The organism is Actinoplanes sp. NPDC021490 (assembly GCF_055562135.1).
In genome coordinates, this window is sequence record NZ_JBVHFW010000004.1 from 288749 (window position 1) to 399880 (window position 111132).

Genomic DNA, 111132 nt, shown 5'->3' on the forward strand with positions numbered 1-111132 from the left:
GTCGGGCAGGAAGGCCAGTCCCCACGGCACCTCGAGGCCGTCCACGATGATCTGCGGCTTGCCCAGAGCGATCTTCTTGGCCGGGGACGAACCCGCCGGGCCCGAGGAGGCCGGGGCCGGGGGCGGTGACGGGCTGAACGTCGCGCCGCTGGGGGCGGCGGCCTCGCCGTCGGAGCAGGCCACCAGCAGAAAAGCGCCGGCCGTGGCCAGGACGAGACGGGTCCGTGCGGCGGGTGTCATCGCTCCACGGTGCCACGGCCCGGCGAACTTTCCCCGGTTTACCGGACTCATGATCGTCGTTCGTCCGAAGATGGGGCCGCGCGGCGCCTCGGCCGTGCAGGGCGGAGAGACAGCGCGTGCGAGCTTCGACGCGACCCTTCCGGGCCGTGGCCCTCACGGTGATCACCCTGCTCGCGTACGGGTTCGTGCCGCCCGTCCCGGCGAGAGCGGCCGCCCTCACGTGGACCGTGTGCCCGGAGGATGCCCAGGTGCAGTGCGCGGAGCTCCCGGTGCCGGCCGACTGGGCCGAACCGTCCGGTCCCCGGATCACGCTCACCATCGCCCGCCGCCGGGCGACCGACCCGGCCCACCGCCTCGGCGTGCTGCTGGTCAACCCGGGCGGGCCGGGCGGTTCCGCGTACGACTTCACGATCGGCGCGACCGGCTTCTTCGGCGAGGAACTGCGCAAGCGGTTCGACATCGTCGGCGTGGACCCGCGCGGGGTGGGCCGCAGCGCGCCGGTGCTCTGCTCGCGCGACCTGCTCGACGCCAAGCCGTCCCCGCTCGTCGAGACCGAACAGCAGTACGCGGCGATGGTCGCCTTCAACCGGAAACTGGCGGCCGACTGCGCGTCCCGGACCGGCGCCCACTTCGGTCACGTCGACACGGTCAGCGTGGTGCGCGACTTCGACGCCGTCCGCGTGGCCCTGGGCGAACAAAAGATCAACTTCTGGGGGGCCTCGTACGGGACCCTGATCGGGCAGCAGTACGCCGAGCGCTATCCGGCCCGGGTGCGCGGGCTCGTGCTCGACAGCGTGATGGACCACAGCGCCGGCTTGGACGACTTTCTGACCCGCGAGACCGACGCCGCGCAGGACTCGTTCGGCGAGTTCGTCAAGTGGTGCACCCAGGACAAGCGCTGCGTGCTGCGCGGCCAGGACGTGCCCAAGCTGTGGGCGTCCGCGATCGTCCGGGCGCGGGCCGGGCAACTGACCAACCCGTACGACTCGTCGCTCAAGCTGAGCCTCTCCGACCTGCTCACGGCCGCCTTCTCGGCGTTCTACGAGCCGCAGTGGTACTCGTTCGCCTACTACCTGCGCGACGCACTCACCCCCGCGCCGGCCAAGAGCCGCCGCGCCGCCCCGGCCGCCGTCGATCTCGTCGACTACAGCTTCTCCCCGGTCATCTGCCAGGACTGGAACCTGCGGGTCACCGGCTTCGCCGACCTGCGGCGGCGGATGCGGGCGCTGGCCCTGCGCGCGCCCCAGATGCTGATCTCGCCGCTCGCCCTCTCGGCCATGACCGGCTGCCTGGGCTGGCCGTCCCCGCCCGGCAACCCGCAGGCGGCCGTCACCCCGCCGCCCGGCCTGGGCCCGATCCTGCTGGTCAACTCGCGCCACGACCCGGCCACGGCGTACGCCTGGGCGCACAGCGTGGCGGCCCAGTTCGGCTCCCCGACGAGCCTGCTCACGTACGACGGCTGGGGTCACGTCGCGTACAACAAGAGCCGGTGCGTCTCCGGGGTGGTCGACCGATATCTGCTGAAGCTCCGGCCGGCGCCGCCGGGCGCGCACTGCCCGCCGGAGGAGCCGGAGCCGTTTGGAGTTGGCTGAGGCGGGCAGAATCCTGCCGATGTCCCCCTCGTTCGTCCTCGCCCGGTATGTGGGTGTCGCCGTCTTCGCCCGTCTCGCCGACGAGGGCGCGCGGGTCTCGATCCTGCTGCTCGTGCTCGAACGCACCGGCGACCCGGGCCTCGGCGGTCTCCTGATCGCGGCATTGATGGTGCCGCACGTGCTGGCCGCCCCGGTCGTGGGCGCGATCGCCGACGCCGTCCGGGGGCGCCGCCTGCTCTACGCCACGGTCTATCTCGCCTACGCGGGCTGTCTGGCCGCCGCCGCCGCGATGATCGGCCGCTCCACCGCGGGCGCCGTGCTCGTGCTGGTGCTCGCCGGCTGCTGCGCGCCGCTGCTCATCGGCGGGCTCAGCAGCCTGCTCGGCGATCTCGTGCCGGACCGGCTGGAGCGGGCGTTCGGGCTCGACGTCATGTCGTACAGCATGGCCGGGATCGCCGGTCCGGCCCTGGCCGCCGTGCTGGCCGGGCTGGCCGGCGCCGCATGGTCGACCGTCGGGCTGGCCGCGCTCGTGCTGGCCGCGGCCGCGCTGCTGGTCACGCTGCCGCTGCCGGTGGCCACGGGCCGGCGCCGGCTGGCCTCGCCGCTGGCCGCGTTCACGCTGATGGCCCGGCGGCCCCGGCTCGGCGCGGTCACCGCCGGAACCGTTTTCAGCATGGCCGGCATGGGGGCGCTACCGCTGGTGGCGGCGCTGATCGCGGCCCGGGAGAGCCGCACCGAGCTGACTGGCGTGATCCTTTCGGCGGGCGCGGCCGGTGGACTGATCGGCTCGCTGCTGTGCACCCGCTGGCCGATCCGCCGGTGGCGTCCGGAGTGGGTGGTCGCCGTCTGCCTGGCCGCCACCGCCCTGCCGTTCGCGATCCTGGTCGTCGTGCCCGCCTGGTGGGTCTGGCTGCCGCTGTTCGCGCTGGCCGGCGGGCTGGGCGCGCCGGTCTCGGTGGCGGTCTTCGCCGTACGCGATCAGGAGTCCCCGCCGGAGCTGCGCACGCAGGTGTTCTCGCTCGGCGCCGGGCTGAAGGTCACCGCGGCCGCGGCCGGGGCCGCCGCGGCCGGGCTCGCCGCGGGCGCCGGGGCGGCGGCGATCATCCTCGCGGTCGCGCTGTGCCAGCTGCTCGGTGCGGTGGCCGTGGTCCTGGTGGGCCGCGTCACCCCCACGTCTCCCGAGCCCCGGAGTATCGTTAGCCAGGCTAACTAGACCTGCCGCAGGAGGCGCCGTTGTCCCGCCGCGCACCCCGGGCGTCCATCGATCCCGACGCCCGCAAGGGCTGGCTGCGCCGGGCGCTGCCGTTGGTCAAGGCCCATCGCGCGTTGCTGATCACCTCGCTGGTCCTGTCGTTCGCCGGCCTGATCGTGCAGGTGCAGATCCCCAACCTGGTGCGGATCGGCATCGACGAGGCCATCGTCGAGAAGACGGCGCAGCTCGGCACCTACATCTGGTGGATCGTCGGGCTGGCCCTCGTGCAAGGGCTGATCAACTTTCTGGCCCGGCTCTATCTGCTGCGTACGGCGTACGAGCTCGAATACGACCTGCGCAACATCGTCTACGCGCACCTGGCCCGCATGCCGTTCGGCTTCTACGACCGGGTGCAGACCGGCGAGCTGATGTCCCGCTCCGGCTCCGACATCCGGGCCGTGCAGATGTACCTGGCGTTCGGCCCGTCCATCGTCGTGCAGTGCCTGATCGCCGTCGTCGCGTTCGGGCTGATGCTCTCGATCAACGTGCCGCTGGCCATCGTCGCGATGATCACGATGCCGATCATCGGGGTGCTCGGCGTCAGCATGCGCAAGGCCATCTTCCCGGTGTCCTGGATGATCCAGGCCCGGCTGGCCCATCTGGCCACCGTCGTCGACGAGAACATTCAGGGCGTACGGATCGTGAAGGCGTTCGCGGCCGAGGGGCGCCAGCTGCGGCAGCTCGCCGAGAGCGCCGACCGCATCCGGTGGGCGTACCGGCAGGACGCGCGGATCCGCAGCCGCTGGAACCCGGTGCTGGACAACCTGCCCCGCCTCGGGCTCGCGCTGGTGCTGCTGGTCGGCGGCTACATGGTGATCGAGGGCAGCACCACCGTGGGCACGATCGTCGCCTTCAACTCGTACGTGCTCATGCTGCAGCCGCCGTTCCGCATGCTCGGCATGATGATCATGATGGGGCAGCGGGCCTCGGCGTCCGCGCGCCGGATCTACGACATCCTCGACACCCCGAGCGACGTCGTCGACGGTCCCGAACCGCTCGACGTGCCGCTGCGCGGTGACCTCGAGTTCTCCGGCGTGAGCTTCGCCTACCCGAACGGGACCGTGGCCCTGGACGGGCTCAACCTGCGCATCCGCCCCGGGGAGACGGTGGCCGTCGTCGGTGGCACCGGGTCCGGCAAGTCGACGCTGGGCCGGCTGATCGCCCGCTTCTACGACGTGTCCTCCGGACGGGTCACGATCGACGGGCACGACGTCCGCACGCTGGCCCTGCACTCGTTGCGGCAGCAGGTCGGCATCGTGCCCGACGAGCCGTTCCTGTTCTCGATGTCCCTTCACGACAACATCGCGTACGGGAAACCGGACGCGACCCGGGAGGCGGTCGTCGAGGCGGCGATCGCGGCCGACGCCGACGAGTTCATCACCGAGCTGCCCGACGGCTACGACACGGTGGTCGGCGAGCGCGGCTACACGCTCAGCGGCGGGCAGCGGCAACGGGTCGCGATCGCGCGGGCGCTGCTGGTCAACCCGCCCGTGCTGGTGCTCGACGACGCCACCAGCGCCATCGACGTCACCGTGGAACAGCGCATCCACGCGTCGCTGCGCGATCAGATGCGCGGCCGGACGACGGTGATCGTCGCCCACCGGCTGTCGACGATCGGGCTGGCCGACCGGGTCGTGCTGATGGAAGGGGGCCGGGTCATCGCCGACGGCACGCACGCCGGGCTGCTGAAGTCGGAGCCCCGGTACGCGCAGGTGCTCGCGGCATCGCTGGAGGCGACGGCATGAGCATGTTCGGAGGCGGGTTCGGGGGCTTCAACGCGGGCGGCCGGTCCACCGTCGGCGCGGCCGGGCGCAAAGGCAACGGCCTGCCGTTCGCGGGCATCCCCGACGACCTGCGCGAGGGCGTCGCCCAGCTGGAGGCGCGCGAGCCCGACCACGGCGATCCCGGAGTCGCCTTCGACCCGGTCGCCGACGCCGGCACCCGGGTGTCGCTCGGCCGCCTGCTGTTCGGCCGGCCCGGGCTGCTCGTCGCGGCCTCGATCGCGATCCTGGTCGAGACGCTGCTGCTGCAGGCCGGCCCCTATCTCGTGCAGGTCGGCATCGACCACGGCATCGCGGACGGCAACCTGCGGGTGCTGATCCTGGCCACCGCCTGCTTCGTGGCCGCGGTGCTGCTCACCGGGGTCGCCACGGCGGTCCGCATGCGCAAGAGCGGCCTGCTCGCCGCGGCGGCCACCCGCGACCTGCGCATCCGCATCTTCGCCCATCTGCAGCGCATGTCGCTCGACTACTACACACGCGAGAAGGCCGGCGTCACCATGACCCGGATGACCTCCGACGTGGAGTCGTTGCAGAGCCTGCTGCAGGACGGCTTCGCGCAGTTCCTGATCCAGGGACTGACGATGGTGGTCGTCACCGGGCTGCTGTTCCACTACAACGCCTACCTGGCGATCATCACGCTGGTGCTGGTCGTGCCGCCGCTGACGATCGCGTCGCTGTGGTTCCGGCACGCGGCCGACCGTGGCTACAACCGTCAGCGCGACACGATCGCCGCCATGTTCGCCGACCTGTCCGAGAGCCTCAACGGCGTACGGGTGGTGACCGCGCACAACCGGCAGGAGCGCAACGTGGTCGCCCACCGCGAGGTGGTCGGCAGCTATCGCGACGCCAACGACTGGACCGGGCGGATCAACGCGATCTACGGCCCCGGCACGTCGGTGATCGGGCTGATCGCGATGGCGGTCCTGCTGCTCATCGGCGGCCGGATGGTGTTGCGCGGCGACCTGACCATCGGCGAGCTGACCGCGTTCGTGCTCTACATCAACTCGTTCTTCCAGCCGGTGCAGCAGCTCGTGCAGCTCTACACGCAGTACCAGCAGGGCAAGGCGGCGATCGGCAAGATCCGCGGCCTGCTCGCTTCGCCGCCCACGGTGGTGTCTTCCCGCGACGCCGTCGTCCTTCCCCCCGTACGGGGCCGGATCGTCTTCGACGACGTGACCTTCGGATACGATCCCGCCCGGCCGGTGCTGGCCGGGGTCCACCTGGACATTGCGCCCGGCGAGACGGTCGCGTGCGTCGGTCCCACCGGGGCCGGCAAGTCGACCCTGGCCAAACTGGTGACCCGCTTCTACGACCCGACCTCCGGAAGCATCTCGATCGACGGGTACGACCTGCGGGACGTGACCCTGGACTCGTTGCGGACCCAGATCGGGGTCGTCCCGCAGGAGCCGTTCCTGTTCGCGGGCACGCTGCGCGACAACATCGCCTTCGCCCGGCCGTCCGCCACCGACGACGAGGTCTGGGCCGCGGTCGACGCGGTCGGGCTGCGCGACCTCGTGCAGCGCTCGCCGGAGGGCCTGGACACGCCGCTGCACGAGCGCGGCCAGTCGGTGTCGTCGGGCGAGCGGCAGCTGCTCGCGCTGGCCCGGGCGTTCCTGGCCGAGCCGCGCGTGGTCGTGCTCGACGAGGCCACGTCCAGTCTCGACCTGCGATCGGAGCTGCGGGTCGAGGCGGCCCTGGACGCGCTGCTCGACGGCCGCACGGCGATCCTGGTCGCGCACCGGCTGTCCACGGCCATGCGGGCCGACCGGATCATCGTGGTCGACGACCACCGCATCGTCGAGACCGGCAGCCACGACGAGCTGGTGGCCGCGGGCGGACGCTATGCGGCGATGTTCGCTACTTGGGCGGCGCATTCCTGACGGATCTGGTAGGCAGGGATAGACCAGCGACACTGTTTGTCATCCACAAAGCACCCTGCTCGGCCCGCGCCTGTGGATAACTCGCCCTCCCGGCTTGACACAGGCGTAGGTTCGACCCCACCTCTCTCCCCGTGGTGGGTGGGGGTTTGGGATGGCCCTACCAGACAAGAAAAGTTGTCGAGATCCTCGGAGGATCAATGCGGATTCGGCCGGTCCTAGGCGTCACTTCCCTGGCTGCGGCGCTGCTCATCGCGCCGTCGCCGGCCCAGGCGGGCGGGGGCGGTCATGCGCCCGCACTCGGCCCCACCGCGACCGGTTACGGCGGCGCGGTCTCCACGGTCGACCCCACGGCCACCGCGGTCGGGCTCGACGTTCTGCGTCGCGGCGGCAACGCGGTCGACGCCGCCGTGGCCGCGGCGGCCACCCTCGGCGTCACCGAACCGTTCTCGTCCGGCATCGGCGGTGGCGGCTTCTTCGTCTACTACGACGCCCGCAAGCGCAGCGTCTCCACCATCGACGGCCGCGAGACCGGTCCGGCCACGATGAAGGAGACCCACTTCATCGACCCGGCCGACGGCCAGCCCTACGACTTCCCGGAAGCCCGCGTCTCCGGCCTCTCCGTCGGCGCCCCGGGCACGCTCGCCACCTGGCAGGCCGCCGCCCGCAAGTGGGGCACGAAGTCGCTGCCCAGCCTGCTCGAACCGGCGGCCCGGGTGGCCGACAAGGGCTTCCCGGTCGACGCCACGTTCCGCCAGCAGATCGCCGACAACGCCGCCGCGTTCGGTCAGTTCGACTCGACCAAGGCGCTCTACCTGCCGGGCGGCGCCCCGCCCGCGGTGGGCTCGACCCAGCGCAACCCCGACCTCGCGGCCACCTACCGGCTGATCGCCCGGCAGGGCATCGACGTGCTCTACCGGGGCGCCGTGGCCCGCGACATCGTCCGGACCGTGCAGAACCCGCCGGTGTCCAGCAGCCCCGTCGGCACCTGGGCCTATCCGATCCGGCCGGGCACTCTCACGCTCGACGACCTGAGGCGTTACGACCTGCGGTTCCCGGCCCCGACCCGCTCGCAGTTCCGTGACCTCACCGTCTACGGCATGTCCACCCCGTCCAGCGGCGGCGTGGCGGTCAGCGAGGCCCTCAACATCCTCGAGACGGCCGGCCTCTCCAAGTCCGATGTCACCAAGGCTCTGCACTACTACCTCGAGGCGTCGGCGCTGAGCTTCGCCGACCGCAACCGCTACGTGGGGGCGTACACGCCGAAACCGGTCCTCAAGAAGCTGGTCTCGGACTCGTGGGCCAAGCAGCGCGCGTGCCAGATCAAGCCGGGCGCCGCGCTGACCAAGCCGGTGCCGCCCGGTGACCTCAACGCGACCGGGTGCACGCCCGCGACCGTCGGCGGCCCCACCGAGCAGGGTCAGAGCACCACCAACCTGACGGTGGCCGACCGCTGGGGCAACATCGTCGAATACACGTTCACGATCGAGCAGACCGGCGGCAACGCGATGGTCGTGCCCGGCCGGGGCTTCCTGCTCAACAACGAGCTGACCGACTTCAACTTCACCAACACCCAGGCCCCCGCGGCCGACCCGAACCTGCCCGGCCCCGGCAAGCGGCCGCGCAGCTCGATGTCGCCGACGATCGTCCTGCAGGACGGCAAGCCGTTCCTGGCCCTCGGTTCGCCCGGCGGCGCGACGATCATCACGACGGTCCTGCAGATCCTGCTCAACCGCGTCGTGCTGGGCCGATCGCTGCCCGACGCGATGGCCGCTCCCCGGGCCTCGCAGCGCAACTCCGCGGGCATTCAAGCCGAACCGGCCTTCCGTACGACCTATGGCCCGGCCCTGACCGCGCTGGGTCACACGTTCGGTCCCGACGTCCCCGAGCTCGGCGCCGCGACGGCGATCGAGTTCACCCGCGGCGGCGGCTTCATCGCCTCGGCCGAGCCGGTCCGCCGCGGCGGCGGCGCGGCCGGGGTCGTCCACCCTCGCTGAGTGCGGAGGGCCGGGGTTCGCCCCGGCCCTTCTCGGTCTAGAGCAAGGCCCGCAGGCGGCTTGCGAAACCCTCGGGGTCGCACAGGTGGGTGAACGCGTTGTTGCGGGTCGGGCCGGACGGGCCCGGGGCGGCCCCGGCGACGGCGAGACGGCGGGTGGGTGGTTGCGCTCTCCAGCCCGCGTACGCCTCCAGCAGGGCCGGGTCGCGGCGGGGCTCGGCGAACGGGCGAAACTGCTCCGGCACCGCCGCCAGCCCGGCCGCCGCGACCAGGTCGTCGACCGTGGCCGGGATGTTGTCGTCCGGCTCGTCCAGCGTGAGCAGGCAGTGGGTCGCGTACGCGTCGGCGAACGCGATTGCCAGCCAGGCCGACGTGCCGTGCCCGACGACGATCGGCGCCCGGTGCAGCTGCAGGTCCTGCACCAGCCCGGCCAGGTCGGCGGCGATCCGCTCCAGGCTGTAGTCCGCCCGCGGCGGGCACTGGCCGTGTCCGGGCAGGTCGGGCGCGATGACCGTGCAGTCGCCGGCGAGTTCGGCGGCGACCGGCCACCACATCGTCCGGTCGAACAGCAGGCCGTGCAGCAGGACGACGGGCCGGCCGAACTCGCCCCACCGGTCGTAGACGAGGCGGTTGAGCGGGCTGTTCGTGGCGTGGGTGGAGCGGCGCGGGGGCTGGGGGTGCATGGCGACGGGTCCTTCTTGTCGTTCCGGACGGGAAACGGGCGCGGAAGGGCGCCGTCGCTATACCCGAAGGACCGGACTTGAAGCTTCGCCACCGCGGCGGTCGCCACCAGCGGTAACAACGACATCGACGGGCGCCCGGGCGTGGGCGCCGGCCGGGACGATCCCGCCGCCGGTCACGTCGGCCGCGGGCCGCAGCCGGTGAGACGGGGCGGCAGCCGTCTCGGCGCCGGTCTGGTGATCGTGCGAGGTCTCCGTGGCCGCGGTTCCCGTGTGGTGTTCCGCGCCCGCCGGCACCAGCGCGACGGCGCCCAGCGTGAGCAGCAACATCACGACCGCCAACAGCCCGGCGCGTGTGCGTCGGACCCCGATCATGTGACCCAGCCTACGTCGGCCGTCCCGGTCCGACCACGGACGCGTACGGCGGCGGCTCACCGGAAAGAGGGGAAATTCCCGGTTTGGCGTGTGGGAATCGCTTAGGAGCAGAACGGTTGCGACGATCCTCTCGATGTACATGCGGGTCCGGCGCGTCGGGGGGCGTTTCGTCATGAAGGTGGTCAGGGCTCTGGCACTGGCGGGGGTCGTTGCCGGCACGATGCTGCACCCGGCGGCCGCAAGCGCCGCGAACACGAGCGCGGCGAAGACGACGGCCGCGAGCGCAACGAAGGTGGCGGCGGTGAAGACGCCGAGCCTCGTGGCGTACGTGCGCAACGGCGACATCTATGTCAGCAAGGGCCCGACCGAGAAGCGCCTCACCACCGGGGCCAACCACGCGCGCCCGCGCTGGTCGCCCGACGGGAAGTCGATCGCCTTTCTCAAGGCCGGCTACCTGTGGGTCATGAAGGCCGACGGCACCGCCCAGCGACGGCTCACCACCCGGGCCGCGGCCGGGCCGTCGTGGTCGCCGGACGGCAAGTCGATTGCTTTCGCCTCGCTGTCCTGCACCGGCGGGCCGGGGGTCTACAAGATCGCGGCCACCGGGAAGGCCACGCCCGAGGTGCTCTTCCCGCGTGACTGCCGGGAGGCGGAACTGCCCGCCGAGCCGGCCCCGGTGACGTCCCGGACTGGTTCGCTGAGCGAGCGGCTGAGCAACGACGACTCGGTGGCCTGGTCGCCCGACGGCGGACGGATCGCGTTCCGCGGGGGCGACTGCGACTCCGTCTACGACGCCTGCCTCAGCGTCGGCACCGTGGCCACCGGCGGCGAGCAGACCGTGGCCGCGTACGGCGGTGGCAGCCTGCAGACCAGGGGGTTCGCCGTGGTGCCGAGTTGGCGCACCGACGGGGCGAAGCTGGCCTGGACCGCGTATCAGAAGGGCGAGACCAAGGCCGACGATCAGCCGCTGCACGTCGTCGAGTACGACCCCCGGACCCGGGCCAAGCGCACCGTCGGCGGCACCCTGGACCGCGAGATGGACTACATCTCGACAAATCGGGCGGTCATCACCGGTCAGTACGGAAAGGGCTCTTGGATCATGGTGGTCGACCTGGCCAAGAACCAGCGGTCGCCGTTCCGCGAGGGATCCCAGCCCAGTGTGCAGCCGGTGCGCTAAGCAGGCCTGGCGAGGTTGCCGATAGGGGAGTAAAGAGGGAGCAACCGCATGACCATCTCCGGGCTGGGCACCACCCGCACCCCCCAACCGCCGACGACGTCGGTCAGCCGCGCCGCGCGGGCCGAGAAGCCGGCCGACCGTACGGGCGAGCATCTGACCGGCCGCGACCGCGAGCTGATCTTCCAGGTCACCGGTCAGCGTGACCCGGCCAAGCAGTCGGCCACCGCTTTCGGCGCGATCCTCGCCGCGGAACGGGCCGCCGGCCGTCTGGCGCCGGGGCAGGAGGCGAGCGCGCTCTATCTCAAGGACCTCAACCGCCGCTACGAGCGTACGGGCGGGCCCAACCCGGTCGCCGCGTTCCTGCCCAAGGCCCTGGCCTATCTGCCCGAGGGCGGCGTGAGCGGGATCGACGTCTCAGCGTAGAAAGAACGGCGTGCACCCGCCGATCCGTACGTTCCATCCCCGCCGGGGCCGCATGAGCGCCCGCCACGAGGACGCCCACGCCGCCCTGTGGCCGACCCATGGCCTGCTGGTCTCCGACGGCGACCGCACGCCGCTCGACCTGGACGAGCTGTTCGGCCGCGACCACCCCAAGGTGCTCGAGATCGGTTTCGGCATGGGCGACACCCTGGCCGCGATGGCGCGGGCCGACCCGGAGCGCGACTACCTGGGCATCGAGGTGCACACGCCCGGCATCGGCAACCTCCTCGCCCTCGTGGGAGATCAAGACCTTTCCCACGTACGGGTGGCTCGCGGCGACGCCATGCAGCTGGTGCACCGCCTGGCGCCCGGCAGCCTGGACGCGATCCACGTCTTCTTCCCCGATCCGTGGCCCAAGGCCCGCCACCACAAGCGCCGCCTGATCGAGCCCGGGAATGTCGCCCTGCTGCGCGACCGGCTGCGCCCGGGCGGAATCCTGCACTGCGCGACCGACTGGCCCGGCTACGCCGAGGCGATGGCCGCGACGCTGGACGCCGATCCGGGGCTCGAGCCGGTCGACCGGGACCGCGCCGGACGGCCCGAGACCAAGTTCGAGCGGCGCGGCATCCAGGCGGGCCGGCCCATCACCGACCTGCGCTACCGGCGCCGACCTGATGATTCGGGGCTTTGCAGCAATTAGCGCCTTATAGGCTGGACGGGTGGCTAAGCGGCGAGATGACCCCGGCCGCGAAGCATGGCCCGGTGGCCTCGACGAGAACCTGCTGGACGAGGTGGCCGAGCTGCATCCGGCCTCGCTCGACGGCGGTGGCGCCGACGAGCTGGCCGCCCTGCTGGCCCGGGCCGCGCACGCGCCCGTCGGGGTGATCTACCTGGTGCGGGGCACGACGCTGCGCCTATACGGCAGTCACGGCCTGGCCGACGAGAGGCGCCGGTCCGAGGTGCCGCTCGACGGCTCGCTCGCCGCCCTCGTGCTGCGCGACGACGCCCCCCTGGTGATCGACGACCTCTCCGCCACCGCGTTCAAGACGCACGGCGCCTACGTGGGCCATCCCGTACGCGACCAGAACGGCGCCGTCCTGGCGGTGTGCGGCGCCGCAGACGTGGAGCCCAGGCAGTGGGCGCCCGGGGACGTCGCCTCGGTGGCCGAGGCCGCCCACGTCGCCGGTCTGCTCCTGACCGAACAGCTCGCCCGCTACGAGCTGGCCCGGCAGCGCAGCTTCCTCGACGCGGTCCTCGACAGCCTGCACGACGGCGTGACCGCCTGCGACGAGCAGGGCCGCATCGTGTTCGTCAACGAGCGGATGCGCCGGCTCTGGGGCGAGACCGGCCTGCCCGGCGAGGGATGGCTGGAGGGGCTGACCGACACCGAGGGCAACCCGCTGCGCCGCGACGACCTGGGTTTGTTCCGCGCGCTCAAGGGCGACCACCTGGTCGACGCCGAGGTCGTGCTGAACGGCCCCGACCGGCGCCGGTACTACCTGGTCGACGCCCACCCGATTCCCGGTCCCGGCGGCCGTACGGCGGGGGCGGTGCAGGCCGTCCAGGATGTGACCCGGCGCAAGCGGGTCGAGCGGTTCCGCACCTGCGAGCTGGGCGTCACGACCGCACTGGCCGACGCGCCGAGCATCGAGGCGGCCGGCCCGCGGGTGCTGGAGGCCGTGGTCAGCACGCTGGAATGGGTGCACGCCGAGTTGTGGCTGGTCGACGAGACGGCGGCCGTGGTGCGCTCGGCCGCGCGGTGGAGTGCCCCGGGTTTGCGGCCGGACATCGAGGTGCCGGCCGATCTGCCGTACGGGGTGGGGCTGGCCGGGCGGGCGTGGCAGGTGGGGAAGCCGCTGTGGATCCGGGACGTGGGCCGCCCGCAGAGCCTGATCTCGCCGGAGACCGCCGCGTCGGCCGACCTGCACACGGCGCTGGCTGTGCCCGTACGGGAAGGCTTCGAGACTCTCGGTGTGCTGACCGTCTTCGCCGACTCGATCGAGGACCCGGAGGACGAGCTTCTGGCCCTGATGGCCGGGATCGCCGCGCACATCGGGCAGTTCGTCGAGAAGCACCGCGTCGAGGATCTGCAGCGGCAGCTGATCCGCAGCAAGAACGAGTATCTGGCGCTGGTCGGTCACGAGCTCCGCACGCCGCTCACCTCGATCAGCGCGTACACCGAACTGCTGCGCGAGGCCGACGAGAAGAGCCTGGTCGCCGACGGGCCGCGCCTGCTCGAGGTGATCGACCGCAACACCAACCAGCTACGCGACATCATCAACGAGCTGATGGAGCTGTCCGCCCTGGACGGTGGGCACGCCGACATCCAGCTGACGCCGACGGACCTGGCCGAGATCGTCCGCGATTCGGTGGCCAAGACCCGCGCGGCGGTGGCCGGGGCGCCCCTGGTGATCGACGACGAGCTGCCGGAACGGCTGGTGCTGCCGGGCGATCGCAAGCGGCTGCGCCAGGTGGTGGACAACCTGCTCGGCAACGCGGTCAAGTACAGCCCGGACGGCGGGCACATCGGGGTGAGATTGCGCGCGGCCGGGCGGGCGGCCGAGCTGGCCGTCTCCGACACCGGGCTGGGCGTGTCCAACGACGAGCGCGAGAAGCTGTTCACCGGGCTCTATCGCACCTCGCGGGCGCGCGACTCGGCGATCCCGGGCACCGGCCTGGGCATGACGCTGAGCCGGGCGGTGGTCAGCAAGCACCACGGCAGCATCGAGTTGCTGGCCCACGACGGTCCGGGCACCACTGTGCTCCTGCGGCTGCCCATGGAGGCGCGCTGAACGCTCGTTGACAACCTGTTGACAGTTGTGACTCTAGTCACGCGGTGATCAGCGGGTGAGGATGAGCTGCATGACCCGGTGGACTCCTGATCCGACGTTCTATCCCTCGCCCCGCGACGCGGCGGACGCCCCGGCCGAGCAACTCGCCTACGTGGCCGCCTTCGACCGGTCCGCCCAGCAGCCCGACGCGATCGCCGTCGTCGACACCGATGCCGGCTCGGAGACGTACGGGAAGGTGGTCGGCTGGACCGATCTGCCGCACACCGGTGACGAGCTGCACCACTTCGGGTGGAACGCGTGCAGCAGCGCGCTCTGCCCGACCGCGCCGCACCCGCACGTCGAGCGGCGCTATCTGATCGTGCCCGGCCTGCGGTCGTCGCGGATCTATGTGATCGACACCAAGGACGACCCGCGCGCCCCGCGGATCGTCAAGGAGATCTCGCCCGAGGAGTTCGGCGCCTCGGGCTATTCGAGGCCGCACACGATCCACTGCGGACCCGACGGCATCTACGTCTCGGCGCTCGGCAACGCGACCGACGGGGGTGGGCCGGGCGGCATCGCCGTGCTTGATCACACCAGTTTCGACGTACGGGGAAAGTGGGAAGCCGACCGGGGAGATCAGCACCTGGCGTACGACTTCTGGTGGCACCTGACCCGCGACGTGCTCGTCACCTCGGAGTGGGGCACCCCCGACATGATCGAGGACGGGATCGTGCCGGAGCTGCTGCTGGGCCGCAAGTACGGGCACCGCCTGCACTTCTGGGATCTGGCCAAGCGGTCGCTGGTGCAGAGTGTCGACCTCGGCGACCAGTATCAGATGACCCTCGAACTGCGGCCCGCCCACGATCCGGCCCGCGAGTACGGCTTCGTCGGCGTCGTGGTCAGCGTGGAGGACCTGTCCGCGTCGATCTGGATGTGGCATCGCTCCGGCGGCCCGGGCAGCGATTTCGCGGTGACCAAGGTGATCGACATTCCGGCCGAGCCCGCCGCCACCGAGGATCTGCCGCCGGCGTTGCGGCCGTTCGGCGCGGTGCCGCCGCTGGTCACCGACATCGACCTCTCCGTCGACGACCAGTTCCTGTACGTCTCGTGCTGGGGGACGGGCGAGCTCAAGCAGTACGATGTGAGCGACCCGTTCCACCCGGTCGAGGCCGGCTCGGTGCACCTGGGCGGCATCGTCCGCCGTACGCCGCACCCGTCCTTCCCCCAGGAGCGCCTGGCCGGCGGCCCGCAGATGGTCGAGGTGTCGCGCGACGGCAAGCGCGTCTACGTCACCAATTCCCTGTACGGCTCGTGGGACGACCAGTTCTACCCCGACGGCGTGGGCGCCTGGCTGGCCAAGATCGATGCCACCCCGTCCGGCGGCCTGAACTTGGACCCGCGTTTCTTCCCGCACGGCGACGAGTTCCGCGGCCGGCGCGTCCACCAGACCCGCCTGCAGGGCGGCGACGCCAGCTCCGACTCGTACTGCTTCCCCTCCGCGTGACCTGGGGACAGATCGCGGCCCTGGCCGGGCTGGGCGCCTTCCACGGCCTCAACCCGGCCATGGGCTGGCTCTTCGCGGTGGCCCGGGCCATGCAGGAACGTTCCCGCGGCGTCCTGCTGAAGTCGCTGCCCCCGATCGCCCTGGGCCACCTGGCCTCGGTGGCGATCGTGGCCGCGGTCGTCTCGGCCACCTCCTCGGTGGTGGCGGCCAACGTCGTCGGCATCGCGGGCGGCGTGGTGCTGGTCGCCTTCGGCCTGTGGCGCCTGCTTTCCGAGCGTCACTTCCGCTGGGCCGGCATGCGCCTGTCGTCGCCGCAGCTGGCCGGCTGGTCGTTCCTCATGTCCTCGGCCCACGGAGCCGGCCTGATGCTGCTCCCCGTCCTGGCCGCCGCGCCGATAGCCACGGCGCACTCCGGACATGTCGCCTCAACCGGCCTGGACGCCACCCCACTGGCCGCCCTCGAAGGCGTGGCCGCGGCCGGAATCCACACCGTGGCCATGCTCGCCGCCATGGCCACCTGCGCGGTGCTCGTCTACGAATTCGTGGGAGTCAACATCCTCCGTCGCGCCTGGTTCAACATGGACCGTCTGTGGGCCGCGGTGATGGTCGGCGCCGGCGCCCTGACGATCGCTCTGACCGCCTGACGGCCGTCCCGGCTGACTCGGTGGTCAGACCGGGACGGTCGCAGGGCTGGATCAGGCGGCCGGGGTGCTCCACATGGCCGTGAAGGCGGCCGCCTCGCCGGCCAGCCAGGTCTCGATGTCGGTGGGCTTGGCGCTGGGGTCGAGGCGGTGGACCTGGCCGCGGCGGAGGTCGACCAGGACGGGCTCGGCGTTGGGCAGGATCTGGTCCATGTGACGGGCCATCAGGTGCAGCATGGCCGTGGTCAGCTCGGGCGTGGGCGGAGCCTCGTCGAAGTGCAGGCGGACGGCCTCGCGCCGGCCGTCCTCGTACTTGAGGCCGAAGTGGGGGTTGATCTTGACGACCAGCGGGCCCACGGAGGCCAGCGCGTCGCGGGTCTGGGCCAGGCCGACCTGCTCGGGGTCGCCGAGCGAGGCCAGATAGGTCTTCGCGCCGGCGCTGACCGACTCGTAGAGCGGCTTCCACCGCTCCTTGACGAGATCGGCCACACCGGACAAATAGCTGCCCCCGGTGCGGAACGCGATGTCGGCCTTGAGCGCCTTGACGAGCTGGCCGTGCGGGTTGAAGCCGGACCGGCGCTCACGCGCGCGGCGCAGACCGCCGACGAACGTGGCCTTGGCCGGACCGGTGCGAGTCACATACCGGGTGAAACCCAACATGGTCGCGTAGGGCGGGATGACGGGCACGGTGTTGGTCGAGGGAACACTCAAAACGGGCGCGGTCACGTCGATCTCCTCACTGGGCAAGCACGATCGAAGGCGCACACGACACGCCGAAGATCAGCAGCTCACGGGCCCTTTTAGTACATACATTCTAATCGACGGGTACGACATTTCCCAACCCCGCAGCCGCGTACCCTCACACGTCGGAGAACGGAGACCGCATGCCCCTGACTAACCCCTGGCTCACCGATCCGATGCCGCCCGGCCGGCTGCCTCGGGAGCGGCTGGAGGAGCGCATCCTCAACCTGCTGTCGTCGCAGAACATGTGCGTGCTGGCGACCGCCGGGCCCGACGGCCCGCTGGCCACCCCGGTCCGCTACTACTCGCTCGGCTTCGCGGTCATGTTCACCGCCGCGCCCCGCTCGCCCAAGGTCCGCAACATCGAGGCCGACCCGCGGGTCTCGGCCGGCATCTTCGCCCCGCTCACCGGCCTGGCCTCCAGTCGCGGCGCCCAGATCTTCGGCGAGGCCCGCGTGCTCGCGCCCGACCACCCCGGCCGGGAGCGTTACTGGGAGGCCTTCCGCTGGGAGAACGAGCACGCCGAACGCGGCCGCCCGCTCACCGAACCCCCGCGCGACTCCCTGATCGTCATCGAGGCGACCCGCATCGTCTACACCGAACACTGGCTGCGCCGCGAGGGCTTCGCCGCCCGCCAGTTCTGGCGCCGTCCCGAGCAACGACAAGACCCGATAACCCTTTCCCCGTACGACGTGAGCTGGCCGGACGCCTTCGAGCAGCAGCGCACGAGGGTCGAGCGCGCGCTGGCCCCGTGGCTGGCCGGCCCGGTCGAGCACATCGGCAGCACGTCGGTCCCCGGTCTGCCCGCCAAGCCGATCATCGACATGGCCGCCCGGGTGCCCGATTTCGAGACCGACGGCATCCCGGCCTCGATGGCGTCGATCGGGTGGGTCCACGCTCCCGAACCCGGGGACGCCGCGGCCCGCAAGTGGTCGTTCTGCTTCCCGGACATCGCCCGCCGCACCCACCACCTGCACGTCTACGAGACGGCGTCGCCCACGTGGCCGCGCCTGCTGGCGTTTCGTGACCACCTGCGCACCCACCCCGGCGACGCCGCCGAGTACGCCCGCCTCAAACAGTCGCTCGCCGAGACCGACCCGGACGACCGGACCCGCTACCGGGCGGGCAAGGCTCCGTTCATCGAGCGCTTGTCGTGACGGTCCGCCCGCGGCTCGACGCCGACCTGCCCGCCTGCGCCGAGGCGCTGCGCAAGGTCCACGACGCCGACGCGTACCCGATGAACTGGCCCCTTGACCCGGAGGCCTGGCTGGCCGAGTGCACGGCGGCCTGGGTGGCCGTGTCCGACGGCGCGGTCACCGGGCACGTGGCCGTGCACGGTGACGAGCTGACCCGGCTGTTCGTCATCCCGGAGGCCCGCCGCCACGGTGTCGCGCAGGCGCTGATCGCCGAGGCCCGTGCCTGGGCCGCGGCCCGCCGTCGCGTCCTGACCCTGAACGTGGTGGCCACCGGCCGGTCACCGGCGATCGCCTTCTACGAGTCGACCGGCTGGCGCTACACGCACACCACGACCGCCGGCTGGTCCGGTCCCGACGGGCGCCCGGTCGAGCTGCGGCACTACGCCGACCTCCCGGCCGTGCCCCCGTTCGCGGGGTAGCCGATCGCCTGGCGGGACGCGCGGCGAACCACGAGACTGGGCCGATGGCCCTGATCCACGTAGATTTCTACGCCGAGTCGCTCGACCTCGGCACGTCCATGACCGTGGTGCTGCCGCAGGAGGGCGCCACGCCGCCGCCGCTGCTCTACCTGCTGCACGGTCTCACCGACGACCACACGGCGTGGACCCGTTACACCTCGATCGAGCGGTACGCGTACGACCACAATCTCGCCGTCGTCATGCCGCAGGTGCATCGCAGCTTCTACGCCGACGAGGCGTACGGGATGAAGTTCTGGACCTTCCTGTCCGACGAGCTGCCCCGGCTGGTGCACCGGTTCTTCCGGGTCAGTGACAAGCGCGAGCAGACGTACGTGGCGGGGCTGTCGATGGGTGGCTACGGCGCCTTCAAGTGGGCGCTGCGGCAGCCCGAACGGTTCGCGGCCGCGGTCAGCCTGTCGGGCGCGCTGGACCTGTCGTGGCTGCAGAAGAACGACGACCGGCCGCACATCCGCGAGGTGATGGAACGCGTCTTCGCCGGCCGCGACGTGACCGGCACCGGCGACGACCTGCTGCACCTCGTCGGGGCGGCCGACCCGGCCGCCCTGCCGCGGCTGATGCTGCGCTGCGGCACCGGCGATCACCTGTTCGAGCAGAACGAGCGCTTCGTACACGCCTGTGCCCGCGCCGGCATCCCGCTGGACAGCGAGTTCGAGCCGGGCGGGCACGAGTGGTCGTTCTGGGACAGGCACATTCCGCGTGCCCTCGACTTCATGACGAAGGGCTAGGCCTACTCGTTCTCGCGGCGCTGCTGCTCGGCCAGGAACCGTTCCAGCTCGGCGCCCAGCTCGTCCGCGGTGGGCAGCGGCCGGTCGCTGTCGGCCAGCAGGTTGCCCTCGCGGCCGCGCAGGAAGGCGTCGTACTGGGCCTCGAGCGAGGACACCAGACGGCCGGCCTGTTCGTCGTCGGCGACCTGCTTGTCCACGTCCTCGCGGACGACCTTGGCCGCCTCGCGCAGCTCGCCGGTCGGCAGGGCCAGGCCGGTGCTGGTCGACACCGAGTCGAGCAGCAGCTCGGCGGCGGCCGGATAGGTGGTCTGGGCCAGATAGTGCGGCACGTGCGCGGCGTAGCCCATGGCGTCGTGGCCGCTCTCGCCCAGCCGGAACTCGAGCAGGTTGCCCACGCTCGCGGGCACCTGCACCTTCTGCAGCCAGGGCTCGCGGTCGCCGAGCAGGGCCTTGTCGGTGGCGTGGGCGGTGACGCTGACCGGCCGGGTGTGCGGCACGGCCATCGGGATCGCGTTGAGGCCCACGGTCAGCCGGACGCCGAAGCGCTCGACCAGGCCGGTCACGGCGGCGATGAAACGCTCCCACTGCAGATCGGGCTCGGGACCGGCCAGCAGCAGGAACTCGGTGCCGAGCTGGTCGCGCACGAGGTGCAGGGCCAGGCTGGGCTCCTCGTAGCTGACCCAGTGGTCCTCGTCGAAGATCATCGGAGGGCGGCGGGAACGGTAGTCGAGGAGCTGGTCGAGGTCGAACGTGGCCACGACCTGACTGTCCAGCCGGTCCAGCAGGTTCTCGCGCGCGAGCTGGATCGCCGAACCCGCGTCGACGAACCCGGTGAGAGCCTGGATGAGTACCGGCTCCTCCAGCTCGGGCAGGTCGTCGGACAGCTCGTAGAGCTCGGTGGGATCGAGCACGTCGAGGACCTCCTGTGTTCCGTTAAGGGGTAAAACCTGCGAACAACCAGCCCTGGCGTTTAATTCCGGGCACTCGACGATCTTGCCAACTCGCCTTCGGTCAGTCGCGACCGCACCTCGGCCGGCGGCAGCGGGCGGGCGAAGTGGTACCCCTGGGCGAAACGGTAGCCCAGCTCGTAAAGCGTGTCGGCCTGGGCGGCGGTCTCCACGCCCTCGGCCACGGCCTTGAGGTGCAGGCCGTCGGTGATCTGGATCATCGCGGTGGCGATCACCGCCTCCTCCGAGCGGCCACCGATCCCGGCCACGAAGGACTTGTCCACCTTGAGGGTGTCGGCCGGCACCGTACGCAGGAGGCCGAGCGACGAGTGGCCGGTGCCGAAGTCGTCCAGCGCGACCTTCACGCCGAGCTTGACGATCTCGAGCAATGTGTCCAGCGCCACACCACCGTCGAAGACCGCGGTCTCGGTCACCTCGACGACGAGCCGGTCGGGGCTGATGCCCGAGAACGACAGCGCCTCGCGGACCTCGCCGGCGAAGCCGGGTTCCCGCAGCTGCCGGGCCGACACGTTGACGCCCAGCTCGCGCGGGACCACGCCGGGGCCGAACTCGGCGTCCCAGGCGGCCAGCTGGCCCAGCGCGGTGTGCAGGATCCAGGTGCCCAGCGGCACGATCAGGCCGGTGCGCTCGGCGATCGGGATGAACGTGTCCGGCCCGATGAAGCCGCGCTCGGGGTGCGGCCAGCGGATCAGCGTCTCCAGGCCGCTCCACGCCCCGTCGGGCAGGCGCACGATCGGCTGGTAGGCCAGCGTGAACTCGCCGGCGTCGAACGCGCGGCGCATGTCCGCGCCGAGCTGCTGGTCGGCCTCGTGGGTGCGCTCGAGCACGGCGTCGTAGACCGCGAACTGGGCCTTGCCGTTGTCCTTGGCGTAGTACATCGCGATGTCGGCCCGCCGCAGCAGTTCCGCCGCCGTGGCGCCCGGCCAGGCCTCGGCCAGGCCGATGCTGGCCCGGGCCAGCAACTGGTGACCGGCGACCCGGATGGGTACCGCCATCGCCTTGTCGACACGGGTCAGCAGGGTGAGCGCTTCGGCGCCGGTGAGCCCGGGCAGCAGGATGCCGAACTCGTCGCCGCCGAGCCGGGCCGGCAGGTCCGACGAGCGCAGGGCGTCGCGCAGCCGCTCGGCGATCGCCGAGAGGAAGGCGTCGCCGACGGCGTGCCCGAGCCGGTCGTTGATCGTCTTGAAGTCGTCGAGGTCGACCATGGCCAGGCAGAGCGGCTCGCCGGCGGCCAGCATGTCGTTGGCCGACTGCTCGAACAGGGCCCGGTTGGCCAGCCCGGTCAGCCCGTCGTGGGTGGCCCGGTGGGTCAGCTCCTCCTGGTACTGGTTGAGCTGGGTGAGCTGCTGGTCGACGCGGTGGAGCAGGCGGCCGTTGTCGCGCAGCGCGCCGATCTGCCGTACGGCGACGAGCGCGGTCAGCAGCGTGGCCGCCGCGGCGATGACGAGCACGGTGCGGCCGGTGTCCTCACTGACCCAGAGCAGCAGCCCGTCCGTGGCCGCCACCGCGGCGTACGGGACCACGCTGAACAACCGGCGGCGCGGCCGGCGGCGGGCGGCCCCCACGGCCCGGCGCTGCCGGTCGGCCGCGAACGCGACGCACAGCATGGTGGCCGGGGCGAAGATCTGCGCGCCGCTGAGCCCCTCGGGCACCTCGAAGACGAGCGGGAAGAGCCCGCCCCCGACGGTACCGACCGCGGCCGCCCCGGCGAACCAGCGCAGGATGCCCTGCTCGAGTCCGCCGGTGCCGCTCATCGCGACCTTGACCATGGCCAGCGCCACGATCAGGCCGAGCACGGCGAGCATCAGCGTGGGGATGGTGGTGCGCTGCGAGGTGCCCGAGTCCATCGCGCTGGTCACGAAATACCAGGAGAAGACGCCGACGGTCACGCTGATGGTGAGCGCGTCGAGCACGAAACGGGTGGTGGTGCCGCGCCGGTCCAACGGAAGCCGCATCAACGCCCAGATGACCAGCGCGATGGCGATCGTGTAGCAGGCCGAGGTGGGCGTGTCGTGCTGCTGCTGGGTGACCCGGGCCGGATCGATCACCGACTGCCGGGCGTCACCGATCGTGCCCAGCGCCACGAACAAGGAGCAGCCGCCGATCGAGCTCCACAGCCGGGCGGCGACCTTGTCGAGGCCGGGGGTGCGCGCGGTCTGCCAGCAGGCGACGGCGGTCACCAAGGTCAGCAGAATGCCCGGAACCCAGCCCCAGGCCGGGCTGAACCGCTGATGCGAGGCGTTGACCGCATAGAGCACGATGGCGGTCAGCTGCATGACCGCGCCGGCTTTCAGGAGCGGCGTAAGTCGCAGCCGGGCCACCGGGCGTTCACTCGTCACGCTCCGGGTAATCGGTAGGACAGATCTCAGCCTGAGCACAACGGTGCGGATCACTCGCGTGCACGTGCATGTGCACGGCACAATGGCACAGGAACGTTCCCTTCCCCCCTCGGAGCGATCTGGTGACCGACTCAGCAAACCCGTCCGACGTGATCACCGACAACGACACCGCCGCGCCGCCCAAGTCTCTCTGGCAGCGGATGAAGGCGGATCCGCAGTACGCCCCGGAACACCTCGCGCTCGACGCGGTCCGCCGGCTCGGTCCCGAGGCCGCGGCCTGGGCCGAGCACATGCGGGCCGAAGACCCCGGCCGCACCCCCGACCAGCTGGCGGACATCGCGATCAAGCGGTTCACCACCCTCGCCCGCATCTCGGGTGCGGTCTCCGGCGTCACCGGCCTGCCCGGCGCGGTGCTCGACGTGGGCGTCCTGGCCTGGAACCAGGCGCGCATGGTGCTGCACATCTCCGCCGCCTACGGCCACGACCCGTCGGCCACCGAGCGCGCCACCGACCTGCTGGTGCTCCAGCGCGTGCACAAGCTGGCCCAGACGGCCCGCCTGGCGCTGGGCGTGGCCGCCGGGCGCGAGCGCGCCGAGCACCTGTTCGCCGGGGCCGGTTCGCGTCCGCTGAGCGGTGTGATGATGCGCCTGGGCATCAAACTCGCCCAGATGGCCGGCGTACGGGCGGCCAAGCGCATGTTCGCCAAGATGATCCCCGGCGCCTCGATCGTGCTGGGCACGTGGGTCAATTCGGCCGCGACCAAGGATCTGGCCGTCCGCTCCCGCGAGTTGTTCAAGCAGGCGTCGGCCCGGCCCGAGCGCTCGTTGAGCCCGGGGCGGCCGTGACGACGCCTCCCTGATCCCTTGACCCCGACGACCCGGGGCTAAGGGATCCGCCGGCCCGGACGATCGGTTTCGCTGACAGGGCCGGACGGAGGGGGATGCTGGTGGGTCGTCGTTGGCTGGGACTTCTGGTGCTCGCGCCGCTCGTGCTGAGCGGGTGCGGCAACGACTCCGCGACCAAGGAGGCCGAAGAGGCGGCGGGCAAGTCGTGGGTGGTCGTCGCGGACGGCAGCGCCACACCGTCGCCCGGCCCGAGCCGCGCCACCGGCAAGCCGAGCCCGTTGCCGAGCGGCTTCCTGCCGCTGCCGGCCACCACGCCGGCCCCGACCCCCACCGGCAGTTACTCCTGCCCGCCGGTCAAAAACCAGATCATCAACGGCGCGGACGCCACCGCGGGCACCACCAGCGGCACCGTGACCTGGTACAACCCGGCAACCGCGGACCTGGTCGAATACCGCATCACCGCAATCAGCCAGGACGCCATGCTCGGCGAGCAGCGCGACGTCGGCTGGACCATCGTCACGCCCGGTGCCGCCTGCGGTTACATGACGGCCACGATCGTCGGCCTGGACCGCGACACCCGCTACGTGTTCTCGGTCGACGCGGTGACGTCCCGCTCGGACACCGACGCCACCTACGCCAAGACCGTGGCCCGCTCCGGAGTGATCAAGACGTCCTGAGTTCCGCCGCCGGCGTCCAGCCCCGCGACCGCGCCTTGGTGATGTCGAGCACCAGCCCGTCGGTGACCTGATCTATCGCGTACGGGGTCAGGGCCGGAGAAACCACGGCGGCCACCCGAGTCAGCGTGATCGGCACGTGTCGCACCGGCACACCCAGCACCGCCGTTACCGCCGCGTCCCGCGAGTAGGGCCGCGCGTCGGCGATGTTGTATGCCCCGGCCGGCCACGACACGGCGGCCAGGCACGCGGACGCCAGGTTCTCCACCGCGGTCAGGCTGAGAGGCACATCCGGCCCCGGCAGCCAGGCCCAATTTCCCCGTACGGTCCTCCGGAGCCGCGGCAGCAGGTGCGGATCGCCGTCACCGTAGACCGCGCGCGGCCGCAACACGACGGCGCCCGCTTCCAGCGCCAGTCTTTCCCCGGCGGCTTTCGTTTTCCCGTACGCGGTCCGCTGCCGGTCGGTCGGGTGGTCCTCGCGGACCGGCGCGGCGTAGGGGCCCGGCCGATAGACGCTGGCGCTGCTCACCCAGACGACGGGGATCCGCCCGGCCGCCGATGCGAGCAGCCGCCGGGTGCCGTCCACGTTGACGGCCGCGTACGCCTTGCCGGTTCCGCTGTCACCCACCGCCGCCGCCAGGTGGATCACGACGTCGGCGCCGGCCAAGTCCGGGGCGCCGGTCGTGGCGTCCCAGAAGACGTGTTCACCGACCGGGCCGGGCCGTCGGCCGATACAGGCGACGTCCGCGCCGCCGCTCGCGGCCAGCCGGGCCACGGCGCCGCCACAGAAACCGCCGGCCCCGGTCACCGCGATTTTCATGCCGTGGTGCCTCGTACGACCAGGGACCGCCATCCCGGCAGGGCGGCCCGGTGATCGACGCGGGCCCTGACAACCACCGGGCGGTACGGCGCCAGGGCCGCGAGCAGGTCGGCCAGTTGAGCGCGGGCCAGCGCCGCCCCCGGGCAGGCGTGCGGCCCGGTCCCGAAGACGAGCTGGGCCGTCCGCGCGGACACCGGATTTGCCGGGGACGGATCCCGGCGGTGGGCCCCGGCCGCGTGCCGGGCGACCAACAGCAGCCGGTCGCCGGCCGTCACCGGGCAGCCCTCGATCTGGGCCTCCGCCGCCGCGACCCGGGGCAGCAGCGGCGTGGCCGCGGTGACCCGCAACAGCTCGTCCGTGAGAGCCGGGTCGCCGGCATACGCCCAGAGATCGTCATCGCAGGCCCAGGCGGCCGCCCGGGGCAGCGCCGCCACCGTCGTGTTGATCGCCGCCACGGCCAGCATCGAGCGAAGCCCCGCCTCGCCGTTCTGTCCGGCCGGGCCGTGGTCGACCGGGCATCGTTGTCCGGCGCCGGTTTTGCTGCTTGCCGGCTCGCCCGTAACGAGGGTGACCAGCCGGGCGGCGGCGGTCGCGGCCGAGCGTCCGGCTCGCCATCGCCCCGGCCCCGGCAGGTGCGCGCGGGCGGCCCGGGCCGCCGCGACCCGGGCGGCCGAGGCCAGCTCGACCGGATCCACGTCGAGCCCCAGCAACTCCGCCGCCGTCGCGCCCGCGATCTCGGCCACCAGCGGCACCAGGTCGACCTCGCCGCCCGCACCCAGGGCGGGCAGCCGGTCGTCGAGCAGCTTCCACCAGATCGGACGGAGCTTCGCCACTCCGGCCGACCCGAGCATCGCCGCCGTGTCGCGCCGCGTCCCCCGGTGATCGTCACCCTGCTGATCGAAGAGCGCCCCCCGCCCGGCCAGCTCGCCGGCCGCACCCCCGGTCGTCCCCACCGCCGTGCGATCGAGCGGCACCCGGGTCAGCGCCGTCCGGTAGGCCTCCTCGCCGTGCACCAGCACAGTGCGCCCGAGCCGCCGCACGGGCCGGCCCCGCGTCGCCGCAAGGAGCGCGAACAGCACCGGGTGGCTCTCCAGATAAACCCGCCGATCCCGCCGCCGACCCGCCCCGCTCAAGGCTTTTCCCCAGGCCGGGTGGACAGCCTATGCCGACGGGGGAGAGTGCGGGACTGCCCTGTGGATAAGCGCTGGGCCAGGGCCGATGCGGCGGCGCGGTCCGGTTTCCGCGAGCGGCCGGCCAGCGGGATCCGCCCGAAGACGACGGCGTCCGGCCGGGCCGACCCCATGCGGTCGAGCGGCCCCCGCAGGGCCTCGCGCACGTCCCGCTCCGGATAACCGTCGGCCGTCTGCACGAGGGCGACCACCCGCTCGTCACCGTCCCCGGCCGGAACCCCGACCAGCAGCGCCAGTTCCACGCCGGGAACGTGCAGCGACGGCTCGTACAGGCCGGGATAGATGTTCTCGGCGTCGCGCAGGATCATGTCCTTGGCCCGGCCGCCGAGCACGATCGTGCGGCCGTCGACGCGGCCGATGTCGCCGGTCGCGACCCACTCGAACGGCTCCTCGCCGAGATAACGGCCGGCCGCGGTCGGGCCGGCGAGCAGCACCTGGCCGCCGGAGTCGACCCGGGCCTCGACGCCGGGCAGCAGGTCGCCGACCAGGTCGCCCGAGCCCTCGTACGCGTTCTTGACCATGGCCTCGACCGCGGCCGCCGGGAAGACCTCGGTCAGCGCGTAGACGCCCCACGCCTCGCGCGCGCCCGCCCGGCGTACGGCGGCGAGCAGCGACGCGCTGACCAGCGCGGATCCGCTGTAGACCCGGCTGCCGTCGAAGCGGCTGCCGGAGGCGAGCGCGGCCCGCAACTGCGGCGGCGTCAGATAGACGGCCTGCGGCCGGAAGCGGCGCAGGTTGCGCTTGGACGGCGCGGCGACCGGGGCGCCGCCGGCCAGCGACGGCAGCAGGACGAAGAACGTGCCGCCCAGCACCGGCGAGCCGGGGACGGGGCGTACCAGGTCGCGCACCGCGGCCATGCCGGCCGAGATCGAGGCGCGCGTGTGCACGACCGCGCGCGGCCTGCTCGTGGTGCCCGAGGTGAACACGACCACGGCGTCGCCGTCACCGTCGTACGGGCGGGGGAACGCACCCGGCACCGGACGCAGAGCCGGCGCCGTGCCGGGCAGCCTGCGCCCCACGGTCCGGACCGGAGCGATCGCGGACAGCGAGGGCAGCGCGAGGTGAGCGCGACGGGCCAGGGGCGCCGCCCACGAGGCCACCGCCTGCGCCGCCGCGTCGGCCAGGACCAGGCGCGGGGCGGCGAGGGCCAGACGGGCCCGTACGACCTCAGGGCCGGCGGCCGGGTCGACCACGGCGATCCGCAACCCCAGGTGGTACGCCGCCAGCAGGGTGGCCAGGGAGCGGGCGCCGGGCCGGACGGCCAGGGCCACCGTGTCGCCGGGCTGGAACCCCTCGGCGGCCAGGGCGACGGCATATCCCCGTACGAGCCGGGCCAGCTCGCCGCGTTTCACACCGGGCAGGGCGAGCCGGTCGTCGTCCTCGCGCAGCCCCTCGATGAAGTCGGACAGCATCAGCGGGGATCCGCCGTGCGCACGCCGCTGCCCTTGTCGAGATACCACTTGGCGGTGCCCACGACCCCGTACGCCCTGATCCGCCGGGTCGAGTTGGCCACCACCATGTGCCGGCTGTGCACGATGGCCGGGCTGGTGCGCCGCACCCGGTTGAGGAACGTGCGGTCGGTGGGGGAGGGCCGCCGGGGCATGCCGCCGCACGCCTCGTACAGCTCGGCCGTGATCGCCATGTTGTTGCCCGCGTGCATGCGGTACGGCGCCTTGAACTCGCCGCCGCGGTGGGCCGGGCGGATCCGGCCGAAGCTCGCCGCCAGCACCACCAGCGTGCGGAAGAACGCGCGCCCGAGGGGGCCGTGCTCGTCGCTCCGGGCGGTGATGCGGCCGCAGGCGAGGCCGCCACCGGAGGTCAGAGCGGCCCGGGCGGCGGCGACCCAGCCGGGGGCGGGCAGGCAGTCGGCGTCGGTGCGGGCCAGGAACACGGCGCCGGCCGCGATCGCGTGCCGGAAGCCGGTGTCGACCGCGCACCCCACCCCCTTGTCCGGCTCGACCAGCACGTACGTGGGAAACGGGGCCTGGAATTGCCGGGCGATGTCGGCGGTCCGGTCGGTCGAGCCGTTGTCGACCACCAGCAGCGTGAAGTCGGTGTCGGTCTGCGCGGCCAGCGCCTCGAGAGTCGCGCCGATGCGGGCGGCCTCGTTGTAGGCGGGGACGATCACCCACAGCGGCGTGGTCACGACACCTCCCAGACCATGGTCATCAGGCTCACGCCGCCGCCCAGGCCGATCATCAGCACCCGGTCCCCCGAGCGCAGTTCCGCCCGTACGCGTCCCAGCTGCACCCCGATCGAGGCCGAGGCCATGTTGCCCAGCTCGTCCACCGTGACCTCGAGCTTGTCGCGCGGGACACCGGTGACCGCCACGAACCTCTCCAGGTAGGGCAGCGTGACCTGATGCACCAGCACCTTGGCGTAGTCGGGCCAGCCCCATCCCGTACGGTCGGCGACCCGCTCGATCAGCCCGGCGCCGATCCGTTCGAACACCGAGCGCAGCCGCGTGCCGTCGCCGGTGAAGTAGGTGTGCTCGATGCTGCGCGGGTGCCGGGAGCCGCCGCCGAAGATGCCTCCGACCGCCCAGTGCTCGGAGTGTGTCTCGGTGTCGACGTCGAGGATGCCGCCGGTGGTGACCGGCTCGACCAGCACGGCCGCGCCCGCGTCGCCGAACGTGTAGCCCGCGAACGCCGTACGGGCCTGGGAAAGCTCTTGAAGGCGGGGACGCATCGCCCTCGTCGGCGTCTCGCCGGTGACGACCAGGGCCTTGCCCGCGCGGCCGGCCAGGATCATCGAGCGGGCCAGGTCGATGCCGTTGAGGAAGCTGTTGCAGGCGTTGGTGACGTCGAGCGCGTGGGCCCGGCTGCCCAGCGCCGCCTGGACGACGTGCGCGGTGGCCGGCTCGGTCATGTCGCGGGTGGCGCTGGCGAACAGCAGCAGGTCGATGTCGAGCGGGTCGGTGCCGGTGTCGGCCAGCACCTTGGTCGCGGCGTCGATGGCCAGGTCGGAGGCGTATTCGTCGTCGGCCGCGATCTGCCTCCGGACGATGCCGGTGGTGCGGCGGAACAGCCCGGCCGGCACCGGCAGGCCGTCCGCGACCCGCTCCTGCAGGTCGTCGGTCAGCTCCGTCCGGGCCGGCAGGGCGTACGCGACCCCGGTGATCCCTGCGTTCATGCGTGTCAGCCTTCCGTTCCGGGCGGTGCGGACACGTGAGTAGGCGGGCTCAGATCAACTGGGGCTCAGGACCTGTTCGAACCGGCCGGTTCGCGCACGAGCGACTGGTCCGCGTAGCAGTACTGCCAGCCGTCGCCGTCCTCCAGCGAGCGGATCAGCGGGTGCCGGCTCTCCTCGTAGTGCGCGGTCGCATGCTTGTTGTTCGAGTCGTCGCAGCAGGCCACCGCGCCGCAGATCAGGCACATGCGCAGCTGCACCCACGTTTCCCCGATCTCGACGCATTCGGCGCACTCGTCGATGTCGGTCTCGGTGATCTGGATGCGGTCGAGGTGCGTGCAGGCCGTGCTGATCGTCTCTTCCCGCACGTAGCGCCAGCGGTCGTGCAGCAGGCGGTCGGGGATGACCCGGGCCAGGTATTTCGAGTTGGCCGCGAAGATCGGCGCCAGCACGGCCAGGATCAGCACGTAGAGCGCGATGAACGGGCCGATCCGCTCGTCGAGCCCGGCGCCGAGCGCCAGCGTGGCCAGGATCAGCGAGAACTCGCCGCGGCCGAGCACGGTCAGGCCCACGTTGGCCGCGCCGCGCTGGTTGAGCCCGAACAGCCGGGCGGTGACCAGACCGGCGGAGATGTTGGTGACGATCGTGATGCACACGGCGATCAGCACCGGCCAGACGACCGAGCCGATCGCGCCGACGTCGATGCTCAGGCCGAACGCGATGAAGAAGATCGCGGCGAAGACGTCGCGCAGCGGCACGGCGATGCGTTCGGCCCGCTCCCGGACCGAGGTGCGCGCGACGACCAGGCCGATCATCAGCGCGCCGATCGCGTCCGAGACGCCGATCTCGGCCGACAGCCCGGCCACCAGCACGACCAGGCCGATCATGATGATCGCGACGAGCTCGTCCTCGCGGGCGTCGAGCACCTTGCCGACCCAGCGGCCGCCCCAGCGGGCCACGGCGAACAGCGCCACCAGGTAGGCGAAGCTGATGCCGATGTTGAGAATCAGCTCGCCGGCCGACCCGGCCCCCTCCAGGATCGGGCTCAGCAGGGCCAGATAGAAGGCGAGGAACAGGTCTTCGATGACGATGATGCCGAGGATGACCGGCGTCTCGGCGTTGGCCAGCCGGCGCATCTCGATCAGCAGTTTGGTGGCGATGGCCGACGACGAGATGCCGACCGCGCCCGCGATCACGAACGCCTCGGAGGTGCCCCAGCCCAGCGCGAAGCCCAGGCCGAGCCCGGCGCCGATGTTGATGCCGATGTAGGCCCCGGCCGCCCAGAACAGGCGCTTGCCGCTGCCCAGCACCTGCTCGACCGGAAATTCCAGGCCCAGGTGGAACAGCAGGATGACCAGCCCGAACAGGGCCAGCATGTCGAGGTCTTCCGGATGCTCGAAGGCGACCGGACCGCCGGTGCTCGGGCCGAGCAGGATGCCGGCCAGCATGAAGAACGGGACGGTGGGCAGGCCCATGCGCCGGCCGAAACGGGCCAGCAGACCGGCCACCAGGATCAGGGCGCCCAGCCCGATGAGGTTCGCGTGCACGCGGTCAGTCCGTGAAGAAGGTGCCGGCGAGCACGGCACCGATCTTGCGGGCCTGCTCCTCGGTCAGCTCGACCACCGCGGTCGGCTCGTCGCTGCGGGAGGTGAACACGTAGAGGTGCCGCTTGCCGTCGCGGGACACCACGATCGACACGCGTTCGCCGTCGCTCGAGCGAAGATCCACGTCGTATCGGGTGCCGAGGCCGGGAAGCTCCTGGATGTGCACGCCTTTGCCCATAGCCGCAGATCCTATGGGCTGCCCAGCGGCCTGACCAGGCGTGGTCGTGACCCTCACACGGGCGCCGGCCGGGGCCGGCGCCCGGTCAGTCGGTGAGCGCGGCGCTGCGGGTCGACGGCACCTGCGCGAGCACGTTCTCGGCCTCGCGGGCGACGCGGCGCGCGTCCATGTCGCGGGCCCGGTCGTAGGTGGCGACCGTGGCGGCCGCGATGCCGGCCCAGGCGAAGTCGTCGGACACCCGCCGGCGGGCCCGCCGGGCCAGTCCGCGGGCGTGCTCCCGGTCGGCCAGCACGGCGCCGACCGCCGTGGCCAGCGCGGCCGGGTCGCCGGAGGGGAACTTCACCCCGGTGACGCCGTCCTCGACGATCTCGGCCAGGCCGCCGGTGTCGGCCACCGCGACCGGGGTGCCCGCGGCCGCCGCCTCCAGCGCCACCATGCCGAACGGCTCGTAGATGCTGGGCACCACGTAACAGTCCGAGGCGCCCATCAGGCCGGTCAGATGATGACCGGTGAGGAAACCGGCGAACGTGACGCCCTCGGTGGCCAGCGCCTCCAGCTCACCGCGGTACGGGCCGTCGCCCGCGATCACCACGCGCAGCCCGGGGTGCCGCTCACGCAGGGCCGGCACGGCGGCCAGCAGATGCTGCACGCCCTTCTCGTAGACGAGCCGCCCGGCGAAGCTGACCAGCGGCCCGTCGTTCCCGGCGTAGCGGCGGCGGGCGGCGCTGACCGCGCGCGGCCGGGGCGACCAGGCCAGGGTGTCGACGCCGTTCCAGACCACGTCGACGCGGTCGGCCGGGACGTCGAACAGGCGGCGGACCTCGGCCCGCATGTATTCGGAGCAGACGATCGTGCGGGTGGCCTCGTGCGCGAGCCACCGTTCGATGTCGTCGATCGACCGGTTGTGGGCGTGCGGCAGCCAGCCCTGGTGCCGGCCCGACTCGGTCGCGTGCACGGTGGCGACCAGCGGGACGTCGAGGTGGTCGCGGACGGTCACGGCGGCGTGGGCGACCAGCCAGTCGTGCGCGTGCACCACGTCGTACCCGCCGGTGCGGGCGGCGCGCAGGGCGGTGCGGGTCAGCGTGTGATTGAAGCCCATCGCCCAGGACAGCATGTCGCCGTCGCGCACCTCGAACCGCACCGGATCGTCGGGCGCCCGGAGGATGCGCACGCCCTCGGCGTACTCCTCGAGCAGCGCTCCCGGCGCGTGCCGGGTGACCACGGTGACCTCGTGCCCGGCCGCGGCCAGCGTGGTGGCGAGCGCGTGCACGTGCCGGCCGAGCCCGCCGACCAGCAGCGGCGGGTACTCCCAGGACAACATCAGGATGCGGCTCACGGCTCGTACCTCGAGATCACACGGAGGAGCTCGGCGACCGATCGCGCCGAGAAGGGACAACCGGTCGCCCGGTGCGGTGGGTCGCCGTCGGCGCTCTCGCTGACCGATCCGGCGCCCCACTCGCCGAGGTGCGCCCGGAGACCGTCGGCCAGGCCGTCGGTCTGTAGGCCGAGCGCGGCGCAGGCGTCGGCGTACGGCCCGATCAGCCACGGCTGGACGCTGCCGTGCGGCAGCGAGCGGCCCTGGTAGCCGTACTCGGACGGGGCGAGTGTGCGCAGGCCGAGCGGGGTGAGCAGCGCCCCGCCGATCCGGTGCAGGGTCGCCTCGCCGCCGGCCCCGCGCATCGGCCCGTGCGGCAGCGACCAGGCCAGCAGCTGGTGCGGGCGCAGCGAGGGGTCGTGGTGGCTGCCGGCGCCGAGCGGGTACGGGGTGGCCGGCCCGTCGATCACGTCGTAGAGCCAGCCCTCGGGGGCCGGGAAGCGCCGGCGGAACGAGGCCAGCGCCTGATCGTGCCGCGCCCGCAGGCCGTCGTCGTCGCCGCCCGTCTCGGCCCGCAGCTCGGCCAGGGCGGCCAGGGCGTTGACGTGCAGCGCGTTGAGGTCGACCTGCTTGCCGGCCCCGATCACCGGCAGCAGGCCGTCGGCCGGGTCGGTGCGGACGTGCCGGTCGACCAGTCCGGTCAGTGGGTCCGCGAGCTCGGCGGCCAGGTCGCTGTCCCCGGCGCGGCGCACATGCCGGTCCACGGCGTGCACGAGCCACAGCGTGGCCTCCGCGCCCGCCTCCAGAGCCCGCCGAACGCCGGCCCGCAGCAGGTCGCGGCCCTCGTCGGCCCGTCCGGTGTCCAGGAACAGACCCTCGTACGCGATCGCGGTGCCGGTCAGGGAGCGGCCGGCCCGGGGATAGCCGGCGACGACGTCCGGTCCGTCGGCGGCCCGGACGACGAAGGCATCGGCGGCGAGCACGAGCGTCTCGGCCGCGCCGTCGGCCTTGGCCGCCGAGACGAGTTCGCGGGAACGGGCCCGGGCCGCGCGGATCACCGACGTCGCGGCCGGCGGGTGCTCGGCCAGATCGCCGCCCCAGGCCGAGATCTCCATCACGTCGCCGGGATTCACCTGTTCGAAGTACGTGCCCGCGTGCCAGAGGTCCTCGGTCGCCGGCCGTCCTTCCGCCGCCTCCTCGCGGGCGTACGCGTCCAGATGCCATTCGCCGCCGGGTTGCCAGCCCGGGCCGGAGATCCGGTACGCGCCCTCGACGATCACTCCGCCCGAGGCCGGTTCGACGCGCAGCGGCCCGTCGCCCGCGTGCCGCTCGCCGTGGGCGTCACGCCACGTGCACATGGCCGCGAGGGCCAGCCCGACCGGGCCGGGTGCGGTCACCACCCGGTGTGTCACGGCGACCGACGGGTGCCCGTGACGCATCGCGATCTCGCGCTCGATCACCACGTCACCGATCCGCCAGCGCCACCGCGGAACGCCGTCGACCAGCGAGAACGTCTCGAGATAGCGGTCACCGTGCGGGTCGGTCACGCCGGACGCCCACTCGTGCGTATAGAGCGGGATCTTCGCGCCGGAGGGGAGCGTCACCAGGAGGTCCAGGGCGGCCAGCGCGCTGGAGGCGGCGAAGGTCAGCAGGCCGTGGGAGCGGCGGGTGCGCAGGCCCGGCACGGTGCCCGAGGCGAAACCACCGAGACCGTCGGTGACGAGCCATTCGCGGTCGGGGGAGCCGCACGCTTCCGGTCCCAGGATGTTTGACACCCGGCAACTATGCTCAATCTGAAGCGAATCAAACCTCACCGAATAAACGGGCGCACCGAATCAAACGGCAATGTGTCGTAGCCCTCCCGGCGGGTATCCGTCCGTGGCGCAGACGTGCTCCACCCCATCGGTGAGAATGACCGACAACACGATCGCGCAGGGTTACATCCGCGTCCGGTGGGGCATCACGCTCCCGCCGCGGTGGAGTAGCTGTGCGGTCGCAGCAGACCGTCGGTCGAGGGGTAGGAGCACGAAATGCAGGTTTGGCCTGGTCACCGGTACCCGTTGGGTGCCACGTACGACGGCACGGGCACGAACTTCGCGATCTTCTCTGAGGGGGCCGAGGCGGTCGAGCTGTGCCTGTTCGATCCGTCCGGCAACGAGCGCAAGGTTCAGCTGCACGAGCAGGACGCGTTCGTCTGGCACGCCTACCTCCCCGGAGTCGAGCCGGGTCAGCGCTACGGCTACCGCATGTACGGGCCCTACGACCCGTCCCGCGGCCTGCGCTACAACCCGCACAAACTGCTGCTCGACCCGTACGCGAGGGCCGTCGACGCCGACATCAAATGGCATCCGGCGATGTACGCGTACGACATGGAAAGCCCCGACCGGATGAGCGATCTCGACTCGGCGCCGTACATGGCCAAGGGCGTGGTCGTGAACCCGTACTTCGACTGGGGCAACGACCGCCGGCCGGACATTCCGTACCACCACTCGGTGATCTACGAGACCCACGTCAAGGGCCTGACCGAGCGTCACCCCGAGGTGCCCAAGGACATGCGGGGCAGCTACTCGGCGATCGGCCACCCGGCGATCATCGAGCACCTCAAGAGCCTGGGCGTGACCGCGGTCGAGCTCATGCCGGTGCACCAGTTCGTGCACGACAACCGGCTGGACGACCTGGGCCTGCGCAACTACTGGGGTTACAACACGCTCGGCTTCTTCGCGCCCTACCACGGCTACTCGTCGACGGGCACGCTCGGCCAGCAGACCCAGGAGTTCCGGGGCATGGTCAAGGCCCTGCACAAGGCGGGGATGGAAGTGATCCTCGACGTCGTCTACAACCACACCGCCGAGGGCAACCATCTCGGGCCGACGATGAGCCTCAAGGGCATCGACAACCGGACGTACTACCGGCTGGTCGACGATCAACCGCAGTTCTACATGGACTACACCGGCACGGGTAACAGCCTCAACGTGCGTAGTCCGCAGAGCCTGCAGCTGATCATGGATTCGCTGCGCTACTGGGTCACCGAGATGCACGTCGACGGCTTCCGGTTCGACCTGGCCTCGACGCTGGCCCGCGAGTTCTACGACGTCGACCGGCTGTCCACGTTCTTCGAGGTCGTGCAGCAGGACCCGGTGGTCGGGCAGGTCAAGCTGATCGCCGAGCCGTGGGACGTCGGCCCCGGCGGTTACCAGGTGGGCAACTTCCCGCCCAACTGGACCGAATGGAACGGCAAGTACCGCGACACCGTACGGGACTTCTGGCGCGGCGAGCCGGCCACGCTGGCCGAGTTCGCGTCCCGGATCACCGGGTCGGCCGACCTCTACCAGGACGACGGCCGCAAGCCGTTCCACTCGATCAACTTCGTGACCGCGCACGACGGGTTCACGCTCAACGACCTGGTCTCGTACAACGACAAGCACAACGAGGCCAACGGCGAGGAGAACCGGGACGGCGAGAGCCACAACCGGTCGTGGAATTGCGGCATCGAGGGTCCGGCGGACGACCCCCAGGTGCTCGAGCTGCGGGCCAAGCAGCGGCGCAACTTCCTGGCCACGCTGATGCTTTCGCAGGGCGTGCCGATGATCTCGCACGGCGACGAGCTCGGCCGCAGCCAGCAGGGCAACAACAACGCGTACTGCCAGGACAACGAGCTGGCCTGGATCGACTGGGGTGACGCCGACGAGCGCCTGCTCGAGTTCACCCGCAAGCTGACCGCGTTCCGGCACCGCCACCAGGTGTTCCAGCGGCGGCGGTTCTTCACCGGCCTGCCGGTCACCGCGCGCGGCGGCGGCGACCCGCTGCCCGACCTCGAATGGTTCACCCCCGACGGCCGGCAGATGGCCGGCGACGACTGGGGCAACGACTTCGGCCGGGCGGTCGCGCTGTTCGTCAACGGCGAGGGCATCCGCGAGCGCGGCCAGTACGGCCAGCGGCACGTCGACAGCTCGTTCCTGTTGTTCTTCAACGCCCACGATGCCCCGATCGAGTTCGCCACTCCACCGGCTGAATACGGCGAAAAGTGGGAAAAGGTCATCGAGACGGCGGAGCCGTCCGCCGATCGCCCGTCGGTCGTCGAGGCCGGTAACAAGATCTGGGTGCCCGACAGGTCGCTCATCGTGCTGGACAGGACGGTCTGAATGCCACCCTCTGGAACCTATCGAGTCCAGGTCCGCCCCGATTTCGGGCTGAAGGCCACCGCCGAGCTGGCCGACTACCTGGCCGACCTCGGGGTGAGCCACCTCTACACGGCGCCGCTGCTCACGGCGACTCCCGGGTCCGAGCACGGGTACGACGTGGTCGACCACTCGTCGGTCAATCCGGCGCTCGGGGGCGCTGACGGTCTGCGCGACCTGTCCGCGGCGCTCAAGAACGCGGGCCTCGGCCTGGTCGTCGACATCGTCCCGAACCACGCCGGGGTGGCCGTCCCGCACGCCAACCCCACGTGGTGGGACGTCCTGCGCCGCGGCCAGGAATCCGAGTTCGCCGACTTCTACGACATCGACTGGTCCCGGGGCCGGCTGCTTATCCCGACCCTGGCCGACGACCCGGCCGCGCTCGACGACCTGCGCATCGAGGACGGGGAGCTGCGCTACTTCGACAAGCGCTTCCCGATCGCCGACGGCACCGGCGAGGGCACGCCGCGCGAGGTGCACGACCGCCAGCACTACGAGCTGGCCAACTGGACCCGCGGCGACAGCGAGCTCAACTACCGGCGCTTCTTCGCGATCGTCGACCTGGCCGGCCTGCGCGTCGAGGACCCGAAGGTGTTCGACGCCACGCACGCCGAGATCCTGCGCTGGGTCAACGAGGGCATGGTGCAGGGACTCCGGGTCGACCACCCGGACGGGCTGCGCGACCCGGGGGCGTATTTCGACCGGTTGCGCGCGGCCGCGCCCGAGGCCTGGATCGTGATCGAGAAGATCCTCGAGCCGGGCGAGGAGATGCCGGACTGGCCGGTCGCCGGCACCACCGGCTACGACGCGCTGGCCGAGGTCGGCGGCGTCTTCGTCGACCTCAGCACCGAGCCGTTCTTCGACACCCTGCAGCACTACCTGACCGGCGGCGAGACGTCGTGGCAGGACCTGGTGCACAAGACCAAGTACAACGCGGCGACCAAGCTGCTCGCGGCCGAGCTGGCCCGGATGGCCCGGCTCGCGCCCGAGATCGAGGACGTCTCTCGCGCGCTGGCCGAACTGGCCGCCTGCTTCCCGGTCTACCGCTCTTACCTTCCGTACGGCTCGCGTCACCTTGCTCGCGCCCGGTCCGAGGCCGGTCGCCGGCGCCCGCAGCTGATCCCCGCGCTCGACCAGATCACTTCCCGGCTGCGCCATCCCGACGACGAGCTGGCCGCCCGCTTCCAGCAGTACACCGGCGCGGTGATGGCCAAGGGCGTCGAGGACACGGCGTTCTACCGCTGGACCAGGTTCACCGCCCGCAACGAGGTCGGCAACGACCCGACCGACTTCGGTGTCGCCCCGGACGACTTCCACGACGCCAACGAGGAGCGCCGCCGCGCCTGGCCCGACTCGATGACCTCGTTGTCGACCCACGACACCAAGCGCAGCGAGGACGTACGGGCCCGGCTGGCGGTGCTGTCCGAGGTGCCCGGCGACTGGACCGAGGTGGTACGCCGCTGGGTGCGTGTCGCCCGGCTGCCCGACCCGGCCCTCGCGCACCTGGTGTGGCAGGCGGCGGTGGGCGCCTGGCCGATCGAGCGGGAGAGGCTTCAGGCGTACGCGCTCAAGGCGGCCAAGGAAGCGGCCAGCGCGACCAGCTGGACGCAGCCCGACGAGCAGTTCGAGTCGGCCCTGCGCGCCATGGTCGACAAGATCTACGACGACCCGGCCCTGCACCGCGAGGTGTCCGACTTCGCCGCGTCGATCACGCCGCCCGGCTGGATCAACTCGCTCGGCCAGAAGGTCGTTCAGCTGACCATGCCCGGCATCCCCGACGTCTACCAGGGCACCGAGCTCTGGGACTTCTCGCTGGTCGACCCGGACAACCGCCGCCCGGTCGACTTCGCCGCCCGCCGCGAGCTGCTGACCCGCATGGACGACGGCTGGCTGCCGCCGGTCGACGAGACCGGCGCGGCCAAGCTGCTGGTCACCAGCCGCGCCCTGCGCCTGCGCCGGCAGCGCCCCGAACTGTTCGCCGGCTACCGGCCGGTCTACGCCGAGGGCCGCGTGGGCGAGCACCTGCTCGGCTTCGACCGCGGCGGCGCCGTGACGATCGCCACCCGGCTGCCGGTCGGATTGTCACGCCACGGCGGCTGGGGCGACACCGAGGTGTCACTTGACGGCCACAGCTGGACGGAAGTGTTCACGAATACCAGCTATGGCGGGAACCGCCTCCCGGTGGCCGAGCTTCTGCGTACCTATCCCGTCGCTCTCCTGGTGAAAGAGAAATGACGCTTTTTGAGGTGTGGGCCCCGGAGAAGACCGTTCAGCTCTCCGTAGCCGGAAAGGTCCGGGACATGGAGCGCGGCGCGGACGGGTGGTGGCGCCTAGACGTGCCCTCCGCCGGTGCGGGCGCCGACTACGCCTATGTGCTGGAAGGCGCGGAACGGCCCGATCCCCGCTCGGCCTGGCAGCCGCAGGGCGTGCACGGCCCCAGCCGCGTCTACGACCACAGCGCGTACGCGTGGAACGATCAGGCGTGGACCGGTCGTCAGCTGCCCGGCTCGGTGCTTTACGAGATGCACGTCGGCACGTTCACCCCCGAGGGCACGTTCGACTCCGCCATCGAGCGGCTCGACCACCTCGTGGAGCTGGGCGTCGACCTGGTCGAGCTGCTGCCGGTCAACTCGTTCAACGGCGAATACAACTGGGGCTACGACGGCGTGTGCTGGTTCGCGCCGCACGAGGCGTACGGGGGCCCGGACGGTCTCAAGCGCTTCGTCGACGCCGCCCACGCCAAGGGCCTCGGCGTGGTGCTCGACGTGGTCTACAACCACTTCGGGCCGTCGGGCGCGTACGCCCCGATGTTCGCCCCCTATCTGAGCGAGGCCGGCGCCAACCCGTGGGGCTCCTCGGTCAACCTCGACGGGTCCGGCGCCGACGAGGTGCGCCGCTACATCATCGACAGCGTCCTGATGTGGCTGCGCGACTACCACATCGACGGCCTGCGGCTCGACGCCGTGCACGCGCTGGCCGACCACTCGGCGATCCACCTGCTCGAGCAGATGGCGGTCGAGGTCGAATCGCTCTCCGCGCACGTGGGACGGCCGCTGTCGCTGATCGCCGAGTCCGACCTCAACGACCCGCGGCTCATCACGCCGCGCGAGGCCGGCGGCTACGGGCTGAACGCGCAGTGGGACGACGACATCCACCACGTGCTGCACGCGCTGCTGACCGGCGAACGGCAGGGCTACTACGGCGACTTCGGCTCCCTGGAATCCCTCGAAACCGTGCTGACCGGTGCTTTCTACCACGCCGGCACATATTCGAGCTTCCGCGGGCGGCGCCACGGACGTCCGGTCGACCGGGCCCGTACGCCCGGACACCGCTTCGTGGCCTTCCTGCAGGACCACGACCAGATCGGCAACCGCGCGATCGGCGACCGGATCTCGGCCACGCTCTCGCCCGGCATGCTCAAGGTCGGCGCCACGCTGCTGCTGACCTCCCCGTTCACGCCGATGCTGTTCATGGGCGAGGAGTGGGCGGCCAGCAGCCCCTGGCAGTTCTTCACCAGCCACCCCGAGCCCGATCTGGCGGCCGCCGTGCAGAACGGCCGGCGCCGCGAGTTCGCCGCGCACGGCTGGGCCGAGGCCGAGGTGCCCGACCCGCAGGACCCGGAGACGTTCCGGCGCTCCAAGCTCGACTGGGACGAGGTCGGCAAGCCCGGCCACGCCGAGATCCTCGACCTCTACAAGCGGCTGATCGCCCTGCGCCGCGCCCGCCCCGAACTGACCGACCCGTGGCTCGACAAGGTCGAGGTCTGGCACGGCGACCAGCACCTGGTGATGCGCCGGGGCCACACCGCCGTGGCGGTCAACCTCGCGCCCGTGGCCCAGACGGTCTCCCTGCGCGACGTGCCGTCCAAGGTCCTGCTGGCCACGGCCGAGGGCGTCATGCTGCAGCGCGACCGGGTCGAGCTGCCCCCGGAGACCGCCGTCGTGGTGGCCTACCGCTGACGCGGACGTTGTTCGTGGCCTACCTCTGACCCTGTGGACAACTTCCGGCCGGCCCGTGCTCCCCTGTGGACAACACGGCCCGGCCGGCTTGACAAGCGATAGCCTCTCCCCACATCTCCCCGGGTGGGTGGGGGTTAGGGATGGCCGTACAGCAGATTTGCGCCTTATGTGCGCTAACTGTGGGATGTGGTTCTTTCGACAGCTTTGGGGGCCGGGGCGGCCGGGCGCACTCCGCGCCAGCGTTGGCTGAGCGGGTAGGCCAGGGCCCGCGCGCTGTGGATCGTGCCGGTCGGGTGCAGGTCGGGCGCGGTGTTGCGGATCGGGTCGAAGGCGAGCTCGGCGTCCGTACGGGCCGGAAGAGCGTGACCGAAGTCGACCTGGCCGAAGGGGCGGTCGTCGGCCAGCAGGGTGATCCGTCCGCGGGCGATTCCGTTGAGGTCGTCGCCGAGCGGGACGTCGGGGCGGGCAGCCAGATAGACCTTGCGGCCGGTGCCGGTGCGGTAGGCCACGATCGAGCCGTACAGAGTGTCGAACGAGCGGCGTGGCACGGGCAGATGCCGCGTGCGCCGGCCTTGTCCGCAAGTCGACAGCAGCAGGTCGAAGGCGCGCCCGGCGCCGTGCACGCGGACGCTCAGACCGAGCACGTCGAGGCGGCCGGGCTTCGTGCCGACGCCCTTCGAGATCCGCACCGTGACCTCGTGCCGGGCCGGGCGGTCGAGCAGCCCGGCGCCGGTGTGAACGCCCCAGACCTCCAGCTCCCCGGCGAACGAGCGGCCGTCCGGGTGCAGGAAACGACGGTGACGGGAGCGGACGACCCGGACGCCCACGGCGGTCACGAGCGCGGCTCCGGCGATGGTGGACAGCCTCATGACGCCTCGCGTACCCCGCGGGGGCCGGGTGAATCAGTCACCGTACGGGGTTCCCGGGAAGCCTGCCCGTGACATTCATACGGCACTATTGGGCCGCCATGACTGGGGGTGGAGCGATGTCCGACATGGGTTCCGGGCGCAACGGCACGTCGAGCCGGTTCGCCTGGCCGTTGCGGCGGCGCACGCCCGCGGGGCCGGAAGGCACGGCCGAGGACATCGCGGTGCAGGACGTCGCCGAGCGCGAGGCGGCCGACCGCCGGTTGCCCCCACCCGAGCCCGAACCACTGGTCGACCCGCCGCCCCGGTTCAACCTGGCGATGTTCCGGCTGGCCGCGCTCGGGCTGGCCCTGGTGCTGACGCTCGGCCTGGCCCTGGTGCGGGTCTTCGGCAGCGGGCCGCCGTCGGTCGCCGAGTTGCGCGCGCAGTCGGGCGTGGACACCTGGAACGTGCTGCCGATCGGGGTCAAGGACGATCAGCCCGGTACGGCGTTCCGCGACGAGAACGGTTTCTGGAAGGGCTTCGACATCGACATCGCGTACATGATCGCCGAGGACCTGGGTTTCCGCCGGGACGACGTGCGGTTCTACGGGATGGAGAGCGAGGACCGCGCCCGCATGCAGGCTGTCGACCTCAAGGGCAACCGGGTGCCGGTCAAGCTCGTCATCGCCAGCTTCAGCATCACCGCGGAGCGCGAGGCGCGTAAGGACGTGACCTTCTCGGAGCCGTACCTGTTCACCGAGCAGTCCCTGATCACACTGCACGGGAAACACAAGCCCATCTCGACGTTGCGCGACCTGAAAGGCGAGACCGTCTGTTCGCTCTCCGCGGCGACCAGCGTGACGGCGCCGGAGAAAGCGCAAGCGATCGTGACGAGCCGCAATCGGATCAGCGAGTGCTTCGAAGACCTGCGCAACGGGGATGTCGACGCGGTTTCCACCGACGCCGCCATCCTGGCCGGGTACAAGGCGAAATATCCCAAGGAGTTCGACCACTGGGACCTGGGGCTCGACCCGACGGAGGCGTACGGGGTCAATGTCGGTGAGAACGAGGCGCTCAAGAAACTGGTCGACCTGACGCTGTACCGCTCGTACTACGACCCCTCCGACGATCGCTGGGAGGAGGCGTACCAAGAAAATCTGCAGTCCGAGACGAAGGCGAACGGCAAAACGCCGATCGCCATCGCGACGCAGCCGCGCCCCGTCCGGCCGGACATCCGCGAGCTGCCGTGGGAGGACGTGTTCAAGTGAGCGACGTCTTCACCAAGGGCGGCTCGATCGTCCCGCGCCGGCGCCGGGCCCAGCTCAATTGGCTGCTGACCGTGCTGCCGGCGTTCCCGCTGGTGCTGCTCGTGCTGCGATTGTGGTATCTGAGCCGCCAGGACCTGCCCACGATGCTGCTGCTGGTGCAGTACATCTCCCCGCTCGGCATGATCAGCGCCCTGTTCATCACGCTGATCTGGACCATCCCCGCGGTCATCCTCGTGCTCCGGCTGCTCGGCGGCATCCTGCTGGTCAGCACCCCGAACGACGCCGGCCGCTCGTTGCTCGCGGTCACCGCCCTGCGGATGCCCGACTGGGTGGTGCTGCTGGCGGCGATGCTGGCCGCCTTCACCTGGCAGCTGCGGCTGCTGCCCACGCTGGCCATGCTCGTCGTCGCGCTCCTCGGGCTCACCGCGGCGCAGCGGTTCCGCGGCGAACGCCGGCTGATGGTGTGGATCACGCTGGGCGTCCCGATCCTGGTCGGCGCGATCGTGCTGATCTTCGTGTGGCCGGGCATCACCGAGGCGCTGGACACCGGCGAGACCTCGACCGCGGTGCTGCTGGGCGTGCCGCCGCTGCTCGGGCCGCTGCTCACCGGGCCGGTGCCGCCCTGGTCGGCCCGGCTGGCCACGCACTGGCCCGCGGTCGGTGCGGCCCTGGTGGCGCCGCTGGTGATCGGCGTGGTCTTCCTGCGCGCGCCCGTGCTGCCGGACAGCGCCATCGAGGTCGGGCCGCCCCAAGGCCGGATCGAAATCGTACGGGGGCAGTTGATCAGCGTGGATGACACGTCGACCACTGTGTTGCAGGGCGGCGGCCAGGTAACGTTCGTTCCCAACGACCAAGTCCGTTCCAAGACCCTCTGCCCCGAGCCCGTACGCCCGCCGGAGAGCGCAGTCGAGGTCCGTGGCTGGCCCCTGTCGGAGTCGGCGCTGTCGTGGATAGCGCCGACACGCCGTGTGACGGAGGTCGATCCCCGGTGCCTCGGCCGTCCCCTGAAGCCCAGGTGACATCGTTTTCCGGCGACGCGCCGCCGACCGCGTGCAGACAGGGTTGCGATGATCTGGGAAGCTGCACGCCATGACCTTGCACCTGCGGTGGGCCGCCGGCACTGATCAAGGACATGTCCGGAGCAACAACGAGGACTGTTACTTCGCCGGTGACCACCTCCTCGTCGTAGCCGACGGCATGGGTGGGATGGCCGCCGGAGACCTTGCCAGCCGCATCGCCATCGAGGCGATGACGCCGCTCGAAGCCCCGATCGAAAACGATCAGCAGATGGACGCGCTGCACAAAGCGCTCGAGGTGGCCAACGGGCGCATCGCCGCGCAGGTTGAGGCCGACAACTCCCTGCAGGGCATGGGCACCACGCTGACCGCGGTCGTCTTCTCGGGCACCCGCGCGGCCATGGCGCACGTCGGCGACTCCCGGGCCTACCTTCTGCGCGAGGGCCGGCTCAACCAGCTGACCAAGGACGACACGTACGTCCAGATGCTCGTCGACCAGGGTCTGATCCGCCCGGACGAGGCCGCCGGCCACCCGCGGCGCTCGGTCGTCACGCGCGTGCTGCAGGGCGAGCCGGTCAGCCCGGCGTACGTGATCGTCGAACCGGAGCCGGGCGACCGCTGGATGCTGTGCAGTGACGGTCTCACCGCCGTGGTCTCCAACGAGACCATCGAGCACGAGATGCTGGCCGCCGAGGACCCGAAGTCGTGCTGTGAGCGGCTGATCGACCTGGCGCTGCGTGGCGGCGGCCCCGACAACGTGACGGTGATTGTCGCCGATCTGACTCCGGTGGACTGAGCACTCTTCGTCCCGCCCGCCGCTGCGGTAGGTTACCGGAGCCGCGACCAGGGGGCCCGCGGCTCGTATGGGTGGTGATGATGACGGCGCGACTCCTTGTCACGCTGGCGATCGTCCTCGGGGTGACCGCGCTCGGTGAGTTGACCGGGCCGCAGGAGTGGCGGATCTTCTCCGACGCCGCGCAACTGGTGGTGGGGGCGACGGCGGCGTCGATCTGCTTCGCGGCGGCGCGGAGCCGCACCGGGCTGCAGCGCCGCTGGCGGATCATCGTCGGGGCCGGGCTGGCCGGCTGGGCGCTGAACCGGCTCTGGTGGGTCATCCAGGACATCGTCGTGCCCGACCGGACCGTCACGATGGTGTCCGACGTCGGGTTCTTCGTGCTGCCCGCGGCGCTGATGGCCGGGCTGCTCATTGCCCCGTACACGCGCCCGCGGTCCGTGCCCACCTCGGCCCGCCGCGACCAGATCGCCCTGATGATCGACAGCGTGCTGATCGCGGGCTCGCTGCTCGCGCTGGCCTGGTCGGCGATCCCGCGCGACTGGTTCCACTGGGACGCCCAGCCCACCTCGATGATCGTCACGGCGGCCGCCTACCCGATCGCCGACCTGGTGCTGGCCACGATGGTCGTCCTCCTGCTGCTCACCCGGCCCGACTCGCGCGCCGCCCGCAAACCGCTGGCTCTGGCCGGCGCGGCGATCGTCGCGTTCGGCATCACCGACACCCTCCGGCTGGTGCACCTGGCCGAGGGCCCGTTGCCGCCGTGGCAGGCGGCCGGTCACCTGCTCGGGCCCGCGCTGCTGGCGGTGGCCGCGCTCAGCTCACCGTCGCCCCGGGTCCGGCCGGCCGACAGCGGCGAGCGCGAGTGGCTGCATCTCTTGCTCCCGTACGTTCCGGTCACCGCGACCGGCGTCATGATCGCGATCAACAGCGGGGCCGGCAAGCCGCTCTCGCCGTTCGAGGCGTACCTCGGCTGGCTCGGTCTGGGCCTGGTCGTGGCCCGGCAGATGTTCACGATCGTCGACAACACCGTGCTGCTGGACCGCGTGTCAGAGGGGCAGCAGCGGCTGCACCATCAGGCTTACCACGACCCGCTGACCGGCCTGGCCAACCGGGCGCTGTTCACGGAGCGGCTCACCGGCGCGCTCGGCGCACGCCCGGTGGCGGTGCTCTTCGCCGACCTCGACGACTTCAAGCTCATCAACGACAGCTTCGGCCACGGGGCGGGCGACCGGGTGCTGCGCGCCATCGCCGAACGGCTGCAGCGCTGCGTCTCGCCCGACGATTTGGTGGCGCGGCTCGGCGGCGACGAGTTCGCGGTGCTGCTCGACCACAACGCGGCCGACGCGGAACCGGCCGGGCACCGCATCCTGAGCGCGCTGCGCGAGCCGTTCGTGATCGACGGCCACACCATGGGGGTGGGCGCGAGCATCGGCCTGGTGGTCACCGAGCCCGGAGAGCCGATGACCGCGGACGCGCTGCTGCGCCGGGCCGACGCCGCGATGTATTCGAGCAAGCGCCGCGGCAAGGGCTCGATGGCGCGCTACGCCGGCACCCCCGACGGCGGGCCGAACGCCGACCTGCCGCACCTGCTGGCCGAGGCACTGGGCTCCGGGCAGCCCGCGGCGGCCGGTTTCCAGGTCTTCTACCAGCCCATCGTCCGCCTCACCGACGGCGTCACGGTGGCGGTCGAGGCCCTGGCCCGGTGGACCTCGCCGGTGGCCGGCCCGGTGCACCCCGACGTGTTCGTCTCGGTCGCCGAGCGTACGGGCCTGGTCGCGGCCATCGACGACTTCGTGCTCGACCAGGCCTGCGTCGACGCGGCCGCCCTGGGCCGGCTCTGCGGCCGGCCGATCGACATGCACGTCAACGTCTCGGCGGCCCGGCTGAGCCAGTCCGGCCTCGAGGAATCGGTGGCGGGCGCCCTGTCCCGCAGCGGCCTGCCCCCGTCCCGCCTGGTCCTCGAGATCACCGAGACCCGCCGCATTCAGGACATGCCCGCCGCGGCCGCGATGGTCGAACGCCTCCGGTCGCACGGGGTGCGGATCGCCCTGGACGACTTCGGAAGCGGCTTCAACGCGCTGGCCCAGCTCCATTCGCTGCCGGTCGACATCGTCAAACTCGACGCCACCCTGACCGACCTCGACACCGCGCCGGCCCGGGCCGAAGCCCTGTGCCGGTCGGTGCTGGCCATCTGCACCGACCTGAACATCGTGGTCGTGGCCGAGGGCATCGAAACCCCGGCCCGGGCGCACGCCCTGGCCACGGTCGGATGCCCCTTGGGCCAGGGCTACCTGTTCGGCCAGCCGGGCCCGGTGCACCGCTGGCCGGCCGCCCCGGCGATCCCGAACCAGCCCACGTTCCCCTCCTCAGCGGCCCACCTGGCCTCCTGATCGGCGGGCGTCGGTCACGTATCGGGTGGTGACGCCGAAGGTGGCGTCTCTGATCTCGACGTAGGCCAGCTGGGGAAGGCGTTCCGCGAGCCGGGCGTGCAGATGGCGGGCCACCAGTTCGAACGTCGGGCGGAAGTCGAACACCTCGGTCCACGGGCGGCCGGTCAGGTCGGCGCAGCATTGCTCGAGCTCGGCGGCGGCCGAGTCGGTGTCGAAGAACCAGCCGCGCGCGGTCAGCTGCTCGTCGTCGAAGGCGACCCCGGCCCGGACGATCACTTCGACGCCCTCGCCGGGGGCCAGCAGCGATCGGGCCTGCCGGGCGCGCACCGGGGAGGGCAGGCCCTGCACCGCGCGGAACCGGTGCTCGACCTCGACCAGGTAGCTCATCGGGCCCTCGGCTTCGTGCGGCGGGTGGGCTCGGCGGTGGTCGGGTCCTCCGGCCACGGATGTCGCGGGTAGCGGCCGCGCAGCTCGGACCGCACCTGCGGATAGCCCTGCTGCCAGAAGGAGGCCAGATCCCGGGTGACGGCCACCGGCCGGCCCGCGGGGGAGAGCAGATGCAGCAGGACGGGGACGCGGCCGTCGGCCAGGCGGGGTGCGTCACGCCAGCCGAACGCCTCCTGCACCTTGACCGCCAGCACCGGGGCCGTGGCATCGGCGTAGTCGACCCGAACCCGCGACCCGCTGGGCACCGGCAGGCGTTCGGGCGCCACGTCGTCGAGGCGGCCCGCGACCGTCCACGGCAGCAGGCGGCGCAGACCCGAGGCGACATCCACCCGGGCCAGGTCGGCACGGCGGCGCGCGGAGCCGAGCTCGAGCCAGTCGCCGGCCCGGGCCAGCAGGGCCTCGTCGGACACGTCGGGCCACGGCTCGCCCAGGGCCGCGTGGGCGAACGCCAGCCGCTCCCGCAGCTCGGTCGCACCGCGGGACCACGTCAGCAGGCCCAGCCCCTCGCGCTGCAGACCATTTAGCAGCGCGGCGCGCACCAGCCCGGGATCCGGGTCGCTGATTCGCCGCTCCACCAACGTGATCGCGCCCAGCCGCCGCACCGTCCGGGCCACCACGTCGCCGCCCGCCCAGCCGATCTCGGTGGCGTCGACCAGCAGCGTCCCGGCCGCCTCGATCGCGGTTGCCTCGTCGAGCGGCACCGCGGCCCGGACCCGCGCCGTGCGAGCCCCCGCGGCCCGATCCGCCGACGCGATGGCCAGCCACTCCACCCCGGCCAGCCCACTGCCCGACGCCAACTCGGCCGCAGTGCCACCGGCCATCAGATAAGACCGGCCACCAGCTTCCCGTACGCGCGCCACCCGCTCCGGATACGCCAGCCCCACGACCAGCCCGGCCGCCAGATCGTCAGGCAGCCCGCCGCTCTTCCCAGCCGCACGGCCGCCCGCCGCTTGGCTGCCTGCCGCACGGCTGCCTGCCGCTGGGCCGCCTGCTGCTGGGCCGCCCCTGCCCGTGGCTTTAGCATCCGCACCGCCCGGTTCGGAATCGGCCTCGGGGGTGTCGAGGGCGGCTGCGGCGTCGGTTGTGTCGGAGGTCGTCTCGTCGGCCGGGTTGCGGTGCAGGGCCGCGGTCAGGCGGCCCACCTCGGTGCGCCAGGCGGGATCCCTGTTGCCGCGGGCCCGGCGCCAGGCGCTCGTCAGGTCGTCGGTGACCGAGCGGTCGTCGTCGAGCAGCGCGACGATCTCGGCCGCCCGGCGGGCGCCGACCAGCGGGGCGCCGTCGAGCAGGGCCCGGCTCAGGCGTGGGTGCAGACCCGCGTCGGCCAGGGCCCGGCCTCGGCTGGTCACCCGGCCCGAGTCGTCGACCGCGCCCAGGTCGCGCAGGGTGGCGACGGCTGACTGCAGGGCGCCGGGCGGGGGCTGGTCGGGCAGGGCCAGGCCGCTGCCGTCGGGGTGGCCCCACAGCGCCAGGTCGAGCGCGAACCCGGTCAGGTCGGCGGCGGCGATCTCGGGCTCGGGCTGGGCCGGCAGGCGGTCGTGCTGGGCCTGCGACCAGCATCGATAGACCCGGCCGGGCGCCTCACGCCCGGCCCGGCCGGCTCGCTGCACGGCGGCGGCCCGCGACACCGGAACCGTGGCCAGGGCACCCAGACCGCGAGCGTGATCCATGCGGGGGACCCGGCTGAGACCGGCGTCGACCACCGCGCGGACGCCGGGGACCGTCAGGCTGCTCTCGGCCACCGCCGTCGCCAGCACCACCCGGCGTCGCGAGCCCGCGCGGAGTGCCGCATCCTGCACCGCGCCGGGCTGGCGGCCGTGCAGCGCGATCACCTCGGCTGCCACCCCGCCGAGCCGGCCGGCCACGGCGTCGATCTCGCGGGCGCCGGGCAGGAAGACCAGAACGTCGCCCTCGCCCTCGGCCAGCGCGCGGCGGGTCGTGGCGCCCACGTGGTCGAGCAGACGCGGGTCGACGCGAAGGCCCAGCGGCGGCGTGATCGGGCCGGACGGGGGCGTCCAGAACTCCTCGACCGGGAAAACGCGGGCCGACGCCCTGATCACCGGCGCCGCGCCCAGCACCTCGGCGAGCCGGCCCGCGTCGGCCGTGGCCGAGGTCGCGAGCAGGCCCAGGTCGGGACGCAGAGCGGCGCGCACCTCGATCAGGAAGGCCAGGGCCAGGTCGGTGTCGAGATGCCGCTCGTGACACTCGTCGAGAATCACGACCGCCGTGCCGGCCAGCTCGGGGTCGCGTTGAAGACGGCGCACGAGAACGCCGGTCGTCACGACCTCGACCCGGGTGGCCCGGGAGACCTGGCGATCGCCGCGAACCGTGTAGCCCACCCGGCCGCCGGGTTTCTCGCCGAGCAGCGCGGCCATGCGGCGGGCGGCGGCCCGGGCGGCCAGGCGGCGCGGCTCGGCCACCACGACCCGGCCGGGCAGCGCCAGCGGCACGAGCGTCGTCTTGCCGGTGCCGGGCGGCGCCACCAGGACCGCCGAGCCGTCGCCGGACAGCGCCTCGCGCACCCGCGGGAGCACCGGGCGGATCGGAAGGTCGGGCAGGGCGTCGTCGGCGATGAGCACGGGACCATCCTGGCCCATGGGTCCGACAGTTCCCGCGTTGTCCACAGGCCGAGGGTTATCCACAGCCCCCGGAAAACTGTCGGCCCGGCATGGCAGGGTGTGCGGCACGAAGCAACCGGTGTGTTAATTCGTCGCCGAACGAGTGCACCGGCCCGTGATGGCCTGATTGACTGATCGACACAGGAAGGGGTCACGATGGACGCGGTCGAGGTGTTCAACTCGCTGCCCGACGCCCGCCTCGAGGAGGACCTCCTGGCCTGCCTCGCCGCTCCCGCCTGGGGCGCCGCCGTCATCGCCGGACGCCCTTATCCCAGCCGGCCCGGCCTGCTCGCCGCCGCTGATGCCGCCGCTCGGGCCCTGAGCTGGGACGACGTGCTCGCCGGCCTCTCCGCCCACCCGCGAATAGGCGAACGTGCGGGCGGCGAGTCCAAGGAAGCCTCCTGGTCCCGGCATGAGCAGTCGGCTGCCGCCCAGAGCGCCGATGAGCTCACCAAGACGGCGCTGATCGAGGCCAATCGGGCGTACGAGGAGAAGTTCGGTCATGTGTTTCTGATCTTCGCCAGCGGCCGCACGCAGGAGGAGATCCTCGCCGCCGCCCGCGAGAGGCTGACCAACGACGAGGCCGCCGAGCGTGTGATCGTCGCCGACCAGCTGCGCCGGATAGCGCTGCTGCGACTGGAGCGGGTGCTCGATGCCCTCTGACGACGGCACGTCGCCCGAGTTCCACGCGAAGATCTCGACGCACATCCTCGACACGGTCAGCGGCGAGCCGGCCCGAGATGTTTATGTCCGGTTGGAGCGACGCGACGCGCCGGGGTGGGGGACGATCGCCGAGGGGCGCACGGACGACGACGGACGGCTGCGCTATCGGGTCCCGGTCAACGACTGGCAGGCGGGCGGCTATCGCCTGTTCTTCTACATCGAGCCCTATCTGGGCGCCGACTGCTTCTTTCCCGAGATCACGATCGCCTTCCACGTCCGCGACCCCGAGCGGCATTATCACGTGCCGCTGCTGCTCAGCCGCTACGGATACACGACCTATCGAGGGAGCTGACCACGCGTGGCGATCGTGCTCGGAGAAAACCGCTACGGCAAGGCCGAAACGCGGCTGGTCCGCGTCACCCGCGACGGCGAGACGCACACGCTGGCCGATCTCAACGTCAGCATCGCCCTCTCCGGCGACCTGGCCGCGACCCACCTGACCGGCGACAACTCGGGCGTGCTGCCCACCGACACCATGAAGAACACGGTGTACGCGTTCGCCAAGGAGCACGGGGTCGGCCAGCCTGAGGAGTTCGCGCTGCGCCTGGGCCGGCATTTCGTCGAGACCCAGACGCAGATCCGTGCGGCCCGCGTCGGCATCGAGTCGTTCGCCTGGGAAAGGCTGGGCCCGCATTCGTTCAAACGGCAGGGCGACCACACGCGTACGGCGGAGGTCACCGTCACGGTCGAGCAGACGCAGGTGGTCAGCGGCGTCTCGGGAATGGTGCTGCTCAACTCGGCCAACTCGGAGTTCCACGGCTTCCCGCGCGACAAATACACGACCCTGCCCGAGACCACCGACCGCATCCTGGCCACGGCGGTCGACGCCCGCTGGCGGCACCTGCACGACGACACCGACTGGGCCAAGTCGTACGAGGGCGCGGTCGAGGCTCTGACCAACGCGTTCGTGGCCACGCACAGCCGCTCGCTGCAGCAGACGCTGTTCGAGATGGGCCGTCAGGTGCTCAGCGATCAGGCCGAGATCGCCGAGATCCGGCTGGCGCTGCCCAACAGGCACCACTACGTCGTCGACCTGTCGCCGTTCGAGCTGACCAACGACAACGAGGTCTTCATCGCCGGCGACCGGCCGTACGGGTTGATCGAGGGCACCGTGACCCGCGACGACGTGCCGCCGGCCATCACGGAGTGGTACCCGTGATCGTCATCGAGAACGTCGCCGTGGCCACGGTCGACGACTCCGACACGTACCACGCCGACGGTCATGTGGTGGTCGGCGACGACGGCCGCATCGCCGCGGTGGGGGCGGGCCTCGCGCCCACCGGGGAGCGGCCGGGCGAGGTCCGGCGCGTCGACGGTGAGGGCTGCCTGGTCACGCCCGGCCTGATCAACACGCACCACCACCTCTACCAGTGGGCGACCCGGGGCCTGGCCGTCGACGACACGCTGTTCGGCTGGCTCACCACGCTCTATCCGATCTGGGGCCGGCTCGACGCCGAGGTCGTCGGGGCGGCGGCGGGCGCCGGGCTGGGCTGGCTGGCCCTGTCCGGCTGCACGACGTCGATGGACCATCACTACGTCTTCCCGCGCGACGGCGGCGACGTGCTCGAGGCCGAGATCGAGGCGGCGCGGCGGATCGGCTTGCGGTTTCATCCGACGCGCGGCTCGATGGACCTCGGGCGCTCGGACGGCGGTCTGCCGCCCGACAACATCGTCGAGGGCACCGACGAGGCGCTGGCGGCCACCGAGAAGGCGATCGACCGCTGGCACGACCCGTCACCCGGTTCGATGCTGCGGATCGCGGTGGCGCCGTGCTCGCCGTTCTCGGTCACCGAGCGGCTGATGAGCGAAGCCGCCGCCCTGGCCCGGCGCAAGGGCGTCCGGCTGCACACGCACCTGGCCGAGACCGACGACGAGGAGGACTTCTGCGGCGAGCGGTTCGGCTGCACCCCGGTCGAATACGCCGAGCGGCTGGGCTGGCTCGGCGACGACGTGTGGCTGGCCCACGGTGTGCACCTCGACGATGCGGCGATCGCCAAGCTGGGCGCCACCGGCACGGGCGTGGCGCACTGCCCGAGCTCGAACGCGCGGCTCGGGGCGGGCGCGGCCCGGGTCCGCGAGCTGCTCGACCACCGGGTGCCGGTCGGTCTCGGGGTCGACGGTTCCGCCTCGCAGGAAGCGGCCCACCTCGGCGAGGAACTGCGGCAGGCGCTCTACACGGCGCGGATCCGGGGCGGCCCGGCGGCCATGAACGCCCGGCAGGCGTTGCGGCTGGGCACGATGGGCGGCGCCCGATGCCTGGGCCGGCAGGACGAACTGGGCTCGCTCGAGACGGGCAAGCTGGCCGACATCGTCATGTGGCGGCTCGACGGCCTCGGGCACGCCGGCATCGACGACCGGCTGGCCGCGCTGGTGCTCGGCCCGGCGGCCCCGGTCGAGCTGGCGCTGGTCGGCGGACGGCCGGTCGTGGAGCGGGCCCACCTCGTGAACGCGGATGCGGATACGCTGGCCCGCGAAGCCGTCCGCGCCCACCGGCGCCTACTCGACGGCGAGCGCTGACACCGCGCGCCCTCCCCGCCTGCCCGACGGCGCCCCGCTGCGCACCGGCGCCGCTCGACGGCGAGCGCTGACCCGGCGTACGGGAAGCGGTTGTCACGTTCTGTGGTGGCGCGAACTCGGGAAGCATTTAAGGAAGACTTAAGTCGGAACTCGCGGAAAAATGTTATTGCGAATCGAAATCGCGGCGACCTGGGACGCTTCGAAAGGCAATTCCTAAGTCTTTCTCCACGTGTTGAAACAACTCTCTGACCTCTGCATACTCGCTTTCGAAACGACCCGAGCAATGGCAGAGACGAGAGAGCAAGACAATGCGGATTGACCCCCAACACGTCGCCCCGCCCAATCCCCGCACCCGTCGTCGCGTCACCCGCGTTGCCCTCGGCGCGGCTGTGGCTGTGGCGGTCGGGGGCAGCGGTGTCTACATCGCTACCGCGAATGCCGCCGAGACCGTCGTCCCCGGGCGGGTGCAGGCCGAGGCCTTCTCGGCCCAGTCCGGCGCGAAGACCGAGAACACCGGTGACCAGGACGGCGGCAAGAACGTCGGCTGGCTCGCGAACGGCGACTGGCTGCGCTACGACAACGTGACCGTCGGCAGCACGATCACGGCCCGGATCGCCTCCGACAACTCCGCGGGCGGCTCGATCGAGATGCGGCTCGGCTCGCCCACCGGCACGCTGCTCACCACGATTCCGGTGACGCGGACCGGCGGCTGGCAGACGTGGGTCACCAAGACCGCGACCGTGAAGGCGCCGGCCGGCCCGCAGAACGTCGTCGCCGTCCTCAAGAGCACGCAGACGTCCGACTTCGTGAACATCAACTGGTTCACGCTGAGCGAAGCGGCCACCCCGGCCACGCCGCCCACGACGACGCCGACGACCGCTCCGACCGGTACGCCCAGCACGGCCGCGCCGACGACGAGCGCTCCCGCGACGGGGGCCGGCTGGGTCGCCATGGACCAGGCCAAGTGGCAGGCCCAGGTGGCCGAGTTCAACGCGATGACGCCCAAGCCGATCAACGGCAACCCCGTACGGGTGCCGGAATTCAACGCCTCCTGCACCGTCAGCCACGGGCTGGCCGACGACCCGATCGTGCTGCCGGGCCTGCCGGGCGGCTCGCACATGCACTCGTTCCTCGGCAACGACTCGACCGACGCCTTCTCGACGGCCGACACCCTGCTCAAGAACGCCGGTTCCAGCTGCAAGCCGCTCGAGGACCGTTCGGCGTACTGGATCCCGACGCTCTACGAGAACGGCAAGGCGATCGAGCCGCACGGCGTGACCGTCTACTACGGCTCCCGGCTGCCCGACCCGAGCAAGACCATGCCGTTCCCGCAGGGCTTCCGCATGATCGTGGGCGACGCCAAGAAGCAGGTCGCGACGCCGAAAGGCGCCCCGGGCCAGTTCTGGTGCGCCGGCGCCGGCGGCGAGCAGGGCCGCAGCGCCGACGGCAACTGGCCGGTCTGCGCCAAGACCGCCGAGCTCACCTTCCAGTTGACCTTCCCCGACTGCTGGGACGGTGTGCACCTGGACAGCCCGGACCACAAGTCGCACGTCGGCCCGGCCGACGGGCAGGGCAAGTGCAGCGGCAAGTTCCCGGTGGCGATCCCGTCGCTCTCCTTCGTGATCGGCTACCCGACGTCGGGAACGAGCGCCGGCTTCAAGCTGAGCTCGGGCAACGCCAGCTCGATGCACGGCGACGCGTTCTTCGCCTGGGACAACGCGGCCCTCGGCCACCGGGTCAAGGACTGCCTCGTGCAGAAGGCCAAGTGCGACACCTTCGGCAACCACTGAGGTAGCCGGAGTGCCGGTGCGGGCGCGCGCCCACCGTCCCCAGCCGCGCCCGCACCCCGCATCAGGTTCGCCCATCTCCGCCGGGACCGCGGAGGTGGGCGAACCTGTTTATCCACAGGCGGTTGCGACGCTCCCCGCCTCCACTACGGTTTGAGGGAAGCCAGCCGCATCGAGGGGAGCCGTCGACGATGACCGAGATCCTGTCCGACCGGGCCGTGGCGTTCGTCGCCGATCTGAACAGGCGTTTCCGGCCCCGGCGTGACGAGCTTCTGCGGGCCCGGGGCGAGCGCCGGGCCGCGATCGCCGCCGGGGAGTCGCTCGGGTTCCGGCCCGAGACGGCCGACATCCGTGCCGCCGAGTGGAGTGCCCCGCCCGCCCCGGCCGACCTGCGTGACCGCCGCGTCGAGATCACCGGGCCGACCGAGCGCAAGATGACCATCAACGCGCTCAACTCGGGCGCCAAGGTGTGGCTGGCCGACCTGGAGGACGCGAACACGCCGCACTGGTCGAACGTTGTCGACGGCCAGCAAAATCTGCACGACGCGATCCGGCGCACCATCTCGCTCGAGACGCCTCAGAAGACATACGAACTCAATGGTGGTCCCTACCCGACCATCGTGATGCGGCCGCGGGGCTGGCACCTCGACGAGCGCCACCTGCCGGTCGACGGCGCTCCGGCCGTGGGCGCGCTGGTCGATTTCGGGCTCTACTTCTTCCACAACGCCAAGGAACTGCTCGAACGTGGCAGCGGGCCGTATTTCTACCTGCCCAAGATGGAGTCCCACAAAGAGGCCGAACTGTGGAACGACGTCTTCACGTACGCGCAGGAGACGCTCGGCATCCCGGTCGGCACCATCCGCGCCACCGTGCTGATCGAGACGATCCCGGCCGCGTTCGAGATGGAAGAGATCCTGTACGCGCTGCGGCCGCACATCTCCGGGCTCAACGCCGGCCGCTGGGACTACCTCTTCAGCATCATCAAATACTTCCGCGACAACCCGTCGATGGTGCTGCCCGACCGCGCCTCGGTGACCATGACCGCGCCGTTCATGCGGGCGTACACGGAACTGCTCGTCTCCACCTGCCATCGTCGCGGCGCGTTCGCGATGGGCGGCATGGCGGCGTTCATCCCCAGCCGCCGCGATCCAGCGGTCAACGAGGTCGCGCTGGCCAAGGTCCGCGAGGACAAGGAACGCGAGGCGGGCGACGGTTTCGACGGCTCCTGGGTCGCGCATCCCGACCTCGTACCGGTCTGTGTCGAGATCTTCGACCGGGTGCTCGGCGACAAACCCAACCAGCTCGACCGGCAGCGCCCCGACGTCACGGTCACCGCCGAGCAGTTGCTCGATGTGGCGGCGACCCCGGGTCAGGTCACCGAGGACGGGCTGCGCAACGACGTGTCGGTCGGCCTGCAATACCTGGAGGCGTGGCTGCGCGGCAACGGCGCCGTGGCGATCAACAACCTGATGGAGGACGCCGCCACCGCCGAGATCTCGCGCTCCCAGGTGTGGCAGTGGATCCACAACGGCGTACGGCTGCCCGACGGCACCGAGATCACGGCGGATCTCGTCGGCCGGATCGAGGACGAGGAACTGGCCAAGATCCGCGAGGCGATCGGGGACGAGGCCTGGGGGCAGAGCCGCTTCGACGACGCCCGCAAACTGTTCGAACGCGTGGCGCTGGCCGACGACTTCGCCGATTTCCTCACCACCGCCGCGTACGACTCGATCGACTGATGCGGCTCACCGGCGCCGACTACGACGACCTCGACGGCCGGCTCGCCGCCCACGACGCGTTCCTCGCGGCGCGCTACCCGGGTGAGCGGGCCGACCGGCAGCCCGTGCACACCGTCTACATCCCGGCCGACCGTCTCGACGGCTTCCGCGAGTGGGGCGCCGAGGCGCTGCGGGTGATGGACGAGCACGACTTCCCGTGGTCGGTGCCGGGTGTCCGCCAAAAACTGGCGAGCGAGCCGATCGAGGACCTGCGGGTCGACTTCGAGGACGGTTACGGCGTCCGCGACGACGACCAGGAGGACGCCGCGATCCGGGCCGCGGCGGCCATCCTGCGTGCCGGCGATCGGCCGCCCTTCCTCGGGCTGCGCGTCAAATCACTCGAGGCCACGACCCGGCGGCGCTCGCTGCGCACGCTCGACCTTTTCCTGTCGTCCTATCAGGACACCGATTTCCTGATCACCCTGCCCAAGGTGAGCGGGGCCGACCAGGTGGCCGCCTTCGTCACGCTGCTCGAGAAGCTGGAGAACGCGTACGGACTGGCCAACGGCACGCTCCGCTTCGAAATCCAGATCGAGCTGCCCTCCGCCGTGCTCGCCGCCGACGGCACCGCCACCGTCGCCCGCCTGATCACCGCGGCCGGCGGCCGATGCACCGGCCTGCACTACGGCACATACGACTACAGCGCCGCCGCCGGCATAGCCGCGGCCCATCAGGCCATGGACCACCCGGTCGCCGACCACGCCAAGGCCGTCATGCAGGCCGCCGCCGCCCAGACCGGGATCCGCCTCTCCGACGGCTCCACCAACATCCTGCCCGTCGGCTCACGCACCGAGGTGCAGGACGCCTGGTCCGTCCACCACCGCCTGGTCAGCCGTTCGTTGGAACGCGGCTTCTATCAGGGCTGGGACTTGCACCCGGCCCAGTTGCCCACCCGCTACGCCGCCACCTACTCGTTCTTCCGCGAGGGCCGCGACATAGCGATCACCCGCCTGCGCCGCTACCTGTCACGCGCCGACAGCGGCATCGCCGACGAGCCCGCCACCGCCCGGGCCCTGGCCGGCTATCTGCTGCGCGGCCTCAACTGCGGCGCCCTCACCGACGCCGACCTCACCCGAGAGGAGCTGCTCGTCCTCCTGTAACCAGCCCCTACGCCAAGCCGGCCCCGTCTCCGCTCATCCCGGATGCCCATGGGGATGCCGCCGCATAACCACCGGGTCGGCGGCCCATACGGAACACAGGCCATGCGGACGTACGCCTCGTCGGGCGGGACGACCGCATGCTTCGCGAACCCGCGGCGCCTCGCGGCCTCAGCGGTGGAAACTGCCATAGCGCGCCTACCGGCCGTGGCGGCGCCCATCGTGCGGCTTCCGGCCCTGGCGGGACCATGGCGCGTCTTCCGGCCGTGGCGGGGGCCCATCGCACGGCTTCCGGCCGTGGCGGGACCATGGCGCGCCTTCCGGCCGCAGAGCGCGCCTTCCGGCCCTGACGGCGCCATCGTGCGTTTCCGGCCGTGGCGAGAGTCCACAGCGCGCTTTTCTCCTATGGCTGGCCCATCGTGCGTCGTCCGGGCGGTGGCGGGGGTTATCGTGCGTCGTCCGGGCGGTGGCGGGGGTTATCGTGCGTCGTCCGGGCGGTGGCGGGGGTTATCGTGCGTCGCCCGGGCGGTGGTGGGGGTCATCGTGCGTCGCCCGGACCGTGGTGGGGGTCATCGTGCGTCCCCCGGGCCGTGGTGGGGCATTGTGCGTCGCGAAGGCACATAGCGCGCGTCTCTTGCCGTGGCACGGAAACGGCCATGGCATGTCTTCCGGTCGGAGCCCTCCATCTCATGCGCTGGACCAGAATTCCGTCATGAGGGTGTTGAAGGCGGCGGGCTGTTCGCGCTGAGGTTCGTGCGCCGCGCCGGGGATCTCGGCCGGCTGGGCGTCGATGCGGTTGGCGACCGAAGTGCAGACCGCCTTCATCACGTCCGCCATCCCGGGCCGGTAGCCCGGGGGGATCGTCTCCCAGCCGCCCCGGACCAGCAGCTTGGGAAAGCCGGCGGACTTCAGCGCCGCCGTGGGCAGGTCGGCCAGCCAGCACGGGCGCTCGTTGAGGGCGGTCCGGGCGGCGCGCAGCAGAAAGGCCTCCGGTTCGGGGCGGGGGCCGTCGCCGAAGACCATGACGATGTACTCGTCGGGGGAGCCCTGACGGGCCCCGGACATGAAACGGCGGCCGTCGTCGATGGCCGCGGCCACGACCGGGGAATCCGAGGCGATCGTGTGGGCGCACGGCTCGATCAGCGTCAGCGACCGCACGAGATCGGGCCGGGCCGCAGCGGCCAGCATCGCGACCGTGCCACCGTAGGAATGCCCCACCAGATGCACACCGTGCGGCCCCGCGGAAGCCATCAGCCCGAGCACGTCGGCCGCATCCACCGCGTAGTCGCTGGTGACCCTGCCGTCCCGGCCCCCGAACGCGTCCGGACGGCCCGATGAGTTCCGGCCGCCGGTGTCTCGGCGGCCCGCACCGTAGTGGTGGCCTGATGTGTCCCCCGCTACGTAGTGGTCAGCTTCGATGGTCAGGTCGGGGCTGTTGCCGAAGCCGCGACGGTCGGGCAGCAGGATTCGGCGATTGCGGGACAACGGCTGCTGGAACTCGAAGGCCCGCAACGCCCACGAGAACGTTCCGTGCACCAGAACCGCCGGCGCTGCCGAGGCCGGGCCGGGCCATTCGACCACGTGGATCCGTTGCCGCATGCCCGCACGTTAGCCAACGCCGCCGCCGAGCGAGGCCCCGCCGAAAGGGTGGCGAGGCTTCGAGTGATCAGGAATCGAGAAGCGGCCGGCTGCTGCCCGGCCCTAGCGTGAGCTGCGTCAACAGGCGCTCAGGAGGTCGGGGATGAAGAAGTGGGTTCGGCAGGCGCACCGCTGGATGGCCGTGCTTTTCACGATCACCGTGATTGTGACTACCGTGGCTTTGGCTACCGGGGGCGAGGAGCTGCTGTGGGTGTCGTACACGCCGCTGCTGCCGCTGGCCGTGCTGTCTTTCTCGGGTCTTTATCTTTACCTGCCGCCGTATCGGGCCAAGCGCCGTCATTTGGAGGGCAACCCGGTCACGTAGTCGAAGGCCTCTTCGAGCCAGGAATCGAGCGCGGCGTCGTCCAGGTGGTCGCCGGCCACCAGGATCCAGCCCTTCATTGAACGGCCGCCGACCTCGAACGGGCGGACGCCGGGGCGGCTTACGGCGGTGGCGATCTCGGGGGCGCCCAGCCGGACGATCAGTTCGTCGCCGGAGACGCCCACGGTCATGTTGCCGTTGGTGAAGAAGGCCAGGCCGCCGAACATCTTGCGCTCGGTCACCGCCGGGTCGGTGAGGCGGTCGCGCAGGCGTTGGGCCAGCACCTCGTCGTAGGCCATGGCCGGTCAGCCGTTGCCCGCGTGCCGGCGGAACTGGCTCTCGAGAAAATCGTCGACCGGGCGGCCGTGGAGGCGGAGACGGGCCATGCCGCCGTCGGGATAGATGTCGAGCCGGGCCTCGGTGGCGGCGCGCTGGGGGCGTACGGGGAAACGGTGTGGGGTGTCGGGACGCAGGGCGGTGCGGGGCAGGATGTCGAACCAGTCGGTGCCGTTCTCGCTGCCGCGGACGGTGGCCCAGCCGGGGGCGTTGCCTTTGAAATGCGTGGTGTCCAGGTCGACCAGGGTGATCTCGGCCGGCGCGGCAAGCCCGACCGTCACCCAGTCGTTGGCGTCGTCGCGGCGGCGTGAGGTCTCCCAGCCGTCGCCCATGTGCAGGGCCAGGCCGGGCATCAGCATGTTTTCGGGGTGGCCGTAAAACATGTTGCTGCACCCGGTGATCCGGGCCCCGTGGGCGAGGGCGGCCACGTCGAAGACCTCGGGCAGCAGCCGCGGGTCGGGTATGACCGTGCCGTGGACACGCAGCCGGGCGACGCCGCCGTCCGGGAAGATCGTCAGCCGTACGTGGGTGAAACGCTTGTCGCTCGTGACGGCGAACAGGTTGCGGCTGTCGCCCGTGAGCGGGGACTTGGGGACCAGCGGGGTCCACTCGGCCGCGGCGAGATCGCCGGGGGCCGGATAGCCGTCGACGGCCAGCCCGTCGATCGCCGCGTGCGGCGGATAGTTGCCAGTGAAGAACGCGGTGTCGACGTCGACGCCCCGGATCACGCCGGGCGCGCCGAGCCGGATGATCGCCACGTCCTGGCCGGGCTCGCGGCGCCGGCGGGTCTCCCAGCCGTCGTACACCTGGCCCTTGTGGTCGAAGGTGCGCGGCGCGAAGACCGGCGGGGTCGGCAGCACCAGATGGTCGGCCGCCGCGAAGAACTCGTCGTTGGCGTGGACGACGCCGCCCCCGAGCGCGCGCGAGGCGAGGTCGGGCAGGGTGACGAAATCCTCCATCAGGCGTCCTTCCGGGTCAGGAATCGGCCGCGCGCCGCGTCGCCGGTCACGGCGTGCCCGCGCAGCCAGGTCGTGCGCACGACGCCCGCCAGAGCCTTTCCCGCGTACGGCGTGACGGGGTTCTTGTGGTGCAACCGGGCCGGGTCGACCAGGAACGTCTCGTCGGGGTCGAACGCGACCAGGTCGGCATCCGCGCCCACCTCGATCCGGCCCTTGTGATGCAGCCCGACCAGGTCGGCCGGCCGGCGCGCCATCCAGTCGGCCACCTCGGCCAGCGTATGCCCCCGGGCGCGGGCCGACGTCCAGATCACCGGCAGGCCCAGCTGCACCGACGCGATGCCGCCCCAGGCCGCCGCGAAGTCGCCGGTGTCGCGTTTCTTGAGCTCGGGGGTGCAGGGGGAGTGGTCGCTGACGACGCACGTGATCAGCCCGTCGGCCAGCGCCTGCCAGAGCCGGTCGGCGTTGGCGGCGTCGCGGATGGGCGGGCAGCACTTGAACTCGGTCGCGCCGTCGGGGATGTGACCGGCGTCGAGGGTCAGATAATGCGGGCAGGTCTCGGCCGTGACCGGCAGGCCCTCGGCCCGGGCGGCCGCAATCAGGGGCAGGGCGGTGGCGGCCGAGAGGTGCAGGATGTGGACCCGGCTGCCGCCGGCGCCCCGGGCCGCGTCGATGGCCGTGGCCACGGCGGCGTGCTCGGCCTCGGCCGGTCGCGAGGCCAGGAACTGCGCGTACGTCGCCCCGCCGGACAGGTCGCCCAGATGGCCGGGGTCTTCGGCGTGGACGACGAACTGAGCCGGGACGGTGCGGACAGCATGCCGCAGCTCGGCGGCCGACAGGGGCGGGAACTCCGGCACCCCCGAATCGGCCAGGAACGCCTTGAACCCGAACACCCCGGCCTCGTGCAGCGCGGGCAGCTCGCCGGCGTTTCCGGGAATGGCCCCGCCCCAGAAACCGACGTCGACGAAGGTCTGCCCCCGCGCCGCCTGCTGCTTGACGCGCAGGGCTTCGACGTCGACCGTCGGCGGCAGGCTGTTGAGCGGCATGTCGATGATCGTGGTGACACCGCCGGCCGCCGCCGCGCGGGTCGCCGACGCGAACCCCTCCCACTCGGTGCGCCCCGGCTCGTTGACGTGTACATGCGTGTCGACCAGGCCGGGCAGCAGGGCGGTCTCGCCCAGGTCGGTGTCGACGGCCGTGTCGAAGACGTCGTCGTAACCCCCGACCGCCACGATCGTGCCGCCCTCGATCGCCACGGCGGCCGCGCACTCGCCACCACCCGTGATCGCCCGCCGCGATCGCAACACCAGCTCGACCATGGCCCGACTCTAGCGGCCCGGTGTGACAAGAAAATACGATCGGATGTGGCCTGGACGACGTCGACCGACGTGCGCGAATTTCTGGACGCCGCGGGCGGCTTTCTGCGCGCGCGGCCCGTCGATCACACGATGCATCTCACTGAGGCCGCCTATCTCGAGGCCTTTCCCACCGGCCGCGCTCAGCTCTACGGCTGGTGGACCTCCGGCCCGGTCGTCGAGGGCGCCTTCCTCCAGGCGCCCGGCCACGCGCCGATCGTCTCGCTGCTGCCGGTCGAGGCCTGGGAACCGCTCGCGGCGCTGTTGCCGGGCGTCACCGAGCTCGGCGTCGACGGTCGTTCGGTCCGGCCGGCGACGGCCGCCTGGCCCGGTCTGGCCGAACGGTTCCGGGTCGCGGTCTGCCGGCAACAACCCTTGCCGCTGCCCTCGTCGGGACGGGCCCGGCGGGCGACGCCCGACGACCGCGACCTGCTCGAATCCTGGTATCACGAGCTGATGGCGGCCCACCCCGGCGATCCGAGCGACCTCGCCTACGTCGTCGACTATCCGTTGACGTACGGGGGCCTGATGCTCTGGGAAGTCGAGGGCGTGCCCACCTCGATGGCCGGCCGCACCCCGGTGATCGGCGGCGTGACCCGCATCGGGGCCGCACACGGACCGCACGCCGACGCTGCCCTCGCCGCCGTCCGGGCCGAGGCCGCCACCCGGGCCGGGGAAGTGCTCGTGCTCACGACGGCCCCCGGCTGCCGCCCGTTGCTCGAGCGAGTCACCCTGGGGGCCTGGAAGGCGCTATGACGGCGGCGCGGCCCGGGCCGCCCACTCGAACGCCTCGCTCGCCGGCAGCGTGCGATTCAGGGTGATCTCGGGTCGCATCAGGGGATAGGTGCGGCCGATGGGCCAGCTCCGGTCGTACGGGGGTGGGTCGAGCACCACCACCCGGTGGTCGCCGAGGAGCGCGATGTCGGCCGGCCGCCCCTCCTGCCAGATGGTCTCACCGGTCGCGTCGGCCAGATAGAACTGCCCGTGGATCGGGGTCGGCGGGGACAGCTCGCCCTCGGTGGCCGCGGCCACCCACGACGGGTCGGGCGGCGTGCCCGGCAGCAGCCCGCGGGCCGGCGGGCCGATCAGGGTGGCGGCCAGCAGCGTGTGCAGCTGGAAGTTGTCGCCCACCCCGCTGATCGTCAGGTCGTACGCCTGCCGGGTCGGCCGGTGCAGCACCAGCAACGGCTCGTCGTCGAGCACCTCGAGCAGCCCGTACAACCAGGCCGCGTCCTCGGCGTGCGGCGTCATCATGGCCGTCGCGGCGGTCAGGCGATCGCGCTGGGGCAGCGCCTGGCGGGCCCGCTTCTGCTGCAGCGGCAGCAGCAGGCTCGGGATCCAGTCCTTCACCGTGAACCAGGCCTGCGTGATCTCGCCGGCCTCCCCGACGCTGAGCCCGGGCTGCGGCGCCGCCTGCACGACGCGTTCGCGCAGCTCGAGGTATTCGTCGGCCGACGTCGGCGCGGTCACCCGGTCGCCCAGCTTGTCGGTCAGCACCCCGAACTGGGCGGCCAGCTCGAGCCCGGTGGCCAGCCGGTCGACCAGCACCGGCAGCACGGGCAACGGGTCGGCGCCCTGCTCGATCAGCCCGGCGACCAGGGTGGCCAGCAGCCCGCCGTTGCCCAGCGCCACTTGCTCCAGCGCCGGGATCAGCGGCAGCAGCGCGGCGCTCAGTTCCTCGGGGCCGGCGTCGGGCAGACGGTCCACAATGGCCCGGTAGCTCCCGGTGGAGGCGCGCGAGTCGAGCCGGATCACCGCCTCGGCCAGGCCGGTGCAGAGCTCGGGCAGGGCGTTCCCGGGTCGTCCGAACATCCGGGCATCGTACGCAAGCCCCGGTGAGCGGCACCAGACCGGAACGTCGCGCGCGAAAATGAGGCGAGCGAGGGGCCGCCCCCACGCTACGGTCTGCGGTCGTGACCCGAAAAGTGACGCTCGTACTGACCGGTCCCGACGGCGCCGTCCTGGGGCAGGCCGAGCCGTTCGAGGCGACGGTCCCGTGGTGGCAGGAAGTGAGCGATTTCGGCCGTGGCGTCCAGGTGCTGCGCCTGCTGCACGCCGACCGGCCGGCGCCACCCGGCGGCCACGTCACCTATCTCGCCCAGGTCACCGGCGACTTCCCGGGCCAGATCAAGCCCCTTCCCTCGTACGAGCTGGGGCCGCACCCCAAGCGGGCCGCGTACGCGGAAGCCGGCGGTCCGGCCGCGTCGATCGGCTGGGCGCTCGCGCACCTTCCGGGGGCCACCGCCCACCAGCAACGCACCTGGAACCTGTCGGCGATCTGGCGGCTCGACGGCCGCGACGGCGCCCCGGTCGCGTGGCTCAAACAGGTGCCGGACTTCTTCGCCCATGAGCCGTACGCGCTGCGGATGGTGGCCGGGGTCGCGCCGCACCTGGTGCCCGAGCTGATCGCCGACGGCGAGCACGGCCGCATGCTGCTGGTCCACGCCCCCGGCGAGGACCGTTACGGCGCCGGTCCCGAGCTGTGCGCCGAGATCGCCGCGGCCTTCCACCCCGTGCAGGAGCACTTCGCGGCCGACCCGGCCCTGCTCGCGGGCATCCCGGACGCCCGCCTGACGGTCGAGCCGTTCGCCCGGGTCGCCGAGCCGCACTACGCGACGATCCCCGGTCTGGGCGCCCTCATCGAGGCCCTGCCCGCCCGCCTCGACGCGATCGCCGCTTGCGGCCTGCCCGACACCCTCGTGCACGGCGACCTGCACCCGGGCAACGCCCGCACCGATGGCACGGGCCGGCTGACCATCATGGACTGGGGCGACTGCACGTACGGCAATCCCGCCCTTGACATTCTGCGGCTCACCGACGGCCGGACGGGTGGCCACGCGCCGCACGACCGGACGCTCGCCGCGTGGGCCGATCGCTGGAAGGGGACCGTCCCCAGCTGTGACCCGCTGCGTGCCGTCGAGCTGATGCGCCCGGTCGCCGCGCTGCGATCCGCCCTCGTCTACGCGACGTTCCTCGACAACATCGAGCCGTCCGAGTGGCCCTATCACGCCGCCGACGTGCCCGAGCGCCTGACCGCGGCGGTGACGGCCTCGCACTGACCGTCGATGTCGGCGAGGTTACTGGAAAGTGCCTTGGCGGTTCCATAAGGAGCGTATGGGGGGCGTAACGGTATGCACACCGGAGCGCCCCGTTTGATCTACCCTGCTCCGCATGGTGCTGATCGAGCGTTTCGCGGAGCTTGTCGTGCGGGGTGGCATCAATGTCCAGCCTGGGCAGGGTGTTGTCCTCCATACCGATACGGCCCACCTCGAGATCGCCCGGGCCGTGACCGAGGCGGCCTACGCGGCGGGCGCGGGCTGGGTCGAGGCGATCTGGACCGACGGGCCCATGCGCCGCTCGGCCGTGCGGCACGCCACGATCGAAAACCTTTCCGCCGTACGCCCGTGGGCGCTGGCCCGCATCGACGAGTGGCGCGACGCCGGGGCCGCCTGGATCCGGCTGCTCGGCGAGGCCGACCCGCACCTGCTCGACGGCCTCGACCCGGCCAAGGTCGCCGCCTACCCGGCCGAGGAGACGCAGGCCATGCGCCGGGCCGTGTTCAACGGCGGCATGCGCTGGACCGTGGTCGGCGCGCCCAACCCGGGCTGGGCGCGCGAGGTCTTCGGCGAACCCGACGTCGAACGGCTCTGGAAAGCGGTCGGCACGGCCATGCGCCTCGACCTCGACGACCCGGTCGCGGCGTGGCAGCAGCGGGCCGACATGCTGGCCGAGCGCGGCCGCCGGCTGGACGCGCTCGAACTGACCGAGCTGCGCTACCACGGCGAGGGCACCGACCTGACCGTCGGGCTGCTGCATGGCAGCCGCTGGAAGGGCGGCGGGCTGGCCGACGCGGACGGCATCCCGTACCTGCCCAACATCCCGACCGAGGAGGTCTTCACCAGCCCCGACCGTCGCCGGGCCGAGGGCGTGATCCGGGTGACCCGGCCAGTCGTCATCGCCGGCCAGGTGATCACCGGGTTGCGCGTGACGTTCGCGGGCGGGCGGATCACCGAGGTGACGGCGGACGGCAACGCCGAGGTGGTGCGCGCGCATCTCGACACCGACGAGGGCGCCCGCCGGCTGGGCGAGGTCGCCCTGGTCGACCGGGACAGCCGCATTGCCCGTACGGGCGTGGTCTTTCACAACATGCTGTTCGACGAGAACGCGGCCTGCCACGTCGCGTGGGGCCAGAGCTTCCCGTTCGCGGTTGCCGGTGGCGGCGAGATGACCGAGCAGCAGCGCGCCGGCCTCGGCCTGAACATGTCCAGCGTGCACACCGACGTGGTGATCGGCGGCGAGGGCATCTCGGTCACCGGGCGCGGCCCGCACGGTACGGTCGAGATCATCCGAGACGACGAATGGGTGCTGTGATGCGGGTTCTCGTGCTGGGCGGCACCGGTTTTGTCGGGCGGGCCGTCACCGAGCTGCTGGACGAGCCGACCCTGTTCAACCGGGGCACCGACGACACCCTGTTCCCCGGGGCCGAGCGGCGGCGCGGCGACCGCGAGACCGGCGACTACGCGTCGCTGGCCACCGGCGAGTGGGACGCGGTGGTCGACGTCACCGCCTACTTCCCGTGGCAGGTCCGCCAGACGATGGACGCGCTGGGCGACCGCGTCCGGCGCTACCTGCTCATCTCGGCACACGCCGTCTTCGCGGGCGCCGGCGACGAACTACGCCCCGCGATCGCCGACGCCCGGCCGCCGCTGACCAACGACACCTACGGTCCGTCCAAGGTGGCCTGCGAACAAGAGGTGCTCGCGCGGTTCGGCGACCGGGCGACCATCGTGCGCCCGGTGAAGGTGGCCGGCCCGCACGACAACCAGTCCGGCCTGACCGACTGGACGCGCGCGGCCGCGAAGGGCGGCCGTTTCGAACTGCCCGGCGACCCCGCGCAGCCCGTCCAACTGGTCGATTCCCGCGACTTGGCCCGCCTCGTACGGCACCTGCTGACCGACGACCGCGGCGGCGCCCACACCGCGGCCGGCCCGTCCACCACCTTGGCCCACTTGATGCACCTCTGCGCCGCCGCGGCCGGCACCGAGGTCGACATCGTGCCGGTGCCCGAGGGCCCGTCCTTCCCCCTGATCAAGCCCCGCAACCTGTGGAACACCCAGAACCGCAAGCCCGCCGAGGGCCAGACGGTGACACCCCTCGAGGAAACCATCCACGACGTGCTGACCTGGGACCGCAAACAAGAATCGCTCTAGCCGCCGGTGTACTTCTCCGGATCCGTCAGCCCGGCGGGAAGTAGTGGCCGTTGTCCAGGTCGGCCAGCAGGCCGGGCTGAGCGGGTTCCCAGCCGAGGAGCCGGCGGGTGACCAGGTTGGACGCCGGGTAGCTCTGGGTGACGACGTTCGCGAGGAAGCCGAAGTGGCCGGGCAGCACCAGTTCGTCCACGGGGACGCTCACGGCGGGCAGGCCCAGGCGGCGGCCGATGGCCTCGGCGAGCGTGCGGAACGGGATGCCGCCGTCGTCGACCGCGTGCCAGTATCGGCCGGCCGGGCCCTTCTCCAGCGCCAGGCGGAACACGGCGGCGGCATCGCGGGTATGCACGGCATTCCACAGGTTCGCGCCGTCTCCGGGATAGCCGACAAAGCCCCTCTCCTTGGCCAGCGCGATCAGTTTCGGGAGGAAGCCGGCGTGGTCGGTCGGGCTGTGTGCGATGTTGGCGATCCGTACGACCGAAGACCGCACGCCCCGCTCGGCCAGGCCGATCACGGTGGTCTCCACGACGTTGCGAGCCCGCAGGGTGCCCTTGTGCTCGTCGCCGCCGGGAAGGGCCGGGTCTTCCTCGGTGGCCGTCCGGCCCAGCAATCCCTGCCCCGGCGAGCCGATACTTCCGGCGGCGACCAGCGGCTTTCCGGTTCCCGCCAGGGCCTCGCCGTAGGCCAGCATGATGGGGACCTCCGCGGCGGCCACGGCGTGGATTCCGCCGGAGAAGAGCAGGTCCTGCCGGTGCGCGACGTGGATGACGCCGTCGGAGTCCGCGGCCGCCTCCTTGAGCCCGCCCAGATCCTTCAGGTCGCCGCGACGCACCTTCGCGCCGAGCGCGGACAGCGCCGCCGCGGCCGTGTCGGACCGGGCCAGGCCGGTGACCTCGTGCCCGGCGGCGATGAGGCCGGCGACGATGTACGAACCGGAATGGCCGGTTCCACCAGTGACCAGAACTCGCATGCTGTTGCTCTCGCGCTCTCTATGAATGGTGGTGTGCTCAGCCGAGATTGCTGACGCCCAGGGCGAAGTTGAAGTCGCCCACGCCGTGGCGGGCCAGGTTCACCATCAGCAGGCCGGCCCCTTCCAGCCAGTGCGCCATCTCCAGGCTTCCGGCATCCAAGGGACGCAGTCCGAGGCTCTCGATGAACGCCGAGACGCTCGCCTTGGCCCGCGCGTCGTCGCCGGCGAAGAACACGTCCACCGGGCGCCCCGCCGCCAGGACGTGGCCGAAGACGGTGTTGAACGCCTTCACGACGTGCGTGCCGGCCGGAGCGGCCTTGGCGATCTCCTGCGCGGCGGATGTTCCGTCGGCGGTGGTCAGTCCGCTCACGTCGGCCTTCATGGGGTTGGTGATGTCGATGACGACCTTGCCGGCCAGCGCGTCCCCGTACTGGGCGACGACCGGCACGGCGCCGGCGCTCAGCACGGCCAGGATGACGATGTCGCCGGCCGGGGCGGCGCCGAATGTTCCGGCGGTGGCGCTACCGCCGAGCGCTGCGGCCAGCTCTTCGGCCTTGGCCGCGTCACGACCGACGACCTCGACGGAATGGCCACCCGCGACCGCGAGCGCGCCAATGGCACGGCTCATATTTCCCACGCCGATAATGCTGATGCCGCTCATGAAGTGCCCGCTTTCCGATGTCGCATTCAGGGGCCGAATTCATTCCGGCCGATCGGTTACCTATTGAGAATGTCATCGGCCCCGAGCGGGCGTCCAAGACCTGTTGCAGTAACCGCGATACCCTGGGGGCATCGCCGTACGGGAGGATCCATGGATCTGGACCTGCGCAAGTTGCGCTACTTCGTCGCCGTCGCCGACCGGCTGCATTTCGGCCGCGCCGCCGAGGAGCTGCACATCGCGCAGCCGGTGCTCAGCCGGCAGATCCGCGCCCTGGAACACGATCTCGGCAGCCCGCTGCTGATCCGGGACAGCCACGGCGTCGCGCTGACCGACGCCGGCCGGCAGTTGCTCACTGACGCCGGCCCGCTGCTGGCCTCCGCGGACGCGGTCCGCCGCCGGGTGGCCGTGGCCGCGCGCGGCGTCCAGCGGTTGATGGTCGGCTTCCGCGCGGGCATCACGGCCACCGCGGCGGTGCGCGAGTTCGCCCTCCGGCACCCGGACGTCCTCGTTGACCTGCAGCGGATCGAAGCCGACGACCAGGCCGCGATGCTGCTCGACAGCCGCATCGATGTCGGCTTCGTGCGGCTGCCCATCGACGGGACCGGCTTGCGCGTCATCCCGCTGTACACCGAGCCGCGGGTGGCGGTGCTGCCCGCCGGCCACCGGTTCGCCGGCAAGGAACAGATCACCGAGGCCGACCTGGCCGGTGAGCCGCTGCTCTGGCCGGCCGACCCGGGCACGCAGCCCACCAGACGCCCGCACCCCAACGCCGGATACCTGGTGCGCGGGGTGGACGAGACGCTCGAACATGTCGCGGCCGGCCGGGGCATCTCGTTCCTGGCCCGTTCGGCGACCGTGTTCTATGCACATCCGGAGGTCAGCTTCGTGCCCATCCCGGATCTGGCCCCCGAGCAGGTGTGCCTCGCCGTGCCGGCGCACACCTCACCGCTGGTCGACGATTTCGTCTCCGCGGCTCAGGCGACGTCCGAAACCACGGCCGAATGCGGGAATTACGAAATGTGGCAGCTGGGCGGCGACGCCGGCGCGCAGTGAGCACGATTTCAGGCTCACGCCGCCCAGAAGATTGTGCACTCGCCGTGATGCGCGGCCGCGCTGTAGAAGCTGGTCAGATCCGCATAGCGGTCGGCCAGCCGGATTCGGTAGGACTCGACCTGCTTATCCGTGAAGGTCGGCGTCACTATTCGCTCGGGCGGCAGCGGCTGCCGATACGTCGGCGATTCGAAGTCGTAGTCGATCCGGACCGTGTCCCGCTCGACCAGGGCCTCACGCAGATGAGGGGCGAGTGTGGCGAAGGGCGTCCGCTCGAGCAGCGCAGCCACCTCCGCCACCTGACGGGGGTCCAGGCAGCGCGAATCGCCCGCGGCCCCAAACGCGGTCTGCTCGTCGGGAAACAGCGTCCCGGACCGGAACGGGTTGACCCGGAAGCCCGCGGCTGCGAACAGCGGCCTGAACAGTTTCCATTCCCAGTCGAGTTCGAGCCGCGTCGAGCCGTCGAACGATGTCACCCGGTCGTACGCGGTTGACGGGTCGGCCCCGATCTCGTCCCGCAGTTCCGGTGAAAGCCGGATGACGTCGCCGAGCAGGCTCATCCCTCACCCTCCTGGAGTGGAACAGCAGTTTCAGCCGAAGTGGTTGGCGGCGGTGCGGAGCAGGTGCCAGGACAGGGCGCTCAGAGTCCCGGTGGCGATCAGCGCGAGGAACAGCAGAGGCCAGGCCCGCCAGAGGCGTCGGGTGGTGGCCTGCCACGCGAGGATGGCCAGCGGGACGATAACCAGGACCAGTTCTGCGGCGATCATGCCGTTGAGGAACAGCGGCCACGGTGGCGACAGGCCGATCTCCTGCCAGCCCTGACCGGACAGCAATCCGCAGGCCGCTCCGGCGGCTAGCGCAGCGGTCGGGGCCGGGGCGGTGCGTGACGCGTGGCCCAGCAGGCCCAATACTGGTCCGGCGAGCACCGAGATCAGCAGCCAGGCCGCGGTGGTGACGGCCAGCGAACGCAAGGCGAACCCGTCCGCGGAGGAACCGTCGACCAGCGTGCCGCCGCTCCAGCGGCGGCTCACAAACAGGATCAGCAGGTAGTAGACGAGCGTGGCCGACACCAGCAGCGCGGTCGCGCCCGTTGCCGCGCCCCGGCGGCCGGTGGCTGTCCAGCCGGCCAGCAACGCCGCCGAACCCCAGGCCAGACCGCTGCTGACCACCGCGATCGCGACCTGCCCGGCGGCGCCGTCGAGGGCGTCGGCCGCGAACGCCAGCAGGCCGAGCAGAACGCCCGTCAGCACGATCACGGCCCGGCGGGCGGGACGCCGCACCATGACGTTGACCAAGCTCGACCTCCCCCGGGCCGGTCACGGTACCAAGAAGCCGGCCTACGGCCAGAGGTCGGCGCCGTAACTGGTGGCCTGGGGTGCGGCCTCGTGCAGGCGGAAGGAGCGCCCGCCGTCGGTGTCGCGTTCGGCCCGCAGGAACAGGGCGGGGAAGCGCTCGCGGTCGGGGTAGCAGCTGGTGGCCAGCTCGTGCAGGTGGGTGACGAACACGACGGTGACGTCCGCTTCGGTCAGGGCGTCGACGATGTGGCGGGCGATGGCCGAGCCTTCGCGCTCGTTGGTGGACTGGAACGACTCGTTGCACAGCAGCACGCTGTGCGGGGCCAGGACATCGGCGATCTGCGACATCCGCCGCAGTTCCTCGTCGAACTTGCCGCTGGTCAGGGAGTCGTCCTCGTCGGTGGTGAAGTGGGTGAACACGCCGGTCCGGGCCGAGGTCGTGAACGCGGTGGCGGCGACGAACGTGCCGGCGGCCGCCATCAGCTGGGCCAGGCCCACGCTGCGCAGGAAGGTGGACTTCCCGCCCCGGTTGGCGCCGGTCACCATGATCAGCGACCGGCCGTCGGCGTCCAGGTCGTTGGTGACCACCGGCTGGTCGAGACGCAGTTGCAGGCCCGGGTCGTACAGGCCGCGGGCGTTGAAGACGCGTGCTCCGGGGTCCTGGACGGACGGTAGGCAGACCGCCGCGCCGCGTCCGGTCAGCGCCCGGTGCAGGTTGAGCGAGGCGACATAGAAGGCCGCCTCGGTGCGCAGCGCAGTGAAGAACGCCAGCACGCTGCGGGCGGACCGGTCGGCGGCGTCGGCCAGGCCGGCCAGCGCCTGGTCCTGCAGCGAGCTCAGCGCCCGGTGGCCGGCCTCGTCGCCGTAGGGAACCTTGTAGGTCGCGGTGGGCAGGCTGGTCCGGCCGCCGCGACGGAACAGGCCGCGGGCCTGACGGGCCGGTCGGCGGATGGTGAACGCCTCGCTCTGATTTCCGGTGCCGAGCCGGGCCGAGACGAGGATGGTGCCGCCGAGCTTGAGCCGGTTGAGCCAGTCTTCGGCCGACTTCACGTACTCCTCGTCGAGTTGCTTGTCGACCAGCGCGAAGAACTGCCGGAAGCCGGCCGACGACACGCCTGATCGGTGACGCTCGGCCAGGGTGCGCAGCTCGCGCAGCAGCGGGAGGAACGACGTCAGGGTCACCATCGACTGATTGAGCAGCGTTTCCGGCGTGTCGAAGAAGACCGCCCGTACGGCCTTGTTCCGAGCTTCGAGGGCGCGTCCGGCCAGGTCGTACAGTTCCCGGGCCAGGCCGGGTTCGCGCAGGCAGTCGGCCAGGATCTCCTGCCGGTAGGCCACATGCGAGTGGTGCGGCGGGGACGCCAGCAGCAGGCTGCGAGCCGTGTCTTCCAGCACCGGGTCGCCGGCGGCCATCGCGTCGATCACCGTGGACAGGCCGAGATCGTCGGTCGTCTGCCCGGCGAGAGGGCGCTCGGAGGAGCCGGCGAACAGCAGTCCTGGCTTCATGTGCCGGCCTCGAGACGGGTGCGCAGTTGTTCGTGGGTGAGGCCGTACTTGGCGGCGAGGGCGAGCGCATGCGCCTCACCGTCGGCGCGGCCCCGGGCCACGGTGAAGGTTCGCCGGGTCACGTCGTGCTCGTCGACGCCGGTGACCAGCGAGACGACCCGCGGGTCCAAGGTCGACAGCTCGTCGATGAAGGTGACGCACACGCCGGTCGCGTCCGCCTCCAGGACGGCCCGGAGCACGTCGATGCTCATCGTGCGGGCGTCCGCGAACGTGGTCGAGCTGAACATCTCGTTGAGGATCACCACCGACCGCGCGGTCGCCCTGGCCAGCAGCCCGATCATGCGGGTGACCTCGTCCTCGAGCCGGCTGCGCAGGTCGCCGGCGCGGTCGCCCCGGTCGAAGTGGGTCAGGATCGAGTCCGGCGCGTGCAGGGCCGCGAACCGTCCCGGCACCGGCAGGCCCAGCGCGGCCAGGTGGTAGAGCTGCCCGACGGTGCGGGCGAAGGTCGTCTTGCCGCCCTGATTGGGGCCGGTGACCACCAGCATCCGCTCGTCCCCGTCGAGCGCGACGTCGTTGGTGATCGGCCGCTGCCCGGACGCTACGAGGGTGTGCGCCAGCAGGACGTCGAACGTGTCCGCGACCTCGAGCCGGTGCGCCGCGGACATGCCGGGGACGCAGAACGGCAGACCGGCCTGCCGGATCGAGGCGATGAAGTCGAGCCAGGCCAGCGCGAACCGCAGCTCGCGTTCCACCACGTCGATCGACGGGTGCCGGACGGTGCGGTGCTGATCCAGGAACTGCTCCAGGAACTGCGAGACTCGGTCGAACACGTCGGGGAACAGCTGCACGACCAGATCGAGGATCACCTGGTGCATCTGGTTCATCTCGGCCCCGGCGCGCAGGTCGAACTCGTGCGGTGAGACCTCGCCGGGGCCGAAGCGCTCGAAGGCCGCGACGGTGGCGGCGCCCAGGTCCTCCTGTTCGTCGAACGGCCCGGCCGTGATGGCGTCGCCGGTGATGGACAGCGTGTACCGCAGGTCGGCGAGTTCGGCCAGCAGGGCCCGGGCGCCGGCGGCCATGTGGGCGAAGCCGGGGCTCGCACGGTATCGGCGCAGCCACGTCAGCCAGGCCTGCAAGCCCGCCGAGGCGAGGGCCGTGTTTTCCAGCGTGGTGGTGACCGTGTCGATGACGTCGGCGTACGAGGCGACGGCGTTCAGCCGCCACCGTTGCGCCTGCTGCCGATGGGACACCCGGGATGCGGCGTTGAACTGCTGCTCGCACCGGGTGAGACCGTCGGCGAACGCCTGCACGGCCGAGCGCACCCGATCATCCCCCAGGTCGGCGAACACCGCCTGCCGTCGTTCGATGGCAGGCACGTCGTCGAGGCGGGCGTGGAAGGCCGGTTCGAGGTTGTGCCGCTCCCGCCCGGCCAGCACCGCGCCGACGAGCTGGTCGAGCTGCAGATCGGGGAAGTAGTCCGGCTGCGGCGCCTCGTCGGCCAGCGCGAACAGGCCGGGAAAGTGATCATCCACGGGTGGGACCTGGCCTGGGCGCACCACTGGAATGCTACGTGGCGCGCGGTCGCGGAACCGCCGGTTCGGTGCCGTGCGGGCGCTACGGCCCTGGGTGGCACCCAGGTCGCCGAGGCCCCCGGTTCCGTCCCGGTGCTGTTGGGGGAGCCGACGAGGCGTACGTGAGCATCGGCACTTGTTATTTCAGATTTGAAAGAGTTAGAGTTCCCGTATGGCCGACCCGCTGAGCGACACCCAGCAGATTGCGTGGCGCACCTTCATCGAGAGCTCGTGGGCATTGCACACGCACCTCGAGGACGAACTGCGCGCGCAGACCGGCCTGAGCATGAATGATTACCACGTCCTGGTCGTGCTGTCCGAGGCCCCCGAACGCCGGCTGCGCATGGGGGAGCTCGCGGGACGCCTGGTCTTCTCGCCCAGTCGCATCACCTACCAGATCAGCTCGATGGTCAAGCGTGGCCTCGTGCGCAAGCAGCCCTGTCCCGAGGACGGCCGCGGTCAAGAGGCCGTGCTCACCGACGAGGGTCTGCTCGCGCTCGAAACCGCTGCCCCTCTCCATCTCATCACCGTTCGCGACAGCTTCATCGATCGGCTCGATCCCGACGAGCTCGCCGTGATCGGCCGCGTGTTCGACAAAGTGAGAAAGGCCTGAGATGCCCGCGATTACCGTCGACGACGTCCTGGTGCTGCCGCGGCTGCCGCAGCTCGACCCCGCCACCACCAGCTTCCGGCCGATCCGCCGCCTGACCACCGCCCCCGGCGGCTACGAGGGCGAGGGCTTCCCGGTACGCCGCGCGTTCGCCGGGGTGCCGCTCAACGAGCTCGACCCGTTCATCCACCTCGACCAGATGGGCGAGGTCGACTACGCGCCGGGCGAACCCAAGGGCACGCCGTGGCACCCGCACCGCGGCTTCGAGACGGTGACCTACATGATCGACGGGATCATGGACCACCAGGACTCGCTGGGCAGCGGCGGCACGATCGCCAACGGCGACACCCAGTGGATGACCGCCGGCCAGGGCATCCTGCACATCGAGGCCCCGCCCGAGCACCTGGTCACCAGCGGCGGCCTGTTCCACGGCCTGCAACTGTGGGTCAACCTGCCCCGCGCCGCCAAGATGATCACCCCGAAGTACCAGGACATCCGCGGCCGCGAGTCCGGCCTGCTGACCACCCCCGACGGCGGCAGCCTGATCCGGGTCATCGCGGGCGAGATCGCCGGACACGCCGGCCCCGGTTCCACCTTCACCCCGATCAACCTGGCCCACGTCACGCTGCAGCCCGGCGCCCGCCTCGACCTGCCCTGGCAGCCCGACTACAACGCGCTGGTCTACGTGCTGGCCGGCCGGGGCACGGTCGGCACCGAACAGCGCCCGATCGAAATCGGCCAGCTGGCCGCCCACGGCAAGGGCGACGCCCTCCGGGTCACCGCCGACGCCACCCAGGACTCGAACATCCCGGCCATGGAGCTGTTCATCATGGGCGGCCGCCCGATCCGCGAGCCGGTCGCGCACTACGGCCCATTCGTCATGAACACCCAGGCCGAGCTCAAGCAGGCCTTCGAAGACTTCCAGAAGGGCAGGCTGGGCGTCATCCCCGCCGAACGCCTCCCGCACACCGACTGACCACTTCCCGCACACCGGTTGACCATCTCCCGCACATCGATTGACCGGCGTTCCCCCGCGAAGCCCGCTCCCCATGTTGGGGGCGGGCTTCCGGCTTTCAAGACCACGATTTCGTACGCCTTGTCGACCGCTTCAACCGCATTGGGGCGGAACCGGGGGTGCCGGCGACCGGGTGCAACGCGAGGCCGTAGCGCCCGCACGGCACCGAACCGGTGGTTTCAGTAACGCCGCGTTTCTGGATACACTGTGTATCTGAATGTGGGTCGCCGGGTCTGCTCGGGGCTGCGGCTCAGGGCGCCCGTCGGGCGCGGGCGCAGCAGATGTCCATCGGGCTCGGCGGCGGCGTGTTCGGCGTGGCCGTGGCGGCGTGTCGGGCGTGGCCGTGGCGGCGTGGCGGGCGTGGCCGGCGTGGCGGGCGCCAGCGTGGCGAGTGTGGCCAGCGTGGCCGGTGTGGCCAGCGTGGCCAGCGTGGCGGGCGTGGCCAGCGTGGCGGGCGTGGCCAGCGTGGCGGCGTGGCGCGGCTTCGCCGGTTTGAGTGACGGGGTGAATCCAGAAACGCGGTGTATCTGAAAGGGGGTGCGGGGTGGCACGACTGACGCGGACGCAGCTTCAGAACCAGACTCACGACCGGCTTTTAGCTGCGGGCTATGAGGTGTTTCTGCGGCGTGGCTATGTGGCCGCGACCCTCGATGACGTGGCGATCAAGGCGGGCGTCACGCGCGGCGCGGTTTACAAGCACTTCGGTGGCAAGGAAGGGCTGTGGCACGCCCTGGTCGACGCCCGGGCCGGGGCCGTGGTCGGCGCGCTGAGGGAGGCCGTGACCGGGGCGCGAAGCCGCGACGAGTTGCTGGCCGCGCTGAACCCCGGCCGGGCCATGGACGATCCGGACGCGGCCGGGTGGGCGCTCGTGTCGGCCGAGGCCGTGGCTGTTCTGACCGGGCGGCCCGAGCACGCCGCTCGACTCGGTCAGGCGCAGGCGCTGCTCGATCGCGAACTGACCCGCCTGCTCACCGACGCCTGCGAGCGACTCGGCCTGTGTCCGGCGATGCCCGTTCCGCAGCTCGTCACCGCCTGGGGTGCGCTCGGTGGCGGGCTGATGCTGCGCCGGGCGACCGATGACCGGATCGATGTCGGCTCCGTCGCCGCGGGTGTCTTGGCCGCACTCCTGCCGCCGGCCGGGACGAGAGGGTGACGATGGCGACGCACGGCAGTGGGTTCATGGGCTGGCTTCGGCGGCGGTTCTGGGCCTTCGGCGGGGTCGCCGACGCGGTTTCGCACGCCGACACCGGGCCTTATGCGGGTGCTCCCCGCAATCCCGAACTGCGCGTGGGCGACGAGAAGACGTACTCGACCATCGTCTATGTGGCCGAGGAAGCCGCCGCCTCAACGGACTGGCTCGAGCAGTCGCAGATGCGCGCCGCGATCCGGGCCCGCGCCCGGGCGCGCCGCAACGTTGTCTAGAGCAGCCGGGTGATGGCTTCGGCGTCGGGGTCGCCGGTCCGGTCGGCGATCTCGCAGAAACGCCATTCGGTGTCCCCGCGCACCAGCGTCATGGTCAGGACCGTGGCCGGCAGCTCGGGCCGGTCCTCCAGCCAGATCGTCTTCGCCGACGGGCTGAGGCTGCTGTGACCCTGGACCACTACCGGTTCGGCGGGGCGCGACACGGTGGCCTCCACGGTCACGCGGGAGCCGGGCGACGACGGGCCGGTGACCGAGGTCAGCACCGCCGGGCTCGTGCGGACCATGGCGTCGGTCTCGACCAGCGATCCCAGTTCCGCGGCCAGCGCGTCACGGCTCGCGCAACCGGGGGCGGCGATCACGGCGGCGAGGGCCGGGTCGGGGTTGGCCAGCAGCCATTGCCCGTACGAGACCATCGAACCGACGATCGCCGGCCAGTCGGAACCGGTGTTCTCGACGACCGGTGCGGGCGCCGCCGCGACCGGGGTGACCGCGGGGCGGGGCCGGGCCGAGGCGCTCGTGCCCGCGCAGCCGCCCAGGGTGGCGACGGCGACGGCGAGCAGAACGGAGAGGCGCACGGCATTCCGATCGGTGCACGCCGGGCGGCGATGAGTGCGACCGGGTTGCCGACGGGTTGCCACCGGCCCGGCCGGCTCTATGGTGAGGGGGTGGGCGGGCCGAGGAAGGGCTTTGTCGATCGGATCCGGCACGGAGGCATGGTCCTCTCGCCGCGGCTGGCCGCTGCCTTCGCCGAGGTGCCCCGCGAGGCGTTCGTCCCCGACGGGTTCCAGCGCCGCGACGGCACCTGGGCCAAACCGGCCGACCCCGACTTCCTCGACATCGTCTACAGCGACGACGTCCTGGTCACCAAGGTCGACGGCCGTACGCCGGTCAGTTCGTCGAGCCAGCCGTCGCTGATGGCGATCATGATCGAGAGCCTGGCCGTCCGGCCGGGCATGACGGTGCTCGAGATCGGGACGGGCACCGGCTACAACGCGGCGCTGCTGGCCGCGATGGGCGCGCGGGTCGTCAGCATCGACGTGCAGGAGGACGTGGTCGACCGGGCTCGCGCCGCGCTGGCCCGCACCGGCAACGGGCAGGTGCAGGTGGAGCTGGGCGACGGCTATGCGGGCCGGCCCGACCTGCACATCGATCGGGTCATCGTCACCGTGGGCATCGCCGGCGTCTCGCCGCACTGGCAGACCCCGATCGTGGCCCCGGTCGAGCACGCGGGCACCCAACCTGTCCTCAAGGTGGCCGGCGATTACCGCGCGCGCGTCGTCACCCCGGCCGGTTTCATGGTCGCCGCCGGCCCGCTGACCGCCGTCCACCCGTCCCCGTCGCCCGCCCCGCCCGGCACGATCAAGAACTTCCGCCCGTACGGGGAAAGCCGTTTTCATCCGCCGCTGGATCCGCTCGCATATCGGGATCTCTGGTATGCGGCCGGGGTCTGGCATCGCCGGGCGACGCTCGCCGCCGTGCCCGGTCACGAGCAGAGTTGCCTGACGCTGCTCGACGAGGACCGCACCGGCGGCGCGGCCGTGCTGCCCGACGGCAGCATCAGCGCCGGGGGTGCGCACGCCGCCGCCTATGCCGGCGACGCGGCCGCGATCCTCGACCGCTGGCTGGACGAGGGCCGGCCGCCGATGGGCGCGTGGCGCATAGGTCTCGCCCCGGGCGGTGACCCGGAAGCGCCCATTCTGATGCCGCACACCTGGGAGCTGTGACATGAGCCGTGCCGACGACGTCCGCGCGTGGCTGCGGGAGCGGGGCGCCGAGTCGATTCCGCACGCCGGCGGTTCGCTCTACGAGCACCTCGGCCGGGTCCACGCCCGGCTCGCCGGGCACGGGCGGAGCGAGGACGAACAGCTCGCCGGTCTCACGCATGCGGCGTACGGGACGGACGGTTTTCCGGTTGTGCTGCTCGACGTGACGGAACGGGCGCGGCTGCGCGAACTGATCGGGCCCGCGGCGGAGGCCATGGTCTATCGGTACGGCGGCTGCGACCGGGACCGCACCTGGCGGGCGCTGTCCCGGACCCAGACGGTGTGGAGCCGCTTCACCGGGCACGCCGAGTCGCCGACACCGGCCGAGCTGCGCGCCTTCGCCGACCTGAGCATCGTCAACGAGCTGGACGTCTTCGAACGCTCCGAGGAGATCGCGGCGAAGGCGGGCGGCTACTTCCGGTCGGTGTTCCCGACGTGGGCGCCCCTGGCATCGCCGTCCGTGATGGAAGACTGCCGGCGGGTCCTCACCATCTATTAGCCAGGCGGTCCCGCCAGCGCCGGCCGTCCGGGTCGTAGGCCAGGCGATAGGCCGGGCCGGCCCACCAGCGCTGATACCAGGCCAGCCGTTCCGGCGAATGCGGCATGAGCCGGCCCGGCGGTCGCGGCCCGGTGCGTCCCGCGTCGTGCCACTTCTGCAGGGCGTCGGCCGCGTTGGTCATTTCCCGTACGACGTCGGCCGGATCGAGCAGGTCGTCGTCGTCGTCGGTGCGGCACAGATGCTCGCGGGTCAGCGCCAGCCGCAGGTCACGCGGGAACCGGCGAGCCTCGTCGCCCAGCCCGGCCGGGTCGTTGGGCGAGCGGTCGTCGCGCGTGTCGTCGAGGATCGCGTTGGACAGCTCGCTGTCATGCGTCCACGAGCGACGGTTGAAGTTGTCGCTGCCCACGCTGCACCACACGTCGTCGACCACGCAGACCTTGGCGTGCACGTAGATCGGCGTGCCGGCCTCGTTCTCGAGGTCGAAGATGTGCACGCGGTCGGGCGCGGCGCTGGTGCAGAGCTCGATCGCCTTCTCGCGGCCGATCTGGTTGGGCGGCAGCGCGAAGGCGCCGTCCACGTCGGGGTGCCGCGGCACGACGGCGATCAGATGCAGGTCGGGGTGGGCCCGCAGGGCGTCGGCGAACAGCTGGGCCACCTCGGTCGACCACAAATATTGGTCTTCCAGATAGATGAGCCGCCGGGCCCGTTTGATCGCCTTGGTGTAACCGCGGGCGATGCTCTGCTCCCCGTTGGGCGCGAAGTCGTACCTGGGACGCATCGCCGGATAGGTCCGCAGCGTCTGCACCGCGAGCGTGCCGCACTCGGGCGGGTCGGGCGGCTGCGGCGGCAGCTTGTCGGCGCTCATGTCGGCGTGCTGCAGCTTGTCGGTGATCGTGGAGATCGGGCCGTGCTGGTCGAGGTCGTCCGGTTCGTTCCACCGCTCGCGGAACGTCAGGTCGAGCACGCCCACGACCGGCCCGCGCAGGGCCAGCTGCACGTCGTGCCACGGCGGGTTCGGCCCGTACGCCTTGGCCATGGCCACCGGCTGCGGATCGCCGAGGTGCCGTTCGTCGTCACGCCGGCTGTGACACAGGTCGATGCCGCCCGCGAAGGCCACGTCGAGTTCGGGCCGGCCCGGGTGCCGCAGCACGACGAGCTTCTGGTGGTGCGAGCCCCCACGGCGTACGCGCTGATCGAGCAGAACCTCGCCGCCGGCCTCGCGGATCGCCTCGCTGAGGTTGCGGTTCTCTTCCTCGCTGTAGGCGAGCTTGTCGAGGTGCGAGCGCCACAGCAGGCCCTTGACGACCACGCCACGGCGGGCCGCCGCGCTGAACAGCTCGGCGATCGTCGGGCCGTCGTCGCGCATCTTCTCGTCCGGGTCGCCCCGCCAGTCGGTGAAGAACAGGTGGTCACCCTCGCGGAGGCTTTCCACCTCCGTCACCAGACGGTCAAAATATGTTTTGCCGTGAATAAGTGGTTCGGCCGCGTTTCCGGTGCACCACGTGGGTATGGAGGAGTTCGGGTTGCCGCGCTCCTCTGTACTGAGAAACCAGTCCGGAATTGGCACGCCCTGAATCTAAGACGCCAGCCCGCCGTGCGCACCCCCGGGGTGCGACGCGCCACACCCCTCCGGAGGGATCAAGCCATGAGCAGCGAGCCGATCATGACCACGACCGACGTCGACACCGCTGCCTCTGCGGAAAAGGGGCTGCTCATCGCGATGCTGCTGCTCGTCCTGATGGGCGTCGGCGCCATGTTGCTCATGGTTTAGTGGCTCGCAGGGCCAGGGTGGTGGGCACCGGACCGCCGCCCTCCGAGAAGCCGGTCAGCGTCAGGCCCGCGTCCAGTACGGCCTGAAGAAGCACCGGCAGGGGGAAATGTGTCGCGCCGACCCGGTTGCGCACCCCCTCGGTCGTCCAGGAATCCTTCGTCCAGTGACCGTCGAGATAGCCCGGCCTGATCACCACGGCTTGGGGATCGCTGCGATCGGCGAACCCGCCGCAGAAGGCCGGATGCACTCCCACGTGGACAAAGGTGCCGCCCGGCCGCAGCACGCGGCCGACCTCCCGCAGCACGGCCGGATAGTCCGGCATGTCGGTGTGCACCAGCATCGCGATCACGGCGGGCACGGCATCGTCGCGGACCGGCAGACGGGTGGCATCGGCCCGGGCCACCGGCAGGCGGTCTTTCCCGTACGCCAGCATGCCCGCCGACAGATCCACCCCGAGCGGCGTCCAGCCCAGGTCGCGAACCTGAGCCGCGTGGACGCCCGTGCCACAGCCGACCTCGAGGCAGAGCCCCCGCCCCGTCCCGAGCAGCTCATCGAGTTGCCGCCGGATGCCGATCGGGTCGCCCGGCCGGCTCGCCGGCAGAAAGTCGTTCTCGTACCAGTCCGCGATCTCGTCGTACGCCGCCACCGGAGTCATACCGCCATGGTGCCCGCGGCGGCCGCCCGCCACCGCCCCGATCCGTTCGCCAGGAGCGAAGCCGTCAGGGCCTGTTCCCGACGCCGTCGAGCCACAGCGTGTCCGACTCGTCGCGATGGGTGCCGGACGTCCCGACATGCTTGGCGCCGATCGTGGCGCCGTTCTTGATCACGTGAACCAGGGCCATGGCATGTCCTCGCCCGAGACCGTAGTCCTGCTTCAGCCACTCGACGATCTGCCCGGCCTTGGTCGAGGGCTCGTCGAGACCGCGATCGTGGGCCAGCGCCATGAACTGGCGAGGGGTCAGCCCGGTCTTCGCCTCGATGTTGTCGAGATACGCCTGGAAACTCATGGTCGTGGCCTTCCGCTGCGAACTTCCTACCTGACATGTCGTCAGACCGGACCGGACCGCAAAAGTCATCGGTAGGGCGCGGCGCGATCTAGGGTGCCTCGATCGAGCCGTCCGGGCGGCGTACGGTGGCGGCCCAGCGCTCGTGGCCGCCGAGGACCGGTGGGTGGCCGGCCGCCGCCTGCTCGTTGAGCGTGATGCCCCAGCCCGGGCCGGTCGGCGGGTGGGCGTAGCCGGCCTCGATCACCGGGGTGCCGGGGAAGATCTCGTGGACCGCGGCGGGATAGACGTGGCCCTCCTGGATGCCGAAGGCGGGGCTGGTCACGTCCAGCGTCAGGTTGGCGGCGGCGCCGATCGGGGAGACGTCGGCGGGGGCGTGCCAGGCCGTGCGTACGGCGTGCAGCTCGCACAGGGCGGCCAGCTTGAGGCCGGGGGTCAGGCCGCCGATCGCGGAGATGTGGCAGCGCAACAGGTCGACGCCGCCGCTCGTGACCAGGCGGGCCGCGTCCGGCACCGAGGCGGTCAGCTCGCCTACGGCCAGCGGGACGGGGGACGCCGCGCGGACCGAAGGCAGCTGGTCGTAATGCTCGGGAGCGACCACGTCTTCGAGGAAGAACAGCCCGTACGGCTCCAGCGCGCGGGCCAGGATGACCGCTTGTTTGGGGGTCAGGCGGCTGTGCACGTCGTGCAGCAGTTCGACCTCGGTGCCCAGGCGGGCGCGGGCCTCGGCGAACAAGCGGGGTGTCTGGCGCAGGTAGAACCCGGCGTCCCAGCCGTCGGGGTAGGGCGCGCCGGGATGGGCGTTCGTCGTGCCCGGGGCCCCGTACGTGCCGAGTCCGGGTTGGCCGGTCTGCAGGCGGACGTGGCGGAACCCGGCCTCGACCAGCGCTTGCGCCTCGTCGAGGGTCTCGCCGATGGTGGCGCCCGACGCGTGCAGGTAGACCGGGACGGCGTCGCGCAGGCGGCCGCCGAGCAGGTCGTACACGGGCAGGCCGGCGCGTTTGCCGGCGATGTCCCACAGGGCCATGTCCACACCGGACAGGGCGCTGTTGAGCACCGGGCCGCCGCGCCAGTACGACGAGAAGTGCAGCGTGCGGTGCAGGTCGGAGATGCGGGCGGCGTCCCGGCCGATCAGCAGCGGGGCGAGGTGGTCCAGCGCGGCGACCACGGCGGCGAACCGCTGGTGGAAGGTCGCGCAGCCCAGCCCGTACAGGCCGGGCTCGGAAGTGTCGATCCGGACGACGACGAGGTTGACGCCCTCGGGCGCGGTCACGACGGTCCGGACGCCGGTGATCTTCGGCTCGCTCATCGGACCGGGAACTCGTGGGCGGCGGTGAAACCCAGCAGGTCACGGGCGGGGGCGAGGTCGATCGGCACCGTGCGATCGGGAAAATGCGGCCTCGGTACGCCGGGGTGGAAGCGCTCCAGCAGCCATTCGGTGGGCTGCGGGGCGAGCGTCGAGGGGGCGGCCACGTAGACGACGTGGTTGCCCGGCACGGTGGGGGAGAGGGCCGCGACCAGGGCCCGGGCCGCGTCCCGCACGTCGAGGTAGCTCCACACGTCGGCGGCGCCGCCGGCCGGATCGGTGGCGTGGCGGGCGGCCATCTCGGCGAGACGGTCCTCGGCCGCGCCGACGAAGGGTAGCCGCAGGGCGACCACGGTGGTGCCGTACCGGCGGTGGATCATGTCGGCGGTGGCCTCGTCGGCCCGTTTGGACAGGGCGTACGGGTCGGTGATCTGCAGTGGCAGCGAGGCGTCGATCGGCAGGTAGGGCAGGGCCAGCGGCGTGCGGGCGAAGGGCAGGCCGCAGATCGCGTAGCTGCTGGCGAACACGGCGTTGGTCACGCCCCGGCGCGCGGCCTGGTCGAGCACCGTAAACGTGGCCTGCGTGTTCTGCCCGAAGACGACCTCGTCGGGATCGTTGCCGGGGTTCGGGATGGCGGCCAGGTGGATCACCGCGTCGGCCCCGTCGAGCGCGTCGGCCACCCGGGCCGTGTCACGCGCGTCGGCCACCACCGTCCGGTCGGCGCGGGTCCCGGCCGGCTCCAGCACCAGGGCGGTGGTGGTGACGCCCCGGTCGGCGAGCAGGTCGAGCACGGCGCCGCCGATCAGGCCGCCGCCTCCGGTGACGAGGACATGAGCAGGCATGATCTGAAACTTACTCGCGACATCGCCTATCATCGGGCCCTGGGTTCGGCCGGGCCTGTGGGGGCAGCGGATGGCGTACCGGGTGGAGTACGACGGCGAATTGATCGAGTTCGCCTCGCTGGATGCTGCCCTCGACTGTGCGCGCAACGCGATCGTCAACGATCTGGGGCGCATCGACGGCTGGTCGGTCGAGCACGACGAGGAGCTCAACGACTGGTACGTGCGCGGTGTGCGCAACGGCCGCCGGATCGGTCCGACCGCGGTGGTCTCCGGTCCCCGCGCCCGGCCGGCCGTGTTCGAGGAGTGGGAACGCCGGGTCGTCTTCATCGGGCAGACGCCGGCCGAGGCGTTCGCGATGGCGGCCGCCTGGCTCGAGAAGCGGCCCGACATCACGACCCTGGGGGACGTCGGCTGGCATCACACCGCCGACGGCCACCAGTTACGGGTCTACTTCCAGCCCTAGTCAGGCCGCGGCGGCGGTGACGGAGCGTTCCATTTCTTCCCGTACGCGGTCGAAGTCGACGCCGCGTTCGGCCATGATCAACGCGGCCAGGCCGTGCCCCTCGCGCAGCAGGCCCAGCATGATGTGCTCGGGCGCGATGAACTTTTGCTTGAGCCGGATCGCCTCGCGCAGCGACAACTCGAGCACCTTCTTGTTGCGGTTCGTGAACGGGATGTGCCCGCTCCGCCCGTGCAACTTGCCGAACAAACCCTTCTTTTTCTCGGGCCGGGGCAGATTGAGCGCACCGGCTCCGAAGTTGGCTTCAATGGCTTCCCGTACGGCGGCCAGGTCGATCCCGATCGCCTTGAGCGCGGCCGCGTCCTCCGCGTCGGCGTCGCTGAACACCGCGCCGTCCTGCGAGTGGCCGCCGATCCGCTGCAGAATCTCGGCCCGTACGGCGGCGGCGTCGAGCCCGGTCGAGCGGGCGACCGGCCCCTCGGGGTCGGCCAGCAGTGTGAGCAGCACGTGTTCGGTGCCGATGTGGTTGTGGTGCATCGAGCGGGCCTCGCTCTGGGCGTTGACCACGACGGCACGCGCATCTGCGGTGAATCGCTCGAACATCTCAGTCCTCCCGTGGGTCCGGCGCCGGCATCAAGCGCGCGTGCTTTTTGTGTACGCCCTGACGGGTCACCTCGAGTGCGTCGGCGATCTCCTGCCAGGACCAGCCCTTGCGGCGGGCGTTGGCCACCTGCAGATGCTCGAGGCCCTCGAGCAGGCGGCGCAACGCCACGACCGCGCGCAGGCCGACCCGGGGATCGGCGCTGCTCGCCGCCGCGGCGAGGTCGGTTGCTTCGGTCATGCTGTCAACTTAGGTTGACCGCGCCCGCATGTCAACCCGGGTTGACGCAGAGGGCAGAAAAAAGGGCCGCCCCCAGGGCGACCCTCTTCTCAGCGGCCTCGGCCGGTCTTCTCCTGCAACTCGTCGATCTTTTCGGAGGCCTCGGCCTTGGTCAGGCCGTCCGGCACTTCCTCCTGGGCCTCCGTGGCCAGCGTATTCAGGTAGGACTGCTGCGCACCGGTGGCCGGTTCGTCCCCGGTGGTCCAGTCCGACGGGTCCTTGACAGCGTTCGTGTCGACGTTCGCGTCGCTCATGGCGAGATCCTTTCGTTCGAACGCCTGTTCCCTTACCCGCCGTAGGTCAGCTCCATGCCGATGATGTCGTTGTAAGCGACATTCAACTCGACCGGGCGATGCACCGGCGCCGTCACGGCGAACGGCGCGCCCAGCGGGTCGACCATCTCGACGTAGCTGCCCAGGCCCATCTCGACCGGACCGGCCAGGACCCGGCCGCCCAGCCCGGCGCAGCGATCGATCGCGTCGGTCGTGTCGGCCACCTGGAACGACGGCTGCCAGCGCACGTCGTAGCGCCCGGTGACCAGTCCGGCCACCGAATCATGGGCCTCGGACAGCCACTCGCCGCTGCCGAACTCGTGGCTCAGCGTCCAGCCGAACGCCGCGCCGTAGAACGAGGTCGCCGCGTGCACGTCGTCGGTCAGCAGGTCGGCCCACTCCATCGTGCCCGGCTCGCCGCGCAGCTGCGCCCCGGCGAACCCGGCCGCCTGCCACAGCCCGAACATCGCGCCGGACGGATCGGCCATGATCGCGCTGCACGCGCCCGGCCGTTCCTCGGGCCAGGTCAGCTGCCGCCCGTACGCCCGGGTCACCCGCTCGATCGCCGCCGCGAGGTCGGGGGCGGCCAGATAGGTGAGCCAGCCCTCGGGTCGTTCGGGCCGGGTGCGGCCGATGCCGGCCACCGCGCGCCCGTCCCGCAGGAATCGATCACCCTCGACCTGCCAGCCGAAGAGCCCGGCATAGAAACCCGCCGCGTCGTCCGGATCGGACGTCGTCAGCTCAACCCAGCAGGGGGTCGATGGCGCAAAGCCTCTAATCCGCATATACCACTCCAACGTGGACGTCCCCGAATGCCTTGGACTCTACGGCAATCTATACGCGCCGTCACTAACCCGGGGTTCAATGTCCGCTTTAGAGGGTCTTTTCGCTACCTAAAGTAACTGCCGGTAAGTTCTATGTCACACGAGCGTTAACCGACCGGAATCTTGCCGATAATGCAAGAAACGGATGCACGTGCATCTGCTCTCGTCAATCAGTTGTCGTCCGTGGAATGAGCATTTCGAACCAGACCGTCGTGCCCCGGACGGTCGGATCGGTGCCCCACGAATCGCTCAGTTCCTCGATCAGCCCCAGGCCCCGGCCGCGGCTGCTCATCGTGTCGGCGTGCGCCCGGATGACGCTGCCCCGCGTGCCGGTGTCGGCCACCGAGACCAGCAACCGCTCGGCGTTCAGGTCGATGTGCACCTGCGCCGGGGTGCCCGCGTGCAGCAGGGCGTTGGTGGTCAGCTCGCTCGTGCACAGGATCGCCGCGCCGACGACCGCCTCGGGCACCGACCACTCCCGCAGCCGGGTCGACATCCATTGCCGTACGCGACTCGGACCGGTCGGCTCGGCCGGCACCAGCATCGTGGCCGACCGGCTCATCGCCACCGCGTGCTCCACCGCGAGCACGGCCACGTCGTCGTCGGTCGAACCCTCCACCGCCGACGTCGCCAGCGAGCACAGGTTGCGCGGATCGCCGCTCGAGGCCGCCGCGGTCGCCGCCACCAGGTCGTCCAGCCCGTCGTTGAGCGGCCGCCCCCGGCGCTCGACCACGCCGTCGCTGAACATCAGGATCGAGTCGCCCGGCTCCAGTCGCACCTGCCCGGTCTGCCAGCGCCCGCCCAGGCCGAGCGGGGCGCCCGGCGGCACCTTGACCAGCTCGGCCGTGGGCCGCCCGCCACCCTGACCGGCGCGGCGCAGCACCGGCGGCGGGTGACCGGCGCTGGACATCGTGATCGTGCCGTCGGCCGGGTCGAGCACCCCGTACACGACCGTCACGAAGATCTCCTCGTTGCGCGACTCGGCCCCCAGCGAGCCGACCAGCCGGTCGAGCCCGGCCAGAACGCTCGGCGGCGACGGATCGGTCAGCGCCATCGCCCGCAGCGCCGCCCGCACCTGACCCATCACTGCGGCCGCGCGCACGTCGTGCCCCGCCACGTCGCCCAGGACCATGGCCAGCCGCCCGTCGAGCAGCCGGAAGGCGTCGTAGAAGTCGCCGCCCGCCGCGTTGCCGTCGACCCCCACGTCGTAGCGGGCCGCGATGCGGAACGTCTCCAGCTCGGGCAGGTGTTCCGGCAGCATGCTGCGCTGCAGCAGCTGAGCCGTGCCGTGCTGGGCCTCGAACCGGCGCGCCCGCTCGGCCGCCTGCGCGACCAGCTGGGCCGCCGCGTGCAGCAGCGCCCGCTCGGCCGGCAGCCAGATGTGCGCCTCCCGATAGCCGATGGTCAGCGCCCCGCGCAGCAGCGGCGTGCGCAACGGCAGCGCGGCCAGCGCCCGGATCCGCCGCTCATGGCGATCGGACGCCACCGGCAGCAGAGGCTCCCCGTCCGACACGAAGGCCGGCTGCCCCGACTGCGCGGCAGCCACGATCGGCGCCCGCGGATCGTTCGGCACCCTCTTCCACACCGGCGGCAGCCGCTCGTCGGCCTCGTCGAGCATCTCGCCCCGGATGCGGCGGACATAGCGATAGGCCCCGCCGTCATCCACCGCGAACGTGCAGTGGTCGAGGTCGAACGAGGTCATCGCATAACCCAGCACGACCCGGGCCACGTCGTCGATGGTGAGCGCACCGGCCAGCTTGGCCGTCAGCTCCCCCAGATTTTGCAGCCGACGGGTCACCTGGGTGGTCTCGGCAGCCACGGTCAGCACGCCGGTGACCGTGCCCCGCAGGTCGCGCACCACCGAGTGGCCGCGCGTGAAGAAGGCCTGCTCGGGACGCCCGTGCGTGCCCCGCGTGACGGTCAGCGGCGTCTCCGCCTCGACCGAGGGGCGCCCACTGCGGAAAACCTCTTCGACCGCGCCACCGAACCCCCGCGACTGCCACAACTCGCCCAGCACCTCGGCGGCGGGCTGCCCCAGCGCGGCCGGGTGCAGGGTGCCGAGCAGATCCGCGTACGCGTCGTTGTAGACCAGCAGGAACCCGTCACCGTGGCTGTAGGCCATCGGCATGGGCGAGGACAACACGAGCTCGACCGTGGCCGCGACAGCCGGATCCCAGTGATCGCGCGGCCCAAGCTCGGTAGCGCCCCAGTCACGGCCGTGCACAAGGTCGGCACAACTCGGCCGGCTCACCGCCGCAGAACCCTGCGAGGGAAGGGCGGGCATCACTGAGGGGCTCACCCCGCCACCCGTCCCGGCCATGCCGAAAAGAGTATCCCGACTCCGCCATTCGGACGATGCCGCACCGGCCAACCGTCCGATTCTTGACGGTACGACCCCCTGATCCCACTAGAGTGTTCTGTTCGCAATCTAACTGTCCGTAGCCTTTGTCGACCCTTGTGGGCTGGCGGCTCCCCAGGATCGTCACTTAGAGTGTTGATCGTGACCGATGATCGCCGTTCTGCCGCCCCTGCCGCCGTACGGCTCGCATCGATCCCCAGCCCGCGTGTTCCCGCAGATGGCGAACCGCTCATCGACCTGTCCACGCCCCTGCGGCCGGCAGCCCGCCCGGGGCGGCGTCCGCTCGGCGTTGTGCTGGCGGTGGGGGTTTTCGTCGCTGGCGGTGCTGGTTATGCGGTGTTGCGGCCCTCGCCGGTCGTGGCTCCGGTTGTGCCCGCGGCTACGAGCGAGGTCTCCCTGTCGCCTGCTCTGCCGCTCGGCCCGGGCGGCGTCCCGAGGGCGGCGGCCGACCCGGTCCGCCGCAGCCCAGCCCCACGCTGAGCCACTCCGCGCGGTCGCTCGCTGGGCTGGTCGTGCGGGGTGTCAGGACGTTGGCGGGGACCAGGTCGCCGTGGATGACGGCGCGGCGGCCGGTGTCGGCTTCGGGGAGGCGCCGGCGAAGGGCGTCCGATCGGGAAGGCCATGACACCTCCACGCGCTCGCGGGGCTGAGTGTGCGGGGCCGCTCGCTGACGTGGGCCGCTCTGGCGCAACCCGTGTTCGGGCCGCGCTGTCGCCTGATCACGTTCTAAGCCCCGCGCGCCGCCTGTTGAAGTTCTCGCTCAGCCCCGCTGGCCCGCCAACCCGCCAACCCGCTGGCCCGCCAACCGCCGGTCCGCCAACCGCCGGTCCGCCAACCGCCGGTCCGCCAACCGCCGGTCCGCCAACCGCCGGTCCGCCAACCGCCGGTCCGCCAACCGCCACTGCCGCCCGCTGAGCCCAGAGGCCGGGCCGGTGCCAGCGAGAACCCGGACGTGAACTGCCACCGCCTGGCCAGGCGCCGCGGCACATAGCCCACCCTCCACCGGGGGCCGCCGCCACCAGCCATTTTATCGGGCTGGGCGGATCTTGAAGGAGCGCCCTGTGGACAACTTTGAACTGTGGATAACTCGCCGCCCCCTAGGCCGCCCATACCCCCGCCCGCCCAGGGGATAGGGCGGAACAGTACGGCATGTCAAGTTTGGGAGGACGGTTATCCACAGGCTCTACGGTGTGACAAAAAGGGACGTCGGGTCGTTGCGTTCTGTGGTTCGCAACGGGCCGGCAGCCCGCCGGACGACCTCACTCAGGGAGCGCTCGATGACCGGGGACGGGCTGGGCCGCGGGCTCAGTGACATGTGGCGTTCGGTCTTGTTGTTCGTTCCGACGGCGCTGGCCTTTGTGGCGATTCTGCTGGTCGGCTATCTGATCGCCCGGCTGCTGCGGACGGCGGTGACCCGCGCGCTGCACAAGGCGGGGGTCGACCGGGTCGTGGAGCGCGGGGCGGCGGCCCGGTTGTTCGCGCGGATGGGGGCCGGCGAGCTGGCCGGCAAGCTCGTCTATTACGGCGTCCTGCTGTTCGCGCTGCAGGTGGCGTTCGGCCTCTGGGGGCCCAACCCGGTCAGCGACCTGCTCACCAGCCTGATCGCGTGGCTGCCGCGGCTTGTCGTGGCGATCGTCCTGATCGTGGTGGCGGCGGCCATCGCCCGGGCCGCGCGGGATCTGATCGCCGGGGCGTTGAGTTCCCTCCCGTACGGGAATCTGCTCGCCCGGTCCGTCTCGGTCGTGATCGTGGCGCTGGGCGTGATCGCGGCGCTCGACCAGGTGCGGATCGCCACCTCGATCACCCAGCCGGTGCTGATCGCGGTGCTGGCCACGATCGCGGGTGTGGTGATCGTCGGGGTGGGCGGCGGTCTGATCCGGCCGATGCAGTCGCGCTGGGAGACGTGGCTGCAGAGGGCCGCAACTGAGTCGTTGGCGATCCGGGAACAAGCCCGAGTTGAAAAACTGCCCCCGGAGTCGGACGAGACCCAGGTGATCCCGCGCCAGACGGACAAGCAGGAGAACGAGGCCACGGTGATCACGACCGCGGCGGGGGACACGACGATCGTGAACCCGGGGCCCAACGACACGCTCGTGATCGGCAGTGGCACGGACGACGCCGAGCGCACCCAGGTGATCCCGCCTGCGGACACGACGACCACCAGGCCGTTGCCTCGCGACGACCCGGAAGAGTCCGGCAAATGAGGAATGCCGGTGCCGGGAGCTGATCCCGGCACCGGCCCTCGATGAAGGTCGGTCCTCTACAAGGCGACGAAGACGGTCAGGGCTGGGGCAGGGTGCGGGCCAGGGCGCACACCGCGAGCAGGCGGCGCAGGACCCAGTCGCCGGCGGTCCAGTCGATCTCGGCGACCGGCGGGCGCCAGCCGTGCGTGAAGGCGGCGTCGCGCACACCCTCGGCGTACGCGGCGAGCAGCACCGCGGTCAGCGGGCGGGTGTCAGCCCAGAGGCTGTCGCGGATACCCGCGCAGTGCTGGTCGACGACGGCCATCAGGCCGGGGTTGGCGTCGGCCGCGACTAGACCGCTGACACCCACGGTGTCGTGCAGCTCGGTCAGGCTGGCGTGGGCGGAACGGAGGGCAGCACGGGCGGCAGCGCCGGAGAACAAACCATTCATGTGGAGAAACGTTAAGGAGCCTCGGGTAGCCAACGGTTCGCCTGATCGGTGCAGCTCGGTTGAAGCTTTTCCGGCGGGGAAATGAGGACCGCATGGACGACACCACGGTCGAGGCGCTCGGCAAACTGAGCTCGGCCCTCGAGACGACCGATCGCGCCCGCGGGCACCTCTACTCGTTCCACCAGCTCACCGGCAAGGCCGACTTCGAGCTGGACGAGGCGGTCGCGCTGTTCCGCAAGGCCGGCCACGACGCGATCGCCGACCGGGTCCAGCAGGACCTGATCGGCCGTAACGTCACGCCCGGGCACTGGACGTTCCAGCTGGTCGAGGAGTACGACGACGGCTACTGGAACGAGTTCCGCACGGTCGAGCAGGCCGCCCGCGACGAGCTGGCCGGAGGCCGGCGCCACCTGCACGAGGCCGCCCTCAAGGAGCAGCGGCGCACCCATGGAAAACCCGGACACGAGGCTCGATAACGCCGTTTGAGGCGCTGCGAGCCGGGGTATCCGGGCAGAGGCGGGTTACTCGGTTTCGGCTTCCATCGGCGCCGGACGGCGGCGTTGCGCGTCGTCGGCCAGGATGACGGTCGCCACGACCATGGCCACGACCACGGCGAACAGCCAGGACGCGTCGTTGATCAGATTTGCGGCCAACGGGGCCTGGAAAGCGGCCAGCAGGAAGCCGACCCACGCAAGGCGGCGCTGACTCTCGGAGAGAAAACCGGCAGAACGCATTCGGACAGTCTGGCGCGCATCGGGCGGATCGCCGTCACCCGTTCGTACGATTCTGCGTTGTCCGATAGTGCCCCCAGCATTGCGTCACCGTCGCTCAACCATTGCCTTTCTGCTGGTCAGCGTGTTGACGATAGCGGGCTGTGAGGCCCGCGCCACGCAGCCGCCGGTCATCGCCGACCATGTCGTAGTCGCGCCGCTGCAGGGGCGTACGGGAGCCGTTCTGGTGGTTCCAAGAGCCGCTTCCCGCGTACGCGTCGTGCTCGCGAACATCCCCGGCCTGCTCTACCGCATCACCACTCCGGCCGACGCCGGCCTGGTCCCGCAAGTGACCCGCCGGGACCGTCAGGTGCGGGTGTCGCTGCTGCCCACCGCGGGCGCCGGCCCGGACGAGGTGAGCATCGTGCTCAACCGCAATGTGCGCTGGGATCTGCGCCTGCCCGCGGGCGCCGGCGAGCAACGTCTGGATCTGAGCCGCGGCCGCATCTCCCGGCTGAGCGTGGGCGCCTCCGGGCTGATCGAGTTGCGCCTTCCCCGCCCGTACGGGACGGTGCCGTTGATCTTCACCGGCGGTGTCGGGACCCTGGCCGTCACCGCCCCGCGCGGCGTGCCTCTGCGCCTGAATCTGGTCCGGGGCGCGAGCTCGGCCCTGACCCCGTGGACGGCTGACGAGGAGATCCCGCCCGCCACCACCTACGCGCCGGCGATCTGGCCGACCGCGCGGGACCGCTACGCGCTGCGAACCCGGGGGACCGTCGGAATCCTGTCCCTGCGCCGGAACTGAAGCGGCCGCCCAGGGACCATGCCCCCGACGGCCTGCCTGCGCTGATGTGTCACGCGCCGGGACGGTCGACCTCGCCGCGCCAGGCGCCGCTCTCGACACCGCCGCGGCTCTCGATGAACTCCTTGAACCGCTTGAGGTCGCCCTTCACGCGGCGGTCGACAACACCCAGCTTGTCACCGGCGTTCTCGACGAAGCCCTGCGGCTCGAAATCCATCTGCACGGTGACCCGGGTGTGGGTGTCGTCCAGGCGGTGGAAGGTGACCACGCCGGCCTGCTTCTCACCCTCGGTCGACTTCCACGCCACCCGCTCGTCGGGAAGCTGCTCGGTGATCTCGGCGTCGAACTCACGCTTCACACCGGCGATCTCGGTCTTCCAGTGCGTGTGGGTGGGGTCCAGCTGCCGAATTTCCTGCACGCCCTCCATGAAGCGCGGGAACTCCTCGAACTGGGTCCACTGGTTGTAAACAGCGCGGATCGGAACCTCAACGTCAACGGACTCAGTCACAGTACTCATGTGCTAAGTGGTGCCCGGGTCGGACGGCGCTAAACGAGGGGCCAGCGGAGTCTTCGGATTCTCGTCCCCGGCCTGCCGCAGCCGCGCCCGCTGAACCTCGGCGTTGACCTGCACGCCGAGAAGCACCGCGATGTTCGACAGATAGATCCACACCAGGAACGCCATGATCGCGCCGAGGCTGCCGTAGGTGCGGTTGTAGGAGCCGAAGTTGGCCACGTACAGGCCGAACCCGAACGACGCCAGCGCCCACAGGAGCAGGGCCACCGAGCCGCCCACGGTCAGCCACCGGAACCGGGGCTGCTTGACGTTCGGCGCTATCCAGAACAGCAGCGACAGGACGAGCGTGGCCGCCGCGACCAGCACCGGCCAGCGCCCCGCGGACCAGAACTGACGGGCCGTCTCACCGGCGTTCAGCGCGTTGGCGACCGCGTCGACCAGCGGCCCACTGATGATCAGACCGGCTCCGATCGCGGCCATCAGCACGAGCGCGACGGCGGCCAGGGCGATCTCCAGAATCTGCAGTTTCCACCAGGCCCGGCCTTCCCGTACGCCGTAGATCCGGTTGGACGCCCGGGTGAAGGTCGACACGTACCCGGAGGAGGACCAGAGCGCGAGCAGCAGGCCGAAGCCGAACAGCACCTTGGCCGAGTCCTGCTGGACGATCAGCGCCTGCACGACCTGCAGCAGGTCGTCGTTGTCGACCACCGCCCCGAGGCCCAGGTCACGCAGGATGCCGACGGTCGCGGTCAGCACGGTGGAGCCGTCGGTCACCAGGTTGATCAGCGCGACGATCACGACAAGCGAAGGAATAAGCGCCGTAAAGGTTTGATAGGTCATCGCGGCGGCGAAGTCTGAACAGTCGTCCTCGATATAGCCGACGGCACTGCGCCACAACACCGAACGCCAGTAGCGCCAGCGCAACTGACGGAGACGGCGGGGCAGGGGGCGGGGCGTAGCGTCGTCCGCACCGGCCTCGGACTCGCGGTCGACGGTGGGCTCGGTCATGCCGGCTCCTCGAGGTTCTTGAAAAGCGCAGCTACCCGAGCACGCTGAGCGACAAACACTGGGGGCTTCAGATGGAGAGCGCGGACGTCATCGTGGTCGGTGCCGGCCACAACGGCCTGGTCGCGGCCAACCTGCTGGCCGACGCCGGTTGGTCGGTCCTGGTGCTCGAGGCGACCCCGCATCCGGGCGGCGCGGTCCGCTCGGGCTACGTGACCGCGCCCGGATATCTCAGTGATCTTTTCAGCTCGTTCTACCCCCTGGGCTACGCCTCGCCGGTGCTGAAGGGCCTCGATCTGGGCGAACACGGCCTGCGCTGGGTCCACGCGCCCGAGGTGCTGACCCACCTGATGCCGGACGGGCGGGCGGCCACGCTCAGCCGCGACCTGTCGCGCACCATGGAGTCGCTCGACCGGTTCGCCGACGGGGACGGGGAGCGCTGGCGGACGACGTACACGGAATGGCGCTCGGTCTCCCAGACCATGCTCGACACGATCCTGACGCCGTTCCCGCCGGTGCGGAGCGGCCTCGGCGTGGCCCGCCGCCTGGGTGCGCCCGGCTCGCTGCGGCTGGCCCGCCGCCTGCTGCTGTCGATGCGCGAGATGGGCAGCGAGATGTTCCGCGGCGAGGGCGCGACGATTCTCATGGCCGGGTGCGCGCTGCACACCGACTTGTCGCCCGAGGAGGCCGGCGGCGGCGTGTACGGATGGCTGCTGGCCATGCTGGGTCAGCAGTACGGCTGGCCGGTGCCCGAGGGCGGCGCCCAGAAGATCACCGACGCCCTCGTCTCCCGCCTGGAACAGCGCGGCGGCCGGATCGTCTACGAGACACCGGTGTCGCAGGTCCTGATCGCCCGGGGCAAGGCGATGGGCGTACGCGCGGCCGGCGGCGAGACGTTCCGGGCCCACCGCGCCGTCGTGGCCGACGTCCCCGCGCCCACGATGTACCTCGACCTCGTCGGCGAGCGCTGGCTCCCGCCCCGCCTCGTCGAGGACCTGGCCCACTTCCGCTGGGACGGCGCCACGGTCAAGGTCGACTGGGCCGTCCGCACCAAGATGCCGTGGAAGAACCCGGCCGCGGCCGGCGCGGGCACGGTCCACCTGGGCGCCGACCTCAACGGCCTGACCCGGTATTCGTCCTACCTCGCGACCGACGAGATCCCGCCGAACCCGTTCCTGCTGCTGGGCCAGATGACCACGGCCGACCCGTCACACTCGCCGGCGGGCACGGAGTCGCTCTGGTCCTACACCCACCTGCCGCACCGCAAGCACTGGAACCCCGACGACATCGCGGCCCACGTCGACCGCATGGAGTCGGTGATCGAGGAGCAGGCCCCCGGCTTCCGCCAGGAGGTCATCGGCCGCAACGTCTTCTCCCCGGCCGACATGGAACGCGAGAACCCGTCCCTGGTCGGCGGCGCCCTGGGCGGCGGCACGGCGGCCGCCTTCCAGCAGCTCTTCCTGCGCCCGATCCCGGGCCTGGGCCGCCCCGACACCCCGGTCGACCGTCTCTACCTGGCCAGTTCCTCGGCCCACCCCGGCGGCGGCGTCCACGGAGCCCCGGGCGCCAACGCGGCCCGGGCCGCCCTGACCCGCGACCGCGCCTTCGCAGGCGACGCCTACCGAGCCGTGATCAACGCCGGGCACCGCGCCGTCTACGGCTGAGCCGCCGGGCCGCCACGGCCACCCGAAGCGCGGGCCAGAGCCGAAGCCGCCGCGAACTGTCCGTGGCGGCCAGGATCGCGGCGAGAGTCGGCCGCTCCTCCGGTGGGACGAAGGCGATCACCACGACCAGCGGAATCACGGCTGCCAGTAATTCAGAAATCATGACTAGCGCCACCACTGACGCGACGATGGCGAAGGCTGCGTAGTTCATGTCAGCGTCCGCTCAACAGCGCCGCGGCGAGCAGCACTACGGCGGCGCCGAGGCAGAGGATGACCGCGACTGCGGCGGTGACCGCGCGCACCAGCGGAGCGATCGGCACCAGTAACCGTCTTGCCTGGTCAAGCGCGACGATCAGGCAAAGGCCGACCAAAGCGAGATAGACGATGGCGTTGGCGGCGAGCGGGCCGCTGGTGATGTGCGCCGAGAAGTTCACGACGGCCTCCTGGCGATTCGGGGGTCGGGGTGAGGCACGTCACGCGTTGCCTCTAGTCTGAGGCTGAAGTTCAGCTTGTTGCCGCGCTAGTGCATATGCATGTAGCGCGAATAAAGGACACTAGCTCCCTAATCGGCTACCTGGCAGACTGACAGGTGACGGAGCGCTACCTTGCTGTCTCTCGGCGCGCCGTATTCATGCAGTCGACGCCAGTTGACCGTTCCCGTGAATACGGCGAAGTTCGCCGCAACCCGAGACAGGATTTCTCACTGATGAGCGGAACCGAAGAAGTTTTCCAGGGCTCCGAGCTGACCATGGTCGCGCTGGCGGCGTCGTGCACCAACGGCAGCTGCCCTACTGTGTACCGAACCGATCGGGGAACGATCGTGGTGCAGGGCTACGCCGTCGAGGGAAGTACCGCCGGTGTAGACCTTCCTGCGGGCGAGCTCCTCGTCGAGGTGCCCGCTGAGCTGCTGGCCGCGGCGGTGCGGGCGCAGGAGTGAACCGCCCGCTCGGAGGGCCACATCGAAGGGAGGCGTGACTTTGGTCGAAGATGCGCCCCACGGCAACGATGACTCATCATCGACGCCGGTCGGTGTGACCCTCCAGCGGCTGCGGGTCGAGCGGGGAATCACCGGCAAGGAGCTCGGCGAACTCGTCCGCATGAGCCAATCGAAGATCAGCCGCATCGAGAACAACAACGGTCCGGTTGCCCCGCGTGACGTCGGCCGGCTGGCTCGGGCCCTGGGGGCCTCGCCCGCCATGGTCGCCCGGCTTGTGGAGCAGGCGGAATTGGCGCGGAACCGGGTCACCGACATGCGCGCCTCGGCCGGCTCGGTGTACACGATGCAGCGCACGGTCGCACGGACCGAGTCCGAGGTTCGCGACTTCCGGGTGTTTCAACCCGACGTCGTCATGGGGCTGGCGCAGACCGCGGAGTACGCCCGGGCTGTCCTGATCGCAGTCCACGACATTCGTAAGGCGATCTTGCCGGACGCCGAGAAGGTCGTCATTTCCGAGGCGCTCTCGGCGCGGGTTCGCCGCCAGGAGGCACTGGACGATCCGGACCGTCGCTTCTACTTCCTCCTCGCCGAATCCGTGCTCGGCAAGGCGGTTGTCGCTCCGGAGTTCATGCTCGCCCAGATCAAACGCCTGCGGCAGCTCGCGGACCAGCCCAACGTCGACCTCAGAGTCATACCGGCGGATGCGCCGTGGACGCTTCCGCACGTCCATGGCTTCGAGCTCCTGGACGACAAGGACGTCGTGATCGACATCTACAACACCTCGATCGACGCCACCGGCGCCGAAGATGTCGCCCTCTACCGGTATGTCTTCGACCGGCTGGACGAGAGCGCCACCTCCGACATCGGGCCCATCCTCGACCGGTACCGCCGGCACTACCTCGACCTGATGGACTAGCCGTACGCCTAGCGCGCCCGCTCGGCGTAGTAGCGGTCGGAGTTTTCGGCGATGTCGGCCAGGCGGCGCAGGGCCTCGACGTTGCGCCTGTGCAGGACGAGGTCGTTGATCTTGTTGCGGGCGGCCAGCAAGGGGCCGCGCTCGAACTGCTCGTGGATGGTCACGCGGGTGGCGTCGATGCCGATCGGCTCCAGGCGGATGTCGACCACGGCCTCGCCCAGCGGCCACAGGCCGGCCCGCAGGCGGAGGCGGCGGCCGGGTTCCATGAGCAGGACCGTGGAGGAATCCTGCAAGGAGAGGGGCCACGGGCCGGCCTTGTGATGCAACTCGGCGCCGACCTGCGGCCAGTGGGAGTCGACGTCGCGGATGTGGACGGTTCCGACCACCCAGTCACTGTATGTCCACCCGTCCGAGAGCACGGCGAAGACGCTGTCCGGCGGGGCCTGAACGGTACGCTGCACGGTAGCCACGAGCAGGACATACCCTGCGAAGAGGCGGCGTAACGGAGAGGCGAAGGTTTACGAATTCGGCAGTCGGGCATCTGCCACCGCGAACCGCAGTCAGCTGGAGGGTCCACGTGCGCATTGCCATGATCTCCGAGCACGCCAGCCCCCTGGGCGACGGCGGGCAGAACTCCCACGTCGCCGGACTGTCCGCGGCGCTGGCCGAGATGGGCAACGACGTCTGCGTCTACACCCGCCGTGAGGATCCCGCGGTGGCCGAGGTCGTCACCACGCCGGGGGGCATCCGGGTCGTGCACGTTCCGGCCGGGCCGCCGCACTTCCTTCCGCCCGACCTGCTGCTGCCGCACATGGGTGAGTTCGCCAAGTGGCTCGAGCAGCATTGGCGTACGGGGGAATGGGTTCCCGAGGTGGCCCACGCCCACTTCTGGACTAGTGGGCTGGCCGCGGTGACCGCCGCCCGCCAGATCGGCATTCCCGTCGTGCAGTCGTTCCATGAGCTCGGCGAGATCGAAGCCGGAAACAGCAAGCCTTCCCGTACGGGTTATGAGCGCGCTCTCGGCCGGGCGGTCGACCGGGTCGTGGCCCAGACGCAGGACGAGATGCAGGGGCTGGTCCGCATCGGCGTGCCCCGCGCCCGGCTGACCGTCGTGCCCGCGGGCGTCGACAGCATCCGGTTCAGCCCCGAGGGCCCGGCCGTCGAGCGCGACCCCGAGCGTCCCCGCATCCTGTCGGTGGGCCGGCTCGTCGAGCGCAAGGGCTTCGGCGACGTCCTGCAGGCCATGCGGTACATCCCGACCGCCGAAGTGGTCGTCGTCGGTGGCCCGCCGGCCGACCAGCTGCCGGCCGACCCGGGCGCCCGCAAGCTGCGCGCGCTCGCCGAGAAGCTGCAGGTCTCCGACCGGTTCCGGATGGTCGGGGCGGTCGCCGCCAAGGACATGCCGAGCTGGTACCGCTCGGCCGACGTGCTGGTCGCGGCCGACTGGCAGGAGCAGTTCGACCCGTCCGCGCTCGAGGCGATGGCCTGCGGCGTCCCGGTGATCGGCACGACGGTCGGCGGTCTCAACGAGACCGTGGTCGACGGGCTGACCGGTGACCTGGTGCCGGCCCGCGATCCGCGCGCGCTCGGCGGGGCCCTGCGCCGGCTGGTCAACGACAAGGTCCGCCGTTTCGCGTACGCCACCGCCGCCCTCGACCGCGCCCGGCAGGCGTACTCGTGGAAGCGTGTCGCGGCCCAGGTCGGCTCGGTCTATCAGACCGTCACCGGCCGCCGCGCCGGATCGAGCACCGAAGAGGCGATGGCCGGCTAGATCCGGCCGGGTTCGTAATCCGGCATCCACCAACTGGTGGATGCCGGGTCGAGCGAGCTGTTCGATTTCTGGCCGCGGCCCCGATGTGACGCTCGATGCATGGCAGTCATCGAGGTCCAGAACCTGCGCAAGGCGTACGGGGACACGGTCGCGGTGCGGGACGTCTCGTTCACTGTGGAACGCGGCGAGATCTTCGGCATCCTCGGCCCCAACGGCGCGGGCAAGACCACCACGGTCGAAAGCATCTCCGGGCTCCGGGCCCCCGACTCGGGCACGATCCGCGTGCTCGGCCGGGACCCCAGCGACAAGTCCCTGCGCCGCGACGTCGGCGTCCAGCTGCAGGAGAGCCAGCTTCCGGACAAAATCAAAGTCCGGGAGGCGCTCGACCTGTACGCGTCCTTCTATCCCGAGCCGGCCGACTGGCGCGCGCTGACCCGCGAGCTCGGCCTGGTCGAAAAGCTTTCCACGGCGTACGGGAAACTCTCGGGGGGTCAGAAACAGCGGCTCTCCATCGCGCTCGCCCTGATCGGGGGGCCGCAGATCGCGATTCTGGACGAGCTCACCACCGGACTCGACCCGCAGGCCCGCCGCGACACCTGGGACCTGATCGAGTCGATCCGCGGCAGCGGCGTCACGATCTTGCTGGTCACCCACTTCATGGAGGAGGCCGAGCGGCTCTGCGACCGGCTCGCGGTGATCGACCACGGTCAGGTCGTCGCGCTGGACACCCCGGCCGGGCTGGTCGCCGGGCTCGGCACCGAACAGCGGATCCGCTTCCGGCCGTCGGCCCCCGTCGCCGACGAGCTGCTGACCGCGCTGCCCGAGGTGGGCGAGGTGCGCCGCCACGGCCCGCAGGTCGAGGTCATCGGCACCGGCAACCTGCTGCACGCGGTCACGTCGGTGCTCGCCGTCAACCAGATCATCGCCGCCGACCTGCGGATCGAGCAGGCCAGCCTGGACGACGCGTTCGTGCAGCTGACCGGCCGATCGATCAAGGAGTGAATCCGATGCGCGTCTTTGCCAAGCTGACCCTGATCGAGCTCAAACTGTTCCTCCGCGAGCCGATGGCCGCGTTCTTCGTGCTGTTCTTCCCGAGCCTGCTCGTGGGCATCCTGGGCTGCATCCCGTCGTTCCGCGAGCCCTCCGAGGATCTGGGCGGCGCCCGCGTGATCGACGTCTACGTCGGTATCGGGGTGGTGCTGACCCTGGCCATGGTAGCCATCCAGTTCACCCCGGCCGTGCTGGCCACCTACCGCGAGCGGGGCGTGCTGCGCCGGCTGGCCACCACGCCGGTCTCGCCGATGAAGATGCTGGCCGCGCAACTGGCCGCGTACGGGCTGGCCGCGACCGCCGCGACCGCGCTGCTGCTCGCCGTCGGCCGGATCGCCTTCGATGTGTCCCTGGCCGAACAGTTCGCCGGTTTCGTGCTCGCCTTCCTGCTCACCCTGGTCGGCGTGCTGGCCATCGGCCTGTTCGTGGCGGCCGTGGTGCCCAGCGGCAAGGCCGCCAACGCGGTCGGCACGCTGCTGTTCTTCCCGCTGATGTTCTTCGCCGGGCTGTGGCTGCCGCGCGAGGTCATGCCGGACGTGCTGCAACGGATCGCCGACTTCACGCCCCTGGGCGCGGGGGAGCGGGCGCTCAACGACGCGATGACCGGAAGCTGGCCCAACCTGCTCTCGGCTACCGTGCTGGTGGGCTACCTGGCCGCGTTCGGGTTCGCCGCGGTACGCCTGTTCCGCTGGTCGTAGTCGGAGGTCGAGATGACGGAGCCGGATCGCATCGATCGGATCATGGCGCGCTTGCCCTACATCGCGCTCGGCGCCTCGCTGATCCTGGTGGTCGCGGGCGGGGTCGCCGGCGTGCCGCATCAGGGATGGCCGATCGTCGGTTCGGCCTCCGTCGTCACCCTCGGCTGGCTGCTCTGGTGGGTCACCCTGCACCCGGCGTGGGAACACGACGAGCGCAAGATGATCGTGTTCTTCCTGGGCCTGGCCGCCCTGGTGTTCGTCCTCATCTGGGCCAGCCCGCTGTTCGGGTTCTTCGCCTGGAGCGGCTACATCCTGGCCACGTACGGGCTCAAAAGCTGGCGCCGGCAGGCCGGGGCCACGCTGATCGCGATCGCCTCGGCCGTCTCCCAGATCGGCGGCGTCGGCAACCTCGACGAACCGGGCATCGGGCCGGTGCTGCTGGTGGTGCTCGCGATCAACATCGGCATCGCCAACGTGATGGTCTGGGTGACGATGTGGACGCACGAGCAGGGCCTCAAACGCAACCGCATGATCGACGACCTGGCCGAGGCCAACACCAAGCTCGCCGCGGCGCTCAAGGAGAACGCCGGACTGCACGCCCAGCTGCTGGCCCAGGCCCGCGAGGCCGGCGTGCTCGACGAGCGGCAGCGGATGGCCGGGGAGATCCACGACGTGCTGGCCCAGGGTCTCACCGGCATCGTGACCCAGCTCGAGGCGACCGGCGCCGCCGCCGACCGGCCCGCCGACTGGTGGCGGCACCTCGGCAACGCCAAGCGCCTGGCCCGCCACAGCCTGACCGAGGCGCGCCGGTCGGTGCAGGCGCTGCGGCCGCAGGATCTGGACGGCACGGCGCTGCCCGACGCGATCGGCGACCTGGTGACCGACTGGGCGCGCGTGCACGAGGTGGTGGCCGAGCTGGTCACGACCGGGACGCCGCGCCCGCTCGTGCCCGAGATCGAGGCGACCCTCCTGCGTACGGCCCAGGAAGCCCTGGCCAACGTGGCCCGGCACGCCGACGCCGGCCGGGTCGGACTGACCCTGTCGTACATGGAGGATGTGGTCACGCTGGACGTCCGCGACGACGGGCACGGATTCGACCCGGAGGAGCCGCGCCCGCTCTCCGACACCGGCGGCTACGGCCTGGCCGCGATGCGGGAACGGCTGGCCCGGATCGCCGGCAGCCTGGAGGTCGAGTCGGAACCGGGCGCCGGCACCGCGCTGTCGGCCTGCGTGCCCGCGATCACGATCGGGGTCGCCGCATGATCGGGCTTCTCATCGTCGATGACCACCCGGTCGTACGCGACGGGTTGCGCGGCATGTTCATCGGCGACGACCGTTTCGCGGTGCTGGGCGAGGCGGGCGACGGCCACGAGGCGCTGGCGCTGGTGCCCGCGGTCGACCCCGACGTGGTGCTGATGGATCTGCGCATGCCCGGCATGGACGGCGTGACCGCGATCAAGGAGCTGCGCAGGCGCGGCTCGCGGGCCCGGGTGCTGGTGCTGACCACCTATGACACGGACGCCGACGTGCTCCCGGCGATCAAGGCGGGCGCCACCGGCTACCTGCTCAAGGACGCCTCCCGGCAGGAACTGTTCCGTGCGGTCGAGGCGGCCCACCGGGGCGAGTCGGTGCTCTCCCCAGCGGTCGCCGGCCGGCTGATGGGCAACCTGCGCACCCCGGCCAAGGAACCCCTCAGCCAGCGTGAACTCGAGGTGCTGGCGCTGATCGCCCGCGGCAACTCGAACAAGGAGGCCGCGAGCCGCCTGTTCATCAGCGAGGCCACGGTCAAGACACACCTTCTGCACGCGTACGCCAAACTGGGTGTCCGCGACCGCGCGGCCGCCGTCGCCGTGGCCTTCGAGCGCGGCCTGCTCTAGACAGGTTCGCCCCGATAGGTGCCGAAGCTCCACAGATTGCCCTCCGGGTCGCGGGCAATGAAGTCGCGCGAGCCGTAGTCCGTGTCGTACGGCGGCTTGACGATCTCGGCGCCCGCCTTGACCGCCCGCTCGTGCAGCGCGTCGATGTCGTCGGCCACCACGTAACAGCCGAACGTGCCCGGTTTCAGCGCCCACGGGTCGTCCGGCCCCCGCTCGGCCGCGGAACCGAGCATGATGCCGCCGCCGAGCGGCCAGGACAGCTGGGCGTGATCGACCCGGTCGGCGTCGCCGTAGGAGACCACCTCGTCGAAACCGAACGCGTCGACGAGGAACCGGATCAGGGCGCGGGCATCGGTGGCCCGCAGCGTCGGCCACACCTGTGGCGGGGGTGTCTTCGCATCAGTCATGAAGCCCATCCTGCGCGGGCTCGAGCTGCTGCGCTTGGACAAAATCGAACTCGACGGCCAGCCACTCGGACGGGCTGCAGCCGGCCAGCGACCGGAACTCGCGCACCAGATGCGACTGGTCGGCGAACCCGTGCGCGGCGGCCACGTCGGCGATCAGCCGGTCGGGGCGCAGGGCCCGCCGGGCGCGGTCGAACCGGGCCACACGGGCCGCCTCCTTGGGCCGCAACCCCGTCTCGGCCCGGAACCGGTCGGTCAGATAGCGGCCGCTCCACCCCACCTCGGCGGCCACCGTCCGGACCGGCACATTACGGACGATCCGGCCCCAGGCGTACGCGATCTCGGGTCTTGTCACGTCCGGCCGGAGCCGCGCGATCAGCCACTCGTCGAGCAGGACGAACCGGCTGGGCCAGTCGGGGGCGTGCACGAGGCGTTCCCGGATCTCCGCCACCGCCCGCTCGCCCAGCAGGGCCCCGGCGTCGACGTCGAGGCCGGCCAGCTCGCCCGCGGGCAGCCCGAGCAGGGTGCGGCCGCCCAGCGGTTCGAGCGCTATCTGCACACCCGACTGCCGGCCGTCGTGCGTGATCACCGCGGGCCTCAGATGCAGACCGCCGACCAGGGCGTCGAAGTGGCCGGGCCCCTGCCGCGGATCGGGGTGGGACTCCATGACCAGCGGATCGTCCATGGTCAGGATCATCGTGAGGGTGGGCGAGGGCAGACCCAGGTGCCGCATCGGGGGCAGGCCCTGTTGGCGGTAGCCGGAGTAGGCGGCGACGTACGGCCGGAGCGCAGCCGAGGGCCGGGCCCGCACGTATTCGTCGACGATCATCAGCTTCTCCGTCCGGTGCCCCAGTTTAAGCCCCGATCAACGCTGCGCCGCCCTGGTAAGCCTGCCTGCCCAGGGGCCCACCCTCCGGGGGCCCCCACCCTCCTGGAGCTTCCACCCTCCTCGGAAGGCCCCCACCGTACGCCCGGCAAAGCCGGCCGCAGCGGTTATCCACAATAGAAAGTTATCCACAGGGCGTCGGCGCTCCGCTCGCGTAAGTGGCAGCATCGGGGCCATGGCGAAAGCGGTGGTGATCGGCGCAGGCATCGGCGGGCTCGCCGCGGCCCTGGCGCTGCAGCGGCGCGGCTGGTCGGTCACCGTGCTCGAGCGGGCGTCCGCCCTCGAAAACGTCGGAGCCGGTCTGGCCGTCGCGCCCAACGGCTTACGGGCTCTCGACCGGCTGGGCGTGGCCGGGCCGGTGCGGGCGCTGTCGGCGCTGCAGGGGACGGCGGGCGTCCAACGGCCCGGCGGCGGCTGGATCGCGCGGACCGAAGCTGCGGCGGCCGAGACCCGGTTCGGTGAGCCGACCGTCGTGGTGCACCGGGCGGCGCTGGTCAGCGTGCTGGCCGACGCGCTCGAGCCGGGCACGCTGCGCCTCCGCGTGACGGCCGGCGACGTCTCGCCCGAGGGCACGGTGGTCACCCCGGGCGGCACGCTCACGGCCGAGTTGGTGGTTGCGGCCGACGGACTGCGTTCCCCCGTACGGGCGAAGCTCTTCCCCGACGCCGCCGAGCCGGTCTACACGGGCGTGACGAGCTGGCGGTTCATCGTTCCGCGCCCGCCGGGCGAGTTGGCGCTGTCCGAGACGTGGGGCGACGGGAAAGTGTTCGGGGTGGTGGGGCTGGGGGACGGCCGCGTGTATTGCTACGCCACCGCGCCCGCGCCGCCGCAGGAGTCGGCCTCCTCCGCCGACGAGAAGGCCGAGCTTGTGCGGCACTTCGGCCAGTGGCACGCGCCTTTGCCGGCCCTGATCGCGGCGGCCGGCGAGGTGATCCGTACGGACATCCGCTGCCTCGATCCGACTCCGCGGACGTTCGACCGGGGCCGGGTGGTGCTGTTGGGCGACGCCGCGCACGCGATGACGCCCAACCTCGGGCAGGGGGCTTGCCAGGCGATCGAGGACGCGGTTGTGCTGGCCGCTCACGCCGGTGAACCGGACGGGCCGGCCCGCTATTCGGCGGAGCGCGTGCCCCGGACGACGGCGGTCGCGGCCGCGTCGCGCCGGATCGGGCGGGTGGCCGGGCTCAGCGGGGTGGCCGCCGGTCTGCGCAACGCGGGGATGGCGGCTGCCGGGAAGCTCGGGCCCAACCTGGTGTTGCGCCAGATGGAACCGGTCCTCGCGTGGCAGCCGCCGCCGTGACCCGCCGCCGCCCCAGCTGATCGCCGCCCCGCCGGGCGCGGCCCCGACGAGGGTTGCGCCCTCTTGTCAGTCGGCCAGGGCCTTGGCGAGGTCGTCGCGGAAAGCGCGCTCGGTGTCGGTGACGGTCTCGCTGCCGATGCCCAGCACGCCGCCCGTGGAGGCGGCGCCGACGACGCTTTCGGCGATCTCGACGATCCAGTGCTTGTACGTCTCGGCGTCGGCCTGCTCGGCCTTGGTGACCAGCAGGGCGTTGGCCTCGGCGGCCCGGCCGAGCACGTCCTCGGCGTACGCGATGGGGTCGCTCGGCTCGATCACCGGCGGCTCCTCACCGATCTCGGGGTCGCCCACGCGCGACACGATCGCCCGGGCCACGGCGGCGACCAGGGGACTGGCCGAGGCGCGGGCGTCCGAGATGACGTCGAGGCCGGCGGCCGTCTCGGCCCGGGTCTTGCGCGCGCTGTCGGGAGTGGCGGCGCTGGCCGCGGTGAGCACCGACTGGGGCAGTCCGACGAGCAGCCCCCACTCGGAGTCGGTGAAGCCCAGCATCGAGTACAGCGGATCGTCGCTCACGGTGAATCCTCACGTTGGGTGAAACCTGTGTCGGCCTCTTATACCCCACCGGCGAGCTCATCGATCACACATCGCAGGTCGAGAAGGTGCGTGCCGAGGTCCGGGTCGGGGGTGCCGGTCCACGGTCCGTCCAGGTCGGGGCGGTGGCGGGTGACGTGCACCTGGTATGCCGCCACCTGGTCGCGGGCGTTCTGGGCCTCGGTGACCTGTTCACCGACCGCCCGGCGGGCCTGCCAGCAGAGCGTGATCCTCTCGCGCAGCCAGAGCGGCGCCAGCTCGGCCCGCCGGGCGGCGCCGGGCACGTCGGCCCCGGCCAGCATGGCGATGTGGTCGGCCCGGTCACGGTCGTGGTGCCGGTCGGCCATGCGCTCGAACCGGGTCCACTCCCGGCCCATCGAGCCGAGCCGCTCACCCCAGCTCTCCAGCAGGACCATCCGGAGCGCCCGGGCCGACTCCCGCAGATGCTGGGTTGCTACGCCCGGATCCGGGGCCTCGTGGGCGGCCCCGGCGGCGGTCCGAGCCTGGCGGCGCCACTCCGCGAGGCGGGCGGCGACCACGGCGGGGTGGAAGCGGACCGACGTGATCCAGGCGGCGAACGCGGCCACCAGCTCGTCCGGCGGGTCGGAGGCGCGGCCACCGTAGGCCTTGTCGATGCCGTGGAACCACCGGCCATCGTGGACGATCGTGGCGGCCAGCGCCTCGGGGCCGGCGGCCATGGCCGCGCGGATCTCGTCGGCGGTGAACGACAACCACGACAGGTCGAGGCTCTGCGCCCGTCCGGAACCGGTCCACCAGTCGACCATCTCGAGTTGCCCGAGCCGCACCGCTTCGTCGGCGGCCGGGTCGTCGTACACGGGAAGCAGGTCTATGTCGGACATCGGCCACGGCTCGCCCCGGCCCAGGCTGCCGCCGACCAGGAAGCCGCGGACGCCGGGCACGCGGCCGAGCACGGTGACCGCCTCGCGCAGCCGGTCCTCCATGAGTTCCCGCCAGCGCTCACTGTGCACGACCGGACCCTAACGTGTGGCCGTCAGCAGCTTGTTCTCCTTGACGACCGGAACCGACAGCGTCTTGTAGCCGACCTCGTCGAACAGCACGGTCATCCTGTCCTCCTCGTAGCCCATCACCGTGCCGGGGCCCCACTCGCCGTGGCGGACCTTGGCGTGTACGGGGAACGGCTCGTCGGAGGTGGCCGTCTCGACCTCGAGGGCGGTGCCGTCGGAGCAGTTGTCGCAGTGGCCGCACGGCTTGGGCAGTTCCTCGCCGAAATAGGCCAGCAGGGTCTGGGTCCGGCAGGCCCGGGTCTCGGCGAAGCCGCGCATCATGTCGGTCCGGGAGCGCGACACCACCTGCTGGCGCTCGTGCTCCTTGGCCGCCGCGGTCGCGGCCGCCGCCGGCAACGGCGCGAAGACCGGGACCGTCAGCTTGTTGCCCCGGCCGGTGACCACCGCGCCGACCTGCTCGAGCAACCCGAGGTAGGACCCCAGCTTGCGCGGCCCGAGCCCGGTGGCCTCCTTGAGCTCGGCCTTGGTCTGCGGGCCCTTGCGCAGCGCGGCCGCGAGCTCGCGCAGCTCGGCTTCATCGGGTGAGCCGCCGGTGAAGAAGCGCTGGATGGCCTCGTCCTCGGCGCGCCACAGCAGCAGGCCCTGGGCGGGCTCGCCGTCGCGGCCGGCCCGGCCGATCTCCTGGAAGTAGCTGTCCGGCGAGTCGGGCAGGGCCACGTGGGCCACCCACCGGATGTTGGGCTTGTCGATGCCCATGCCGAAGGCCGACGTGGCGACCATGATGTCGACCTTGTCGGCCGTGAAGTCCTCGTGCTTCTGCTCGCGGGCGCCCCCGGCCATGCCCCCGTGATAGAACTCGGCCGGGTAGCCGGCGTCGGTGAGCCTGGCCGCCAGTTCCTCGGCCGAGCGCCGGGTCGCGACATAGACGATGCCGGGGCCGGGCGCCGACTCGAGCAGGGCGGTCAGCTTGCGCCAGCGGTAGTCCTCGTCGGGGCAGTACGCCACCTCGAGGAACAGGTTGCGCCGGTCGAGCCCGGAGACGTGGATCTCGGGCTTGTCGAGGTGCAGCCGCTCGATGATGTCGTCGCGCACCGGCGGCGAGGCCGTCGCGGTCAGCGCCAGCACCGGCGGGCGGCCGATCCCCTTGATCAGGTCGCCCAGGGCGAGGAACTCGGGGCGGAAGTCGTGGCCCCAGGCCGAGATGCAGTGCGCCTCGTCCACCGCGACCAGGCCGGGCTTGAGCGCCTTGACCTCGGCCATCCGCTCGGGGTCGCTGAGCTGCTCGGGGGTGATGAACAGGAACTCGGCGCGGCCCTCGCGCAGCTCGCGGATCGCCTCACGCTGCTGGGCCGGGGTCTCGGCCGAACTCACCCGGACGGCTCGGATCTTGGGGTCGTCGCGTTCGTTGAGCGCGGCGATCTGGTCCTGCTGCAGGGCGAGCAGCGGCGAGATCACCACCGTGGGGCCGGGCAGCAGCACGGCCGGGATCTGATAGATCGCCGATTTGCCGGCGCCGGTGGGCAGCACGACGAGGGCGTCGCGGCGGCGCAGCACGGCCCGCATCGGCTTGAATTGGCCCGGCCGCAGCGAGGGCCACCCGAAGTGTTGCCGGGCGACCCTGCGCAGACGTGGTCCATAGACGGGAAGTTTCATCGAGCGGCCATTGTGCCCCACCGCCCGGACAGGCAAACGCTCACGAGAGCTTGGGCAGGATCTCTTTGGCGTACAGGTCGAACAGCCCGGCCGAGTTGGGGCCGGTGTTGGCCACGTACACCTCGTCGAAGCCGGCCTGCCGGTACTTGTCGATCATTTCGAGGTGGGCGCCCGCGTCGTTGCCGCAGACGAACGCCTCGCGCACCATGTCCTCGGTGACCAGTTCGGACGCCTGCTCGAAGTGCTTGGGCGACGGCAACACCTGGGAGAGCTCACCGGGCACGCCGGCGTTCGGCCATTTCTCGTACGCGATCCGCGCGCCCTCGTCCTCGGTCGGCGCGAACGCCGCCTTGAACCCGGCCTGGGCGATCTTGGAGCCGCCGCCGTTCTCGCGGAAGCGCGAAACCATGTCGCCGTCGGGCATCGTGCTGACGTAACCGTCGCCGATCCGCGCCGCGGAGTCGATCGCCTTGGGCCCGAACCCGGACACGTACACCTCGACCGGCTTCTCCGGCAGGGTGTAGATGCGCGCGTTCTCGACCGTGTAGTGCTTGCCGTGGTGCGAATAGTTGCCGCCCTGCCACAGGCCCCGCATCACTTCGACGGCCTCTTCGAGCATTTCCAGCCGTACGTCCAATTCCGGCCAGGCGTCGCCGAAGATGTGCTCGTTGAGCGCCTCGCCGGTGCCGACACCGAGTCGGAACCGGCCCCCGGTGAGCACCGCGCTGGTCGCCGCGGCCTGCGCGATCACGGCCGGGTGGATGCGGACCGTCGGGCAGGTGACCGCGGTGGTGATCGGAAGCGACGTCGCCTGGCTGAGCGCGCCGATCATCGACCACACGAACGGGCTGTTGCCCTGGGCGTCGACCCAGGGGTGGTAGTGGTCCGAGATCCAGAGGGCGGAGAAGCCGG

At 71.4% G+C, this 111132-nt stretch carries 108 protein-coding genes and 3 pseudogenes (2 of these 111 only partly in view); 57 read left to right on the forward strand and 54 right to left on the reverse strand.

Features of this window, described 5'->3' with window-relative positions; translation table 11 throughout:
- Window positions 1-240: the start of a PQQ-dependent sugar dehydrogenase gene (locus ACZ3I4_RS13050; RefSeq protein ID WP_465382102.1), read on the reverse strand. 882 nt of this gene lie to the left of the window's left edge; the window shows 240 of its 1122 coding nt (coding positions 1-240); the start codon lies at window positions 238-240; its stop codon lies off the left edge, out of view.
- A 116-nt stretch (window positions 241-356) separates the two neighbouring features.
- On the opposite strand from ACZ3I4_RS13050, the gene ACZ3I4_RS13055 reads away from it, so the two are divergent.
- The 5 genes from ACZ3I4_RS13055 to ggt all read left to right on the forward strand — a co-directional run bounded on the left by ACZ3I4_RS13055 (window position 357) and on the right by ggt (window position 8739).
- Window positions 357-1832 (forward strand): alpha/beta hydrolase, encoded by a 1476-nt coding sequence (locus ACZ3I4_RS13055; protein WP_465382103.1) that lies wholly within the window; start codon window positions 357-359, stop codon window positions 1830-1832.
- 19 nt (window positions 1833-1851) lie between these two features.
- The gene (locus tag ACZ3I4_RS13060; protein ID WP_465382104.1) at window positions 1852-3045 is read left to right on the forward strand and encodes an MFS transporter; all 1194 of its coding nucleotides are present in this window, start codon (window positions 1852-1854) and stop codon (window positions 3043-3045) included.
- Window positions 3046-3065: 20 nt separating this feature from the next.
- The gene (locus ACZ3I4_RS13065) at window positions 3066-4829 is read left to right on the forward strand and encodes an ABC transporter ATP-binding protein (protein WP_465382105.1); all 1764 of its coding nucleotides are present in this window, start codon (window positions 3066-3068) and stop codon (window positions 4827-4829) included.
- Window positions 4826-6745: an ABC transporter ATP-binding protein gene (locus ACZ3I4_RS13070; RefSeq protein ID WP_465382106.1), complete on the forward strand. Its 1920-nt coding sequence runs from the start codon at window positions 4826-4828 to the stop codon at window positions 6743-6745. The genes ACZ3I4_RS13065 and ACZ3I4_RS13070 overlap by 4 nt, the downstream gene beginning before the upstream one ends.
- A 197-nt stretch (window positions 6746-6942) precedes the next feature.
- A complete protein-coding gene (ggt, locus tag ACZ3I4_RS13075) occupies window positions 6943-8739 on the forward strand; it encodes a gamma-glutamyltransferase (RefSeq protein WP_465382107.1) in 1797 nt (598 codons plus the stop codon).
- Between the two features lie 37 nt (window positions 8740-8776).
- On the opposite strand, the gene ACZ3I4_RS13080 is transcribed toward ggt, so the two are convergent.
- Both ACZ3I4_RS13080 and ACZ3I4_RS13085 read right to left on the reverse strand, forming a co-directional pair.
- A complete protein-coding gene (locus ACZ3I4_RS13080) occupies window positions 8777-9421 on the reverse strand; it encodes an alpha/beta fold hydrolase (RefSeq protein ID WP_465382108.1) in 645 nt (214 codons plus the stop codon).
- A 57-nt stretch (window positions 9422-9478) separates the two neighbouring features.
- Window positions 9479-10129, reverse strand: a complete 651-nt coding sequence (locus ACZ3I4_RS13085; protein ID WP_465382109.1) for a hypothetical protein — start codon at window positions 10127-10129, stop codon at window positions 9479-9481.
- On the opposite strand from ACZ3I4_RS13085, the gene ACZ3I4_RS13090 reads away from it, so the two are divergent.
- The 6 genes from ACZ3I4_RS13090 to ACZ3I4_RS13115 all read left to right on the forward strand — a co-directional run bounded on the left by ACZ3I4_RS13090 (window position 10095) and on the right by ACZ3I4_RS13115 (window position 16312).
- The gene (locus tag ACZ3I4_RS13090; RefSeq protein WP_465382110.1) at window positions 10095-10970 is read left to right on the forward strand and encodes a TolB family protein; all 876 of its coding nucleotides are present in this window, start codon (window positions 10095-10097) and stop codon (window positions 10968-10970) included. The two genes, ACZ3I4_RS13085 and ACZ3I4_RS13090, sit on opposite strands and share 35 nt — an antisense overlap.
- Before the next feature lie 48 nt (window positions 10971-11018).
- Complete coding sequence (locus ACZ3I4_RS13095; protein WP_465382111.1) at window positions 11019-11393, forward strand: hypothetical protein; 375 nt, start codon at window positions 11019-11021, stop codon at window positions 11391-11393.
- Window positions 11394-11445: 52 nt separating this feature from the next.
- Entirely contained in the window at window positions 11446-12090 is a 645-nt protein-coding gene (gene trmB, locus ACZ3I4_RS13100) for a tRNA (guanosine(46)-N7)-methyltransferase TrmB (protein ID WP_465382425.1), read from the forward strand.
- A gap of 19 nt (window positions 12091-12109) precedes the next feature.
- A complete protein-coding gene (locus tag ACZ3I4_RS13105) occupies window positions 12110-14182 on the forward strand; it encodes a sensor histidine kinase (RefSeq protein ID WP_465382112.1) in 2073 nt (690 codons plus the stop codon).
- 70 nt (window positions 14183-14252) lie between these two features.
- Entirely contained in the window at window positions 14253-15668 is a 1416-nt protein-coding gene (locus ACZ3I4_RS13110) for a selenium-binding protein SBP56-related protein (protein WP_465382113.1), read from the forward strand.
- Window positions 15665-16312 (forward strand): hypothetical protein, encoded by a 648-nt coding sequence (locus ACZ3I4_RS13115; RefSeq protein ID WP_465382114.1) that lies wholly within the window; start codon window positions 15665-15667, stop codon window positions 16310-16312. Before ACZ3I4_RS13110 ends, ACZ3I4_RS13115 begins: the two co-directional genes overlap by 4 nt.
- Before the next feature lie 51 nt (window positions 16313-16363).
- Here the strand turns inward: ACZ3I4_RS13115 and ACZ3I4_RS13120 are convergent, their stop codons facing one another.
- On the reverse strand, window positions 16364-17035 hold the full coding sequence (locus ACZ3I4_RS13120) for a hypothetical protein (protein WP_465382115.1): 672 nt from the start codon (window positions 17033-17035) through the stop codon (window positions 16364-16366).
- Between the two features lie 158 nt (window positions 17036-17193).
- Between ACZ3I4_RS13120 and ACZ3I4_RS13125 the strand changes: the two are divergent.
- The 4 genes and pseudogenes from ACZ3I4_RS13125 to ACZ3I4_RS13140 all read left to right on the forward strand — a co-directional run.
- Window positions 17194-17706: pseudogene (locus tag ACZ3I4_RS13125) on the forward strand (pyridoxamine 5'-phosphate oxidase family protein); the annotation flags it as partial.
- A gap of 24 nt (window positions 17707-17730) precedes the next feature.
- Window positions 17731-18207: pseudogene (locus tag ACZ3I4_RS13130) on the forward strand (GrpB family protein); the annotation flags it as partial.
- Window positions 18204-18665, forward strand: coding sequence for a GNAT family N-acetyltransferase (locus ACZ3I4_RS13135; RefSeq protein ID WP_465382116.1), 462 nt, complete (start codon window positions 18204-18206; stop codon window positions 18663-18665). The pseudogene ACZ3I4_RS13130 and the gene ACZ3I4_RS13135, both read left to right, overlap by 4 nt.
- A 44-nt stretch (window positions 18666-18709) precedes the next feature.
- Window positions 18710-19450, forward strand: coding sequence for an alpha/beta hydrolase (locus ACZ3I4_RS13140; RefSeq protein WP_465382117.1), 741 nt, complete (start codon window positions 18710-18712; stop codon window positions 19448-19450).
- 2 nt (window positions 19451-19452) lie between these two features.
- Here the strand turns inward: ACZ3I4_RS13140 and ACZ3I4_RS13145 are convergent, their stop codons facing one another.
- Entirely contained in the window at window positions 19453-20361 is a 909-nt protein-coding gene (locus ACZ3I4_RS13145; RefSeq protein ID WP_465382118.1) for a proteasome assembly chaperone family protein, read from the reverse strand.
- A 59-nt stretch (window positions 20362-20420) separates the two neighbouring features.
- A complete protein-coding gene (locus tag ACZ3I4_RS13150; RefSeq protein WP_465382119.1) occupies window positions 20421-22757 on the reverse strand; it encodes a putative bifunctional diguanylate cyclase/phosphodiesterase in 2337 nt (778 codons plus the stop codon).
- Between the two features lie 122 nt (window positions 22758-22879).
- On the opposite strand from ACZ3I4_RS13150, the gene ACZ3I4_RS13155 reads away from it, so the two are divergent.
- Together ACZ3I4_RS13155 and ACZ3I4_RS13160 are read left to right on the forward strand one after the other, a co-directional pair.
- A complete protein-coding gene (locus ACZ3I4_RS13155) occupies window positions 22880-23602 on the forward strand; it encodes an EcsC family protein (RefSeq protein WP_465382120.1) in 723 nt (240 codons plus the stop codon).
- 101 nt (window positions 23603-23703) lie between these two features.
- Window positions 23704-24279 carry a fibronectin type III domain-containing protein gene (locus tag ACZ3I4_RS13160; protein WP_465382121.1) on the forward strand — a complete coding sequence of 192 codons (576 nt, stop codon included), beginning with the start codon at window positions 23704-23706 and terminating at the stop codon, window positions 24277-24279.
- Here ACZ3I4_RS13160 and ACZ3I4_RS13165 read toward each other — a convergent pair.
- The 9 genes from ACZ3I4_RS13165 to ACZ3I4_RS13205 all read right to left on the reverse strand — a co-directional run bounded on the left by ACZ3I4_RS13165 (window position 24266) and on the right by ACZ3I4_RS13205 (window position 34287).
- Window positions 24266-25096 carry an NAD-dependent epimerase/dehydratase family protein gene (locus tag ACZ3I4_RS13165; protein ID WP_465382122.1) on the reverse strand — a complete coding sequence of 277 codons (831 nt, stop codon included), beginning with the start codon at window positions 25094-25096 and terminating at the stop codon, window positions 24266-24268. The two genes, ACZ3I4_RS13160 and ACZ3I4_RS13165, sit on opposite strands and share 14 nt — an antisense overlap.
- Window positions 25093-26229, reverse strand: coding sequence for a cytochrome P450 family protein (locus ACZ3I4_RS13170; protein ID WP_465382123.1), 1137 nt, complete (start codon window positions 26227-26229; stop codon window positions 25093-25095). Before ACZ3I4_RS13170 ends, ACZ3I4_RS13165 begins: the two co-directional genes overlap by 4 nt.
- Window positions 26226-27698, reverse strand: a complete 1473-nt coding sequence (locus ACZ3I4_RS13175) for an AMP-binding protein (protein WP_465382124.1) — start codon at window positions 27696-27698, stop codon at window positions 26226-26228. Before ACZ3I4_RS13175 ends, ACZ3I4_RS13170 begins: the two co-directional genes overlap by 4 nt.
- Window positions 27698-28432 (reverse strand): glycosyltransferase family 2 protein, encoded by a 735-nt coding sequence (locus tag ACZ3I4_RS13180; RefSeq protein WP_465382125.1) that lies wholly within the window; start codon window positions 28430-28432, stop codon window positions 27698-27700. The genes ACZ3I4_RS13175 and ACZ3I4_RS13180 overlap by 1 nt, the downstream gene beginning before the upstream one ends.
- Window positions 28429-29418 (reverse strand): 3-oxoacyl-ACP synthase III family protein, encoded by a 990-nt coding sequence (locus tag ACZ3I4_RS13185; protein ID WP_465382126.1) that lies wholly within the window; start codon window positions 29416-29418, stop codon window positions 28429-28431. The genes ACZ3I4_RS13180 and ACZ3I4_RS13185 overlap by 4 nt, the downstream gene beginning before the upstream one ends.
- Window positions 29419-29483: 65 nt before the next feature.
- Complete coding sequence (locus ACZ3I4_RS13190) at window positions 29484-30962, reverse strand: cation:proton antiporter domain-containing protein (RefSeq protein ID WP_465382127.1); 1479 nt, start codon at window positions 30960-30962, stop codon at window positions 29484-29486.
- A 4-nt stretch (window positions 30963-30966) separates the two neighbouring features.
- Window positions 30967-31197 (reverse strand): cation:proton antiporter regulatory subunit, encoded by a 231-nt coding sequence (locus ACZ3I4_RS13195; RefSeq protein ID WP_465382128.1) that lies wholly within the window; start codon window positions 31195-31197, stop codon window positions 30967-30969.
- An 85-nt stretch (window positions 31198-31282) separates the two neighbouring features.
- Window positions 31283-32533, reverse strand: a complete 1251-nt coding sequence (locus ACZ3I4_RS13200) for a glycosyltransferase family 4 protein (protein WP_465382129.1) — start codon at window positions 32531-32533, stop codon at window positions 31283-31285.
- The gene (locus ACZ3I4_RS13205; protein WP_465382130.1) at window positions 32530-34287 is read right to left on the reverse strand and encodes a glycogen debranching enzyme N-terminal domain-containing protein; all 1758 of its coding nucleotides are present in this window, start codon (window positions 34285-34287) and stop codon (window positions 32530-32532) included. Before ACZ3I4_RS13205 ends, ACZ3I4_RS13200 begins: the two co-directional genes overlap by 4 nt.
- Before the next feature lie 255 nt (window positions 34288-34542).
- Here ACZ3I4_RS13205 and glgX point away from each other — a divergent pair, with 255 nt between their 5' ends.
- Genes glgX through treZ form a run of 3 tightly spaced genes read left to right on the forward strand, consistent with a single transcriptional unit; the run spans window position 34543 to window position 40649 of the window.
- Complete coding sequence (glgX, locus tag ACZ3I4_RS13210) at window positions 34543-36654, forward strand: glycogen debranching protein GlgX (RefSeq protein ID WP_465382131.1); 2112 nt, start codon at window positions 34543-34545, stop codon at window positions 36652-36654.
- Entirely contained in the window at window positions 36655-38925 is a 2271-nt protein-coding gene (treY, locus tag ACZ3I4_RS13215) for a malto-oligosyltrehalose synthase (protein ID WP_465382132.1), read from the forward strand.
- A complete protein-coding gene (gene treZ, locus ACZ3I4_RS13220) occupies window positions 38922-40649 on the forward strand; it encodes a malto-oligosyltrehalose trehalohydrolase (RefSeq protein WP_465382133.1) in 1728 nt (575 codons plus the stop codon). The genes treY and treZ overlap by 4 nt, the downstream gene beginning before the upstream one ends.
- A 173-nt stretch (window positions 40650-40822) precedes the next feature.
- Here the strand turns inward: treZ and ACZ3I4_RS13225 are convergent, their stop codons facing one another.
- Window positions 40823-41518 (reverse strand): hypothetical protein, encoded by a 696-nt coding sequence (locus ACZ3I4_RS13225; protein ID WP_465382134.1) that lies wholly within the window; start codon window positions 41516-41518, stop codon window positions 40823-40825.
- 116 nt (window positions 41519-41634) lie between these two features.
- Here ACZ3I4_RS13225 and ACZ3I4_RS13230 point away from each other — a divergent pair, with 116 nt between their 5' ends.
- The 4 genes from ACZ3I4_RS13230 to ACZ3I4_RS13245 all read left to right on the forward strand — a co-directional run bounded on the left by ACZ3I4_RS13230 (window position 41635) and on the right by ACZ3I4_RS13245 (window position 46967).
- Complete coding sequence (locus tag ACZ3I4_RS13230; RefSeq protein WP_465382135.1) at window positions 41635-42765, forward strand: transporter substrate-binding domain-containing protein; 1131 nt, start codon at window positions 41635-41637, stop codon at window positions 42763-42765.
- Complete coding sequence (locus tag ACZ3I4_RS13235; RefSeq protein ID WP_465382136.1) at window positions 42762-43784, forward strand: hypothetical protein; 1023 nt, start codon at window positions 42762-42764, stop codon at window positions 43782-43784. Before ACZ3I4_RS13230 ends, ACZ3I4_RS13235 begins: the two co-directional genes overlap by 4 nt.
- A gap of 70 nt (window positions 43785-43854) precedes the next feature.
- A complete protein-coding gene (locus ACZ3I4_RS13240; RefSeq protein WP_465382137.1) occupies window positions 43855-44577 on the forward strand; it encodes a PP2C family protein-serine/threonine phosphatase in 723 nt (240 codons plus the stop codon).
- Between the two features lie 80 nt (window positions 44578-44657).
- Entirely contained in the window at window positions 44658-46967 is a 2310-nt protein-coding gene (locus ACZ3I4_RS13245; RefSeq protein WP_465382138.1) for a putative bifunctional diguanylate cyclase/phosphodiesterase, read from the forward strand.
- Here the strand turns inward: ACZ3I4_RS13245 and ACZ3I4_RS13250 are convergent.
- A complete protein-coding gene (locus ACZ3I4_RS13250; protein WP_465382139.1) occupies window positions 46944-47354 on the reverse strand; it encodes a hypothetical protein in 411 nt (136 codons plus the stop codon). The two genes, ACZ3I4_RS13245 and ACZ3I4_RS13250, sit on opposite strands and share 24 nt — an antisense overlap.
- Window positions 47351-49984, reverse strand: a complete 2634-nt coding sequence (locus tag ACZ3I4_RS13255; RefSeq protein ID WP_465382426.1) for an ATP-dependent RNA helicase — start codon at window positions 49982-49984, stop codon at window positions 47351-47353. Before ACZ3I4_RS13255 ends, ACZ3I4_RS13250 begins: the two co-directional genes overlap by 4 nt.
- Before the next feature lie 201 nt (window positions 49985-50185).
- Between ACZ3I4_RS13255 and uraD the strand changes: the two genes are divergently transcribed.
- The 7 genes from uraD (at window position 50186) to ACZ3I4_RS13290 (ending at window position 57934) form a co-directional block, all read left to right on the forward strand.
- Window positions 50186-50692 (forward strand): 2-oxo-4-hydroxy-4-carboxy-5-ureidoimidazoline decarboxylase, encoded by a 507-nt coding sequence (uraD, locus tag ACZ3I4_RS13260; protein ID WP_465382140.1) that lies wholly within the window; start codon window positions 50186-50188, stop codon window positions 50690-50692.
- Window positions 50682-51044, forward strand: a complete 363-nt coding sequence (uraH, locus tag ACZ3I4_RS13265) for a hydroxyisourate hydrolase (protein ID WP_465382141.1) — start codon at window positions 50682-50684, stop codon at window positions 51042-51044. Before uraD ends, uraH begins: the two co-directional genes overlap by 11 nt.
- Before the next feature lie 6 nt (window positions 51045-51050).
- Window positions 51051-51911: a factor-independent urate hydroxylase gene (pucL, locus tag ACZ3I4_RS13270; RefSeq protein ID WP_465382142.1), complete on the forward strand. Its 861-nt coding sequence runs from the start codon at window positions 51051-51053 to the stop codon at window positions 51909-51911.
- A complete protein-coding gene (locus ACZ3I4_RS13275) occupies window positions 51908-53269 on the forward strand; it encodes an 8-oxoguanine deaminase (RefSeq protein WP_465382143.1) in 1362 nt (453 codons plus the stop codon). Before pucL ends, ACZ3I4_RS13275 begins: the two co-directional genes overlap by 4 nt.
- 395 nt (window positions 53270-53664) lie before the next feature.
- A complete protein-coding gene (locus ACZ3I4_RS13280; RefSeq protein ID WP_465382144.1) occupies window positions 53665-55059 on the forward strand; it encodes a DUF1996 domain-containing protein in 1395 nt (464 codons plus the stop codon).
- 188 nt (window positions 55060-55247) lie between these two features.
- Complete coding sequence (gene aceB, locus ACZ3I4_RS13285) at window positions 55248-56795, forward strand: malate synthase A (RefSeq protein WP_465382145.1); 1548 nt, start codon at window positions 55248-55250, stop codon at window positions 56793-56795.
- Complete coding sequence (locus ACZ3I4_RS13290; RefSeq protein WP_465382146.1) at window positions 56795-57934, forward strand: DUF6986 family protein; 1140 nt, start codon at window positions 56795-56797, stop codon at window positions 57932-57934. Before aceB ends, ACZ3I4_RS13290 begins: the two co-directional genes overlap by 1 nt.
- Window positions 57935-58618: 684 nt before the next feature.
- On the opposite strand, the gene ACZ3I4_RS13295 is transcribed toward ACZ3I4_RS13290, so the two are convergent.
- Window positions 58619-59530: an alpha/beta fold hydrolase gene (locus tag ACZ3I4_RS13295; protein ID WP_465382147.1), complete on the reverse strand. Its 912-nt coding sequence runs from the start codon at window positions 59528-59530 to the stop codon at window positions 58619-58621.
- Window positions 59531-59672: 142 nt separating this feature from the next.
- Here ACZ3I4_RS13295 and ACZ3I4_RS13300 point away from each other — a divergent pair, with 142 nt between their 5' ends.
- A complete protein-coding gene (locus ACZ3I4_RS13300; RefSeq protein WP_465382148.1) occupies window positions 59673-59894 on the forward strand; it encodes a hypothetical protein in 222 nt (73 codons plus the stop codon).
- On the opposite strand, the gene ACZ3I4_RS13305 is transcribed toward ACZ3I4_RS13300, so the two are convergent.
- Genes ACZ3I4_RS13305 through allB form a run of 3 tightly spaced genes read right to left on the reverse strand, consistent with a single transcriptional unit; the run spans window position 59867 to window position 62502 of the window.
- On the reverse strand, window positions 59867-60190 hold the full coding sequence (locus ACZ3I4_RS13305) for a TfoX/Sxy family protein (RefSeq protein WP_465382149.1): 324 nt from the start codon (window positions 60188-60190) through the stop codon (window positions 59867-59869). The genes ACZ3I4_RS13300 and ACZ3I4_RS13305 overlap by 28 nt on opposite strands.
- A 6-nt stretch (window positions 60191-60196) precedes the next feature.
- Window positions 60197-61186: an allantoicase gene (gene alc, locus ACZ3I4_RS13310; protein WP_465382150.1), complete on the reverse strand. Its 990-nt coding sequence runs from the start codon at window positions 61184-61186 to the stop codon at window positions 60197-60199.
- Window positions 61186-62502 (reverse strand): allantoinase AllB, encoded by a 1317-nt coding sequence (gene allB / locus ACZ3I4_RS13315; protein WP_465382151.1) that lies wholly within the window; start codon window positions 62500-62502, stop codon window positions 61186-61188. The genes alc and allB overlap by 1 nt, the downstream gene beginning before the upstream one ends.
- Window positions 62503-62547: 45 nt before the next feature.
- Here allB and ACZ3I4_RS13320 point away from each other — a divergent pair, with 45 nt between their 5' ends.
- A complete protein-coding gene (locus ACZ3I4_RS13320; protein WP_465382152.1) occupies window positions 62548-63294 on the forward strand; it encodes a hypothetical protein in 747 nt (248 codons plus the stop codon).
- Here ACZ3I4_RS13320 and ACZ3I4_RS13325 read toward each other — a convergent pair.
- The gene (locus ACZ3I4_RS13325) at window positions 63289-64350 is read right to left on the reverse strand and encodes a hypothetical protein (protein ID WP_465382153.1); all 1062 of its coding nucleotides are present in this window, start codon (window positions 64348-64350) and stop codon (window positions 63289-63291) included. The genes ACZ3I4_RS13320 and ACZ3I4_RS13325 overlap by 6 nt on opposite strands.
- 101 nt (window positions 64351-64451) lie before the next feature.
- Here ACZ3I4_RS13325 and ACZ3I4_RS13330 point away from each other — a divergent pair, with 101 nt between their 5' ends.
- The 3 genes from ACZ3I4_RS13330 (at window position 64452) to ACZ3I4_RS13340 (ending at window position 67748) form a co-directional block, all read left to right on the forward strand.
- A complete protein-coding gene (locus ACZ3I4_RS13330) occupies window positions 64452-65597 on the forward strand; it encodes a phosphotransferase family protein (protein ID WP_465382154.1) in 1146 nt (381 codons plus the stop codon).
- A gap of 112 nt (window positions 65598-65709) precedes the next feature.
- Window positions 65710-66909 (forward strand): aminopeptidase, encoded by a 1200-nt coding sequence (locus ACZ3I4_RS13335; protein ID WP_465382155.1) that lies wholly within the window; start codon window positions 65710-65712, stop codon window positions 66907-66909.
- A complete protein-coding gene (locus ACZ3I4_RS13340; protein ID WP_465382156.1) occupies window positions 66909-67748 on the forward strand; it encodes an NAD-dependent epimerase/dehydratase family protein in 840 nt (279 codons plus the stop codon). The genes ACZ3I4_RS13335 and ACZ3I4_RS13340 overlap by 1 nt, the downstream gene beginning before the upstream one ends.
- A gap of 25 nt (window positions 67749-67773) precedes the next feature.
- On the opposite strand, the gene ACZ3I4_RS13345 is transcribed toward ACZ3I4_RS13340, so the two are convergent.
- Together ACZ3I4_RS13345 and ACZ3I4_RS13350 are read right to left on the reverse strand one after the other, a co-directional pair.
- Entirely contained in the window at window positions 67774-68715 is a 942-nt protein-coding gene (locus ACZ3I4_RS13345) for an SDR family oxidoreductase (RefSeq protein ID WP_465382157.1), read from the reverse strand.
- A gap of 37 nt (window positions 68716-68752) precedes the next feature.
- Window positions 68753-69376, reverse strand: a complete 624-nt coding sequence (locus tag ACZ3I4_RS13350) for an NADPH-dependent F420 reductase (protein ID WP_465382158.1) — start codon at window positions 69374-69376, stop codon at window positions 68753-68755.
- Window positions 69377-69526: 150 nt separating this feature from the next.
- On the opposite strand from ACZ3I4_RS13350, the gene ACZ3I4_RS13355 reads away from it, so the two are divergent.
- A complete protein-coding gene (locus tag ACZ3I4_RS13355; protein WP_465382159.1) occupies window positions 69527-70429 on the forward strand; it encodes a LysR family transcriptional regulator in 903 nt (300 codons plus the stop codon).
- A 14-nt stretch (window positions 70430-70443) separates the two neighbouring features.
- Here ACZ3I4_RS13355 and ACZ3I4_RS13360 read toward each other — a convergent pair whose 3' ends face one another.
- The 4 genes from ACZ3I4_RS13360 to ACZ3I4_RS13375 are packed head-to-tail and all read right to left on the reverse strand — an operon-like array spanning window position 70444 to window position 74759.
- On the reverse strand, window positions 70444-70986 hold the full coding sequence (locus ACZ3I4_RS13360) for a hypothetical protein (protein WP_465382160.1): 543 nt from the start codon (window positions 70984-70986) through the stop codon (window positions 70444-70446).
- 30 nt (window positions 70987-71016) lie between these two features.
- A complete protein-coding gene (locus tag ACZ3I4_RS13365) occupies window positions 71017-71721 on the reverse strand; it encodes a hypothetical protein (protein WP_465382161.1) in 705 nt (234 codons plus the stop codon).
- Between the two features lie 42 nt (window positions 71722-71763).
- Complete coding sequence (locus ACZ3I4_RS13370) at window positions 71764-73227, reverse strand: MutS-related protein (RefSeq protein WP_465382162.1); 1464 nt, start codon at window positions 73225-73227, stop codon at window positions 71764-71766.
- Window positions 73224-74759 (reverse strand): MutS-related protein, encoded by a 1536-nt coding sequence (locus tag ACZ3I4_RS13375; RefSeq protein WP_465382163.1) that lies wholly within the window; start codon window positions 74757-74759, stop codon window positions 73224-73226. The genes ACZ3I4_RS13370 and ACZ3I4_RS13375 overlap by 4 nt, the downstream gene beginning before the upstream one ends.
- 211 nt (window positions 74760-74970) lie before the next feature.
- Here ACZ3I4_RS13375 and ACZ3I4_RS13380 point away from each other — a divergent pair, with 211 nt between their 5' ends.
- The 4 genes from ACZ3I4_RS13380 to ACZ3I4_RS13395 all read left to right on the forward strand — a co-directional run bounded on the left by ACZ3I4_RS13380 (window position 74971) and on the right by ACZ3I4_RS13395 (window position 77845).
- Complete coding sequence (locus ACZ3I4_RS13380; protein ID WP_465382164.1) at window positions 74971-75411, forward strand: MarR family winged helix-turn-helix transcriptional regulator; 441 nt, start codon at window positions 74971-74973, stop codon at window positions 75409-75411.
- Window position 75412: 1 nt separating this feature from the next.
- Entirely contained in the window at window positions 75413-76384 is a 972-nt protein-coding gene (locus tag ACZ3I4_RS13385; protein WP_465382165.1) for a pirin family protein, read from the forward strand.
- A gap of 583 nt (window positions 76385-76967) precedes the next feature.
- Window positions 76968-77576 carry a TetR/AcrR family transcriptional regulator gene (locus ACZ3I4_RS13390; RefSeq protein WP_465382166.1) on the forward strand — a complete coding sequence of 203 codons (609 nt, stop codon included), beginning with the start codon at window positions 76968-76970 and terminating at the stop codon, window positions 77574-77576.
- 26 nt (window positions 77577-77602) lie between these two features.
- Window positions 77603-77845: a hypothetical protein gene (locus ACZ3I4_RS13395; protein WP_465382167.1), complete on the forward strand. Its 243-nt coding sequence runs from the start codon at window positions 77603-77605 to the stop codon at window positions 77843-77845.
- Here ACZ3I4_RS13395 and ACZ3I4_RS13400 read toward each other — a convergent pair.
- A complete protein-coding gene (locus tag ACZ3I4_RS13400) occupies window positions 77842-78420 on the reverse strand; it encodes a hypothetical protein (protein ID WP_465382168.1) in 579 nt (192 codons plus the stop codon). The two genes, ACZ3I4_RS13395 and ACZ3I4_RS13400, sit on opposite strands and share 4 nt — an antisense overlap.
- Window positions 78421-78510: 90 nt before the next feature.
- On the opposite strand from ACZ3I4_RS13400, the gene ACZ3I4_RS13405 reads away from it, so the two are divergent.
- Complete coding sequence (locus tag ACZ3I4_RS13405) at window positions 78511-79569, forward strand: protein-L-isoaspartate O-methyltransferase family protein (RefSeq protein WP_465382169.1); 1059 nt, start codon at window positions 78511-78513, stop codon at window positions 79567-79569.
- Between the two features lies 1 nt (window position 79570).
- A complete protein-coding gene (locus ACZ3I4_RS13410) occupies window positions 79571-80107 on the forward strand; it encodes a DUF6817 domain-containing protein (RefSeq protein WP_465382170.1) in 537 nt (178 codons plus the stop codon).
- Here the strand turns inward: ACZ3I4_RS13410 and ACZ3I4_RS13415 are convergent.
- Window positions 80094-81674, reverse strand: a complete 1581-nt coding sequence (locus tag ACZ3I4_RS13415; RefSeq protein WP_465382171.1) for a phospholipase D family protein — start codon at window positions 81672-81674, stop codon at window positions 80094-80096. The genes ACZ3I4_RS13410 and ACZ3I4_RS13415 overlap by 14 nt on opposite strands.
- Window positions 81675-81752: 78 nt before the next feature.
- On the opposite strand from ACZ3I4_RS13415, the gene ACZ3I4_RS13420 reads away from it, so the two are divergent.
- Complete coding sequence (locus ACZ3I4_RS13420) at window positions 81753-81878, forward strand: hypothetical protein (RefSeq protein ID WP_465382172.1); 126 nt, start codon at window positions 81753-81755, stop codon at window positions 81876-81878.
- Here ACZ3I4_RS13420 and ACZ3I4_RS13425 read toward each other — a convergent pair.
- From ACZ3I4_RS13425 to ACZ3I4_RS13440, 4 genes are all read right to left on the reverse strand, one after another.
- Window positions 81868-82533: a class I SAM-dependent methyltransferase gene (locus ACZ3I4_RS13425; protein ID WP_465382173.1), complete on the reverse strand. Its 666-nt coding sequence runs from the start codon at window positions 82531-82533 to the stop codon at window positions 81868-81870. The genes ACZ3I4_RS13420 and ACZ3I4_RS13425 overlap by 11 nt on opposite strands.
- A gap of 64 nt (window positions 82534-82597) precedes the next feature.
- Complete coding sequence (locus ACZ3I4_RS13430) at window positions 82598-82885, reverse strand: DUF4287 domain-containing protein (RefSeq protein ID WP_465382174.1); 288 nt, start codon at window positions 82883-82885, stop codon at window positions 82598-82600.
- An 88-nt stretch (window positions 82886-82973) separates the two neighbouring features.
- Entirely contained in the window at window positions 82974-84191 is a 1218-nt protein-coding gene (locus tag ACZ3I4_RS13435) for an enolase C-terminal domain-like protein (protein ID WP_465382175.1), read from the reverse strand.
- Window positions 84188-85030 (reverse strand): NAD-dependent epimerase/dehydratase family protein, encoded by an 843-nt coding sequence (locus tag ACZ3I4_RS13440; protein ID WP_465382176.1) that lies wholly within the window; start codon window positions 85028-85030, stop codon window positions 84188-84190. The genes ACZ3I4_RS13435 and ACZ3I4_RS13440 overlap by 4 nt, the downstream gene beginning before the upstream one ends.
- A 70-nt stretch (window positions 85031-85100) precedes the next feature.
- Between ACZ3I4_RS13440 and ACZ3I4_RS13445 the strand changes: the two genes are divergently transcribed.
- On the forward strand, window positions 85101-85493 hold the full coding sequence (locus ACZ3I4_RS13445) for a hypothetical protein (protein WP_465382177.1): 393 nt from the start codon (window positions 85101-85103) through the stop codon (window positions 85491-85493).
- Here ACZ3I4_RS13445 and ACZ3I4_RS13450 read toward each other — a convergent pair whose 3' ends face one another.
- The 6 genes and pseudogenes from ACZ3I4_RS13450 to ACZ3I4_RS13475 all read right to left on the reverse strand — a co-directional run bounded on the left by ACZ3I4_RS13450 (window position 85494) and on the right by ACZ3I4_RS13475 (window position 89786).
- Window positions 85494-85877: a Clp protease N-terminal domain-containing protein gene (locus tag ACZ3I4_RS13450; protein WP_465382427.1), complete on the reverse strand. Its 384-nt coding sequence runs from the start codon at window positions 85875-85877 to the stop codon at window positions 85494-85496. It abuts the gene before it with no gap.
- A gap of 36 nt (window positions 85878-85913) precedes the next feature.
- Window positions 85914-86093 (reverse strand): annotated as a pseudogene (locus ACZ3I4_RS13455) (Clp protease N-terminal domain-containing protein); the annotation flags it as partial.
- 1 nt (window position 86094) lies between these two features.
- Window positions 86095-86331, reverse strand: coding sequence for a helix-turn-helix domain-containing protein (locus tag ACZ3I4_RS13460; protein WP_184956233.1), 237 nt, complete (start codon window positions 86329-86331; stop codon window positions 86095-86097).
- An 89-nt stretch (window positions 86332-86420) separates the two neighbouring features.
- Complete coding sequence (locus ACZ3I4_RS13465) at window positions 86421-86624, reverse strand: DUF3072 domain-containing protein (protein WP_465382178.1); 204 nt, start codon at window positions 86622-86624, stop codon at window positions 86421-86423.
- A 32-nt stretch (window positions 86625-86656) separates the two neighbouring features.
- A complete protein-coding gene (locus tag ACZ3I4_RS13470) occupies window positions 86657-87427 on the reverse strand; it encodes a VOC family protein (RefSeq protein ID WP_465382179.1) in 771 nt (256 codons plus the stop codon).
- 205 nt (window positions 87428-87632) lie between these two features.
- On the reverse strand, window positions 87633-89786 hold the full coding sequence (locus ACZ3I4_RS13475) for an ATP-binding SpoIIE family protein phosphatase (RefSeq protein ID WP_465382180.1): 2154 nt from the start codon (window positions 89784-89786) through the stop codon (window positions 87633-87635).
- A gap of 1316 nt (window positions 89787-91102) precedes the next feature.
- On the opposite strand from ACZ3I4_RS13475, the gene ACZ3I4_RS13480 reads away from it, so the two are divergent.
- A complete protein-coding gene (locus ACZ3I4_RS13480; protein ID WP_465382181.1) occupies window positions 91103-92029 on the forward strand; it encodes a mechanosensitive ion channel family protein in 927 nt (308 codons plus the stop codon).
- 76 nt (window positions 92030-92105) lie between these two features.
- On the opposite strand, the gene ACZ3I4_RS13485 is transcribed toward ACZ3I4_RS13480, so the two are convergent.
- Window positions 92106-92459, reverse strand: coding sequence for a DUF6401 family natural product biosynthesis protein (locus ACZ3I4_RS13485; protein ID WP_465382182.1), 354 nt, complete (start codon window positions 92457-92459; stop codon window positions 92106-92108).
- Window positions 92460-92551: 92 nt separating this feature from the next.
- Here ACZ3I4_RS13485 and ACZ3I4_RS13490 point away from each other — a divergent pair, with 92 nt between their 5' ends.
- The gene (locus ACZ3I4_RS13490) at window positions 92552-92935 is read left to right on the forward strand and encodes a hypothetical protein (protein WP_465382183.1); all 384 of its coding nucleotides are present in this window, start codon (window positions 92552-92554) and stop codon (window positions 92933-92935) included.
- Window positions 92936-92980: 45 nt separating this feature from the next.
- Here ACZ3I4_RS13490 and ACZ3I4_RS13495 read toward each other — a convergent pair whose 3' ends face one another.
- Window positions 92981-93193, reverse strand: coding sequence for a hypothetical protein (locus ACZ3I4_RS13495; protein WP_465382184.1), 213 nt, complete (start codon window positions 93191-93193; stop codon window positions 92981-92983).
- Window positions 93194-93314: 121 nt separating this feature from the next.
- Here ACZ3I4_RS13495 and ACZ3I4_RS13500 point away from each other — a divergent pair, with 121 nt between their 5' ends.
- Window positions 93315-93974, forward strand: coding sequence for a hypothetical protein (locus tag ACZ3I4_RS13500; RefSeq protein WP_465382185.1), 660 nt, complete (start codon window positions 93315-93317; stop codon window positions 93972-93974).
- A gap of 49 nt (window positions 93975-94023) precedes the next feature.
- Here the strand turns inward: ACZ3I4_RS13500 and ACZ3I4_RS13505 are convergent, their stop codons facing one another.
- Complete coding sequence (locus ACZ3I4_RS13505) at window positions 94024-94488, reverse strand: SRPBCC family protein (protein WP_465382186.1); 465 nt, start codon at window positions 94486-94488, stop codon at window positions 94024-94026.
- A gap of 3 nt (window positions 94489-94491) precedes the next feature.
- A complete protein-coding gene (locus ACZ3I4_RS13510) occupies window positions 94492-95493 on the reverse strand; it encodes a YihY/virulence factor BrkB family protein (RefSeq protein ID WP_465382187.1) in 1002 nt (333 codons plus the stop codon).
- Between the two features lie 71 nt (window positions 95494-95564).
- Between ACZ3I4_RS13510 and ACZ3I4_RS13515 the strand changes: the two genes are divergently transcribed.
- Window positions 95565-97154, forward strand: coding sequence for a phytoene desaturase family protein (locus ACZ3I4_RS13515; RefSeq protein ID WP_465382188.1), 1590 nt, complete (start codon window positions 95565-95567; stop codon window positions 97152-97154).
- On the opposite strand, the gene ACZ3I4_RS13520 is transcribed toward ACZ3I4_RS13515, so the two are convergent.
- Both ACZ3I4_RS13520 and ACZ3I4_RS13525 read right to left on the reverse strand, forming a co-directional pair.
- Window positions 97123-97365: a hypothetical protein gene (locus tag ACZ3I4_RS13520; RefSeq protein ID WP_465382189.1), complete on the reverse strand. Its 243-nt coding sequence runs from the start codon at window positions 97363-97365 to the stop codon at window positions 97123-97125. The genes ACZ3I4_RS13515 and ACZ3I4_RS13520 overlap by 32 nt on opposite strands.
- A 1-nt stretch (window position 97366) precedes the next feature.
- Window positions 97367-97588: a hypothetical protein gene (locus ACZ3I4_RS13525; protein WP_465382190.1), complete on the reverse strand. Its 222-nt coding sequence runs from the start codon at window positions 97586-97588 to the stop codon at window positions 97367-97369.
- Window positions 97589-97860: 272 nt separating this feature from the next.
- Here ACZ3I4_RS13525 and ACZ3I4_RS13530 point away from each other — a divergent pair, with 272 nt between their 5' ends.
- Both ACZ3I4_RS13530 and ACZ3I4_RS13535 read left to right on the forward strand, forming a co-directional pair.
- The gene (locus ACZ3I4_RS13530; RefSeq protein WP_465382191.1) at window positions 97861-98091 is read left to right on the forward strand and encodes a hypothetical protein; all 231 of its coding nucleotides are present in this window, start codon (window positions 97861-97863) and stop codon (window positions 98089-98091) included.
- A 94-nt stretch (window positions 98092-98185) separates the two neighbouring features.
- Entirely contained in the window at window positions 98186-99007 is an 822-nt protein-coding gene (locus ACZ3I4_RS13535; RefSeq protein WP_465382192.1) for a helix-turn-helix domain-containing protein, read from the forward strand.
- A gap of 8 nt (window positions 99008-99015) precedes the next feature.
- On the opposite strand, the gene ACZ3I4_RS13540 is transcribed toward ACZ3I4_RS13535, so the two are convergent.
- Window positions 99016-99468, reverse strand: coding sequence for an SRPBCC family protein (locus ACZ3I4_RS13540; protein ID WP_465382193.1), 453 nt, complete (start codon window positions 99466-99468; stop codon window positions 99016-99018).
- Between the two features lie 116 nt (window positions 99469-99584).
- On the opposite strand from ACZ3I4_RS13540, the gene ACZ3I4_RS13545 reads away from it, so the two are divergent.
- From ACZ3I4_RS13545 to ACZ3I4_RS13565, 5 genes are all read left to right on the forward strand, one after another.
- Window positions 99585-100778 (forward strand): glycosyltransferase, encoded by a 1194-nt coding sequence (locus ACZ3I4_RS13545; protein ID WP_465382194.1) that lies wholly within the window; start codon window positions 99585-99587, stop codon window positions 100776-100778.
- A 99-nt stretch (window positions 100779-100877) separates the two neighbouring features.
- Window positions 100878-101780 carry an ABC transporter ATP-binding protein gene (locus tag ACZ3I4_RS13550; RefSeq protein ID WP_465382195.1) on the forward strand — a complete coding sequence of 301 codons (903 nt, stop codon included), beginning with the start codon at window positions 100878-100880 and terminating at the stop codon, window positions 101778-101780.
- A gap of 5 nt (window positions 101781-101785) precedes the next feature.
- Window positions 101786-102526, forward strand: coding sequence for an ABC transporter permease (locus ACZ3I4_RS13555; RefSeq protein ID WP_465382196.1), 741 nt, complete (start codon window positions 101786-101788; stop codon window positions 102524-102526).
- Window positions 102527-102538: 12 nt separating this feature from the next.
- Window positions 102539-103789 carry a sensor histidine kinase gene (locus tag ACZ3I4_RS13560; RefSeq protein WP_465382197.1) on the forward strand — a complete coding sequence of 417 codons (1251 nt, stop codon included), beginning with the start codon at window positions 102539-102541 and terminating at the stop codon, window positions 103787-103789.
- Window positions 103786-104403: a response regulator gene (locus tag ACZ3I4_RS13565; RefSeq protein ID WP_465382198.1), complete on the forward strand. Its 618-nt coding sequence runs from the start codon at window positions 103786-103788 to the stop codon at window positions 104401-104403. The genes ACZ3I4_RS13560 and ACZ3I4_RS13565 overlap by 4 nt, the downstream gene beginning before the upstream one ends.
- On the opposite strand, the gene ACZ3I4_RS13570 is transcribed toward ACZ3I4_RS13565, so the two are convergent.
- On the reverse strand, window positions 104400-104810 hold the full coding sequence (locus ACZ3I4_RS13570) for a VOC family protein (protein WP_465382199.1): 411 nt from the start codon (window positions 104808-104810) through the stop codon (window positions 104400-104402). The two genes, ACZ3I4_RS13565 and ACZ3I4_RS13570, sit on opposite strands and share 4 nt — an antisense overlap.
- Window positions 104803-105636 carry a helix-turn-helix transcriptional regulator gene (locus ACZ3I4_RS13575; protein WP_465382200.1) on the reverse strand — a complete coding sequence of 278 codons (834 nt, stop codon included), beginning with the start codon at window positions 105634-105636 and terminating at the stop codon, window positions 104803-104805. Before ACZ3I4_RS13575 ends, ACZ3I4_RS13570 begins: the two co-directional genes overlap by 8 nt.
- A gap of 232 nt (window positions 105637-105868) precedes the next feature.
- Here ACZ3I4_RS13575 and ACZ3I4_RS13580 point away from each other — a divergent pair, with 232 nt between their 5' ends.
- Window positions 105869-106993 carry an FAD-dependent oxidoreductase gene (locus tag ACZ3I4_RS13580; RefSeq protein ID WP_465382201.1) on the forward strand — a complete coding sequence of 375 codons (1125 nt, stop codon included), beginning with the start codon at window positions 105869-105871 and terminating at the stop codon, window positions 106991-106993.
- A 66-nt stretch (window positions 106994-107059) separates the two neighbouring features.
- On the opposite strand, the gene ACZ3I4_RS13585 is transcribed toward ACZ3I4_RS13580, so the two are convergent.
- The 4 genes in view from ACZ3I4_RS13585 to ACZ3I4_RS13600 are tightly spaced (at most 40 nt apart) and all read right to left on the reverse strand, a layout consistent with a single transcriptional unit that may run on beyond the window.
- The gene (locus tag ACZ3I4_RS13585; protein ID WP_465382202.1) at window positions 107060-107563 is read right to left on the reverse strand and encodes a hypothetical protein; all 504 of its coding nucleotides are present in this window, start codon (window positions 107561-107563) and stop codon (window positions 107060-107062) included.
- A 38-nt stretch (window positions 107564-107601) separates the two neighbouring features.
- Window positions 107602-108570, reverse strand: coding sequence for a nucleotidyltransferase domain-containing protein (locus ACZ3I4_RS13590; RefSeq protein ID WP_465382203.1), 969 nt, complete (start codon window positions 108568-108570; stop codon window positions 107602-107604).
- 9 nt (window positions 108571-108579) lie between these two features.
- Window positions 108580-110220: a RecQ family ATP-dependent DNA helicase gene (locus ACZ3I4_RS13595; protein ID WP_465382204.1), complete on the reverse strand. Its 1641-nt coding sequence runs from the start codon at window positions 110218-110220 to the stop codon at window positions 108580-108582.
- A gap of 40 nt (window positions 110221-110260) precedes the next feature.
- Window positions 110261-111132, reverse strand: partial view of a TIGR03557 family F420-dependent LLM class oxidoreductase gene (locus ACZ3I4_RS13600; RefSeq protein WP_465382205.1) — the 3' portion only. 79 nt of this gene lie beyond the right edge of the window; 872 of the gene's 951 nt are visible here — the last part of the coding sequence; its start codon lies beyond the right edge, outside the window; its stop codon occupies window positions 110261-110263.

What these genes read in the sequence shown, in the direction of transcription:
- ACZ3I4_RS13060 (WP_465382104.1), top strand. Translation starts at nt 1,852, where the DNA reads ATGTCCCCCTCGTTCGTCCTCGCCCGGTATGTGGGTGTCGCCGTCTTC.
- ACZ3I4_RS13070 (WP_465382106.1), top strand. Translation starts at nt 4,826, where the DNA reads ATGAGCATGTTCGGAGGCGGGTTCGGGGGCTTCAACGCGGGCGGCCGG.
- ggt (WP_465382107.1), top strand. Translation starts at nt 6,943, where the DNA reads ATGCGGATTCGGCCGGTCCTAGGCGTCACTTCCCTGGCTGCGGCGCTG.
- ACZ3I4_RS13080 (WP_465382108.1), bottom strand. Translation starts at nt 9,421, where the DNA reads ATGCACCCCCAGCCCCCGCGCCGCTCCACCCACGCCACGAACAGCCCG.
- ACZ3I4_RS13095 (WP_465382111.1), top strand. Translation starts at nt 11,019, where the DNA reads ATGACCATCTCCGGGCTGGGCACCACCCGCACCCCCCAACCGCCGACG.
- trmB (WP_465382425.1), top strand. Translation starts at nt 11,446, where the DNA reads ATGAGCGCCCGCCACGAGGACGCCCACGCCGCCCTGTGGCCGACCCAT.
- ACZ3I4_RS13110 (WP_465382113.1), top strand. Translation starts at nt 14,253, where the DNA reads ATGACCCGGTGGACTCCTGATCCGACGTTCTATCCCTCGCCCCGCGAC.
- ACZ3I4_RS13140 (WP_465382117.1), top strand. Translation starts at nt 18,710, where the DNA reads ATGGCCCTGATCCACGTAGATTTCTACGCCGAGTCGCTCGACCTCGGC.
- ACZ3I4_RS13165 (WP_465382122.1), bottom strand. Translation starts at nt 25,096, where the DNA reads ATGAAAATCGCGGTGACCGGGGCCGGCGGTTTCTGTGGCGGCGCCGTG.
- ACZ3I4_RS13175 (WP_465382124.1), bottom strand. Translation starts at nt 27,698, where the DNA reads ATGCTGTCCGACTTCATCGAGGGGCTGCGCGAGGACGACGACCGGCTC.
- ACZ3I4_RS13185 (WP_465382126.1), bottom strand. Translation starts at nt 29,418, where the DNA reads ATGAACGCAGGGATCACCGGGGTCGCGTACGCCCTGCCGGCCCGGACG.
- ACZ3I4_RS13195 (WP_465382128.1), bottom strand. Translation starts at nt 31,197, where the DNA reads ATGGGCAAAGGCGTGCACATCCAGGAGCTTCCCGGCCTCGGCACCCGA.
- glgX (WP_465382131.1), top strand. Translation starts at nt 34,543, where the DNA reads ATGCAGGTTTGGCCTGGTCACCGGTACCCGTTGGGTGCCACGTACGAC.
- treY (WP_465382132.1), top strand. Translation starts at nt 36,655, where the DNA reads ATGCCACCCTCTGGAACCTATCGAGTCCAGGTCCGCCCCGATTTCGGG.
- treZ (WP_465382133.1), top strand. Translation starts at nt 38,922, where the DNA reads ATGACGCTTTTTGAGGTGTGGGCCCCGGAGAAGACCGTTCAGCTCTCC.
- ACZ3I4_RS13225 (WP_465382134.1), bottom strand. Translation starts at nt 41,518, where the DNA reads ATGAGGCTGTCCACCATCGCCGGAGCCGCGCTCGTGACCGCCGTGGGC.
- ACZ3I4_RS13230 (WP_465382135.1), top strand. Translation starts at nt 41,635, where the DNA reads ATGTCCGACATGGGTTCCGGGCGCAACGGCACGTCGAGCCGGTTCGCC.
- ACZ3I4_RS13240 (WP_465382137.1), top strand. Translation starts at nt 43,855, where the DNA reads ATGACCTTGCACCTGCGGTGGGCCGCCGGCACTGATCAAGGACATGTC.
- ACZ3I4_RS13245 (WP_465382138.1), top strand. Translation starts at nt 44,658, where the DNA reads ATGACGGCGCGACTCCTTGTCACGCTGGCGATCGTCCTCGGGGTGACC.
- ACZ3I4_RS13250 (WP_465382139.1), bottom strand. Translation starts at nt 47,354, where the DNA reads ATGAGCTACCTGGTCGAGGTCGAGCACCGGTTCCGCGCGGTGCAGGGC.
- uraD (WP_465382140.1), top strand. Translation starts at nt 50,186, where the DNA reads ATGGACGCGGTCGAGGTGTTCAACTCGCTGCCCGACGCCCGCCTCGAG.
- uraH (WP_465382141.1), top strand. Translation starts at nt 50,682, where the DNA reads ATGCCCTCTGACGACGGCACGTCGCCCGAGTTCCACGCGAAGATCTCG.
- aceB (WP_465382145.1), top strand. Translation starts at nt 55,248, where the DNA reads ATGACCGAGATCCTGTCCGACCGGGCCGTGGCGTTCGTCGCCGATCTG.
- ACZ3I4_RS13290 (WP_465382146.1), top strand. Translation starts at nt 56,795, where the DNA reads ATGCGGCTCACCGGCGCCGACTACGACGACCTCGACGGCCGGCTCGCC.
- ACZ3I4_RS13295 (WP_465382147.1), bottom strand. Translation starts at nt 59,530, where the DNA reads ATGCGGCAACGGATCCACGTGGTCGAATGGCCCGGCCCGGCCTCGGCA.
- ACZ3I4_RS13300 (WP_465382148.1), top strand. Translation starts at nt 59,673, where the DNA reads ATGAAGAAGTGGGTTCGGCAGGCGCACCGCTGGATGGCCGTGCTTTTC.
- ACZ3I4_RS13305 (WP_465382149.1), bottom strand. Translation starts at nt 60,190, where the DNA reads ATGGCCTACGACGAGGTGCTGGCCCAACGCCTGCGCGACCGCCTCACC.
- alc (WP_465382150.1), bottom strand. Translation starts at nt 61,186, where the DNA reads ATGGAGGATTTCGTCACCCTGCCCGACCTCGCCTCGCGCGCGCTCGGG.
- allB (WP_465382151.1), bottom strand. Translation starts at nt 62,502, where the DNA reads ATGGTCGAGCTGGTGTTGCGATCGCGGCGGGCGATCACGGGTGGTGGC.
- ACZ3I4_RS13325 (WP_465382153.1), bottom strand. Translation starts at nt 64,350, where the DNA reads ATGTTCGGACGACCCGGGAACGCCCTGCCCGAGCTCTGCACCGGCCTG.
- ACZ3I4_RS13335 (WP_465382155.1), top strand. Translation starts at nt 65,710, where the DNA reads ATGGTGCTGATCGAGCGTTTCGCGGAGCTTGTCGTGCGGGGTGGCATC.
- ACZ3I4_RS13340 (WP_465382156.1), top strand. Translation starts at nt 66,909, where the DNA reads ATGCGGGTTCTCGTGCTGGGCGGCACCGGTTTTGTCGGGCGGGCCGTC.
- ACZ3I4_RS13345 (WP_465382157.1), bottom strand. Translation starts at nt 68,715, where the DNA reads ATGCGAGTTCTGGTCACTGGTGGAACCGGCCATTCCGGTTCGTACATC.
- ACZ3I4_RS13350 (WP_465382158.1), bottom strand. Translation starts at nt 69,376, where the DNA reads ATGAGCGGCATCAGCATTATCGGCGTGGGAAATATGAGCCGTGCCATT.
- ACZ3I4_RS13355 (WP_465382159.1), top strand. Translation starts at nt 69,527, where the DNA reads ATGGATCTGGACCTGCGCAAGTTGCGCTACTTCGTCGCCGTCGCCGAC.
- ACZ3I4_RS13360 (WP_465382160.1), bottom strand. Translation starts at nt 70,986, where the DNA reads ATGAGCCTGCTCGGCGACGTCATCCGGCTTTCACCGGAACTGCGGGAC.
- ACZ3I4_RS13370 (WP_465382162.1), bottom strand. Translation starts at nt 73,227, where the DNA reads ATGAAGCCAGGACTGCTGTTCGCCGGCTCCTCCGAGCGCCCTCTCGCC.
- ACZ3I4_RS13380 (WP_465382164.1), top strand. Translation starts at nt 74,971, where the DNA reads ATGGCCGACCCGCTGAGCGACACCCAGCAGATTGCGTGGCGCACCTTC.
- ACZ3I4_RS13385 (WP_465382165.1), top strand. Translation starts at nt 75,413, where the DNA reads ATGCCCGCGATTACCGTCGACGACGTCCTGGTGCTGCCGCGGCTGCCG.
- ACZ3I4_RS13395 (WP_465382167.1), top strand. Translation starts at nt 77,603, where the DNA reads ATGGGCTGGCTTCGGCGGCGGTTCTGGGCCTTCGGCGGGGTCGCCGAC.
- ACZ3I4_RS13410 (WP_465382170.1), top strand. Translation starts at nt 79,571, where the DNA reads ATGAGCCGTGCCGACGACGTCCGCGCGTGGCTGCGGGAGCGGGGCGCC.
- ACZ3I4_RS13420 (WP_465382172.1), top strand. Translation starts at nt 81,753, where the DNA reads ATGAGCAGCGAGCCGATCATGACCACGACCGACGTCGACACCGCTGCC.
- ACZ3I4_RS13425 (WP_465382173.1), bottom strand. Translation starts at nt 82,533, where the DNA reads ATGACTCCGGTGGCGGCGTACGACGAGATCGCGGACTGGTACGAGAAC.
- ACZ3I4_RS13430 (WP_465382174.1), bottom strand. Translation starts at nt 82,885, where the DNA reads ATGAGTTTCCAGGCGTATCTCGACAACATCGAGGCGAAGACCGGGCTG.
- ACZ3I4_RS13435 (WP_465382175.1), bottom strand. Translation starts at nt 84,191, where the DNA reads ATGAGCGAGCCGAAGATCACCGGCGTCCGGACCGTCGTGACCGCGCCC.
- ACZ3I4_RS13440 (WP_465382176.1), bottom strand. Translation starts at nt 85,030, where the DNA reads ATGCCTGCTCATGTCCTCGTCACCGGAGGCGGCGGCCTGATCGGCGGC.
- ACZ3I4_RS13445 (WP_465382177.1), top strand. Translation starts at nt 85,101, where the DNA reads ATGGCGTACCGGGTGGAGTACGACGGCGAATTGATCGAGTTCGCCTCG.
- ACZ3I4_RS13460 (WP_184956233.1), bottom strand. Translation starts at nt 86,331, where the DNA reads ATGACCGAAGCAACCGACCTCGCCGCGGCGGCGAGCAGCGCCGATCCC.
- ACZ3I4_RS13465 (WP_465382178.1), bottom strand. Translation starts at nt 86,624, where the DNA reads ATGAGCGACGCGAACGTCGACACGAACGCTGTCAAGGACCCGTCGGAC.
- ACZ3I4_RS13470 (WP_465382179.1), bottom strand. Translation starts at nt 87,427, where the DNA reads ATGCGGATTAGAGGCTTTGCGCCATCGACCCCCTGCTGGGTTGAGCTG.
- ACZ3I4_RS13475 (WP_465382180.1), bottom strand. Translation starts at nt 89,786, where the DNA reads ATGGCCGGGACGGGTGGCGGGGTGAGCCCCTCAGTGATGCCCGCCCTT.
- ACZ3I4_RS13480 (WP_465382181.1), top strand. Translation starts at nt 91,103, where the DNA reads ATGACCGGGGACGGGCTGGGCCGCGGGCTCAGTGACATGTGGCGTTCG.
- ACZ3I4_RS13485 (WP_465382182.1), bottom strand. Translation starts at nt 92,459, where the DNA reads ATGAATGGTTTGTTCTCCGGCGCTGCCGCCCGTGCTGCCCTCCGTTCC.
- ACZ3I4_RS13490 (WP_465382183.1), top strand. Translation starts at nt 92,552, where the DNA reads ATGGACGACACCACGGTCGAGGCGCTCGGCAAACTGAGCTCGGCCCTC.
- ACZ3I4_RS13495 (WP_465382184.1), bottom strand. Translation starts at nt 93,193, where the DNA reads ATGCGTTCTGCCGGTTTTCTCTCCGAGAGTCAGCGCCGCCTTGCGTGG.
- ACZ3I4_RS13505 (WP_465382186.1), bottom strand. Translation starts at nt 94,488, where the DNA reads ATGAGTACTGTGACTGAGTCCGTTGACGTTGAGGTTCCGATCCGCGCT.
- ACZ3I4_RS13510 (WP_465382187.1), bottom strand. Translation starts at nt 95,493, where the DNA reads ATGACCGAGCCCACCGTCGACCGCGAGTCCGAGGCCGGTGCGGACGAC.
- ACZ3I4_RS13515 (WP_465382188.1), top strand. Translation starts at nt 95,565, where the DNA reads ATGGAGAGCGCGGACGTCATCGTGGTCGGTGCCGGCCACAACGGCCTG.
- ACZ3I4_RS13520 (WP_465382189.1), bottom strand. Translation starts at nt 97,365, where the DNA reads ATGAACTACGCAGCCTTCGCCATCGTCGCGTCAGTGGTGGCGCTAGTC.
- ACZ3I4_RS13530 (WP_465382191.1), top strand. Translation starts at nt 97,861, where the DNA reads ATGAGCGGAACCGAAGAAGTTTTCCAGGGCTCCGAGCTGACCATGGTC.
- ACZ3I4_RS13550 (WP_465382195.1), top strand. Translation starts at nt 100,878, where the DNA reads ATGGCAGTCATCGAGGTCCAGAACCTGCGCAAGGCGTACGGGGACACG.
- ACZ3I4_RS13555 (WP_465382196.1), top strand. Translation starts at nt 101,786, where the DNA reads ATGCGCGTCTTTGCCAAGCTGACCCTGATCGAGCTCAAACTGTTCCTC.
- ACZ3I4_RS13560 (WP_465382197.1), top strand. Translation starts at nt 102,539, where the DNA reads ATGACGGAGCCGGATCGCATCGATCGGATCATGGCGCGCTTGCCCTAC.
- ACZ3I4_RS13565 (WP_465382198.1), top strand. Translation starts at nt 103,786, where the DNA reads ATGATCGGGCTTCTCATCGTCGATGACCACCCGGTCGTACGCGACGGG.
- ACZ3I4_RS13570 (WP_465382199.1), bottom strand. Translation starts at nt 104,810, where the DNA reads ATGACTGATGCGAAGACACCCCCGCCACAGGTGTGGCCGACGCTGCGG.
- ACZ3I4_RS13575 (WP_465382200.1), bottom strand. Translation starts at nt 105,636, where the DNA reads ATGATCGTCGACGAATACGTGCGGGCCCGGCCCTCGGCTGCGCTCCGG.
- ACZ3I4_RS13580 (WP_465382201.1), top strand. Translation starts at nt 105,869, where the DNA reads ATGGCGAAAGCGGTGGTGATCGGCGCAGGCATCGGCGGGCTCGCCGCG.
- ACZ3I4_RS13595 (WP_465382204.1), bottom strand. Translation starts at nt 110,220, where the DNA reads ATGAAACTTCCCGTCTATGGACCACGTCTGCGCAGGGTCGCCCGGCAA.